This window comes from Pseudomonas sp. SST3 (assembly GCF_003325755.1).
In genome coordinates, this window is record NZ_QORI02000001.1 from 114,222 (window position 1) to 226,860 (window position 112,639).

109 protein-coding genes, 1 tRNA gene and 6 pseudogenes (2 of these 116 only partly in view) are annotated in these 112,639 nt (G+C 61.8%); 79 read left to right on the top strand and 37 right to left on the bottom strand.

Annotated elements, in window-relative coordinates; all coding sequences use genetic code 11:
* On the top strand, window positions 1–1,434 hold the 3' portion of the coding sequence (locus DQ405_RS00560) for a putative bifunctional diguanylate cyclase/phosphodiesterase (RefSeq protein ID WP_168422425.1). The gene continues 936 nt to the left of window position 1, outside the view; only the last 1,434 of its 2,370 coding nucleotides appear in the window; its start codon lies beyond the left edge, outside the window; it ends in the stop codon at window positions 1,432–1,434.
* Between the two features lie 10 nt (window positions 1,435–1,444).
* Here the strand turns inward: DQ405_RS00560 and DQ405_RS00565 are convergent, their stop codons facing one another.
* The 3 genes from DQ405_RS00565 to DQ405_RS00575 all read right to left on the bottom strand — a co-directional run bounded on the left by DQ405_RS00565 (window position 1,445) and on the right by DQ405_RS00575 (window position 5,083).
* Window positions 1,445–2,119 carry a DUF1028 domain-containing protein gene (locus tag DQ405_RS00565; RefSeq protein WP_168422426.1) on the bottom strand — a complete coding sequence of 225 codons (675 nt, stop codon included), beginning with the start codon at window positions 2,117–2,119 and terminating at the stop codon, window positions 1,445–1,447.
* 89 nt (window positions 2,120–2,208) lie between these two features.
* A complete protein-coding gene (locus tag DQ405_RS00570) occupies window positions 2,209–3,603 on the bottom strand; it encodes a sigma-54-dependent transcriptional regulator (protein ID WP_206678893.1) in 1,395 nt (464 codons plus the stop codon).
* Complete coding sequence (locus DQ405_RS00575) at window positions 3,596–5,083, bottom strand: sensor histidine kinase (protein ID WP_168422428.1); 1,488 nt, start codon at window positions 5,081–5,083, stop codon at window positions 3,596–3,598. The genes DQ405_RS00570 and DQ405_RS00575 overlap by 8 nt, the downstream gene beginning before the upstream one ends.
* A gap of 150 nt (window positions 5,084–5,233) precedes the next feature.
* Here DQ405_RS00575 and DQ405_RS00580 point away from each other — a divergent pair, with 150 nt between their 5' ends.
* Window positions 5,234–5,626 carry a DUF4168 domain-containing protein gene (locus DQ405_RS00580; RefSeq protein ID WP_168422429.1) on the top strand — a complete coding sequence of 131 codons (393 nt, stop codon included), beginning with the start codon at window positions 5,234–5,236 and terminating at the stop codon, window positions 5,624–5,626.
* A 291-nt stretch (window positions 5,627–5,917) separates the two neighbouring features.
* Here the strand turns inward: DQ405_RS00580 and DQ405_RS00585 are convergent, their stop codons facing one another.
* The 3 genes from DQ405_RS00585 to DQ405_RS00595 all read right to left on the bottom strand — a co-directional run bounded on the left by DQ405_RS00585 (window position 5,918) and on the right by DQ405_RS00595 (window position 8,161).
* Entirely contained in the window at window positions 5,918–6,376 is a 459-nt protein-coding gene (locus tag DQ405_RS00585) for a DUF1456 family protein (protein ID WP_019341757.1), read from the bottom strand.
* A 102-nt stretch (window positions 6,377–6,478) separates the two neighbouring features.
* Window positions 6,479–6,778, bottom strand: coding sequence for a c-type cytochrome (locus DQ405_RS00590; protein ID WP_446730853.1), 300 nt, complete (start codon window positions 6,776–6,778; stop codon window positions 6,479–6,481).
* A gap of 114 nt (window positions 6,779–6,892) precedes the next feature.
* A complete protein-coding gene (locus DQ405_RS00595; RefSeq protein WP_168422431.1) occupies window positions 6,893–8,161 on the bottom strand; it encodes a PQQ-dependent sugar dehydrogenase in 1,269 nt (422 codons plus the stop codon).
* A gap of 318 nt (window positions 8,162–8,479) precedes the next feature.
* Here DQ405_RS00595 and DQ405_RS00600 point away from each other — a divergent pair, with 318 nt between their 5' ends.
* Together DQ405_RS00600 and DQ405_RS00605 are read left to right on the top strand one after the other, a co-directional pair.
* Window positions 8,480–9,211 (top strand): carbonic anhydrase, encoded by a 732-nt coding sequence (locus DQ405_RS00600; protein ID WP_168422432.1) that lies wholly within the window; start codon window positions 8,480–8,482, stop codon window positions 9,209–9,211.
* Window positions 9,212–9,409: 198 nt separating this feature from the next.
* Window positions 9,410–11,029: an NAD(P)/FAD-dependent oxidoreductase gene (locus tag DQ405_RS00605; RefSeq protein WP_168422433.1), complete on the top strand. Its 1,620-nt coding sequence runs from the start codon at window positions 9,410–9,412 to the stop codon at window positions 11,027–11,029.
* Between the two features lie 7 nt (window positions 11,030–11,036).
* Here the strand turns inward: DQ405_RS00605 and DQ405_RS00610 are convergent, their stop codons facing one another.
* Both DQ405_RS00610 and DQ405_RS00615 read right to left on the bottom strand, forming a co-directional pair.
* Complete coding sequence (locus DQ405_RS00610) at window positions 11,037–11,360, bottom strand: hypothetical protein (protein WP_168422434.1); 324 nt, start codon at window positions 11,358–11,360, stop codon at window positions 11,037–11,039.
* A 92-nt stretch (window positions 11,361–11,452) separates the two neighbouring features.
* Window positions 11,453–11,911, bottom strand: coding sequence for a DUF3859 domain-containing protein (locus DQ405_RS00615; protein WP_168422435.1), 459 nt, complete (start codon window positions 11,909–11,911; stop codon window positions 11,453–11,455).
* Window positions 11,912–12,109: 198 nt separating this feature from the next.
* Here DQ405_RS00615 and DQ405_RS00620 point away from each other — a divergent pair, with 198 nt between their 5' ends.
* Both DQ405_RS00620 and DQ405_RS00625 read left to right on the top strand, forming a co-directional pair.
* On the top strand, window positions 12,110–12,553 hold the full coding sequence (locus DQ405_RS00620) for a DUF2147 domain-containing protein (RefSeq protein ID WP_168422436.1): 444 nt from the start codon (window positions 12,110–12,112) through the stop codon (window positions 12,551–12,553).
* A 98-nt stretch (window positions 12,554–12,651) separates the two neighbouring features.
* Window positions 12,652–13,713, top strand: a complete 1,062-nt coding sequence (locus DQ405_RS00625; protein ID WP_168422437.1) for a serine hydrolase domain-containing protein — start codon at window positions 12,652–12,654, stop codon at window positions 13,711–13,713.
* Between the two features lie 374 nt (window positions 13,714–14,087).
* Here DQ405_RS00625 and DQ405_RS00630 read toward each other — a convergent pair whose 3' ends face one another.
* Window positions 14,088–14,708, bottom strand: a complete 621-nt coding sequence (locus tag DQ405_RS00630) for a glutathione S-transferase family protein (protein WP_168422438.1) — start codon at window positions 14,706–14,708, stop codon at window positions 14,088–14,090.
* 392 nt (window positions 14,709–15,100) lie between these two features.
* Between DQ405_RS00630 and DQ405_RS00635 the strand changes: the two genes are divergently transcribed.
* From DQ405_RS00635 to DQ405_RS00640, 3 genes are read left to right on the top strand one after another with little or no spacing between them, the layout of a single operon-like run.
* Window positions 15,101–15,997, top strand: coding sequence for a DNA/RNA non-specific endonuclease (locus tag DQ405_RS00635; protein WP_168422724.1), 897 nt, complete (start codon window positions 15,101–15,103; stop codon window positions 15,995–15,997).
* Between the two features lie 38 nt (window positions 15,998–16,035).
* Window positions 16,036–16,164 carry a hypothetical protein gene (locus DQ405_RS28055; RefSeq protein ID WP_274597399.1) on the top strand — a complete coding sequence of 43 codons (129 nt, stop codon included), beginning with the start codon at window positions 16,036–16,038 and terminating at the stop codon, window positions 16,162–16,164.
* Complete coding sequence (locus DQ405_RS00640) at window positions 16,164–17,591, top strand: GMC oxidoreductase (RefSeq protein ID WP_168422439.1); 1,428 nt, start codon at window positions 16,164–16,166, stop codon at window positions 17,589–17,591. Before DQ405_RS28055 ends, DQ405_RS00640 begins: the two co-directional genes overlap by 1 nt.
* A 359-nt stretch (window positions 17,592–17,950) precedes the next feature.
* On the opposite strand, the gene typA is transcribed toward DQ405_RS00640, so the two are convergent.
* Both typA and thiI read right to left on the bottom strand, forming a co-directional pair.
* Window positions 17,951–19,771: a translational GTPase TypA gene (gene typA / locus DQ405_RS00645; protein WP_168422440.1), complete on the bottom strand. Its 1,821-nt coding sequence runs from the start codon at window positions 19,769–19,771 to the stop codon at window positions 17,951–17,953.
* 170 nt (window positions 19,772–19,941) lie between these two features.
* Window positions 19,942–21,396, bottom strand: coding sequence for a tRNA uracil 4-sulfurtransferase ThiI (gene thiI / locus DQ405_RS00650; RefSeq protein ID WP_168422441.1), 1,455 nt, complete (start codon window positions 21,394–21,396; stop codon window positions 19,942–19,944).
* Between the two features lie 338 nt (window positions 21,397–21,734).
* Here thiI and glnA point away from each other — a divergent pair, with 338 nt between their 5' ends.
* From glnA to ntrC, 5 genes are all read left to right on the top strand, one after another.
* Window positions 21,735–23,141: a glutamate--ammonia ligase gene (gene glnA / locus DQ405_RS00655; RefSeq protein ID WP_168422442.1), complete on the top strand. Its 1,407-nt coding sequence runs from the start codon at window positions 21,735–21,737 to the stop codon at window positions 23,139–23,141.
* Window positions 23,142–23,376: 235 nt separating this feature from the next.
* Window positions 23,377–23,907, top strand: coding sequence for a DUF4124 domain-containing protein (locus tag DQ405_RS00660; RefSeq protein WP_168422443.1), 531 nt, complete (start codon window positions 23,377–23,379; stop codon window positions 23,905–23,907).
* Window positions 23,904–24,536, top strand: a complete 633-nt coding sequence (locus DQ405_RS00665) for a DUF4124 domain-containing protein (RefSeq protein WP_174824638.1) — start codon at window positions 23,904–23,906, stop codon at window positions 24,534–24,536. The genes DQ405_RS00660 and DQ405_RS00665 overlap by 4 nt, the downstream gene beginning before the upstream one ends.
* A gap of 167 nt (window positions 24,537–24,703) precedes the next feature.
* Complete coding sequence (glnL, locus tag DQ405_RS00670; RefSeq protein ID WP_168422444.1) at window positions 24,704–25,786, top strand: nitrogen regulation protein NR(II); 1,083 nt, start codon at window positions 24,704–24,706, stop codon at window positions 25,784–25,786.
* Window positions 25,783–27,219 carry a nitrogen regulation protein NR(I) gene (gene ntrC / locus DQ405_RS00675; RefSeq protein WP_168422445.1) on the top strand — a complete coding sequence of 479 codons (1,437 nt, stop codon included), beginning with the start codon at window positions 25,783–25,785 and terminating at the stop codon, window positions 27,217–27,219. Before glnL ends, ntrC begins: the two co-directional genes overlap by 4 nt.
* A 22-nt stretch (window positions 27,220–27,241) precedes the next feature.
* Here ntrC and DQ405_RS00680 read toward each other — a convergent pair whose 3' ends face one another.
* Entirely contained in the window at window positions 27,242–27,682 is a 441-nt protein-coding gene (locus DQ405_RS00680) for a hypothetical protein (RefSeq protein ID WP_168422446.1), read from the bottom strand.
* Here DQ405_RS00680 and trmL point away from each other — a divergent pair.
* From trmL to DQ405_RS00700, 4 genes are all read left to right on the top strand, one after another.
* Entirely contained in the window at window positions 27,681–28,142 is a 462-nt protein-coding gene (trmL, locus tag DQ405_RS00685) for a tRNA (uridine(34)/cytosine(34)/5-carboxymethylaminomethyluridine(34)-2'-O)-methyltransferase TrmL (protein WP_168422447.1), read from the top strand. The genes DQ405_RS00680 and trmL overlap by 2 nt on opposite strands.
* Before the next feature lie 258 nt (window positions 28,143–28,400).
* A complete protein-coding gene (hslV, locus tag DQ405_RS00690) occupies window positions 28,401–28,937 on the top strand; it encodes an ATP-dependent protease subunit HslV (RefSeq protein WP_168422726.1) in 537 nt (178 codons plus the stop codon).
* Between the two features lie 175 nt (window positions 28,938–29,112).
* Window positions 29,113–30,456: an ATP-dependent protease ATPase subunit HslU gene (gene hslU / locus DQ405_RS00695; protein ID WP_168422448.1), complete on the top strand. Its 1,344-nt coding sequence runs from the start codon at window positions 29,113–29,115 to the stop codon at window positions 30,454–30,456.
* 100 nt (window positions 30,457–30,556) lie between these two features.
* On the top strand, window positions 30,557–30,931 hold the full coding sequence (locus tag DQ405_RS00700; protein WP_168422449.1) for a gamma-butyrobetaine hydroxylase-like domain-containing protein: 375 nt from the start codon (window positions 30,557–30,559) through the stop codon (window positions 30,929–30,931).
* 129 nt (window positions 30,932–31,060) lie between these two features.
* Here DQ405_RS00700 and DQ405_RS00705 read toward each other — a convergent pair whose 3' ends face one another.
* Window positions 31,061–31,336, bottom strand: a complete 276-nt coding sequence (locus tag DQ405_RS00705; protein WP_168422450.1) for a polyhydroxyalkanoic acid system family protein — start codon at window positions 31,334–31,336, stop codon at window positions 31,061–31,063.
* A gap of 197 nt (window positions 31,337–31,533) precedes the next feature.
* Between DQ405_RS00705 and ubiE the strand changes: the two genes are divergently transcribed.
* From ubiE to DQ405_RS00755, 10 genes are all read left to right on the top strand, one after another.
* Window positions 31,534–32,304, top strand: coding sequence for a bifunctional demethylmenaquinone methyltransferase/2-methoxy-6-polyprenyl-1,4-benzoquinol methylase UbiE (ubiE, locus tag DQ405_RS00710; RefSeq protein ID WP_168422451.1), 771 nt, complete (start codon window positions 31,534–31,536; stop codon window positions 32,302–32,304).
* A complete protein-coding gene (locus tag DQ405_RS00715) occupies window positions 32,304–32,927 on the top strand; it encodes a ubiquinone biosynthesis accessory factor UbiJ (protein WP_168422452.1) in 624 nt (207 codons plus the stop codon). The genes ubiE and DQ405_RS00715 overlap by 1 nt, the downstream gene beginning before the upstream one ends.
* A complete protein-coding gene (gene ubiB / locus DQ405_RS00720) occupies window positions 32,924–34,534 on the top strand; it encodes a ubiquinone biosynthesis regulatory protein kinase UbiB (protein ID WP_168422453.1) in 1,611 nt (536 codons plus the stop codon). The genes DQ405_RS00715 and ubiB overlap by 4 nt, the downstream gene beginning before the upstream one ends.
* A gap of 49 nt (window positions 34,535–34,583) precedes the next feature.
* A complete protein-coding gene (gene hisI / locus DQ405_RS00725; RefSeq protein WP_168422454.1) occupies window positions 34,584–34,979 on the top strand; it encodes a phosphoribosyl-AMP cyclohydrolase in 396 nt (131 codons plus the stop codon).
* Complete coding sequence (locus DQ405_RS00730; RefSeq protein WP_168422455.1) at window positions 34,972–35,304, top strand: phosphoribosyl-ATP diphosphatase; 333 nt, start codon at window positions 34,972–34,974, stop codon at window positions 35,302–35,304. The genes hisI and DQ405_RS00730 overlap by 8 nt, the downstream gene beginning before the upstream one ends.
* Before the next feature lie 24 nt (window positions 35,305–35,328).
* Window positions 35,329–35,559: a twin-arginine translocase TatA/TatE family subunit gene (gene tatA, locus DQ405_RS00735; RefSeq protein WP_168422456.1), complete on the top strand. Its 231-nt coding sequence runs from the start codon at window positions 35,329–35,331 to the stop codon at window positions 35,557–35,559.
* Between the two features lie 6 nt (window positions 35,560–35,565).
* The gene (gene tatB, locus DQ405_RS00740; RefSeq protein WP_168422457.1) at window positions 35,566–35,958 is read left to right on the top strand and encodes a Sec-independent protein translocase protein TatB; all 393 of its coding nucleotides are present in this window, start codon (window positions 35,566–35,568) and stop codon (window positions 35,956–35,958) included.
* Window positions 35,955–36,758, top strand: a complete 804-nt coding sequence (gene tatC, locus DQ405_RS00745; protein ID WP_168422458.1) for a twin-arginine translocase subunit TatC — start codon at window positions 35,955–35,957, stop codon at window positions 36,756–36,758. The genes tatB and tatC overlap by 4 nt, the downstream gene beginning before the upstream one ends.
* Entirely contained in the window at window positions 36,755–37,462 is a 708-nt protein-coding gene (locus DQ405_RS00750; RefSeq protein ID WP_168422459.1) for a 16S rRNA (uracil(1498)-N(3))-methyltransferase, read from the top strand. The genes tatC and DQ405_RS00750 overlap by 4 nt, the downstream gene beginning before the upstream one ends.
* A 106-nt stretch (window positions 37,463–37,568) precedes the next feature.
* Window positions 37,569–37,988: a UPF0158 family protein gene (locus tag DQ405_RS00755; protein ID WP_168422460.1), complete on the top strand. Its 420-nt coding sequence runs from the start codon at window positions 37,569–37,571 to the stop codon at window positions 37,986–37,988.
* Window positions 37,989–38,008: 20 nt separating this feature from the next.
* On the opposite strand, the gene dtd is transcribed toward DQ405_RS00755, so the two are convergent.
* Both dtd and pip read right to left on the bottom strand, forming a co-directional pair.
* Window positions 38,009–38,446 carry a D-aminoacyl-tRNA deacylase gene (gene dtd / locus DQ405_RS00760; protein ID WP_168422461.1) on the bottom strand — a complete coding sequence of 146 codons (438 nt, stop codon included), beginning with the start codon at window positions 38,444–38,446 and terminating at the stop codon, window positions 38,009–38,011.
* Window positions 38,446–39,417 carry a prolyl aminopeptidase gene (pip, locus tag DQ405_RS00765; protein WP_168422462.1) on the bottom strand — a complete coding sequence of 324 codons (972 nt, stop codon included), beginning with the start codon at window positions 39,415–39,417 and terminating at the stop codon, window positions 38,446–38,448. Before pip ends, dtd begins: the two co-directional genes overlap by 1 nt.
* A gap of 75 nt (window positions 39,418–39,492) precedes the next feature.
* On the opposite strand from pip, the gene DQ405_RS00770 reads away from it, so the two are divergent.
* Window positions 39,493–39,927, top strand: coding sequence for a hypothetical protein (locus DQ405_RS00770; protein WP_168422463.1), 435 nt, complete (start codon window positions 39,493–39,495; stop codon window positions 39,925–39,927).
* A gap of 75 nt (window positions 39,928–40,002) precedes the next feature.
* Here DQ405_RS00770 and DQ405_RS00775 read toward each other — a convergent pair whose 3' ends face one another.
* The 5 genes from DQ405_RS00775 to DQ405_RS00795 all read right to left on the bottom strand — a co-directional run bounded on the left by DQ405_RS00775 (window position 40,003) and on the right by DQ405_RS00795 (window position 45,194).
* A complete protein-coding gene (locus tag DQ405_RS00775) occupies window positions 40,003–40,551 on the bottom strand; it encodes a lipocalin family protein (RefSeq protein ID WP_168422464.1) in 549 nt (182 codons plus the stop codon).
* A gap of 12 nt (window positions 40,552–40,563) precedes the next feature.
* The gene (bamE, locus tag DQ405_RS00780; RefSeq protein ID WP_168422465.1) at window positions 40,564–40,818 is read right to left on the bottom strand and encodes an outer membrane protein assembly factor BamE domain-containing protein; all 255 of its coding nucleotides are present in this window, start codon (window positions 40,816–40,818) and stop codon (window positions 40,564–40,566) included.
* A gap of 91 nt (window positions 40,819–40,909) precedes the next feature.
* Complete coding sequence (locus DQ405_RS00785; RefSeq protein WP_168422466.1) at window positions 40,910–41,512, bottom strand: DUF924 family protein; 603 nt, start codon at window positions 41,510–41,512, stop codon at window positions 40,910–40,912.
* 3 nt (window positions 41,513–41,515) lie between these two features.
* Entirely contained in the window at window positions 41,516–42,526 is a 1,011-nt protein-coding gene (locus DQ405_RS00790) for a class 1 fructose-bisphosphatase (RefSeq protein ID WP_168422467.1), read from the bottom strand.
* A gap of 208 nt (window positions 42,527–42,734) precedes the next feature.
* Window positions 42,735–45,194, bottom strand: a complete 2,460-nt coding sequence (locus DQ405_RS00795) for a glycogen/starch/alpha-glucan phosphorylase (protein WP_168422468.1) — start codon at window positions 45,192–45,194, stop codon at window positions 42,735–42,737.
* 198 nt (window positions 45,195–45,392) lie between these two features.
* On the opposite strand from DQ405_RS00795, the pseudogene DQ405_RS00800 reads away from it, so the two are divergent.
* A pseudogene (locus tag DQ405_RS00800) lies at window positions 45,393–45,796 on the top strand (YkgJ family cysteine cluster protein).
* Window positions 45,797–45,928: 132 nt separating this feature from the next.
* Complete coding sequence (locus tag DQ405_RS00805; RefSeq protein ID WP_168422469.1) at window positions 45,929–46,381, top strand: thioesterase domain-containing protein; 453 nt, start codon at window positions 45,929–45,931, stop codon at window positions 46,379–46,381.
* 139 nt (window positions 46,382–46,520) lie between these two features.
* Here DQ405_RS00805 and DQ405_RS00810 read toward each other — a convergent pair.
* From DQ405_RS00810 to DQ405_RS00835, 6 genes and pseudogenes are all read right to left on the bottom strand, one after another.
* A pseudogene (locus tag DQ405_RS00810) lies at window positions 46,521–47,215 on the bottom strand (carbonic anhydrase).
* 127 nt (window positions 47,216–47,342) lie between these two features.
* A complete protein-coding gene (glsB, locus tag DQ405_RS00815; protein ID WP_168422470.1) occupies window positions 47,343–48,251 on the bottom strand; it encodes a glutaminase B in 909 nt (302 codons plus the stop codon).
* Window positions 48,252–48,336: 85 nt separating this feature from the next.
* The gene (locus DQ405_RS00820) at window positions 48,337–48,639 is read right to left on the bottom strand and encodes a P-II family nitrogen regulator (RefSeq protein ID WP_168422471.1); all 303 of its coding nucleotides are present in this window, start codon (window positions 48,637–48,639) and stop codon (window positions 48,337–48,339) included.
* 2 nt (window positions 48,640–48,641) lie between these two features.
* Window positions 48,642–49,583: a sodium-dependent bicarbonate transport family permease gene (locus DQ405_RS00825; RefSeq protein WP_168422472.1), complete on the bottom strand. Its 942-nt coding sequence runs from the start codon at window positions 49,581–49,583 to the stop codon at window positions 48,642–48,644.
* 73 nt (window positions 49,584–49,656) lie between these two features.
* Window positions 49,657–51,474, bottom strand: coding sequence for a sodium-extruding oxaloacetate decarboxylase subunit alpha (gene oadA, locus DQ405_RS00830; protein ID WP_168422473.1), 1,818 nt, complete (start codon window positions 51,472–51,474; stop codon window positions 49,657–49,659).
* 10 nt (window positions 51,475–51,484) lie between these two features.
* Window positions 51,485–52,900: an acetyl-CoA carboxylase biotin carboxylase subunit gene (locus tag DQ405_RS00835; RefSeq protein ID WP_168422474.1), complete on the bottom strand. Its 1,416-nt coding sequence runs from the start codon at window positions 52,898–52,900 to the stop codon at window positions 51,485–51,487.
* A 195-nt stretch (window positions 52,901–53,095) separates the two neighbouring features.
* On the opposite strand from DQ405_RS00835, the gene DQ405_RS00840 reads away from it, so the two are divergent.
* The 18 genes and pseudogenes from DQ405_RS00840 (at window position 53,096) to DQ405_RS00925 (ending at window position 70,494) form a co-directional block, all read left to right on the top strand.
* Window positions 53,096–54,043 (top strand): LysR family transcriptional regulator, encoded by a 948-nt coding sequence (locus DQ405_RS00840; protein WP_168422475.1) that lies wholly within the window; start codon window positions 53,096–53,098, stop codon window positions 54,041–54,043.
* 107 nt (window positions 54,044–54,150) lie between these two features.
* Window positions 54,151–54,813, top strand: a pseudogene (locus DQ405_RS00845) (GntR family transcriptional regulator); the annotation flags it as partial.
* Between the two features lie 135 nt (window positions 54,814–54,948).
* Window positions 54,949–55,950 (top strand): proline racemase family protein, encoded by a 1,002-nt coding sequence (locus tag DQ405_RS00850; RefSeq protein ID WP_168422477.1) that lies wholly within the window; start codon window positions 54,949–54,951, stop codon window positions 55,948–55,950.
* Entirely contained in the window at window positions 55,947–57,095 is a 1,149-nt protein-coding gene (locus DQ405_RS00855; protein WP_168422478.1) for an FAD-dependent oxidoreductase, read from the top strand. Before DQ405_RS00850 ends, DQ405_RS00855 begins: the two co-directional genes overlap by 4 nt.
* Window positions 57,088–57,324: a (2Fe-2S)-binding protein gene (locus DQ405_RS00860; RefSeq protein ID WP_168422479.1), complete on the top strand. Its 237-nt coding sequence runs from the start codon at window positions 57,088–57,090 to the stop codon at window positions 57,322–57,324. The genes DQ405_RS00855 and DQ405_RS00860 overlap by 8 nt, the downstream gene beginning before the upstream one ends.
* Window positions 57,321–58,593, top strand: a pseudogene (locus DQ405_RS00865) (FAD-dependent oxidoreductase). The gene DQ405_RS00860 and the pseudogene DQ405_RS00865 overlap by 4 nt, the downstream one beginning before the upstream one ends.
* Window positions 58,594–58,668: 75 nt before the next feature.
* A complete protein-coding gene (locus DQ405_RS00870) occupies window positions 58,669–59,436 on the top strand; it encodes an AraC family transcriptional regulator (protein WP_168422480.1) in 768 nt (255 codons plus the stop codon).
* 265 nt (window positions 59,437–59,701) lie between these two features.
* Entirely contained in the window at window positions 59,702–60,511 is an 810-nt protein-coding gene (locus DQ405_RS00875; protein ID WP_168422481.1) for an ABC transporter substrate-binding protein, read from the top strand.
* 12 nt (window positions 60,512–60,523) lie between these two features.
* The gene (gene lhpI, locus DQ405_RS00880; protein WP_168422482.1) at window positions 60,524–62,323 is read left to right on the top strand and encodes a cis-3-hydroxy-L-proline dehydratase; all 1,800 of its coding nucleotides are present in this window, start codon (window positions 60,524–60,526) and stop codon (window positions 62,321–62,323) included.
* A 3-nt stretch (window positions 62,324–62,326) separates the two neighbouring features.
* Window positions 62,327–62,992, top strand: a complete 666-nt coding sequence (locus DQ405_RS00885) for an amino acid ABC transporter permease (RefSeq protein WP_168422483.1) — start codon at window positions 62,327–62,329, stop codon at window positions 62,990–62,992.
* A 10-nt stretch (window positions 62,993–63,002) separates the two neighbouring features.
* Window positions 63,003–63,647: an amino acid ABC transporter permease gene (locus DQ405_RS00890; RefSeq protein ID WP_168422484.1), complete on the top strand. Its 645-nt coding sequence runs from the start codon at window positions 63,003–63,005 to the stop codon at window positions 63,645–63,647.
* Window positions 63,644–64,366, top strand: coding sequence for an amino acid ABC transporter ATP-binding protein (locus DQ405_RS00895; protein WP_168422485.1), 723 nt, complete (start codon window positions 63,644–63,646; stop codon window positions 64,364–64,366). The genes DQ405_RS00890 and DQ405_RS00895 overlap by 4 nt, the downstream gene beginning before the upstream one ends.
* Before the next feature lie 9 nt (window positions 64,367–64,375).
* On the top strand, window positions 64,376–65,413 hold the full coding sequence (locus DQ405_RS00900) for a trans-3-hydroxy-L-proline dehydratase (RefSeq protein ID WP_168422486.1): 1,038 nt from the start codon (window positions 64,376–64,378) through the stop codon (window positions 65,411–65,413).
* Between the two features lie 133 nt (window positions 65,414–65,546).
* Window positions 65,547–66,464: a dihydrodipicolinate synthase family protein gene (locus DQ405_RS00905; RefSeq protein ID WP_168422487.1), complete on the top strand. Its 918-nt coding sequence runs from the start codon at window positions 65,547–65,549 to the stop codon at window positions 66,462–66,464.
* Window positions 66,465–66,536: 72 nt separating this feature from the next.
* Window positions 66,537–67,586 (top strand): TRAP transporter substrate-binding protein DctP, encoded by a 1,050-nt coding sequence (gene dctP / locus DQ405_RS00910; protein WP_168422488.1) that lies wholly within the window; start codon window positions 66,537–66,539, stop codon window positions 67,584–67,586.
* A 43-nt stretch (window positions 67,587–67,629) separates the two neighbouring features.
* Complete coding sequence (locus DQ405_RS00915) at window positions 67,630–68,139, top strand: TRAP transporter small permease subunit (RefSeq protein WP_206678891.1); 510 nt, start codon at window positions 67,630–67,632, stop codon at window positions 68,137–68,139.
* The gene (locus tag DQ405_RS00920) at window positions 68,136–69,446 is read left to right on the top strand and encodes a TRAP transporter large permease (RefSeq protein ID WP_168422489.1); all 1,311 of its coding nucleotides are present in this window, start codon (window positions 68,136–68,138) and stop codon (window positions 69,444–69,446) included. The genes DQ405_RS00915 and DQ405_RS00920 overlap by 4 nt, the downstream gene beginning before the upstream one ends.
* A 34-nt stretch (window positions 69,447–69,480) precedes the next feature.
* The gene (locus DQ405_RS00925) at window positions 69,481–70,494 is read left to right on the top strand and encodes an Ldh family oxidoreductase (RefSeq protein WP_168422490.1); all 1,014 of its coding nucleotides are present in this window, start codon (window positions 69,481–69,483) and stop codon (window positions 70,492–70,494) included.
* Window positions 70,495–70,532: 38 nt separating this feature from the next.
* On the opposite strand, the gene DQ405_RS00930 is transcribed toward DQ405_RS00925, so the two are convergent.
* Complete coding sequence (locus DQ405_RS00930; RefSeq protein WP_168422491.1) at window positions 70,533–70,727, bottom strand: PA3496 family putative envelope integrity protein; 195 nt, start codon at window positions 70,725–70,727, stop codon at window positions 70,533–70,535.
* A gap of 114 nt (window positions 70,728–70,841) precedes the next feature.
* The gene (hexR, locus tag DQ405_RS00935) at window positions 70,842–71,708 is read right to left on the bottom strand and encodes a transcriptional regulator HexR (RefSeq protein ID WP_168422492.1); all 867 of its coding nucleotides are present in this window, start codon (window positions 71,706–71,708) and stop codon (window positions 70,842–70,844) included.
* A 179-nt stretch (window positions 71,709–71,887) separates the two neighbouring features.
* Here hexR and zwf point away from each other — a divergent pair, with 179 nt between their 5' ends.
* The 6 genes and pseudogenes from zwf (at window position 71,888) to DQ405_RS00960 (ending at window position 78,857) form a co-directional block, all read left to right on the top strand.
* Entirely contained in the window at window positions 71,888–73,312 is a 1,425-nt protein-coding gene (gene zwf, locus DQ405_RS00940; RefSeq protein WP_241729756.1) for a glucose-6-phosphate dehydrogenase, read from the top strand.
* Window positions 73,313–73,966: 654 nt separating this feature from the next.
* Window positions 73,967–74,398, top strand: a pseudogene (gene ectA, locus DQ405_RS27160) (diaminobutyrate acetyltransferase); the annotation flags it as partial.
* A 99-nt stretch (window positions 74,399–74,497) separates the two neighbouring features.
* Window positions 74,498–75,772, top strand: coding sequence for a diaminobutyrate--2-oxoglutarate transaminase (gene ectB / locus DQ405_RS00945; RefSeq protein WP_206678894.1), 1,275 nt, complete (start codon window positions 74,498–74,500; stop codon window positions 75,770–75,772).
* Window positions 75,773–75,923: 151 nt separating this feature from the next.
* Window positions 75,924–76,322 (top strand): ectoine synthase, encoded by a 399-nt coding sequence (locus DQ405_RS00950; RefSeq protein ID WP_168422495.1) that lies wholly within the window; start codon window positions 75,924–75,926, stop codon window positions 76,320–76,322.
* A gap of 95 nt (window positions 76,323–76,417) precedes the next feature.
* Window positions 76,418–77,326 (top strand): ectoine hydroxylase, encoded by a 909-nt coding sequence (thpD, locus tag DQ405_RS00955; RefSeq protein WP_168422728.1) that lies wholly within the window; start codon window positions 76,418–76,420, stop codon window positions 77,324–77,326.
* A 98-nt stretch (window positions 77,327–77,424) separates the two neighbouring features.
* Window positions 77,425–78,857: pseudogene (locus DQ405_RS00960) on the top strand (aspartate kinase).
* Window positions 78,858–78,930: 73 nt separating this feature from the next.
* Here the strand turns inward: DQ405_RS00960 and DQ405_RS00965 are convergent.
* Both DQ405_RS00965 and DQ405_RS00970 read right to left on the bottom strand, forming a co-directional pair.
* Entirely contained in the window at window positions 78,931–79,722 is a 792-nt protein-coding gene (locus tag DQ405_RS00965) for a cytochrome c oxidase assembly protein (RefSeq protein ID WP_168422496.1), read from the bottom strand.
* A 2-nt stretch (window positions 79,723–79,724) separates the two neighbouring features.
* The gene (locus DQ405_RS00970) at window positions 79,725–80,183 is read right to left on the bottom strand and encodes a DUF2243 domain-containing protein (protein ID WP_342030388.1); all 459 of its coding nucleotides are present in this window, start codon (window positions 80,181–80,183) and stop codon (window positions 79,725–79,727) included.
* A gap of 179 nt (window positions 80,184–80,362) precedes the next feature.
* On the opposite strand from DQ405_RS00970, the gene trhP reads away from it, so the two are divergent.
* Entirely contained in the window at window positions 80,363–81,733 is a 1,371-nt protein-coding gene (gene trhP, locus DQ405_RS00975; RefSeq protein WP_168422498.1) for a prephenate-dependent tRNA uridine(34) hydroxylase TrhP, read from the top strand.
* A 170-nt stretch (window positions 81,734–81,903) separates the two neighbouring features.
* On the opposite strand, the gene DQ405_RS00980 is transcribed toward trhP, so the two are convergent.
* Window positions 81,904–84,702: a putative bifunctional diguanylate cyclase/phosphodiesterase gene (locus DQ405_RS00980; RefSeq protein ID WP_241729760.1), complete on the bottom strand. Its 2,799-nt coding sequence runs from the start codon at window positions 84,700–84,702 to the stop codon at window positions 81,904–81,906.
* 313 nt (window positions 84,703–85,015) lie between these two features.
* Between DQ405_RS00980 and uvrD the strand changes: the two genes are divergently transcribed.
* The 8 genes from uvrD (at window position 85,016) to DQ405_RS01020 (ending at window position 94,373) form a co-directional block, all read left to right on the top strand.
* Window positions 85,016–87,208, top strand: coding sequence for a DNA helicase II (gene uvrD, locus DQ405_RS00985; RefSeq protein ID WP_168422500.1), 2,193 nt, complete (start codon window positions 85,016–85,018; stop codon window positions 87,206–87,208).
* A gap of 57 nt (window positions 87,209–87,265) precedes the next feature.
* Window positions 87,266–88,375: a TRAP transporter substrate-binding protein gene (locus tag DQ405_RS00990; RefSeq protein WP_168422501.1), complete on the top strand. Its 1,110-nt coding sequence runs from the start codon at window positions 87,266–87,268 to the stop codon at window positions 88,373–88,375.
* 135 nt (window positions 88,376–88,510) lie between these two features.
* Complete coding sequence (locus DQ405_RS00995; RefSeq protein WP_168422502.1) at window positions 88,511–89,356, top strand: Tim44 domain-containing protein; 846 nt, start codon at window positions 88,511–88,513, stop codon at window positions 89,354–89,356.
* Between the two features lie 236 nt (window positions 89,357–89,592).
* The gene (gene selA / locus DQ405_RS01000) at window positions 89,593–91,002 is read left to right on the top strand and encodes an L-seryl-tRNA(Sec) selenium transferase (protein WP_168422503.1); all 1,410 of its coding nucleotides are present in this window, start codon (window positions 89,593–89,595) and stop codon (window positions 91,000–91,002) included.
* On the top strand, window positions 90,999–92,915 hold the full coding sequence (gene selB / locus DQ405_RS01005; RefSeq protein ID WP_168422504.1) for a selenocysteine-specific translation elongation factor: 1,917 nt from the start codon (window positions 90,999–91,001) through the stop codon (window positions 92,913–92,915). The genes selA and selB overlap by 4 nt, the downstream gene beginning before the upstream one ends.
* A gap of 313 nt (window positions 92,916–93,228) precedes the next feature.
* Window positions 93,229–93,606, top strand: coding sequence for a hypothetical protein (locus DQ405_RS01010; RefSeq protein WP_168422505.1), 378 nt, complete (start codon window positions 93,229–93,231; stop codon window positions 93,604–93,606).
* A complete protein-coding gene (locus tag DQ405_RS01015; protein WP_168422506.1) occupies window positions 93,603–93,893 on the top strand; it encodes a hypothetical protein in 291 nt (96 codons plus the stop codon). The genes DQ405_RS01010 and DQ405_RS01015 overlap by 4 nt, the downstream gene beginning before the upstream one ends.
* Before the next feature lie 198 nt (window positions 93,894–94,091).
* Window positions 94,092–94,373: a hypothetical protein gene (locus DQ405_RS01020; protein ID WP_168422507.1), complete on the top strand. Its 282-nt coding sequence runs from the start codon at window positions 94,092–94,094 to the stop codon at window positions 94,371–94,373.
* 622 nt (window positions 94,374–94,995) lie between these two features.
* On the opposite strand, the gene DQ405_RS01025 is transcribed toward DQ405_RS01020, so the two are convergent.
* A complete protein-coding gene (locus DQ405_RS01025) occupies window positions 94,996–95,208 on the bottom strand; it encodes a DNA-binding protein (RefSeq protein WP_241729741.1) in 213 nt (70 codons plus the stop codon).
* Window positions 95,209–95,395: 187 nt separating this feature from the next.
* Here DQ405_RS01025 and DQ405_RS01030 point away from each other — a divergent pair, with 187 nt between their 5' ends.
* The 13 genes from DQ405_RS01030 to cfaB all read left to right on the top strand — a co-directional run bounded on the left by DQ405_RS01030 (window position 95,396) and on the right by cfaB (window position 104,431).
* Entirely contained in the window at window positions 95,396–95,614 is a 219-nt protein-coding gene (locus DQ405_RS01030; RefSeq protein ID WP_168422508.1) for a DNA-binding protein, read from the top strand.
* A gap of 39 nt (window positions 95,615–95,653) precedes the next feature.
* On the top strand, window positions 95,654–95,989 hold the full coding sequence (gene pflM / locus DQ405_RS01035; protein WP_168422509.1) for a lysogeny maintenance protein PflM: 336 nt from the start codon (window positions 95,654–95,656) through the stop codon (window positions 95,987–95,989).
* Between the two features lie 451 nt (window positions 95,990–96,440).
* Window positions 96,441–96,803, top strand: a complete 363-nt coding sequence (locus DQ405_RS01045; RefSeq protein WP_174824639.1) for a hypothetical protein — start codon at window positions 96,441–96,443, stop codon at window positions 96,801–96,803.
* Between the two features lie 15 nt (window positions 96,804–96,818).
* Window positions 96,819–96,998 (top strand): hypothetical protein, encoded by a 180-nt coding sequence (locus tag DQ405_RS01050; RefSeq protein WP_046162625.1) that lies wholly within the window; start codon window positions 96,819–96,821, stop codon window positions 96,996–96,998.
* Entirely contained in the window at window positions 96,995–97,210 is a 216-nt protein-coding gene (locus DQ405_RS01055; protein ID WP_046162624.1) for a hypothetical protein, read from the top strand. Before DQ405_RS01050 ends, DQ405_RS01055 begins: the two co-directional genes overlap by 4 nt.
* Before the next feature lie 10 nt (window positions 97,211–97,220).
* Window positions 97,221–97,430, top strand: coding sequence for a major capsid protein (locus DQ405_RS01060; protein WP_046162623.1), 210 nt, complete (start codon window positions 97,221–97,223; stop codon window positions 97,428–97,430).
* Between the two features lie 147 nt (window positions 97,431–97,577).
* On the top strand, window positions 97,578–98,996 hold the full coding sequence (locus DQ405_RS01065) for a virulence factor TspB C-terminal domain-related protein (protein WP_168422346.1): 1,419 nt from the start codon (window positions 97,578–97,580) through the stop codon (window positions 98,994–98,996).
* Entirely contained in the window at window positions 98,996–99,310 is a 315-nt protein-coding gene (locus DQ405_RS01070; protein WP_168422510.1) for a DUF2523 domain-containing protein, read from the top strand. Before DQ405_RS01065 ends, DQ405_RS01070 begins: the two co-directional genes overlap by 1 nt.
* Before the next feature lie 4 nt (window positions 99,311–99,314).
* Window positions 99,315–100,511, top strand: a complete 1,197-nt coding sequence (locus DQ405_RS01075) for a zonular occludens toxin domain-containing protein (RefSeq protein ID WP_168422511.1) — start codon at window positions 99,315–99,317, stop codon at window positions 100,509–100,511.
* 131 nt (window positions 100,512–100,642) lie between these two features.
* Window positions 100,643–101,923, top strand: a complete 1,281-nt coding sequence (locus DQ405_RS01080; protein ID WP_168422512.1) for a hypothetical protein — start codon at window positions 100,643–100,645, stop codon at window positions 101,921–101,923.
* A complete protein-coding gene (locus DQ405_RS01085; protein ID WP_168422513.1) occupies window positions 101,923–102,948 on the top strand; it encodes a phage integrase in 1,026 nt (341 codons plus the stop codon). Before DQ405_RS01080 ends, DQ405_RS01085 begins: the two co-directional genes overlap by 1 nt.
* A 23-nt stretch (window positions 102,949–102,971) precedes the next feature.
* Window positions 102,972–103,067: transfer RNA gene (locus DQ405_RS01090), tRNA-Sec, on the top strand.
* Between the two features lie 182 nt (window positions 103,068–103,249).
* Complete coding sequence (gene cfaB, locus DQ405_RS01095; protein ID WP_168422514.1) at window positions 103,250–104,431, top strand: C17 cyclopropane fatty acid synthase CfaB; 1,182 nt, start codon at window positions 103,250–103,252, stop codon at window positions 104,429–104,431.
* Between the two features lie 51 nt (window positions 104,432–104,482).
* Here cfaB and DQ405_RS01100 read toward each other — a convergent pair whose 3' ends face one another.
* Together DQ405_RS01100 and DQ405_RS01105 are read right to left on the bottom strand one after the other, a co-directional pair.
* Window positions 104,483–105,334, bottom strand: a complete 852-nt coding sequence (locus DQ405_RS01100; RefSeq protein WP_168422515.1) for a universal stress protein — start codon at window positions 105,332–105,334, stop codon at window positions 104,483–104,485.
* Window positions 105,335–105,348: 14 nt separating this feature from the next.
* Window positions 105,349–106,836 (bottom strand): SulP family inorganic anion transporter, encoded by a 1,488-nt coding sequence (locus tag DQ405_RS01105; RefSeq protein WP_168422516.1) that lies wholly within the window; start codon window positions 106,834–106,836, stop codon window positions 105,349–105,351.
* Window positions 106,837–107,196: 360 nt separating this feature from the next.
* Between DQ405_RS01105 and DQ405_RS01110 the strand changes: the two genes are divergently transcribed.
* Together DQ405_RS01110 and DQ405_RS01115 are read left to right on the top strand one after the other, a co-directional pair.
* Window positions 107,197–108,960, top strand: a complete 1,764-nt coding sequence (locus tag DQ405_RS01110) for a sensor histidine kinase (protein WP_168422517.1) — start codon at window positions 107,197–107,199, stop codon at window positions 108,958–108,960.
* Window positions 108,961–108,987: 27 nt separating this feature from the next.
* Window positions 108,988–110,349 (top strand): sigma-54-dependent transcriptional regulator, encoded by a 1,362-nt coding sequence (locus DQ405_RS01115; RefSeq protein WP_168422518.1) that lies wholly within the window; start codon window positions 108,988–108,990, stop codon window positions 110,347–110,349.
* Window positions 110,350–110,641: 292 nt separating this feature from the next.
* Here the strand turns inward: DQ405_RS01115 and DQ405_RS01120 are convergent, their stop codons facing one another.
* The 3 genes from DQ405_RS01120 to DQ405_RS01130 all read right to left on the bottom strand — a co-directional run.
* Window positions 110,642–111,859, bottom strand: a complete 1,218-nt coding sequence (locus DQ405_RS01120) for a sigma-70 family RNA polymerase sigma factor (RefSeq protein ID WP_168422731.1) — start codon at window positions 111,857–111,859, stop codon at window positions 110,642–110,644.
* Window positions 111,860–111,920: 61 nt separating this feature from the next.
* Window positions 111,921–112,277 (bottom strand): YciI family protein, encoded by a 357-nt coding sequence (locus tag DQ405_RS01125; protein ID WP_168422519.1) that lies wholly within the window; start codon window positions 112,275–112,277, stop codon window positions 111,921–111,923.
* Window positions 112,278–112,383: 106 nt separating this feature from the next.
* On the bottom strand, window positions 112,384–112,639 hold the 3' portion of the coding sequence (locus tag DQ405_RS01130) for a YybH family protein (protein ID WP_168422520.1). The gene runs 191 nt beyond the window's last position; only the last 256 of its 447 coding nucleotides appear in the window; the start codon falls outside the window, past its right edge; its stop codon occupies window positions 112,384–112,386.

Sequence of the window (112,639 nt, forward strand, 5' to 3'; positions counted from 1 at the left end):
ATCGGTCGCCTGACCCTGAACATGAAGACGCTGCACGAGCGCAACACCGCCGCGCTGCAACATATTCAGGAGATTTCCTGGACCGACGGCCTGACCCATATCAGTAACCGGTCTCACTTCGGCATGCTGGCCAGCGCGATGTACGAACGGTGCGTGCGGGACGGCCGGCAACTGGCGCTGCTGTTTCTCGATCTGGATAACTTCAAGCAGATCAACGACCAGCATGGTCACGATGCCGGCGATGCGCTGCTGCGGATCTTCGCCAAACGCGTACAAGGCGTGCTGAAGCAGTATCGGCAGGCCCATCCTGATACCGAGACAGCCTTCGCACGGCTATACGGGGACGAATTCGCCATCTTGTTGATGGCTGATGCCGGCACCGACAGCTTGCCGGCGCTCACCGACGCCGTGCTGCATCTATGCCAGGGTGGTTTCCGTGAGGAAGACCGCATGTACCCGGTCAGCGTCAGCATCGGCACCGCCCGCTACCCTGCCGACGCCGAGTCCATCACCCAGTTGCTGACCCGTGCCGATACGGCGATGTATCAGGCCAAGGCCGAAGGCAAGAACGTCGCCGTGGCCTTCTCCGCGGAGCTGGAGCAACGTAACCAGCGCATCCGCCTGGTCGAGGAGCAGTTGCGTCTGCTCGATGGGGACGATCAGTTCCGCCTGGTTTACATGCCGGAGGTGGACCGCGAGGGCCGCGTGGTCAGCTGCGAGGTGCTGCTGCGCTGGCATTCGCCGCTGCTGGGCACGGTATCGCCGGGAGAATTCATTCCCATCGCCGAACGCGCCGGGCTGTTCCCGAAAATCGACAGCTGGGTGATCAACCATGCGTTGGCGAACTACCCCGAGCTGGTCCGGTTGTTCGGCGAGCACGTGATCCTGGCGATCAACGTGTCATCCGCGCAACTGACCGATGATCGTCTCTGCAATTACCTGATCGAGCGTGCTGCGCATCATGGCATCTGCACCAGCCGTATCGAGATCGAACTCACCGAGACCCACGCCGCCGAACTGAACAGCAACACCATGGAGGTTGTTCGCGCGATCCGCATGGCCGGCTTCCGCGTGGCCATCGATGATTTCGGCGTCGGCTATACCTCGATCCAGCAGCTGCTTGAATATCCGGCCGATACCATCAAGCTGGACATGGCCATCATCGAACGCCTGACCCGCGCCGACATGCAGGAAAGCCTGACGGCGATCGTCGCGTTCTGCCAGGCGCAGGGCAAGCGGGTCAGCGCCGAGGGCGTGGATACCCTGGAAAAGCAGGCCGCGCTGTTGCAGGCAGGCTGCGACCTGTTCCAGGGTTATCTGATTTCACCGCCGCGCTCGGCGGCCGCGTTGGCCGAATGGATGGCGATCCGCAATCGCTCGACCGAGCTGCGCCTCGAACCGTTGCATGCACATGCCAGCCCCGCTCAGAGCTGAGCGCAGGCATTCAGATCGGATCTTCGTCGGCGGCACCGGCAGGGTTGGCCCGAGTCGGCATGCGCAGCATCTCGGGTAGCACCTGGCGCTCGAACACCGCGTGTAGCCGGCGCAATTCGGTCAGCGGCTCGGGGTGATGATCAACGCGAATGTCCCACAGCGGGTATTCCTCGCGGTCGACCACATAGATCGTTGCCGACGACTCGCCATGCCGGTCGCCACCGAGGCTATCGCCAGCGGCGAGCGCCTCCATCAGGCGTTCCACCAGCGGCAGGAAGCGCGTGCAGTTGAGCGCATCGACCACCGCTTCGAGCACGTCGCGGCCAGTCAGCCGGTTGCCTTGCACGCAGAAGCCATCACCGCTGATGGAGCCGGACCAAGGCAGGCACTGGTCGCCGGTCCAGCAAGCCACCTGCCCCTGATTGTCGACCACCGCCAGTTGACGTTGCGACATGCAGGGATCGGTCGGCTTGAGGCGCTCGATCACCTCGCGGGCATCGACGCCCTCTCGCAGGAGATCAAGCCCGTCAATGCCGAGATAGGGATTGATACGCGCCTGGGTTGCCAGCGCACCGACACCTGCGGCGGCATGGGTCAGCAGCTTGCCGACGGCGGGCATGGCCGTCGCGGCGGCAACGCCCAGCTGACCGGTTCGCGCGCATCTTGCAACGATCGAGAATGTCATGCCGCACCCCACTCAAGGCCTTTGAACCTTGGGCTATCGCCACACGCAGATCGTTCCGCTTGAGGCCTGCAATTGGAGGCGGCGGGGGCTCAGACATCGTCCTGTTCCCGCTCGCCCAGCCGACGGTACAGCGTGCGTCGGCCGATGCCGAGCAATGCGGCCGCGCGTCGCTTGTTGCCCTCGACCCGCTCCAGCACATGGCGGATATAGCGCATCTCCAGCTCATCGAGGGTCGGCAGCAAGGGGCCATCGATCATCAACCCAAGCAGGTCGTCGGCACGAGCACTGGGTGTGCTCTCCTGATAACTGGTAATGCGCGCCGGCAGATGTTCCAGCTCAATGCTACGGCCATGGCAAAAGGTTACCGCGCGCTCCATGGCGTTCTGCAATTCCCGCACGTTGCCAGGAAACGGATAGCGCCGCAGCTGCTCCAGTGCCGTGCGCGACAGACCGCGAACCGGGCGGCCATCGCGCGCGGCGAAATGCGCGACGAAACCGGCGGCGAGCAGCTCGCGGTCCTCCTCCCGGTCACGCAGGGGCGGCACCTGCAGGATGAAGGTCTCCAGGCGGAAGAACAGGTCCTCGCGAAACGACTCGCGCCCGGCCGCGGTTTCAAGCGGGCGGTTGCTCGCGGCGATGATGCGCACATCGACGTTCAGTTCGCGTTCGCCGCCCACCGGCCGGATGGTGCCTTCCTGCAGCACGCGCAGCAGCTTGGCCTGCAGCGGCAGCGGCATTTCGCCGATCTCGTCGAGAAACAGGGTGCCGCCATCGGCCTGCTGAAACAGGCCCTTATGCGCGCGATTGGCGCCGGTGAAGGCGCCGGCGGCATGGCCGAAGAATTCACTTTCCAGCAGTTCGGCCGGCAGCCCGGCACAGTTGATAGCCAGAAACGGCCGTTGCGCCCGCTCACTCTCGGCGTGTATGGCTCGAGCGACCAGCTCCTTGCCGGTGCCGCTTTCGCCGATCACCAGCACCGGCCCAGCGGCGCGGGCCAGTTGGCGGATCTGGTCGAACAGTTCGCGCATCACTCGACTGCGGCCGAGCATGCCATGGAAGCGGTCATCGCTGAGCAGTTGCTGAAAGCGTCGCACCTCGTCGCGCAGCCGGCGCGTTTCCAACGCGCGCGACACGGCCAGGCCAAGGTGCTCCAGGTCCAGCGGCTTGGTAAGGAACTCGTCGGCACCTTCCTTCAGCGCCGCCACTGCCTGCTGAATGCTGCCGAACGCCGTGATCACCAAAAACGCCGGCGCCGCCTGCATCGCCTTGACCCGCCGCAGCAGCGCCATGCCATCGGCGCCCGGCAGGCGCAGGTCGCTGACCACCAGATCTGGCTCCCAGCTTTCCAGCAGCGGTACGGCGTCCTCCGCGCTCGCCACGGCATGCACCTGCAGCGCACGGTCTTCCAGCTCCTCGACCAGCAGCTGGCGCAGGCTGTCGTCATCTTCGACGATCAATACCCGTTGTGGAGCGGTGTCATCCATCTGCATCTATGTCGTCCTCGTTGGCGAGCGCCAGGGAAATACGAAACGCCGCGCCACCCAGCGAGCTCTCGACCAGCTCGAGACGACCGCCGCACTCGGCCACCACCCCATGTGCCACGGCCAGCCCCAGGCCGCTGCCCTTGCCCACCGGTTTGGTGGTAAAGAACGGTTCGAACAGGGCGGTGCGGTGCTGCTCGGCGACGCCCGGGCCATCGTCTTCAACCTGGAACATCAAGCAGTCGGCCTCCTGCCACCAGCGCAGCGCCACTTGGCCGCCTGGGCTGGCCTGGGCGGCGTTGCGCAGCAGGTTGGTCAAAGCCTGTTCGAAGCGCGGCGGATCCACCTCGCAGTACAGCGCAGTCGGAGGCGCCTCCAGACTGAGCTCCACGTTCAGCGATGCCAGCTCGTCGGCCACGGCTGCGGCCGCCGAGTGCACCAGCACCTCGGCGGGCATGCGCCGCGGCGGTTGACCAGCCGCGCGACCGAAGTCCAGCAATTGGCGAACTATCTCGCTCAGCCGCTGCACCTGGCTACGAATCTGCAGCAACCCCTTGCGCGGGCCGTCTTCCAGCGTCTCGCTGCGTAATACGCGCTGGGCCTTACCGTCGATGACGCTGAGCGGGCTGCCCAGTTCATGTGCCACTCCGGCAGCCAGGCGGCCAACCGCCGCCAGTTGCTGGGTGCGTCGCAAACGGGTCTCGAGTTCTGCCTCGCGCGCCTTTTGTTCGGCCATGCGCTGCTCGGCATCGGCGATGCTGTCGAGCATCTGATTCAGCGCCCGGCCGAGCACAGCGATTTCCTGCGGGCCGCTGCGCGGGGCTCGATGCTTGCGATCGCCGGCGGCGACCCGCGCCATGCTCTGTGTCAGTTCATGCAGGTGGCGGCCGATGGCCGACCAATGCCCGAGCAGCACGATGCAGATCGCAGCCAACGCCAGCACCGCAGCTGAAATGCCGGCAATCACCCGCAGCTGCCGGGTGTCACGTTCGAAATCATTCCAGCGTCGGGTGACCTGCAACAGCCCGTTGATACGCCCGCCGCTTTGCTCCAGCGGCAGGAAATAGGAATAGACCTCGCGCCCGCGGATGCGCTGATAACCGCCGCGACGCTTGCCATCGGCGGTCAGTTGCTGGATCGAGGATTGATCCTGGTCCGGCGCGATGCCTCCGGCGAATGCCACCAGTTCACCTTGATCGTCATAGAGATAAGCACCGTAGACGCGGCCTACGCCGAGCACCGACTCCAGCACCTGTTGCGCAGTGCGGTCGTGCTGCTTTTCCAGGCTGTCGCTGAGCGGCAGCCGAACCGCCCGCGCCACCAGTTCGACTTCTTCTTGCAAGCGCCGCTCGCTGTTGCGCTCGACCGTCCACAACAGCAGATAACTGAAGCCGAGCATGATCGCCACCAGCGGGATCACCACCTTCAACAAAAGCGCGCCGCGCAGGGTCGATGTTCTTTGCCAAACTGCTACATGTGCCATTCTGGCACGATACAGAGCCACCTCTTTAGCGTCGATGCGAACAGGACGGACGGCAAAAAACTCTACAAATCAAACACTTGGAGATACCCGTTCAGGCTGGCATGGCTGATGCAACGCCCCTGGCGTCTTTCAACAGCAGGAATATCGAACATGACCAAGCTAAACGCTCGCCTCGTTTCCGCCAGCCTTACCGCTCTTCTGATGGCCGCTGGCGCCGCCCAGGTATCCGCGCAGCAGGCCAGTCCGGCGCCGGCCACGCAACCGGCACCGGCGATGCAGGCAGCAGACATCAGCGACAAGAAGCTGGAGAAGTTTGCCGACTCGCTGGGCGAGATCATGGAGATTCGCGAGGACTTCACCGCCAAGCTGGAAAAGACCGGTGACCCGGCCGAGGCTCAGCAACTGCAGCAGCAAGCCAACGACAAGATGATGAGCACCGTTGAAGACAACGACCTCAGCATCGAGGAGTACAACGCCATCAACCAGGCCGTACAGAACGATCCGCAGCTGCGCGACAAGGTCATCGCGATGGTGCAGAACTAAGGATTGATCGGTTCATGAGCCCCGCCCCGGCGTAATGTCGGTCACTTAGGGGAGACGCCGCATTCTTATGCAGATTGCGGCGTTTTTCTGCTCTAAGCGAACCCCGCAGCCCCGTAGGAGCGAGCTTGCTCGCTAATCCACGCCACGCAAAAAGCTTCGCGAGCAAGCTCGCTCCTACAGGCCGGGCCATAATGCCGCGGTGCTTTGCTTTGCCTAGACACTTATAAGTGACCCGCCCTGGCGGTTCTTTTGCTAGATCCGCGCAAAAGGCTTCAGCGGCCCGCTACCCGATCATTTCCCGCGCAGCGCCAACCCTTTGAGAAAGTTGCGCAGTAGTTGGTCGCCACAGACACGGTAGTTGCTGTGCCCGACCTTGCGGAACAGCGCGTTGAGTTCCGGCTTGGACACAGGGAAGTCGACCGACTGAAGAATCGCGTGCATGTCGTCCTCCTTCAGTTCGAAGGCCACACGCAGCTTCTTCAGCACCATGTTGTTGGTGACCGGTAGTTCGATCGGCGGTGTCGGCCGGCTCTCGTCCTTGCCGCGCTTGTAGATCACCAGGCCGTCGAGGAAATGCGCCATGATCCGATCGCCACAGGGCTTGAAGCCCTCCTCATCCTCCTTCTTCAGGTAGGCCACCGCCTCGCTGTCGGGAATCTCGCAACCGGTCAGCCGAGTGATTTCGGCGATCTTGGCGTCGTTGACGTTAAGGATGTAGCGCAGGCTGCGCATCACATCGTTATTAAGCATGGACAATCCTTCTGGCAACGGGAGAGCCGGCACACGCCGAGCCTCGATGGCGCGCGAGTATAAGGCGTAAGCGCCGGCAGGTGAAAAACGCGCACCGTCGTGCTACTCCGGCAGTTCAACGCTGACCTTGATCGCGGAATACCAGGCGGCCAAATTGGCAATGTCGTCATCGCTCAGGCCTGCAGCGATCACCGACATCTGTGGGTGCTTGCGTTCGCCGCTGCGGAAGGCTTTGAGCTGGCGGGACAGATAGAGCTCGCCGTTGCCAGCCAGATTCGGCGCATCAGCGACTTTGCTCAACCCATCGAGGCCATGGCAGGCCGCGCACATCTTTGCCTTGGTTTTCCCCGCACCGATATCCGCAGCTCTCACTTCTGTTGCGAACAGCAACGCCAGCAACATTAGCCAGGGTACCAGCAGCCCGCCACGACGATGTCTAGCCATACGAATCACTCCCAGGACTACGCCGCCTGGCTCGAATGAACGAGCCGGGCAGCCTCACAGAAAAAGCTGACGTCAGTTCGAATCGCCGTCATAGGAGATCCGGTAGATCGCCCCGGCAGTGTCGTCACTCACCAGCAGTGAGCCATCTTTCAACTGCGCCACATCGACGATGCGGCCGAAGTACTCGCCGGTGTCCTCGTTCAGCCAGCCTTCGGCGAACGGCACCGTGTCGCCGGATGGTGCCGAGCCGTCTGCCGCGAACGGAGTGAACATCACCCGTGCACCGGCCGGTTCGGTGCGGTTCCAGCTGCCACGCTGCGCGCTGAACAAGCCGCCGCGGTATTCCTCGGGAAACATCTTGCCGGTGTAGAACATCAGGCCCATATCCGCCGCGTGGGCGACCGTCTCTACCACCGGGAAGGTAAGGCCCTCCGGTGGCGTCTCTTCAGCGTATTCGTTGGTACGCACCTGACCGCCGCCATACCAGGGCATGCCGAACTGCATGCCGGCCTTCGGCGCATGGTTGATTTCACCCGGCGGGATGTCGTCGCCCATGCCGTCCACCTGGTTATCGGTAAACCACAGCTCCTTGGTGGTCGGGTTGTAGGTGATCCCCACCGAGTTGCGTACACCAGTGGCATAGACCTCCCGCTTGCTGCCGTCACGTTCCATGCGCACGATGCCGCCGATGCCGTGCTGGTTGTATAGCTCCAGCTTGTCCTTCGGCGGCACGTTGTGCGGCTGCCCCAGGGACACGGTGAGTTTGTTGTCCGGCCCGACAGCGCAGACCCGCGCGCCATGGTTGTAGCTCTCCTCATCGGAGGGGATCAGCTCGCCGGAGGGGACCACGATATCGGCAGCGACATCCGGCCCCTCGTAGAAGAACTCTGCCGCGGGGAAGACCAGCACGCGGTTGTGCTCGGCGACGAAGAGAAAGCCATCCGGACTGAAGCATGGGCCCGGCTGGGTAAAAGAGATGGCCGGGGCGAAACGTTTGACCTCGTCGGCGGTACGGTTCTTGGTGCGATCGGTGACAGTCCACAGATCGGTCTTGCGCGTGCCGACGAACACCACGCCGCTGGACGGCCCCACCGCCATGTGCCGCGCATCGGGCACCACCGCGTAGAGCTCGATCTTGAAGCCATCCGGCAGTTTGATGCGCTCCAGGTTGTTGCGGATCGCATCGGCGATCTCGCCGTCCTGTGGCACGGTTTTCATGTCGAGGGACTGGCCGGTGGTCTTCATCGAGCGCATGCGCTCCAGCGCTTCGTCACTGGTGGGCGCGGCCACCGCCAGTCCGGACATGCAGATCAGCAACGCACTCAAGGGAGCATGTTTCATAGGGCACCAACCTCATCGAGGGTCGTCTCGCTGGACGATCATTATTGTTTTTCTGCTCAGCGCCCCGGACCGCCGCGACCAGCGTGCACCAGGCGTTCAAAAGCGAGCGCTCAGTCACAGCGTAGCGTCAAACGAAACCTTTGCCAGATGACCGAAACCCGCCAACTCATCCCTGCGTCCAACGCGTACCGGCCCTAATGCAGACCGTCGGCCCGAGGCGCAACGGGCGAGCAATCTGCCGGCTTGCCTTGTCAGAAGGCTCGGGCGCGCCGCTGTTCCGGGCCTGCTCTGTCCATAGATGAAGTTGGAGAGGTTTGCATGAAAAGAGCTGCACTTGGTCTTGGCGTTTTGCTCGCCTGCGCGAATGCAACGGCCGTTACGCCAGGTACTCACTGGGGCTATTCCGGAGAAGCGGGGCCGGAGAACTGGGCAAAGCTGACGCCGGAATTCAGCGCCTGCGGTGGCAAGAACCAGGCACCGGTCGACCTCAGCGGTTTCGTCGAGGCCGAACTGGCTCCGCTACAGCTCAGCTACTCGGCGGGCGCAAGCAAGGTCGTCAACCTCGGGCACACAGTGCAGGTGGTCTATGAGCCCGGCAGCCATCTGACGCTCGATGGCAAGGACTACGAGCTGCTGCAGTTCCACTTTCATATGCCCAGCGAGAATCTGATCAAGGGCCAGTCCTATCCGTTGGAAGGGCATCTGGTTCATGCCGACGAGGACGGCAACCTTGCGGTCCTCGCGCTGATGTTCAAGACCGGCGAGCACAACGCCGCGCTGGCTCGTTTGTGGGACAAACCGCCGACAGATGGCCAGACCCAGCAGATCGCGCCCATGGCCAACGCCAGCGAACTGCTGCCCGATAATCTGGACTACTACCGTTTCAGCGGCTCGCTGACCACGCCACCCTGCACCGAAGGCGTGCGCTGGCTGGTGCTGAAGCAGCCGCTGATCGCCTCCGAGAAGCAGATCAACGCACTGACAAAGGCGGTAGGCCACGCCAACAATCGCCCACCGCAGCCACTCAACTCCAGGGTCGTGCTTCAGTAACCAGGGCTGCGCCGTCCAGCGCCATTGAAACGCAACGAGGCGGGAGCCTCCGGCAATGCGCCAGTGCCTGAATGACAGCCTCAACCCGCGCAGCTACACTGCGCGCCTCCCTTCGACCTATCGATTCGCCGACCCTTAGTGGCCGGGGAATCGAACGGCTGTCATCACCTCTGCCGGGGCCACCGGCCAGGACTTGTCATGATCCGCATCACTGAACTGCAACTGCCCCTCGACCACCCCGCCGAGGCGCTGCGCCAGGCGATCGTTGCGCGCCTGAAGATCAGCGACACCGAGCTGCTGGACTTCACGGTTTTCAAGCGCAGCTATGACGCGCGCAAGAAGAACAGCGAGATCACCTTCGTCTACATCATCGACGCCAGCGTGGCGAATGAAGAGCAGGTGCTCGCGCGGCTGGCCGACGACCGCAACATCCGCGTCTCGCCGGACACCGGCTACTACCCGGTCGGCCAGGCCCCCGACGGGCTGAGCGAGCGTCCGCTGGTGATTGGCTTTGGCCCGTGCGGCCTGTTCGCCGCGCTGACCCTGGCGCAGATGGGCTTCCGCCCGATCGTGCTGGAGCGCGGGCGCGACGTGCGCAGCCGTACCAAGGACACCTGGGCGCTGTGGCGCAAGAAGGTGCTGAGTCCGGAATCCAACGTGCAGTTCGGCGAAGGCGGCGCCGGGCTGTTCTCCGACGGCAAACTCTACAGCCAGATCAAGGACCCGAAGTTCTACGGCCGCAAGGTGATGCACGAGTTCGTCCGTGCTGGCGCGCCGGAAGAAATCATGTTCGTCAGCAAGCCGCACATCGGCACCTTTCGCCTGACCGGCGTGGTGTCGACCATGCGCGAAGAGATCAAGGCGCTGGGCGGCGAGGTGCGCTTCGACAGCCGGGTGGTCGACTTCATCATCGAGGACGGCCGTATCCAGGGCGTGCGCATGACCGATGGAGAAGAAATCCGCAGCCGCTACGTCGTGCTCGCCCTCGGTCACAGTTCGCGGGATACGTTCCGCATGCTGCACGAGCGCGGCGTCTATATCGAAGCCAAGCCCTTTGCCGTGGGCTTTCGCATCGAGCACCCGCAATCGCTGGTCGACAACGCACGTCTGGGCAAATACGCGGGGCATCCGGAGCTGGGCGCGGCCGACTACAAGCTGGTCTACCACGCCAAAAACGGTCGGGCGGTCTACAGCTTCTGCATGTGCCCGGGCGGCACCGTGGTGGCAGCCACGTCCGAGCCGAACCGCGTAGTCACCAACGGCATGAGCCAGTACTCGCGCAACGAGCGCAACGCCAACGCGGGCATCGTCGTCGGCATCAACCCGGACGAGGATTTCCCCGGCGGCCCGCTTGCAGGCGTCGAATTGCAGGAAAGACTTGAATCGCGTGCCTTCGAGCTGGGCGGAAATGACTACTGCGCACCGGGGCAATTGGTGGGCGACTTCATCCGCGGCCGGGCTTCCAAAGCCTTCGGCGAGGTCGAGCCGTCCTACAAGCCCGGCGTGCGTCTGGGTGACCTGGCTCCGTCGTTGCCCGACTACGTCATCGAGGCGATCCGCGAAGCGCTGCCGGCCTTCGGCAAGCAGATCCGCGGGTTCGACCGCGCCGACGCAATCCTAACCGGCATCGAGACGCGCACATCTTCACCGGTGCGGATCAAGCGCAATAACGAATCCCTGCAAAGCATCAATACCCGCGGACTGTATCCGGCAGGAGAAGGCGCCGGTTATGCCGGCGGGATTCTTTCGGCAGGCGTCGATGGAATCAAGGTGGCCGAAGCCGTGGCCATCGCCATGCTGGCTGATCTTCAAGGCTGAACCGGTCTCAGGGTCGCTGGCGTTTGTGCTCGAAGGCTTCGACACACGCGGGCAAGTCATAGAAGCGCGGCGTCCCGCCGACCCGATTTCCGTTCTCGCCCGCCGTCTTGCGTTGGCATTCGGCTTCAGACCGGGAACTGCGCTTGGCGTTCATGCAGTCTTGAAAAGCCGCTTCGCGTAACGGCGCCAACTTCTCGGCCCATGCCGCTTCGCATTGCCGATCCAGCTCGCCCTGCCGCCGGGCAAACGCCTCTTCCTCGTTCTTGAACGCCCCCTGCGCCTGGATTGTCAGGACGCACAGCAGCAACGCGGTAAATTTCCCCTGTTTCATTGACGCACTCCTTTGCTGAGCCAGCCGCCAGCATGGCGCAGCGACGAGGACCAAAAAAGCGAGATGGGTGCCTGGTTCTCTTCGCTTACCGCTCAACGCACCTGGAAGCGCTGTTCAGCCAGCTTGCGGTCGCCCTGGAACACCAGGAAGTGCCACTCGCCTGGAACAAGCTCATGCGTTTCGGTGAACTCGAATGCCATGACATCCGTTGGCGCCTCCGGAACCAGCTTCTGCACAACTTCGTAGCGGTCGTGCCGTTGGCCGCTCGGATCGACCACGCCGGGCGTCAGATAGAGCAAGGTAAGCGGCGTATCGTCGGCACGCTTGCCCTCCAACCGGTAGCGCAGGCCGAACTTGGTGCCAATCTTCAACGGCACTTGGTCAACCTCCAGGATGCGCTGATCGCCGCGAGTCAGGACCCGTTCGCCAGGCTGTTGGTCCTGGTAACGGCTTTCGAACACACCGGCCTCCACCGGGCCGGCGACGCGTACATCGGCACAAGCCAAACCGGGCAACAACAACGCAAACAGCAGCGGACGAAGAGTAGGCATAACGGGCTCCCTGGCAGAAAGCAGCGAGCCTATGACATTGGCGTGACAGCCACGTGACAGGGTTCTGCGCCTGGCTGGTGCGTCATTCCGACGTTTGATGGCCTTAGATCAGATGACAACGCTCCAACCGAGCCGAGGCACTACCGCCCATAACCAGTGATAAAGTCACTGGGGTCGACTATTGCTCTCGGAGAATCCATGCACTCACTGCTTACCACCCTGTTGCTGGCATTACCCCTGACCACCTCGCTAGCCTTCGCCGCCGAATCGCCTGCGGGCCGCTGGCAGACCATCGACGATGAGACCGGCAAGCCCAAGTCCATCGTTGAAATCCAACAGGCCGCCGACGGCAGCCTCAGCGGCAAGGTGGCGGAAATTCTACAGTCGGACCACGGCCCCAACCCGGTATGCAGCGAGTGCGACGGCGATCGCAAAAACAAGCCGATCACCGGCATGACAATTCTCTGGGACCTCAAACCCGACGGCCAAAACGTCTGGAGCGGCGGCACCATACTCGACCCCGCCAAGGGCAAGACCTACCGATCCAAGGCGACGCTGCTCAAAGGCGGCGACAAGCTGGAAGTGCGCGGCTACATCGGCATCGAAGCGTTGGGACGCAGCCAGACCTGGATTCGTCAGTAACCGTAGGCAGGTCCGGCAGCCCGCCGGGCACGAAGGGGTCGCACCAGCAAACCGCCACGCAAACCAGCACGCCGAGATGATTCGCGGGTCATACCCAAATGCGATCTCTCTCCTCCGGCGCCAACGCACAAGCACCCCACGGGTATCGCCACACACTCGGCGTGGCGTTCCTGCTCGTCATAAGCCTGCAGAGCTCCGCTGAAACCGCTGTCAGATTCGATGGCGTGCTCAAGCAGGCCGAACAGCTCGAACAGCTGGAAACCCTGATCATTGCCCAGCATGGCGAGATCATCGTCGAGCGAGGCTTTCGCGGCCATCGCACGACCTCACCGGCCAATATCAAATCCGCGTCCAAGTCAGTGATTTCCGCGCTGGTCGGCATCGCCATCGACAAAGGCATTCTTGAAGGAACGGATCAACCCGTCGCCGAGCTTCTGAAGGCGGACTTGCCGGCAAAGGCTGATCCACGATTGCAGCAGGTGACGGTAGGCAACCTGCTCTCAATGCAGGCAGGCCTCGGATCGACTTCTGGACGCCACTACGGCGCCTGGGTAGCGAGCCGCAACTGGGTAAGGGCCGCACTGGCACGGCCCTTCGAGGCGGAACCGGGCGGCGCGATGATCTATTCCACCGGATCGAGCCATCTGCTTTCGGCCATTCTCACCCGGCGCACCGGCAAATCCACCCTACAACTGGCACGACAATGGCTGGCGCCGCTCGACGGCTTCGCCATCAGCGCCTGGACCCGTGATCCGCAAGGCATCTACCTGGGCGGCAACGAAATGGCGATGACGCCGCGCTCGCTGCTCGCGTTCGGCGAGCTCTATCGCCGCGAAGGTGTCACGGCCTCCGGGGGACGGCTGCTATCCAAGGAATGGATCGAGGCCTCCTGGACGCCACGCACACGCTCGCGCTACACCGGTCACGGTTATGGATACGGCTGGTTCATCAGTCAGTTTGACGACATGGCCGTGCGCTACGGCTGGGGCTACGGTGGGCAGATGGTGTACGTGGTGCCCGAGCTCGCCATGACTGCGGTGATGACCTCAAATACGCAACAACCCTCCGGTGGCGCCATGGGTCATCGTGATGCGCTGCATCGATTGCTCGGTCAAATTATCGAGGCGATGCGCGAGACAGCGCTGCCGCCAGCTGGGTGACGAATCAGACCTCGGCACTCGTGAAGCGCTGCAGGAGGACAGCGAACAGATTCACCTTCCCGAACCGAAGGTCCATATAACGACCCGGTCCGTGTGGCCGCAGCAAGGGCAGTTAGCATGGCGGTCATATTTGACGCACGGCAACCTTACAGTCGGCGCTCTAGCGAGCCGAACCTCGTGACGATGCGGGACACTCCCGCCGAAGACTGAACACCGCCCGGACTCCTGCTGCAACCAGCCAGCCGGCCCCATCCGCGTCGGCAGTGCCCGTGAACGAGTCGCGGCGCTGCCAGGTGGTTGGATGCCGTTTTCAGCGGGCCTGAACAACACAGCCAGCACCAGGCACTCGCCCATAACCGTATCGCCGAAGACGCCTAGCTTGCAGCAAGTGCCTCGGCAATTGTTGGAGGTGCGGCAGCGCGGGCGTACATCGACTTCAGGTACTCTCTCAATCTCGGTGCTCCGTCGAGCATGTTTTCTTCGTTCGCCCAGTCCAGCGTATATGCCGCCGTGAAATCAGCCACGCTGAGCCGGTCGGCCACCATGAACTCGCGCTCCTTCATGTGTCGTTCGAGCACCGCCACCATCTCCACGCATTCCTGCCTCGCCAGGTCGATGTCTTGCGGTAATCGCTTATGTTCCGGATAAAGAAACGTGTGCCGCGTGATGCGCCAGAGCGGCTGTTCTATTTCGGTCACAAGGAAGAATATCCAACGGTACATCTGCGCCCTGTCTTCCACCGTCGCCGGGATGTATCCCGCCTGAGGATTCTTGTCCGCCAGATAGAGCTGAATCGCGACCGACTCGGTCACGACCAAGCTCCCGTCGACCAACACAGGGACCTTGGCAGCGGGGTTGAGAGCCAGAAAGTCCGGTCGCGTATTTTCGCCTAGCAGGATATGCACCGGGAGCATCTCGTACTCCAGGCCTAGTTCATTGAGTAACCACATAACGCGCAGGGCGCGGGTTGGGGGCGTTCCGTATAGTTTCAACATTTTCGGCTCCATTGATTTTTGGATACCACAAGTTGTCTTGACGCCTGATCTAATCGAGTGGAGGCGTACGGAATCGACACGTCATCAAAAATTCGCCAATGAGCGATGCCGAAGAGCCGCTGAGGCCGTGTCTACGTCCGAACAGATGACGCCGATGGACAGACCAGCTTTCGTGCCAGTGCACGCCCCGCTACACCCCGGCTTGCTGACGCCACCAGTCCGGATGACTGACGCGGGTCGACCACCGTGACCGCGTAGGCTAAACCTTCACAGATCATCGCTACGTTGAGTTCAACGTCCATGCAAGCCAGCCTTGGCAGGCTTTGCCCACAACCGGAGGTTCTGTGCCCGAACCAGCCGCTCAATTGCCCTACCGCCCACGCCTGGCCGACATGCGTCCGCTTGGCCAGCCGACTGCGTGGGTGAATCCTGCCTTTGCACTGGCTTCGTCCCGAACCACATCGGCCGACAGGCTGATGGATCGGGAGGGCTATCGGTCCGAGTTCCTCGCAGATTTCAACGTCCCGTGGCCACAGCTGGCCGAACCCTACCGAGATGATCTTCTGCCGATCCCGAACAGCACCGGAGATCGGCTCGACTACACCCATTTTTCCATCGCCATGTCCAGAAGCCGGCGCCTGGCCTTGTTCGTCGGCGTAAACATTGAGGGAGGTTCGCTGGTCGAGGTGATACGCGGCAGGGATCGCTGGACGTATGACGGGCGCATTCCGGCCGAGGCGCAGGTCGGCGAGTCTCTCTACGCAGACAACCTGCTCGACCGCGGCCACCTCGTGCGCCGCCAGGACCCAAACTGGGGGCCCCTGGCCGAGCAAGCCAACACCGACACCTTTCATTTCACCAATTGCTCACCGCAAATGGCCGGCTTCAACCAAAAGAACTGGCTGGACCTGGAAAATTACCTGCTCGACAACACCCGCCGCTGGCAAGCCCGCGCCACGGTGTTCAGCGGTCCGGTATTCAGCGATGCCGATCGGCTCTACCGTGGCGTCGCGATACCTAACGCATTCTGGAAAGTCGTCGCCTTTATGGGCGGCGACGGAAAGCCCTCCGCAACCGCCTACATGATCGACCAGTCCGGCGAACTCGGCCGCCTCAACCTTCTATTCGGACGTTTCAGGACTTACCAACGTAGCGTGCTGCAGATCGAGCGTCTCACCGGAATCGATTTTGGCGCCCTCTCTGACTACGACGGATTTTCGAACGAAGAGCGCGCCACGGGCACACGGATCGAGGCTGAAATAAGGCAGCTGGGCGATATTCGGATCTGAGGTTGAAGATGACGCTGTAACGGGGGCGATGAAACGGAATGAACAGACGCCGCGTGCTCAAGATCGGCTTGTTGAATCTACTGCTCGCCTGGCTTCCCGTGACGCGTGCGCGCCTCGCCCGCTACGTCGAGCGGGACGGCTGGATTCTGCGCGCAGAAGATCGCTGATGAAGGTCAGCGCCGAGCAGCTCGCAGAGGCACTACCGTTCGATTACTGCATTGTCGGCAGCGGGCCGGCCGGCATCACCCTGGCACTGGCGCTGGAGGCGACCGGCAAGCGCATCCTGTTGATCGAAGGCGGTGGCGAGTCGCCCTCTGATGCATCGCAGGAACTCTACCGGGGCGAGGTAGTGGGCCATGCTTATCGCCCACTGGACACGTGCCGAATACGCGCCTTCGGTGGCTCCTCGAATGGTTGGGGCGGTTGGTGTCGCCCGCTGGATGCTGTCGACTTCACGGAAAAGCCGGGCCTCGCCGACGGCGGCTGGCCGATCGGGCACAGCGACCTCGCACCCTATGCCGCACGCGCGGATGAGCTGTTCAAATTAGGCCCTGCTGAAGACGAGCCTGCGCTGGCCGGAGCGCTGCTCAAACAGAGCAGCTTCCGCTATTCCACGGTGAACTTCGGCCAGAAATACAAGGAACGTCTGTTCGCCTCGGCGAACGTGGCGGTAGCGCTGAATACCAGCCTCGTGGCGATCTTGACCGACGGCACGGCGGTTACCGGTCTGCGGGTGGACGTCGGCGGGATGCGCAGGACGCTCACGGCGCGTTGCTACATTCTGGCCACCGGCGGCATCGAGAACAGCCGCCTCCTGCTATGGAGCAACCAGCTAGCGCACGGAGCGTTGATCAAGCAGCCGGCGACGCTGGGTCGCTACTGGATGGAGCACCCGCACTTCACCCTCGGCGAGATCCTGCTCAAACGCCGGGCTGGGCTGAATTTCGATGAAAAGAGCGTCGGCTTCGTATCACCGACGCCGGAGCTGATGGCACGTAAGCAGTTGCTCAATTGCGGCCTGCGGATCATCCGCAGCGACGACGCCGAGACCCTCGCCAGCATTCGCCGGCTAGCCCGGGTAGCGCCACACCTCGCCAGCACAATCTTGCGAGACTATCGCCAGGGAAGAAGTTATGGAGCGGTGCTGCGCGCTAGCTGGGAGCAATATCCGCGCGCGCAAAGCCGCGTTGCGCTGGCGCGAGAAAAGGACCGTCTCGGCATTCCGCGGGTGATCCTCTACTGGACGCTGGACAACGGGGACAAGCGAACCGCCCTGGAAAGCGCCCGACACCTCGGCCGCTACATCGCCGACCTCGATCTTGGGCGCCTGCGCCTGGACCGCTGGCTATCCAACACCGATCCCTTCCCCACCAACGATGAGGTCGGCGGTTGCCATCACATGGGCGGCACGCGCATGGCCCGCACGCCAGAACAGGGGATCGTCGACCGCGACTGCAAGGTGTTCGGCCAACGGAATCTTTATATCGCCGGCTCTTCGGTATTTCCCAGCAGCGGCTTCGCCAATCCGACCTACACCATCGTGCAGCTGGCACTACGCCTGGCGGAGCACCTGGCGCGGCTGAGCGGCGGCTGAGCACGCCGCCTTTGCTGAGCCGGCCCAGCCGGAGGTAGAAACCGCCGGCAAATATGGCGATAGATTTGTGTGGGCGGGAAATAGGGGAAAAGGGGGAAAGGGCGCTCGCATTCCATCAAGAAAGTGGCGGCCTGAAGGTCGTGAGCAGCCAGCAGCTTAGCCCCGAGGCAGGCGTTCAACCGGGGGCGTTGCGTACCTCCCGCGAAAGAGCTGCAACCTGACTGAGCGCCGGAATACACCACAGCTCTCGCACGAACGGGCACAAAAGACCTGCTCCTAAAAAACAAAACCCCGCATCGCGGGGTTTTGTTATCAGACGAGGCGCCTAACGGCGCCATTCCGATGCAGCTAAGCGGGAATCAAGCCTTGGCTTTCTTCGCAGCGCGGTTGCGCTCGCCTTCGTCGAGGATCTTCTTGCGAAGACGGATCGACTTCGGGGTCACTTCGCAGAGCTCGTCGTCCTGGATGAACTCCAGTGCCTGCTCCAGTGTGAAGCGGACCGGCGGGACCAGGGCGATGGTTTCGTCCTTGCCCGAAGCGCGCATGTTGTCGAGCTTCTTGCCTTTGGTTGGGTTCACGCCCATGTCGTTGTCACGGCTGTTCAGGCCAACGATCTGACCGTTGTAGATTTCCTGGCCGTGCTCGACGAACAGCTTGCCGCGTGCCTGCAAGGTTTCCAGGGAGTAGGTCAATGCCTTGCCGGTCTCGACCGATACCAGCACGCCGTTCTGACGCCCGGACATGTGTCCGGACTTCATCACATCGTAGCGATCAAAGATGGAGGTCAGAATGCCTGCACCGTTGGTGATGGTCAGGAAGTGGTTACGGAAACCGATCAGGCCACGGGCCGGGATGTTGTATTCAAGGCGCACACGGCCCTTGCCATCCGGAACCATGTTGCTCAAATCACCCTTACGCAGGCCCATTTCTTCCATGACCTTGCCCTGGGATTCTTCCGGGATGTCGATGGTGACGTTTTCGTAAGGCTCGTGCTTAGCGCCGTCCACTTCGCGAATGATCACTTCCGGACGACCTACGGCCATCTCGAAACCTTCGCGACGCATGGTTTCGATCAGGACCGACAGGTGCAGTTCACCACGTCCAGAGACCTTGAACTTGTCGGCAGAATCGCCTTCCTCGACACGCAGGGCTACGTTGTACAGCAGCTCCTTGTCGAGACGGTCCTTGATGTTACGGCTGGTGACGAACTTGCCTTCCTTGCCGCAGAACGGCGAATCGTTGACTTGGAAGGTCATGGAAACGGTCGGCTCGTCAACGGTCAGCGGCTTCATCGCTTCGACGTTGTTTTGATCGCACAGAGTGTCGGAGATGAACAGTTCATCCATACCGCTGATGCAAACGATGTCGCCCGCAGTGGCTTCGTCAACGTCGACACGGTGCAGACCGTGGTGACCCATCAACTTGAGGATACGGCCGTTACGCTTCTTGCCATGCATGTCGATGGCGGTGACCGGGGTGTTCGGCTTGACGCGACCACGGGCGATACGGCCTACACCGATGATGCCGAGGAAGCTGTTGTAGTCCAGAGCGGAGATCTGCATCTGGAACGGGCCGTCGATATCAACATTCGGGGCCGGTACGTGGTCGACGATAGCCTGATACAGCGGAGTCATGTCTTCGGCCATGTCGGTGTGATCCAGACCGGCGATGCCGTTCAGGGCCGAGGCGTAGACGACCTGGAAATCCAGCTGTTCTTCGGTGGCGCCGAGGTTGTCGAACAGATCGAAAATCTGATCCAGCACCCAATCAGGACGCGCGCCTGGGCGGTCGACCTTGTTGATCACGACGATCGGACGCAAGCCGGCTTCGAAGGCTTTCTTGGTCACGAAGCGGGTTTGCGGCATCGGGCCGTCTTGGGCGTCGACCAGCAGCAGCACGGAGTCGACCATCGACATCACGCGCTCCACTTCACCACCAAAGTCGGCGTGGCCGGGGGTGTCGACGATGTTGATGCGGTAATCGTTCCAGCGAATGGCGGTGTTCTTGGCCAGGATGGTGATGCCGCGTTCCTTTTCCTGGTCGTTGGAGTCCATCACGCGCTCGTCGTTGAGCTCGCCGCGCTCCAGGGTGCCGGACTGACGCAGAAGCTTGTCGACCAGGGTGGTTTTGCCATGGTCAACGTGAGCGATGATGGCGATGTTACGTAGATTCTCGATCACAGTAGTGGTCTCGTAGTTGGGTCGGGCGACGGAGCGGATGCGTTCAGCGCCCTACGCGAAAAATCGGATTTGATAAAAGCTGGTAATTGATGAGGCGTCGCGGCGTTTACAGGCCGCGGTGAGGGTCGGGAGGGCGATGGCGGATACTGCCGCCATTCAGCCCAGGCGTCTTATGCCGGACGATAAACGCGCACATTGACATGCCCCTCACTCAACAAATGATGAGCATGCAGGCGGCTCATGACACCTTTATCGCAATACAGCAGGTACTGGCGATTCACGTCCAGCTCCTTGAAGCGGTTGTTGATTGCGTAAAACGGCAACGTTTGCACTTCGATGCCATCCATCTGCAGGGGTTCGTCCTCGGCTGCATCCGGGTGACGGATGTCCAATATCACCTGGCCTGCAGACGCCTCGGCGACTTCTTCGACTTGCAGGTCCTGATCCAGCTCGTCGATCACCCGGTCGATGGCGACTTGACGGGCGTTCGCCATGGCACGCTCGAGCACTGCCATGTCGAACTGCTTCTCTTCGTGCTCGATGCGGTAGCGCTTGGCCTTGGTGGTCGGGTTCTTCGAGATCACGCCGCAGTATTCGGGCATGTTCTTGGCGAACTCGGCGGTGCCGATTTCGAAGGCGGTATCGATAATGTCCTGCTTGTGGCTGGCGATCAGCGGGCGCAGCACCAGCATATCGGTGGCCGAGTCGATCACCGACAAATTCGGCAGCGTCTGGCTCGACACCTGAGAAATCGCTTCGCCGGTCACCAGCGCATCGATATGCAGCCGCTCGGCAATCTCGGTGGAGGCGCGCAGCATCATGCGCTTGAGGACCACGCCCATCTGACTGTTGTCGACTTTCTCGAGAATCTCGCCGACCACTTCTTCGAAGGGCACGCTGATGAACAGCACGCGATGTGAGCTGCCGTACTTCTTCCATAGATAGTGGGCGACTTCCATCACGCCCAGCTCATGAGCGCGGCCGCCGAGATTGAAGAAGCAGAAGTGGGTCATCAGCCCGCGCCGCATCATCTGGTAGGCGGCCACGGTGGAGTCAAAACCACCCGACATCAGCACCAGCGTCTGCTCCAGCGCACCCAGCGGATAACCGCCGATGCCGTCATGCTGGGCATGTACGACAAACAGGCGCTGGTCGCGGATTTCCATCCGCACCTCGATTTCCGGTGTTTTTAAGGAGATACCCGCGGCACCGCATTCCTCACGCAACCGGCTGCCGACGAGTCGCTCCACGTCCATCGAACTGAACGGATGCTTGCCGGCACGTTTGCAGCGCACGGCGAAGATCTTGCCGGGGAGGCGGTCGGCAAAGTGCGATTTGCACTTTTCTACGATGTCATCCAGATCGCCCAGCGGATACTCATGAACTTCCAGGCAATGCGCGATGCCCGGCGTGCAGCGCAGGCGCTCGATCATCAGCTGGAGCGACTTCGAGTCGCTGAGCGCCGTTTCCACCTCAACGTTGTCCCACACGCCTTCCACCCGCAAGTCGGGATCGAGGTCGCGCAGCACGGTGCGGATATTCTTCGCCAGCTGGCGAATGAAGCCCTTGCGCACCGGTGGGCTCTTGATGGTGATTTCTGGGAATACTTTGACGATCAGCTTCATGGAAACAGCGCGCGCGCTGGCAAGGCGTAAAAAGAGGGGGGCGGAGTATATCGGAAATTGGTCAAGCTTTAGGCAGTTTTATCAAACGCGCCTAGACTGCACCCAAATTGAACAAACCCGAACAGTGTTGCACCAATAAGGTGCAGAAAAACACTGACATGTGCGGCTGGCCATTGCCCCTGACTCGCGAGGCCCAGCTTGCACGCTTCCGGCGCCCAATACGGAGCGCTGGCATGCAATTTGCTCTCTTGTGAGGCAGATCGCCTTGGCGGAACATCGCCGCCCGGCTTCACCCTGATTCGGAAGCGCCAGTCAGCTTCCACCACTTGGAGAACACCATGTCGAAGTCGCTTCAACTGATCAAAGATTACGATGTGAAGTGGATTGATCTGCGCTTCACTGACACCAAAGGCAAGCAGCACCACGTCACTATTCCAGCTCGTGACGCTCACGACGAAGATTTCTTTGAGCACGGCAAGATGTTCGACGGCTCCTCCATCCATGGATGGAAGGGCATCGAAGCCTCCGACATGATCCTTATGCCGGTCGACGAGACCGCCGTGCTGGACCCGTTCACCGAAGAGCCGACCCTGATCCTGGTCTGCGATATCGTCGAGCCGAGCACCATGCAGGGCTACGACCGTGACCCACGCTCGATTGCCAAGCGCGCCGAGGAGTTCCTCAAGTCCACCGGCATCGGTGACACCGTATTCGTCGGTCCCGAGCCCGAGTTTTTCATCTTCGACGAGGTGAAGTTCAAGTCCGACATTTCCGGCTCGATGTTCAAGATCTACTCCGAGCAGGGCTCCTGGATGACCGATCAGGACGTCGAAGGCGGCAACAAGGGCCATCGCCCAGCCGTCAAGGGCGGCTACTTCCCGGTTCCGCCGTGCGACCACGACCATGAAATCCGTACGGCCATGTGCAACGCCATGGAAGAGATGGGCCTGGTTGTTGAAGTGCACCACCACGAAGTGGCGACTGCCGGTCAGAACGAAATCGGCGTCAAGTTCAACACCCTGGTTGCCAAGGCTGACGAGGTTCAGACCCTCAAATACTGCGTGCACAACGTGGCCGATGCCTATGGCAAGACTGCGACCTTTATGCCGAAGCCGCTATACGGCGACAACGGCTCGGGCATGCACGTGCACATGTCCATCTCCAAAGATGGCAAGAACACCTTCTCCGGCGAAGGCTATGCCGGTCTGTCCGATACCGCGCTGTACTTCATCGGCGGCATCATCAAGCACGGCAAGGCGCTGAACGGCTTCACCAACCCGTCGACTAACTCCTACAAGCGTCTGGTCCCGGGCTTCGAAGCCCCGGTGATGCTGGCCTACTCGGCCCGCAACCGCTCCGCCTCGATCCGTATTCCGTACGTATCCAGCCCGAAAGCCCGCCGTATCGAAGCGCGCTTCCCGGACCCGGCCGCCAACCCCTACCTGTGCTTCGCCGCACTGCTGATGGCTGGCCTGGACGGCATCCAGAACAAGATTCACCCTGGCGATGCAGCTGACAAGAACCTGTACGATCTGCCGCCGGAAGAAGGCAAGCTGATCCCGCAGGTGTGCGGCAGCCTGAAGGAAGCCCTGGAAGAGCTGGGCAAGGGCCGTGCGTTCCTGACCAAGGGCGGCGTGTTCTCCGACGACTTCATTGACGCCTACCTCGAGCTCAAGAGCGAGGAAGAAATCAAGGTCCGTACCTTCGTGCATCCGCTGGAATACGACCTGTACTACAGCGTCTAAGCCGGTCCGCGCGACCCGAGGCCTCCTTCAGAAGGCCTCGTTTGCGAACAAACCCCGCCTTTCGGCGGGGTTTGTTTTTTCGGGCCGTAAATTCAGCGGATGCGACAGCCACCACCGATCGCGCTCGTCCAAACGATTGAGCCCAGGTTGCTGCCGCTCCCAAATCACGCGGATCGAGCTTGCTTGCACGCCCAGGCGGTGCAAGGCTTGCAATACCCATCCGCGGAGCTTCCCCATGCGCATCGCATTGTTCAGCCTGCTTTTGCTCGCTACGGCTCCGGCCCTGGCGCAGATCTACAAGTACACCGACGACAAGGGCAACACGGTGTTCACCAATCAGCCGCCAGAAGGCGTCGCCGCCGACACGGTCGACTTGCCGCCGGCCAATACGGTCAACATCCGCACACCCGAACCCCCGCCGCCGCTGGCGCAGGAAAATGGCGAGGAAGGCGGACAGCCACAGCCCTACCGGAGCCTGGCCATCGGCGGCATTCCCGATGAGCAGGCGCTGCGCGCCAACAATGGCACCTTTGTCGTCAACGCCCAGCTCGACCCGCCGTTGAAGCAGGGCCACCAGATCCGCTTTCTGCTCGATGGTATTCCGCAAGCGGCACCGAGCAGCGACACCTCACTGCAACTGAATAACGTTGATCGAGGCAGCCACTTGCTGGAAGTCCAGGTGCTCAGCGGTGACCGGGTGCTGCAGCGCAGCACAGAAGCATTCACTGTGCAGCGGGTGCATACCTCCAGCCCCGCACGCAGATGAAAGCGATCCTCAGGCTCGGCCTGCTCGCCCTGTTTTCGCTGCTCGCGCTACCCGCCAGCGCCGGCATCTACAGCTACATCGACGCACAGGGCAATCGCGTATTTACCGACCGCCCGGGTGGCCGGCCAGTCGAATCGGTCGATGCCAAACCAGTCAACAGCATGCCCGCTCAGCCTGTGGCGCTGCCTGCCGTAAAACACGAAGCGAAGCGCGAGCCTCGCGTCGCTTATCGGCTGCTGGATATCGTCCAGCCCGAACCCGACGCCACGATCCGCAACAACGCTGGCGAACTGTCTGTCAGCGTAACCAGTGACCCAATGCTACAGCCCGACCATCTGTATCGTCTGTTGCTCGATGGCAGCCCGATTGCACCCGATAGTAGCCAACCCACCGTAGCACTTCATAACCTCGACCGTGGTACCCACCATCTGATCGTAGAAGTTGTCGACGACCAGGGACTGGTATTGCAGAGCAGCCCGCCGCGCACCTTCCACCTGCTGCGCACCTCCCTCGCTCAAAGACGCATGGTCAACCCATGCAAGAAGGACGAATACGGCGTTCGCCCTGAATGTCCGCTGAAGGACAAGCCCAAGGAAAAGAAAGATATTCCCTTCGTGCCCTTTCTGTGACCATTCTATGCACCTGAATGGTGCGCAAGCCGGACCGGTCTGATCCGCTTTACTCGTTTTCGGCGACGCCCTGCCCTGGAGCGCTAGAGAGAACGGCGCTGCGCCGAAAAAGAGCGTCTTGGTTTGCTTCTTGCATTTCCTGTCTTACCTATCGGATGCAGACAGCCATGATCAACGAAGCCCTACAGCGCCTGCTGATCGAGAACCTGACCACCGCTACCCTACTGCTCGATTCGCGCTTGCGCCTGGAATACATGAATCCGGCGGCGGAAATGCTGCTCGCTGTGAGCGGCCAGCGCAGCCACGGCCAGTTCATCAGCGAACTATTCACTGAATCGCCCGAAGCGTTGGCAGCTCTACGCCAGGCCGTCGAACAGGCACATCCCTTTACCAAGCGTGAAGCGACACTGACCTCCACCAACGGCCAGGCGTTGACTGTCGACTACGCCGTCACGCCAATACTGTCCCGGCAGGAAACCATGCTGCTGCTGGAAGTACTGCCCCGCGACCGGCTGCTGCGCATCACTAAGGAAGAGGCGCAGCTGTCTGCGCACGAGACCACCAAACTGCTGGTGCGCGGCCTCGCTCATGAGATCAAGAACCCGCTCGGCGGCATCCGCGGTGCGGCGCAACTGCTGGCGCGGGAGCTGCCCGATGAGGATCTCAAGGACTACACGGAGGTGATCATCGAAGAGGCCGACCGGCTACGAAATCTGGTCGACCGGATGCTCGGCTCGAACAAGCTGCCGTCGCTGTCGATGATCAACGTTCATGAAGTGCTCGAACATGTGGCCAGCCTGATCGAGGCTGAAAGCCAGGGCAGCCTCATTTTGGTGCGTGACTACGACCCGAGCATCCCAGAAGTGCTGCTCGACCGGGAGCAGATGATCCAGGCGGTGCTCAACATCATGCGCAACGCCATGCAGGCCTTGGCCGGGCAGAGCGAACTGGGGCTCGCGCGGCTGACCCTGCGCACGCGCACCCTGCGTCAGTTCACCATCGGCCATGTTCGGCATCGCCTGGTCGCACGTGTCGAGATCATCGACAACGGGCCGGGCATCCCGGCCGACCTGCAGAACACGCTCTTTTATCCGATGGTCAGCGGTCGCCCGGACGGCACCGGACTGGGTCTGGCCATCACTCAGAACATCATTAGCCAGCACCAGGGCCTGATCGAATGCGAGAGCCATCCCGGCCATACCGCGTTCTCGATCTTCCTGCCGTTGGAACAAGGAGCTCCTTGCGCATGAGTCGAAGCGAAAACGTCTGGATCGTCGATGACGACCGCTCCATCCGCTGGGTACTGGAAAAGGCTCTGCAACAGGAAGGCATGGCCACGCAGAGCTTCGACAGTGCCGACAGCGTGCTCTCCCGCCTGGCGCGGCAACAACCGGATGTGATCATCTCCGACATTCGCATGCCCGGCATCAGCGGCCTGGACCTGCTGGCGCAGATCCGCGAGCTGTACCCGCGCCTGCCGGTGATCATCATGACCGCACATTCGGACCTCGACAGCGCGGTGGCATCCTACCAGGGCGGCGCCTTCGAATACCTGCCCAAGCCATTCGACGTCGACGACGCCGTGTCATTGGTCAAGCGCGCCAACCAGCATGCGCAGGAACAGCAGAACCTGCAGGAACCCACCAACCAGCACCACACGCCGGAAATAATCGGCGAGGCGCCGGCGATGCAGGAAGTCTTTCGCGCCATCGGCCGGCTTTCGCATTCCAATATCACCGTGCTGATCAATGGTGAGTCCGGCACCGGCAAGGAACTGGTCGCACACGCGCTGCATCGTCACAGCCCGCGCGCGGCATCGCCGTTCATCGCATTGAACATGGCGGCCATCCCGAAAGACCTGATGGAATCGGAGCTGTTCGGCCACGAGAAAGGTGCCTTCACCGGTGCGGCCAACCAACGCCGCGGGCGTTTCGAGCAAGCCGACGGCGGCACCCTATTTCTCGACGAGATCGGCGATATGCCGGCCGATACCCAAACCCGCCTGCTGCGCGTCTTGGCCGACGGCGAGTTCTACCGCGTCGGCGGCCACACGCCGGTAAAAGTCGACGTGCGCATCATCGCCGCCACCCATCAGGATCTGGAAACCCTGGTGCAGGCGGGCAAATTCCGAGAAGACCTGTTCCATCGCCTGAACGTCATTCGCATCCACATTCCGCGGTTGGCCGATCGGCGCGAAGACATCCCCGCATTGGTCCGGCATTTTCTCGTCAGTGCCGCGCAGGAGCTGGCCGTCGAGACCAAACTGCTCAAATCCGAAACCGAAGAATATATGCAGAACCTGCCCTGGCCGGGCAACGTACGCCAGCTGGAAAACACCTGCCGCTGGATCACGGTGATGGCCTCAGGGCGCGAAGTCCACGTCAGCGACCTCCCCCCGGAGTTGCTCAATCAGCACGCCGACGCCCTGCCGTCGAACAACTGGGAGCAGGCGCTGCATCAATGGGCCGACCTGGCGCTGGCTCGCGGTCAGTCCAGCCTGCTCGACGAAGCGGTGCCGGCATTCGAGCGGATCATGATCGAGACAGCCCTCAAGCACACCGCCGGCCGACGTCGCGATGCGGCCCTGCTGCTCGGCTGGGGACGCAACACCCTGACGCGAAAGATCAAGGAACTGGGCATGGGTGGCGACGCCGGTGATGACGACGAGGGCGAGGACAACTGACCGAACGGTGTGAGGGTCGCGGTCAGCGTGGCGCGACCCTCACCCGCAATACCCAATCGCCGTCCCGCTCCTCGCCCTCCCATTCAGCAACCAGCGGTCGAGTCGACACGAAGTGCAACAGCAGGCCCCTCTCCGTAAGTTGCAGGCGCCAGCCGACGCTCGTACCATCGAGCTCAAGCCGTCCATTGCCAGCGCTGCCCTGCGCTTGGAACAGCATGCCAACCGCGCCGTCGATATCCTGGCTGTACAGCTGCGGCTCGCGATCGAACCACAGTTGCAGGCCGTCGGCGATCGGCTCAACCCGTAGCAATTGCACGGGGCCCGGCGCCGTGACGCGGCCGATCAAGGCACCCACCAGCAATCCGATCAGCACCAGCGAGCCGAAAAAGCGCCGACGATGACGGCGTAACGGATCGCTTGGCACAGTAGAATGCCGGTCGTTTTCTGAGTCGGTGACGCGCATGTTCCATGTGATCCTTTTCCAGCCGGAGATTCCGCCGAATACCGGCAACATTATCAGGCTCTGCGCCAATGCCGGCTGCAGCCTGCATCTGATCGAACCGCTGGGCTTCGAGCTGGATGACAAGCGCCTGCGCCGGGCCGGCCTGGATTACCACGAGTATGCGCCGCTCCAGCGTCATGCAGATCTCGACAGCTGCCTGGCGAGCATTGGCCAGACGCGATTGTTCGCTTTTACCACCAAGGGTTCACAGCCCTTTCATCAGGTGCAGTTCCAGCGCGGCGATGCCTTTCTGTTCGGCCCCGAGAGCCGCGGCCTGCCGCCGGAGATCCGCGATGCACTGCCGAACGAGCAACGCCTGCGTCTGCCGATGCGCCCGGACAGTCGCAGCCTGAATCTCTCCAATACCGTTGCCGTCGCCGTTTACGAGGCCTGGCGGCAGCTGGATTTCGCCCTGCAATAACCGGATCCATGCGCCCCTGGCGTGAGCATGCTTCCGTGCCGACAGGTCATCGCCCTCCGCGATGATCCCGCCGCGCCATCGAGCCGCCCAGCGGCTGGTGCGGCGCTGCCTGACAATCTCAGCCCATTGGTCCGCGCCGATAAGGCAGGACGCGGCGGCCGGGGCCCCGAATCCCGAACGTCGGTTGAAATGCGTGGCAGCGTCCCCCATATCAACCGCATTCGGGCATTCATCGCCCCGCTGCGTGGAGATTTTCCTTTGACCACCATCGTTTCAGTGCGCCGCAACGGCAAAGTCGTCATGGGCGGCGACGGCCAGGTTTCCTTAGGCAATACCGTCATGAAAGGCAACGCCAAGAAGGTTCGCCGCCTCTATCACGGCCAGGTGCTGGCCGGCTTCGCTGGCGCCACCGCTGATGCCTTCACCCTGTTCGAGCGTTTCGAGGGTCAGCTGGAAAAACACCAGGGCCACCTCGTGCGCGCTGCCGTGGAACTGGCCAAGGACTGGCGGACCGACCGTTCGTTGAGCCGCCTGGAAGCCATGCTCGCGGTTGCCAACAAGGACGCTTCGCTGATCATCACGGGCAACGGAGACGTGGTGCAGCCGGAAAACGATCTGATCGCCATGGGCTCCGGCGGCGGTTTCGCCCAGGCAGCCGCCATGGCGCTGATGCAGAAGGGAGACGACAGCATGTCCGCCCAGGACATCACCGAAACCGCGCTGAATATCGCCGGCACCATCTGCGTCTTCACCAACCAGAATCTGACCATCGAGGAACTGGACAGCGCGATCTGACAGGTCGATGAAAAACTACCTGCGTTGGCAATCCTTCGTTAAAAACAGGCTCGGAATGCTCATTTAGACCACTAAACTCCGCTTCCTCGCCTGTTTTTGCCTCGACTTGCCGGCCTCGCCTACGTTTTTCAAACGGCCTGTTTGTATCCTGCCCAGCTTCGGGAGTAACGAAAAAATGTCCATGACGCCCCGCGAGATCGTCCACGAACTCAACCGCCATATCATCGGCCAGGACGACGCCAAGCGCGCAGTCGCCATTGCCTTGCGCAACCGCTGGAGGCGCATGCAGCTATCCGCTGAGCTGCGCCCGGAAGTCACCCCGAAAAACATCCTCATGATCGGCCCCACCGGCGTCGGCAAGACCGAGATCGCCCGTCGCCTGGCCAAGCTGGCCAATGCGCCATTCATAAAGGTGGAAGCGACCAAGTTCACCGAAGTCGGCTATGTCGGCCGCGATGTCGAGTCGATCATCCGTGACCTGGCCGATGCTGCGCTGAAAATGATGCGCGAGCAGGAAGTCGGCAAGATGCGTCACCGCGCCGAAGATGCGGCCGAGGAGCGCATTCTCGATGCGCTGCTGCCGCAGGCGCGCCCGGCCGGCTTCAGCGAGGAGCCGGTACAGAGCACCGATTCCAACACCCGCCAGCTATTCCGCAAGCGCCTGCGCGAAGGCCAGCTGGACGACAAGGAAATCGATATCGAAGTGGCGGAAAACCCAGGCGGCGTGGAGATCATGGCCCCGCCAGGCATGGAGGAGATGACCAACCAGCTGCAGAATCTCTTCTCCAACATGGGCAAAGGCAAGAAAAAGACCCGCAAGCTGAAGATCAAGGACGCCCTCAAGCTGGTCCGCGACGAGGAAGCCGCGCGCCTGGTCAACGAGGAAGAACTCAAGGCCCGCGCGCTGGAAGCGGTGGAGCAGAACGGCATCGTCTTCATCGACGAGATCGATAAGGTCGCCAAGCGCGGCAACACCGGTGGCGCCGATGTGTCCCGCGAGGGCGTTCAGCGCGACCTCCTTCCGCTCATTGAAGGCAGCACGGTCAACACCAAGCTGGGCATGGTCAAGACCGACCACATCCTGTTCATCGCCAGCGGCGCCTTCCATCTGTCCAAGCCCAGCGATCTGGTGCCTGAGCTGCAAGGTCGTCTGCCAATCCGCGTCGAGCTCAAAGCGCTGTCGCCGGAAGACTTCGAACGCATCCTCACCGAACCGCATGCCTCGCTCACCGAGCAGTACCGCGAGTTGCTGAAGACCGAAGGACTGGCAATCGAATTCACCGCCGACGGCATCAAACGCCTCGCTCAGATCGCCTGGCAGGTCAACGAGAAGACCGAGAACATCGGCGCGCGCCGCTTGCATACGCTGCTTGAGCGGTTGCTTGAGGAAGTCTCGTTCAGCGCCGGCGACCTGGCGGGTAAGCAGAACGGCGACCCCATCCGCATCGACACCGATTACGTCAACAGCCACCTCGGCGAGCTGGCCGAAGACGAAGATCTGTCGCGGTATATCCTTTAACGCAGCTGGAAGCCGGAAGCTACAAGAGCGGAGCCGGTACCTCGACTCCGCGCCAGCTCTGGCTATCGTTTCAAGCTTCAAGTCCATATGGAGTGTGCCGATGCGCATCCCCACCGCGATCAAGCTGCACAAGAAATCAAAAACGCTGGAGCTCGAATACGGCGGCAATCAGCGTTACGTCCTGCCAGCCGAACTTCTAAGGGTGCACTCGCCGTCGGCTGAGGTGCAGGGGCACGGCAACCCGATCTTGCAGACCGGCAAGGTCAATGTTGCGCTGGAAGGTATCGAGCCGGCCGGTCAATACGCGCTGAAGCTGACCTTCAGCGATGGCCATGACAGCGGCCTGTATACCTGGGATTACCTTTATCACTTGGCGAGCCATCAGCAACAGCTCTGGGATGAATACTTGGACGCACTGGCGAAAGCAGGAAAGTCCCGTGATCCGGATATCTCGCCGGTGAAGATGATGCTCTGAAACCAGGCTTCCGTAGGGTCGATCACGATTCATCGAGCAGCGCCATGGTGGATGTAACACGGTGGATGTAAAAAGCGACATCCACCCTACATCTGCATCTCTCGTCGGTGCGGCTCAACGACAGTCGGCTCAGGCCAGCGCCTTGTCCAGCGCGCGCTCGATCTGCGCTTGGACGCTGCCGCCCATGGCCGAGAACAGCAGTCCAAGGTTCAGCAAGACTTTGACGCGGCTCTCTTCCACCTCGATGCGCCCCTCAGCCCCGCTACGCCGCACAGCCAACACATCGCCGTGCCATTCACAGCTCACGCCGTACTCGTGCGCCAGCTTCGCAGCCAGTTGTTCGGCTTTTTCGCGTGCCACCTCGCGGCCAAGGGTGTGGGTGCGTTCAACAATGATGCGGGCCATGGCGACTCCTGACTGCGGGCCGGAACAAAGGCGCGCACTATAGCAAGCGGCGCATCTGGTTGCCGGCCGCCCGTGCATCGGCGAGCCATCGATACCAGAACTGTCGGCACTCTCTGCGCTGACTTGACGCTTGTGGCTTCGCGCTCGACGGCGTTTTTAGGTTTAGAATGCGGGCACATTCTTCCGGTGACAGTGACATGACCGATCCCCGCAAAGAGCGTGACGCAGAGCCCACCACCCACTTCGGCTACAAGAACGTGCCGGAGAGCGAAAAAGCGCACAAGGTGGCCGAGGTTTTTCACTCTGTAGCCGCCAAATACGACCTGATGAACGACCTGATGTCCGGCGGCGTACATCGCCTCTGGAAGCGCTTTACCATCGAACTGTCTGGCGTGCGCCACGGCAACCGTGTGCTGGATATCGCTGGCGGCACCGGCGATCTGGCGCGCCAGTTCTCGCGCATCGTCGGCCCGACCGGCGAAGTGGTGCTGGCTGATATCAACGCGTCCATGCTTAAGGTCGGCCGTGATCGCCTGCTCGACAAGGGCGTGGCCGGCAACGTGAAGTTCGTTCAGGCCGACGCCGAGAAACTGCCTTTTCCCGACAACCACTTCGACGTGGTCACCATCGCGTTCGGCCTGCGCAACGTGACGCACAAGGAAGACGCCATCGCTTCCATGCTGCGGGTACTCAAGCCCGGCGGCCGGCTGCTGGTGCTCGAGTTTTCCAAGCCAACCAACTCATTGCTCTCCAAGGCGTACGATGCTTACTCGTTCAGCCTGTTGCCGATGATGGGCAAGCTGATCACCAATGATTCGGAGAGCTATCGCTACCTGGCCGAATCGATCCGCATGCATCCGGATCAGGACACGCTCAAGGGCATGATGGCGGACGCCGGCTTCGAGCGCGTCACTTACCACAACATGACCGGCGGCATCGTCGCCCTGCATCGCGGCATCAAGCCCTGATGCTGCGCGCCGCTCTGCTGGCCGGTGCCGAGCGCGGGATCAACCGCGTACTGCGCCTGGACCCGACGGCGCTGCCACGGCTGGCCAGGCTCAGCGGCCGGATCATCGAAGTCGACGGCACTGCACCCGCATGGCGGCTGTTCATTCTCGCCGATGAGCAAGGCCTGCGGCTGGCCGAGCATTGGGGTAGCGAGCCGGACTGCCGCCTGCGCGCCTCCGCTGCGAGCCTGCTGCGATTGGCGACCAGCCGCAACAAGACCGCCATCCTCCACGGCCCGGGCGTCGAGATCGAGGGTGACAGCGCACTGCTGATGGGTCTCGCCGAGGTGCTGCAGGACCTCGATCTGGATTGGGAATATGAAGTCTCGCGCTGGCTCGGTCCCGTCGGCACGCATCTGCTCGGCTCCGGTGTTCGAAATCAGGCCGCCTGGGCTCGGCAGAGTGCCGAAAGCCTACGCCAGGATCTGGCGGACTACCTCAGTGAAGAATCCCGAGCTCTGGTCGGTCTGGCTGAGGCGGAAACGCGCTTCGCTGAACTCGACCGCCTTAAACTCGATCTCGACCGACTCGAAGCCCGAGTCGAGCGGCTTATCCAATCTTTGAAACCAGACCGACCCGAATGAAGCTGTTCGCCGCGGCCCGCCGCCTGTTCCGCATCCTGCTGGTGGTGATCCGCTACCGGCTCGACGACATCATCCTCGATCTGCCAATGCCCTGGTGGCTGCGTGCAACCAGCTACCTGCTGCCCTGGCGCTGGCTGCCCCGCCGGCGTACCGAGCTGTCCCGGGGCGCGCGCCTGCGCCTGGCTCTAGAAGGTCTCGGGCCGATCTTCATCAAGTTCGGCCAGATTCTCTCTACCCGTCGCGACCTGCTGCCGCTGGATATCGCCGAAGAGCTGGCGATGCTGCAGGACCGCGTGCCGCCCTTCGATTCCGCCGTGGCCACCGCGCTGATCGAGCGTCAGCTGGGCGCACCGGTGGGTGAAATCTTCGCCCGGTTCGACAATAAACCGCTGGCCTCCGCCTCGGTCGCCCAGGTCCATGCCGCCAAGCTGCGCAGTGGCGAAGAGGTCGTCGTCAAGGTAGTGCGACCCAACCTCAAGCCGATCATCAGCCAGGATCTGGCCTGGTTGTTCCTGCTCGCCAAGACTGCCGAGCGGGCCTCCACCGAAGCCCGTCGACTGCACCTGATCGAGGTGGTCGATGATTACGCCAAGACCATCTACGACGAGCTCGACCTGCTGCGCGAGGCCGCCAACGCCAGCCAGCTCAAACGCAACTTCCAGGATTCACCGCTGCTCTACGTTCCCCAGATCCATTGGGACTACTGCCGCCCTCAGGTCCTGGTAATGGAACGCATCTACGGCGTGCCGGTGACGGACATGGCCCGCCTCGCCGAGCAGCGCACGGACATGAAGCAGCTGGCCGAGCGCGGTGTGGAGATATTCTTCACCCAGGTTTTCCGCGACAGCTTCTTCCATGCCGACATGCACCCCGGCAACATCTTCGTCAGCACCCACCAACCCTGGAACCCGCAGTACATCGCGGTGGACTTCGGCATTGTCGGCAGCCTGACGCCCGAAGATCAGGACTACCTGGCGCGCAACCTGATGGCCTTCTTCAAACGTGACTACCGCAAGGTCGCGCAATTGCACATCGACTCGGGCTGGGTGCCGGCAGAAACCAAGGTGAACGAGTTCGAAGCGGCGATCCGTACCGTTTGCGAGCCGATCTTCGAGAAGCCGCTGAAGGACATCTCCTTCGGCCAGTTGCTGGTGCGCCTGTTCCAGGTCGCCCGGCGCTTCAATATGGAGGTCCAGCCGCAGCTGGTGCTGCTGCAAAAAACCCTACTCAATATCGAAGGGCTGGGCCGCGAGCTCTACCCCGATCTGGACCTCTGGACCACCGGCCAACCGTACCTTGAACGCTGGATGCGCGAGCGCATGAGCCCTAAGCAGCTGCTGAAGAACGCGCAGGCGCAGATCGAGCAGCTGCCGCACCTGGCCGGCATGACCCGCGAACTGCTCGAGCGCATGTCCAACCCCCACGCAGACAATCCGCCGCCGCCTTGGAGAGAACATCACCGGCATTGGCCGTTGCGCCTTGTCGGTGCCGTACTGCTGGGCGGAGGCGCAACTCTGGCCGCCGCGGCAGACAGCTTTACTGCGGTGACCACCTGGCCGGCCTGGGTGATGCTCAGCGCGGGAATCTACATCGTGGTGCGCCGATAGCCAGCGGTCGGCGAGGCTGGCACACTGCGCGCATTGAGCGGAGAATTCGATGAACTGGCTGGACCAAATCAACTGGAACGAAGACGGCTTGGTGCCGGCCATCGCCCAGGATCACCAGACCGGGCGCATCCTGATGATGGCCTGGATGAATCGCGAGGCGCTGACGCTGACCGCAGCGGAAAATCGCGCCATCTACTGGTCACGTTCACGTGGCAAGCTGTGGCGCAAGGGCGAAGAATCCGGTCATGTTCAGAAGCTGCACGAACTGCGCCTGGACTGTGATGCCGACGTGATCGTACTGATGGTCGAGCAAATCGGCGGTATTGCCTGCCATACCGGACGCGAAAGCTGCTTCTATCGGGTCTTCGAGAACAGTAGCTGGAAAACTGTCGAGCCGGTCCTCAAGGACCCACACGCGATTTATGCGGAGCACAAACATGAGTGACACCTTCGCCCGTCTGGCCGAGGTGCTGGAAGCCCGCAAGGGCGCCGCTGCGGATAGTTCCTACGTGGCCAGCCTGTATCACAAGGGCCTGAACAAGATTCTCGAGAAGGTCGGTGAAGAGTCGGTGGAAACCATCCTGGCCGCCAAGGATGCCGCTGTCAGCGGTGATTTCAGCGACCTGATCTACGAAACTGCCGACCTGTGGTTTCACAGCCTGGTGATGCTGGCCGCTCTGGATCAACACCCCCAGGCGGTATTGGACGAACTGGACCGGCGTTTCGGTCTCTCCGGGCATGCGGAAAAAGCCGCGCGCTCACAATCCTGACAATCAACTTCGGAGTACTGCAGCATGGGTTTTGGTGGAATCAGCATCTGGCAGCTCCTGATCGTTCTGCTCATCGTGGTCATGCTCTTCGGCACCAAGCGTTTGAAGGGCCTGGGCTCGGATCTGGGCGACGCGATCAAGGGCTTCCGCAAGTCCATGGGCACCGATGAAGAAAAGCCCAGCGTCGAAGAGAAGCAGAGCCATACACTCGATGCCGAGGCCCGCAAGGTCGAAGACCCGACGAAGAAGAACTGAGGCGCCATGTTCGATATCGGCTTCACCGAACTGCTGTTGATCGGCCTGGTTGCACTGTTCGTCCTCGGCCCGGAGCGCCTGCCCGGTGCAGTGCGCACCGCCGGCCTATGGATCGGCCGCGCCAAGCGCAGCTTTGCCAACATCAAGTCCGAGGTCGAGCGCGAGATCGGCGCCGATGAGATCCGCCGTCAGCTGCACAACGAGCGCATCCTCGATCTGGAGCGGGAGATGAAGCAGAGCATCATGCCGAGCTCACCGAGCACCAGTAGCACCCCGTCCCCGCAATCGGCCACGCCGCCGCCGGACGCCAGCTCATTCGAAGCAGCACCCACCATCGAAGACGCCAAACCCGCCGAAACGGCCCCCGTACCCCGCCCGGAAAGACCCGCTGAGCCATGAGCAATACCTCCACCGATGATCAGGAAATGCCGCTGGTTGCCCACCTGACGGAGCTGCGCAAGCGCCTGCTGCGTTGCGTGGTGGCGATCCTGTTGCTGTTTGGCGCGTTGTTCTACTTTTCCCAGCAGATATACGCGCTGGTGGCCGCACCGTTGCGCGCCTATCTGCCGGAAGGTGCGACGATGATCGCCACCGGGGTGGCTTCGCCGTTCCTGACGCCGTTCAAGCTGACCATGATGGTCGCGCTGTTTCTCTCGATGCCGGTCATTTTGCATCAGATCTGGAGCTTCATCGCCCCGGGCCTGTACAAGCATGAGAAGCGGGTCGCCGTGCCGCTGCTGATTTCCAGCATTTTCCTGTTCTACGGCGGCATGGCCTTTGCCTACTTCGTCGTGTTTCCGATCATGTTCGGCTTCTTTGCCAGCGTGACGCCGGAAGGCGTGGCGATGATGACCGACATCGGTCAGTACCTGGATTTCGTTCTGACGCTGTTCTTTGCGTTCGGTGTGGCCTTCGAAATCCCCGTGGCGACCTTTCTGCTGATCTGGGTAGGGATCGTCGATGTCGCCACCCTGCGCAAGAGCCGCCCCTATGTCGTCGTCGGCTGCTTCGTGGTCGGCATGGTCCTTACGCCACCGGACGTATTCTCCCAGGCATTGCTCGCCATTCCGATGTGGCTGCTGTTCGAGGCCGGGCTGATCTGCGGCAGCATGGTGAAGAAACGCGAGGAAGAATTCCGCGGCGACGCCGAGGACGACCCAGCGCACCACAGCGACCAGTCGCCCACACCCCGCCCGTGAATCTATTGCTGCTGGAGGCGGCCGACTTCGTTGCCGCCGATCGTGTGATCCTGCGTGATCGGCGCTTCAAGCATATCCAGGACGTACACCGCGCAGAAGCAGGCGAACAGCTGCGAGTCGGCCTGCTTGGCGGTGAGATGGGTCAAGGCCGGCTGCTGCGTCTGGAGGCCGGCGAGGCGGAACTGGAAATCACGCTGAACCACCCGCCGCCCGCCAAGCTGCCAATAACCCTGCTGCTGGCACTGCCAAGGCCGAAGATGCTCCGTCGCGTGCTGCAGACCGTTGCCTGCATGGGCGTGCCGCGGCTGGTGCTGCTCAATAGCTACCGGGTGGAAAAGAGTTTCTGGCAGACCCCTTTCCTCGAAACGGCTGCGATACGTGAACAATTGCTGCTCGGCCTGGAGCAGGCACGCGACACCGTGCTGCCAGAGGTAAGCATCGAAAAGCGCTTCAAACCCTTCGTCGAGGATCGCCTGCCACAACTGGCTGCCGGCACCCGCGGGCTGGTCGGGCACCCGGGTAACTACCCGGCCTGTCCACGCGAGGTCAGCGACTCGGTGACGCTGGCGATCGGCCCGGAAGGCGGCTGGATACCCTACGAAGTCGACAAACTCTCCGAGGCAGGTCTGCAGCCCGTGCAATTGGGTGAACGCATCCTGCGCGTGGAAACTGCCGTCAGCGCGCTGCTTGCGCGCCTATTCTGACCAAGATCTTTGCATACGCCGAACGGCGCACAGTACCGATGAACGTAATGCACGCATCCGGTGCAAGCGGGTCAGAGCTACTGAACCCCAAACAGCAGTATCTGCCATGCGACCTTTGACCATTGATCTTCACCGTCTGGAGTATGCACTGGACAACCGCGACGCCAGCGAGCATTACCTCGATCTGGAGTCAGGTGAAATCCGTGCAGTGTTCCCGGGCGAAACCGCGCCAGGCGTGGACGAAAAGTACGACGTACAGGACGATCGCTTTCTGCACATCGAGCCGCTCGGGCTCGCGCAATCGATCGCCATGCGCGAGGCGTTTCTGTTCACTCAGCACGACCCCAACGCTCATGCGGTATTGAGCGACGCCCTGCAGGGCCGCAAGCCGCTGCGAACCTTCGACTTCAAGCTGGAGGACTTTCCGGAGGTTCGTCAGGCCTGGCTGGATTACCAGGCCGTGCAATTGCGTGAGTACGCCATTAGCTGGCTGCATGAGAACGATCTGGAACCCTCGAAGCGCTGACCGCACCGCAGCGGGCCGTTTCAGCTTTCCAGAAGAAAGGTCACAGGCCCATCGTTCTGCAGATGCACCTGCATCTCGGCACCGAAGCGACCGCAGGCAACCTGCGAATGCTGTCGGCGCGCCTGGGCGAGCAGGTAGTCATAGAGTTCTTCGCCGAGCTGCGGCGGCGCCGCGCTGGAAAAGCTGGGCCGAAGACCGCTGCCCGTATCGGCCGCCAGGGTGAACTGCGAGACCAGCAGCAGGCCGCCGCCGATATCGGTCACAGAGCGATTCATCTTGCCATGCTCGTCACTGAATACCCGGTAGCGCAGCAGCTTGTGCAACAGCTTGTCGGTCCGGGTGCGGTCGTCGTCACGCTCGACGCCGACCAGCACCAGCAGGCCCTGGTCGATGCTACCGACCACCTCGCCGGCCACCTCGACGCGCGCGTGCCGCACGCGCTGGATCAACGCTTTCATCAGGCTTCTTCGGGCGGCAGATCGAGCAGGCGCTTGGCCACGTCCGCGGCGGCGCGCACCAGAGCGTCGCATATGCCGGGTTCCGAGGCAGAATGGCCGGCCTCGCGGATGATCTGTAGTTCGCTGTTGGACCACGCCTCGTGCAGCTCCCATGCGTTGTCCAGCGGGCAGATCACGTCATAGCGCCCATGCACGATGATGCCCGGCAGATGAGCGATCTTGTGCATATTGCGCAGCAACTGGTCGGGCTCGAGAAACGCCCCATTGACGAAGTAATGGCACTCGATACGCGCCATCGCCAGCGCCCTATGGGTATCGGAGAAGCGATCGACCACCTGGGTATTGGGCCGCAACGTGGCGGTGCGACCTTCCCAACAGGACCAGGCCTTGGCGGCATGCATCTGAGCGATCTGATCGGTACCGGTCAGGCGCTTGTAATAGGCCTGCATGAGATCACCCCGTTCTTCTGGCGGGATCGGCGAGAGAAAGTCCTGCCAGTAGTCGGGGAAAAGCCGGCTGGCGCCTTCCTGGTAAAACCAGGAGAACTCCTGCGGCCGGCAGAGAAAGATGCCGCGCAGAATCAGCGCATGAACATGTTCGGGAAATGCCTGAGCATAGGCCAGTGACAGCGTTGAGCCCCAGGAACCACCGAACAACACCCATTTATCGACGCTGAGATGCTGACGAATGTGCTCCATATCGGCGATAAGGTGCGCGGTGGTGTTATTTTCCAGGCTCGCGTGTGGGGTGGAGCGGCCACAGCCCCGCTGATCGAAGGTGATGATGCGGTACAGGTTGGGATCGAAGAAGCGCCGGCTCAGCGCATCACAGCCACCACCCGGCCCGCCATGCACAAACACCACAGGCAGGCCCTCCGGCGACCCACTCTCGTCGACATAAAGCACATGCGGCGCTTCGACCGCCAGCTCATGCCGGGCGTAGGGTTTGATCTCCGGATACAAGGTCTGCATGGCACACTCCATGGTCGGTAGGTCGGGGACTTGCCTGACGTTTCCGGCATCATAACGAGGTTCGAGAGGTTCGGCATGCCCCTATGGAAATTAGCCGCAGCTGCAGCGGCGGCGGTCACGCTGCTGCTGGTCGGTTGTGGCCGGGAGGATTCCCAGACGGCGTTGGAATCTGCAGCGCAATCGCTGCAGGACAGCATCGAGAACAAGGACAACGAGGAGCTGATGGCCATAATTCACCCCGAATTCAGCGCTAACCAGCGACTCGATCGCGACTGGGTACAGCGCACAGCCGCGATGATGTTCCTGCGTCACGGCAATGTGGGCGTGATCGCCCTGAACCGCCAGAGCTGGATTGACCCAACCTACCCCGACAAAGGCTACAGCGAGGCTCAGCTAGCCCTGACCGGCGCCGAGCGCTGGCTACCCCAACGCGTCGGCCATTATCACGTCAGGCTCGAGTGGTGGCGGGAGGACGGCGAATGGCTGTTGGCGCGATTGAATTGGGAGTAGCCGCAGCGCCACCGATCCGGGGAGAGAAGTGTGTCCAGTACGCCAGTCAGCAGGCGTAGCTCAGCCGGATAACGTTCAAGCCGACTCCGGTTTACCGCGCCAGATCAGCTCACTGACGTCATAGCCACGCTGACGCGCCTCGTCGAGCAATTTTTCGCGCGTCGCGGGGGCGACTTCGACTTCTCGCGACAGCAACCAGAGGTATTCGCGGTCCGGGCTTCCCACCAGCGCCACGCTGTAATCGTCGTCGAGGTAGAGAATCCAGTAGTGACCCTTGGTTAGCCCCGGAAAGAGATTGCTGAACCAGTTATCAAAACGAACCCAGAGCTTGTCGGTCTGCCCCGCCTGCTGGGGAAACGCTTCGCCCTGGACCTGTATCCATTCGCCGTCTTTGGTTTCGCAGCGATTGGTCACCGCCACTCGGCCATCGTCCTGCAACTGGTAGTTGGCCTGCGAACGCACGCAGTCGCGCTGGAAAAACATTGGCAGACGCGCCAGTTCATACCAGGTCCCCTGGTAGCGTTGCAGGTCGACCTGCCCGACCGTCTCGGGCGCTTGGCGGTCACCCGAGCGTGCACATCCGGCAATCAACAGTACGCAGCACAGCGTTGTGATCAAACGCATCTGGAGCCCTCCTCATTTCAGACCTTGGCCAGAGAACATCATAACTTTGTCGCCGGCAAACTGAATGCTGATGAAACGGTTTTTCTGCCCCCAGGTGCAGCTGGACATGCCCAGCGCGCCGGCGCATTCGCCCGGCTTGCCGAGCAGTTTTTCGACCTCCGCGCGCGACATGCCGGCCTGCAACTTTGCGAAATTCTCCTGAGTGACCGGGCTGCAGGCAGCGAGCAGAACGACGACGATGACCAACGATAGATGACGCAGCGACATGACAGGTTCCTTGGGTTGGTCGGTGCTGGCCCTGCTTGGCCGCGCCTCAAAAAGGTCTGGAGCAACGAGCCGTGAGCGTACCCGCCGCCGACTAGAAGCGCGAGCCGGGCGTGGCCAGAAATGCCTGCTCGGCCTCAGTGGCTTCCCGACCGAGTACTTCGTTGCGATGGGGAAAACGACCGAACCTGGCAATCACGTCACGATGGCGCTCTGCAAAGTCGAGGAAGCCGTCAAATAGCGGCTGTTCCTCGGGCGCGACAAGTCCGTGGAGCAGCTGGAACTGCGCAACGGCCTGTTCCTGTACTTGCAGGTTTTCCGCATGTTCGAGCACCAGATAGATGAACACACGCTGAATCGGGGCGAGCAACACATCCCCGCCGTGCGCCATGCCATCGCGAACCAGCTGCAGAGCGCGCTGGTCACCCGCGAAGGCCTGCGGGGTCCCGCGATAGATCATGCGCGGCAGCTGATCGAGCAACAGTACCAGCGCCAGCCAGCCATGGGGCGACTCAGTCCAGTCGCTCAGCCCGCCCTCCAAGGCCTGGCCGGTCAGATCGCCGAAGCGGGCACGGGCTTCGGCGTCCTGTTCAGGCTTGTAGCCGAACCATAGCCCTTGCTTGTCCTTGGCGATCTCATTGGCGGTGGCGCCCTCGCCAAACCACCATGTCAGCAACTCCAGCCAGGGCCCCTGCATCGGTCAGCCCTGGTGGTAGCCGGTGACGCGCTCGACTTCTTCCTTAGAGCCGAGGAAGACCGGTACGCGCTGGTGCAGCGATTCGGGTTGTACGTCGAGAATACGCTGAGTCCCGGTGGTTGCCGCTCCGCCGGCCTGCTCGATGATGAATGACATCGGGTTGGCTTCGTACATCAAGCGCAGCTTGCCGGCCTTGCCCGGCTCGCGGGCATCGCGTGGGTACATGAACATGCCGCCGCGGGTGAGGATGCGGTGTACGTCGGCCACCATCGAGGCGATCCAGCGCATGTTGTAATTCTTGTTAAGCGGGCCTTCGGTGCCGGCCAGCAGCTCGCTGACGTAACGCTGCACCGGTGCTTCCCAGTGGCGCTGGTTGGACATGTTGATAGCGAACTCAGCGGTACTTTCCGGTACTCGGATGTTTTCATGGGTCAGCACGAAGCTGCCCAGTTCCCGATCCAGCGTGAAGCCCATGACGCCATTGCCCAGCGTCAGCATCAACATGGTCTGCGGTCCGTAGATCGCATAACCGGCGGCTACCTGCTTGGTGCCGGGCTGAAGGAAGGCCTCCTCGCCGAGCGCATCATTCTGACTGAAGCATTCGCCTGGGCAACGCAGCACGGAGAAGATAGTGCCAACCGAGACGTTGACATCGATGTTGCTGGAGCCGTCCAGCGGATCGAAGACCAGCAGGTAGGCGCCTTTCGGGTACTTGCCCGGAATCTGATAGGCGTTATCCATTTCTTCCGACGCCATGCCGGCCAGATGGCCGCCCCATTCGTTGGCTTCGAGCAGGATTTCGTTGGAAAGAACGTCGAGCTTCTTCTGCACTTCGCCCTGGATGTTCTCGCTATCGGCGCTGCCGAGCACACCGCCCAGCGCGCCCTTGGAGACGGCGTGGCTGATCTCCTTGCACGCTCGAGCCACTACCTCGATAAGGAACCGCAGATCTGCAGGGGTGTTGTTGCTGCGGGTCTGCTCGATCAGGTAGCGACTCAGGGTTACGCGTGACATGAAATGACTCCGGAGGATGGATAAACCCGCGCAGTTTAGCAGGCCATGGGGAAACTAACCCTCCCTCAGACCCGTCCAGGGGCCGCAGAGTTCAGCGCAACGGCAAAGTGCCGGTAGCGTATTTCACTACCGGCTCTGGATGGGCCTTGCAGGTCGAGTCGATCGCCCTGCAGCCTGTCGCAGGTTACAGAGCGACTTGATCGATGCATCAGAGCACCTTCCAGATCTCCTCGGCGTATTCACGGATAGTCCGGTCCGAGGAGAACCAGCCGGTGCGGGCGGTGTTCAACACGGCGGAACGCCACCAGCTGTCGGCGTCACGCCAGCGTGCCTCGACCTCCAGCTGCGCTTGCCAATACGCCTCGAAGTCGGCGCAGACCATGAAGGTGTCGTGCCACTTGAGACCATCGATCAAGGCCGTGTAGCGCGATGGATCATCCGCCGAGAAAGCGCCATTGCGAATCGCCATCAGCACTTCATTAAGCCGTGGTGAATCGATGATGGTGGCCTCGGCGTTATATTCATTGGCCTGCTTGCGCGCCTCGACCTCCTGGGCGGTCATGCCAAATATGAACATGTGCTCGGCACCGATCTGGTCGCACATTTCGACGTTGGCGCCGTCGAGCGTGCCGATCGTAAGCGCACCATTGAGGGCGAACTTCATGTTGCTGGTGCCCGAGGCCTCGAGCCCTGCGGTAGATATCTGCTCGGACAAATCAGCGGCCGGGATAATGCGTTCGGCCAGGCTGACGTTGTAGTTAGGCAGAAACACAACTTTGAGCAGGCCGCGCACCGTCGGGTCATCATTGATGGTGCGCGCGATGTCGTTGGTCAGTTTGATGATCAGTTTGGCCGTGTGGTAGCTGGCCGCCGCCTTACCCGCAAATATCTTCACCCGCGGCACCCAATGGCAGCCCGGATCGGAGCGAATCGCCTGATACAGCGCCACGGTGTGCAGCAGATTGAGCAGCTGCCGCTTGTATTCATGAATGCGTTTGACGTGCACGTCGAACAGCGCGTTCGGATCGAGGCTGATGCCCAGTCGCTCCTGGATCATGCGAGCCAGAAGCTGCTTATTGTCCAATCGCTGAGCGGCGAATCGGGCGCGGAAATCCGGCTGATCGGCGAAAGGCTCCAGCTGGCGCAGCATGGTTTCCGGCGCGTCGAGCAGCTCGTCACCAACGTGTTCAACCAGCAATCGGGTCAGCTGGGGATTGGACTGGTACAGCCAGCGGCGGAAGGTGATGCCGTTGGTCTTGTTGCTGATGCGTTTGGGATACAGCGCATGCAGGTCGGTGAAGACTGTTTCGCGCATCAGCCCGGTATGCAGCGCCGACACGCCGTTGATGCAGTGCGAACCGAGGAACGCCAGATTGCCCATGCGCACCCGACGGCCATGACCTTCCTCGATCAGCGATACCGAGCGCAGCAGATCGACGTCATGCACGCCGCGTTCGCGCAGCGCATCGAGATGCTGCGCATTGATCAGGTAGATGATCTGCATGTGGCGCGGCAACAACCGCTCCATCAACCCCACGGGCCAGGTCTCCAAGGCCTCCGGCAGCAATGTGTGGTTGGTATAAGACAGGGTGCCGACGGTGAGCTCCCAGGCCTTTCGCCAGGGAATGTCGTGTACGTCAACCAACAGTCGCATCAGCTCCGCTACGGCGATCGCCGGGTGGGTGTCGTTGAGCTGGATGGCGGCGAACTCCGGCAGGTTCAGTAGCGTGCCACGCTGATCCAGGTGCCGCCGTATCAGGTCCTGCAGCGAGGCGGCGACGAAAAAGTATTCCTGACGCAGCCGGAGCTCCTGACCGGCTTCGGTGCTGTCGGCCGGATACAGCACCCGCGAGATGCTTTCGGCGCGGGCTTCCTCCGCGACCGCACCGATATGGTCGCCAGCGTTGAAGCGTTCCAGATGGAAATCCGCCTCGGCGCGGGCACGCCACAGCCGCAGCGTATTCACACTCGCTCCGCGCCAGCCGACCACCGGTGTGTCGTAAGCAATGGCGCGCACGCCTTCGGCCCAATGCCAGAAGTGCTTGGGCTGCTCTTGCCCGGCGGCGTCGTGCGGCATGGCCGTGACGCTACCTCCGAAACCGATCAGATAGCTGACCTCGGGGCGTTCAAATTCCCAGGGGTTGCCGAAATTCAGCCAGGTTTCGGTCTGTTCATGTTGCCAGCCGTCGACGATGGCCTGGCGAAAAAGCCCGTGATCGTAGCGAATCCCGTAGCCATGGGCGGCGATACCCAACGTCGCCATGCTTTCCATGAAGCAGGCCGCCAGGCGACCCAGGCCGCCATTGCCCAGCGCCGCGTCCGGTTCGGTCAGGCGAATGCGCTCGAAGTCCACATCGACCTCAGCCAGCGCCTGGCGGGCAGTGTCCAGCAGCCCCAGGTTACTCAAACTATCGGTGAGCAGCCGACCGATGAGAAATTCCAGCGAGAGGTAATACACGCGCTTCTTACCCTCGCGGTAACCCTCACGCGTGCGGTCCATCCACTGGTCGATCATACGGTCGCGAGTGGCCAGCGCCACCGCCTCGAACCAGTCATGGTCGGAAGCATGTTCCGGGTCCTTGCCGATCGAGTAGGTCAGTTTGCTGATGATCGCGTTGCGGAAGGCCGTGACTTCATCGGCATTGGGGACAGTCGACTCTTGCGTCATGGGCAGACCTCATGGAGCTAGGGAGTGAGAATGCGTTCATGGCAGCACCCGGCTGCCTCGCAAAGGGCAATGCAGACAGGCTTGCAGGTTTCGGCCGAGTCTGCGCGACCGCCTGTCCGTGGTTCGACTCGTCGGATTCGCTGGAAATTCCACCCGCGGTCGTTATGATCGCGCGCCGCCATTACCGAAACCGCCGCCATGAAGACCCGCTTTATTGCTCTGCCGACCCCGACCACCTGGAAACCTGGGCGCGCTACGGCAATGGCCTGTGCGGCGATTGCCAAGCGACCTGCTGCACTTTGCCGGTCGAGGTACGCATCGATGACCTGATCCGCCTGGAGGTGGTCGATGCTTCGAGCGCGATGAGCCCGCGAAGCAGGTCGCAAAGCGCCTGAGCAAAGCCGGCATCATTGGGCACTTCAATCAGAAGCCCGGGATCTTCACCCTGGCCCGCATGGCCGATGGCGACTGCCTCTACCTTAGATCGCCAGACCCGCTTGTGCACGGTGTACGCCAAACGACCCGACACCTGCCGCAATCATCCGAGGATCGGCCCACGCCCCGGTTACTGCGCCTACCAGCAGAAAACTGTCGTTCGCTAAAGCGCTGGATCGAACCGCCGAACGGCGTCCGGGAAGCCGCAAAAAAGCGCGCGTGGAAACTGGCAATCTCGTGACTCAGCAGTCATGCTTGACGTCTGCCTGTATCTGCAAACGTTTAGGAATCCGCCCGGCATGAGCCGCGATAGCCGCTATCTGGAAGCCATCCTGCATCACGACATCCCACTGACCCGGGCGATGGGCCTGCGTGTCGAGCAGTGGGAAAACCACGAGCTGCGCTTGAAAGTGCCGCTGCAAGCGAACATCAACCACAAGAGCAGCATGTTTGGCGGCAGCCTGTATTGCGCGTCGGTACTGGCTGGTTGGGGTTGGTTGCACCTGCGCCTGCGCGAGGCCGGGATCGACGACGGTCACATCGTCATTCACGAGGGGCAGATCGACTATCCGCTACCCGTCGTGGACGATGCCACCGCCATCTGTTCCGCGCCGAGCGACGAGGCCTGGAATCGCTTCGAGACCATCTATCGCCGTCGTGGCCGTTCACGCCTCACGCTGAACAGTCGGATCCTCGCCGCCGACGGCCGCGATGCCGTGCGTTTCACCGGTCAGTTCGTGCTGCATAAGTAGCGCCAGACGAGATCCGTTCCACACCGTCGACCGTCCGGCCGACAACCTGCTTTGGCGTTCGCGCGGCGATGCCGCCTATGGCCAGTGGGTCGATCGCCGGACCGCAAGGCGCCCTAACGGCACCTTGCTTGAACACCTCTCAAACGTAGCGCGACTTGGGCGTGGCCATCGGCAACGGACCGTCGCCGATCAGACGGAACTCACCGCGTGCTGCATCGTACGCCCGGATCTCGCTGGTGCCGATGTTGTACACCCAGCCATGAATGAACAGCTGACCGCTGGCGAGCCGCGCCGCCACAGACGGATGGGTGCGCAGGTGATCGAGTTGAGCCAGCACGTTTTCCTCGGTGAGAATGCCCAGGGTGTTGTGGTCGGCGCAGCCGCAATTTTCTTCCACCACCGTACGAGCCACCTCGCATGCCGCAGCCAGGTCTTGACGGTCGGCATGCCATCCAGGCTGGCCGGGTTCAACACCGCCTTCATCGCCCCGCAATCGGAATGGCCGCACACGATGATGTGGTGAACGCCAAGCGCCATCACGGCGAACTCGATGGCAGTCGACACGCCGCCGTTCATGATTCCGTAGGGCGGCACGATGTTGCCGACGTTACGCGTGACGAACAAATCACCTGGCGAACTCTGAGTGATCAGCTCCGGCAGGATGCGTGAATCTGCGCAGGTGATGAACATGGCACGCGGCGTCTGCTCGTGGGCCAGCTTACTGAACAACTCGCGCTGCTCAGGGTAGACCTCTTCACGGAACTGCATGACCCCCGCGATGAGATTGTCGAGCGCCTCCTGCGCTGTTTCGGTCGTTTTGTCTTCGAGACTCATAACGCGATCTCTCTAGTGGTTGGATAGGTTCGACGGTGCACGCCGAGCGCTCGGCACCGCGAAGATGTGACAGGCGGTAACGAAAGGGGCTGCGCCCCGTGTGGCAGCCGGGCCTCCCGAGTCATCCTCAGAAGATAGACCAGCCGATGCGTTGCGATAGCTTCTCCAGTGCAGCCATGCCGATCAGCGAATTGCCGGCTTGGTTCAGTTCCGGCGACCAGACGCAGACCGTGAAGCGCCCCGGTACCACCGCCACGATCCCGCCGCCGACCCCGCTCTTGCCGGGCAGACCGACACGGTAGGCGAAGTTGCCGGCCTCGTCGTAGAGGCCGCTGGTGGCCATGATGGCGTTGACCTGTTTGGCCTGACGCGGGCTCAGCACAGGATCGCCACCCTCCAGACAGGCCCCGTCGCGGGCCAGGAAGCCGAACGCACGGGCCAGATCGATGCAGCTCATGCGTAGCGCGCAATGATGAAAATAGCTGCGCAGCACCGCCTCGACATCGTTATGAAAGTTGCCAAAGGCTTGCATCAGATACGCCATCGCAGCATTACGCGCACGATGCTGGTATTCCGACTCCGCAACCCGCGAGTCGGATGCGATCAGCGGGTTGCCCGACAGGTGCCGTACGAAGTCGCGCATGGACAGCGCCGGCACGGCAAAGCGCGACTGGTTGATGTCGCAGATCACCAGCGCACCCGCATTGATGAAGGGATTGCGCGGCCGGCCGCGCTCGAACTCCAGCTGCACCAGCGAGTTGAACGGCTGCCCGGACGGTTCATGGCCCAGCCGCTCCCACAGCGTTTCACCGCCATGCTGAATCGCCTGGACCAGGCTGAAGACCTTGGAAATACTCTGGATCGAAAACGGCGTCTTGGCATCCCCGGCGTAGTAGAGCTCGCCCGAGGCACTGTAAACGGCGATACCCAGCTGATCAGCCGGCACGTCTGCAAGCGCAGGAATGTAATCGGCCACCTTGCCCTGCCCCAACAGCGGGCGGACTTCATCGAGGATCTCTTCAAGCAGCGCTTGCATATCGTGCGGCTCCAACCAGGTCTGTTGGATGGACGCCTCATCCGGATGCCGCATCACAGCCGGCCACGATTCTTCGACATGCCCATCAGAACTTGCCTGGCCTCAGCACCTGCACGTCCGCCAAGTAACAGACCATGGCGAAGTTATCGTAGTAGCTGACCTGCAAGTGCTCGGCGATGCGCTCGGCCAGCTCGCGGTTGCAGATGATTTCCAAGCGAATGTTGCCATCGGTATCCCAGCCAGCGCTGCGTACGCCGCGGCTGCCTCGTCCGCGCGCTTCGGACAGGGTCCAGCCAGGCGCACCCAGGTGATCGAGGTCGGCCACCAGTTTCTTTTCCAGCGCCGCTTCGCAGATAACGGTGAGCAGCGTTCGAGTCGCGGTCGTCATGTTCACAACCCCCAGGCAATCAGAGTTTCGGCCAGCGCCAGGTACAGCGGTATGCCGACCAGGATGTTGAATGGAAAAGTGATCCCCAGCGACGCGGTCAACGAGAGCGAGGGGTTGGCTTCCGGCAATGCCAGGCGCATGGCCGCCGGCACAGCAATATAGGACGCACTGGCTGACAGCGTGGCGAGCATCGCCGTACCGCCAAGCGAAAGCCCCATCAGCCGCGCCAGCAACGCCCCGACCAGCGCACCCAGCAAGGGCATGCCCAGACCGAACACTGCCAGGCGCAGGCCATAGCGGCGCAGCGAGCCGAGCTGGCCAGACGCGATCAGCCCCATCTCCAGCAGGAACAGCGCCAGCACCGGTTTGAACATGCTGGTATAGAACGGCTCGAGCGGTTTGATGCTCTCCTTGCCGGCGATGGCACCAATGATCAGCCCGCCCAGCAGCAGCATGATGCTTTTGCCGAGAAATATCTCGCGGCCCAGCTCACGCCAATTGGTGTCACGGGTGATGTCTTTGGCCAGAACGATGCCGACAAGAATCGCCGGTATTTCCAGGATCGCCACGAATAGCGGCATGTAGCTTTCGAACGCGATCTTGTTGGCCAGCATGAAGGCCACAACCACAGCGAAGGTGCCAGCGCTCACCGAACCGTAATGCGCCGCAACGCTGGCCGAGTCGATTCGTGAAAAGCCCAGCAGGCGCAGCATCGGAAAAGCCAGCAGCGGCAGCGCGCAGCCCAGCAGCAGTACCAGGGCGGATTGACCCAGCAGCGCCGCGCTGGCCTGTTCGGCAAGCTCGACGCCCCCGTGCAAACCGATAGCCAGCAACAGCAGTATGGACAGCGTTTCGTACAGTGCCGGCGGCAGTTTCAGTTCGCTCTTCACCAACCCGGCAAACAGGCCGAACAGGAAGAACAGCACTACTGGGTCGAGCCCCATCGATACCTCCGGATCCGTCATCACAGGTTAAACAGACAAAAAAGGGAGCCTTTCGGCTCCCAGGGGACAGCTGTCAGGCTTCAATCTCTATCAGAAGATCACCAGGGGTCACCCGGTCACCTTTAGCCACGTGCACCGCTTTCACCGTTCCGGCGATGGGCGCCTGGATTTCGGTTTCCATCTTCATCGCTTCACTGATCAGCACCGGCTGTCCGGCTCTGACCGTATCGCCTTCCTTGACCAGCACATCGACCACGTTGCCCGGCATGCTGGTGCTGACATCGCCTGGGCCGCTGGCCTGCTTGCGCTTGCCACTGCCGCCGCCACCGACGAAGTTGTTCAGCGGTTCGAACACCACCTCCTCCGGCATGCCATCAATGGACAGGAAGAAGTGCCGCTTACCTTCGCCCTTGACGCCCACACCGGTGATATCGACGCGGTAGGTTTCGCCGTGCACATCGATAACAAATTCGGTGGGCACACCCTCGTCGCCCGCGGCGGTCGTAGCAGTTCCATCCGGGATTGCCAGCAGCACTTCGGGCTGCAGCGTGCCGGCCTCGCGCTCTTCGAGGAATTTTCGACCGATATCCGGGAACATGGCGTAGGTCAGCACGTCTTCTTCATTGCGGGCCAGCGCGCCGATCTCCTGGCGCAGCTTGTCCAGCTCCGGCTTGATCAGGTCGGCGGGACGCACCTCGACGATCTCCTCGCCGCCGATAGCCTGGCGCTGAAGCTTGGCGTCGATAGTGCCTGGCGCCTTGCCGTAGCGACCCTGCAGGTAGAGCTTCACTTCGTTGGTGATGGTCTTGTAACGCTCGCCGGCCAGCACGTTGAAGAACGCCTGGGTGCCGACAATCTGCGAGGTCGGCGTGACCAGCGGCGGGTAGCCCAGGTCTTTGCGAACGCGCGGAATCTCGGCCAGCACCTCATCCATGCGGTTAAGCGCACCCTGTTCCTTGAGCTGGTTGGCCAGGTTGGAAATCATCCCGCCGGGCACCTGGTTGACCTGAACGCGGGTGTCGACGCCGGTGAATTCGCTTTCGAACTGGTGGTACTTCTTGCGCACCGCGTAGAAGTACAGGCCGATTTCCTGGATAAGCTCCAGATCGAGGCCTGTGTCATACGGCGTGCCGCGCAGTGCGGCGACCATCGACTCGGTGCCTGGGTGGCTGGTGCCCCAAGCCATGGACGAGATTGCCGTGTCGATGTGGTCGGCGCCGTTTTCGATGGCCTTGAGCTGGCACATGCTGGCGACGCCGGCGGTGTCGTGAGAATGGATGAACACCGGCAGATCGATCTCGGCCTTCAACGCACGCACCAGATCGCCGGTGGCGAATGGGGTCAGCAGACCGGCCATGTCCTTGATGGCAATGGAGTCGACGCCCATGTCGCGCATCGCCCGGCCCTGCTCGACGAACAACTCAACGGTATGCACCGGGCTGGTGGTGTAGGCGATGGTGCCCTGCGCGTGCTTACCGGTTTTCTTCACTGCGCGGATGGCTGTTTCCAGGTTCCGCACGTCATTCATCGCATCGAATATGCGGAACACATCAATGCCATTGTCGGCCGCCTTTGCACAGAACGCCTCGACCACGTCGTCGGCGTAGTGGCGGTAACCCAGCAGGTTCTGCCCGCGCAGTAGCATCTGCAGGCGGGTGTTGGGCAACGCGGCCTTGAGCTGGCGCAGGCGTTCCCAGGGATCTTCCTTGAGAAAGCGTACGCAGGCGTCGAACGTAGCACCTCCCCAGACTTCGAGCGACCAGTAGCCGACCCGGTCGAGCTTGTCACAGATTGGCAGCATGTCCTCGGTGCGCATGCGGGTGGCCAGCAGCGACTGGTGAGCGTCACGCAGGATGGTGTCGGTAACGGTGATTTTCTTCTGAGCAGTCATGGTTCGTTCCTCACAGGCCTGCGTGGGCGGCGATGGCGGCGGCGATGGCCAGGGCCAGTTCGCCCGGCTTGCGTTTGATCGAGTAGTTCAGCAGCTCCGGATGGTTGTCGACGAAGCTGGTATTGAACTGTCCGCTGCGGAAATCCGGATTTTCGAGAATCTTCTGGTAGTAGCTGGCAGTGGTCTTCACGCCCTGCACACGCATGTCATCCAGCGCGCGCGAGCCTCGGGCCAACGCCTCTTCCCAGGTCAGCGCCCAGACGATCAGCTTCAGGCACATCGAATCGTAGTAAGGCGGAATGGTGTAGCCGGTGTAGATCGCCGTGTCGGTGCGTACGCCCGGCCCACCAGGGGCGTAGTAACGGGTGATCTTGCCGAAGCAGGGCAGGAAGTTGTTGCGCGGCTCCTCGGCGTTGATGCGGAACTGCAGGGCGAAGCCGCGATACTGGATGTCTTCCTGCTTGACCGAAAGCGGTAGGCCGGAGGCAATGCGGATCTGTTCGCGAACGATGTCGATGCCGGTGATTTCCTCGGTGATGGTGTGCTCCACCTGCACCCGGGTGTTCATTTCCATGAAGTACACCTCGCCATCGGCGAGCAGGAACTCCACGGTGCCGGCGTTCTCGTAACCCACCGCCTTGGCCGCGCGCACCGCCAGGTCGCCGATATAGGCGCGCTGCTCCGGGGTGAGCTGTGGGCTTGGCGCGATCTCGATGAGCTTCTGGTTGCGCCGCTGAATCGAGCAGTCACGCTCGAACAGGTGCACGGTATTGCCGAAGGAGTCGGCAAGGATCTGCGCCTCGATGTGCTTGGGCTCGACGATGCATTTTTCGAGGAATACATCAGCCGAACCGAAGGCCTTGGTCGCCTCGGAAATCACCCGGGGATAGGCCTGTTCCAGTTCTTCTCGTGAGTTGCAGCGGCGGATGCCACGACCTCCACCACCGGATGTCGCCTTGAGCATCACCGGATAGCCGATGCGCTCGGCCTCGCTCAGCGCCTCGCTCACATCCACCACATTGCCTTCGGTGCCCGGCGTGACCGGCACACCGGCCTTGATCATGCTGCGCCGCGCTTCGGTCTTGTCGCCCATGCGGCGTATCACTTCGGCGCTGGGGCCGACGAAGCGGATGCCGCGCTCGGCGCAAATCTCGGCCAGCTCGGCATTTTCGGACAGAAAGCCATAACCGGGATGCAGCGCATCACAGCCAGTTTCCACAGCCAGGTTCACCAGCTTGCGGGGGTTCAGGTAGCCGGCCAGCGGGTCTTCGCCGATGAAATGTGCCTCGTCGGCACGCTTGACGTGCAGCGCGTGACGATCAGGCTCGGCGAACACCGCCACCGAGCGAACGCCCATTTCGGCGCAAGCCCGCACGATGCGGACGGCAATTTCACCGCGGTTGGCGATCAGCAGCTTCTTGATCACGCTTCGTCCCTCGGATCAGTGAGCAGGCAGTCCAGTTCGGACCGGTGGATTCGCCGCTTGGCGATGCGTTTTACCCTACGCCCTAGGCAGTAATTACCGAAAATGAATAATTGTTTGGTTACGCATAAGCAATGGCTTATAGATAACGCCTGACCACGCCAGATTCAACGGCTAATCCTTCCGACTGGAGTACTTATGAGAAAGTCCTTGATGCGCATGACGCTGCGCCAGCTCCGCGTATTTCGGGCGGTCTGCGATAACCATTCCTACAGCCGGGCCGCAGAGGAGATGGCGCTGACGCAGCCCGCAGTGAGCCTGCAGATCCGGCAGCTGGAAGAGCTGCTCGGGCAGCCATTGTTCGAGTACACAGGCAAGAAGCTCTACCTCACCGAAGCGGCTGAAGCACTCAAACGCACCAGCGAGGATATCTTCGGCAGGCTGGAAAGCCTCGACATGCAGCTGTCCACTTTGCAGGGCTCGCTGCAGGGTCAACTGAAGCTGGCCGTCGAATCGAGTGCCAAATATTTCGTGCCGCACCTGTTCGCATCGTTTCGCGAACTTCACCCGGAAGTCAGTCTTCAGCTGGTGGTGGTCAATCATGCCCAGGCGATCCATCGTCTAAGTGCCAACCGCGACGACCTGCTACTGATCTCTCAGGTGCCGGCGGATATGGATCTGGAATTTCTGCCCTTCCTCGACAACGCCATCATCGCCGTCGCACCGCCGGGTCATCCGCTCTGCCAGAGGCCGCACCTCAACCTGCAGGACCTGACCGCATGGCCGCTGCTGATCCGCGAGCAGGGCTCCGGCACCCGGCGCGCCGCCGAGCAATATTGCGATCAGAAGCGCGCGCATTTTCCGCAGATCATGGAGCTGGGTTCGCTGGAAGCCCAACGTGAAGGCGTACTGGCCGGCCTGGGGCTGGCGCTGCTGCCTCGGCACGCCGTGCTCCGTGAGCTGGAAAGCGGTGCATTATGCGAGCTCCCGGTCGAGGAATTACCGCTGATGCGCAGCTGGTGCCTGGTGCATCCACGCGGCAAATACCTCTCGCCGGTGGCACAAACCTTCTTCGCCTTCGCCCGTACCGAACGGCAACGCATCAACGCTCTGGCGCGGCGCTTCAGCGGAGCCGAGAAAGGCTGACGGCGCGCTGCACTCGCACGAGGCGGCATCTGCTTCGTCGGAAAAAATGAAGCGAGCCGGCGTATACGATATCCTCAAACGCATTCACTTCCGTCGAGCTTGCGACTGTGCCCCTCAAATCCTTCAACGCCCCGAACCTGGGCATCGTTCCCTCGGCTTCCGAGGTCATCGCCAAGCACCTGCGCGAGGCGATCATCAGCGGCCAGTTCGCCGAGGGCGAACCGGTGCGCCAGGATGACGTGGCGCGGCTGTTCAACGTCAGCAAGATTCCGGTACGCGAAGCGCTGAAGCGCCTGGAAGCCGAAGGACTGGTGTCATTCCAGCGCAACAAAGGCGCTGTGGTAACGGTGCTGACCGAGCCGGAACTGGCGCAGATATTCGAAGTGCGGGTGCTGCTGGAAACCCAGATCATCCGCCTCGCCGTGCCCAACATGACCGAGGACACCTTTGCCCACGCCGAATCCATTTGTGCCGAATTCGTCCATGAGGACAATGCGGCACGTTGGGCCGAGCTGAATTGGGCGTTCCATGCCTGCCTCTACGGACCGGCGGAGCGGCCGTTCATGATGCAAATGATTCGCTCGATTCACGACAAGGTCGAGCGCTACCTGCGAGTCCAGATGAGCATTCACGAGGGCAAGCACGGCGCCGATCTGGAGCACCGTGAAATCCTGCGGGCCTGTCGCAACGGCGATGTGGACCTGTGTGCCGAACTGATCGAACGCCACATCATCGGCGTCTGCCGGGCGCTGTTCGAACACCTGCCCCATGGCCACCGCTGGACAGGCATCGAGCCATCCGCCTGGACTATGCCGATTTCGTCATCTACACCGACCAAAACACTCAAGCCGTAAGCAAGCAGCTGTTGGATGCTTGCTGCACATTCCCCTACAGGCAGGGCGGCCATGAAGCGCATCCAAGTTCTCGACAGCCACACCGGTGGCGAACCGACCCGGTTGGTCATCGCTGGATTCCCGCAACTCGGAACCGGCAGCATGGCCGAACGCCGCCGATTGCTTGCCGAGCGTTTCGATGACTGGCGCGCCGCAACCATGCTGGAACCGCGCGGCAATGACGTGCTGGTTGGCGCGCTGCTCTGCGAGCCGGTAGACCCAACAGCCTGTGCCGGCGTGATCTTCTTCAATAACAGCGGCTATCTCGGCATGTGCGGCCACGGCACCATCGGGCTGGTGGTTTCGCTGGCGCATCTGGGACGCATCCAGCCGGGGGTTCACCGCATCGAAACGCCGGTCGGCACCGTGCAGGCAACTCTGCACGAAGACCGTTCGGTCAGCGTGCGCAACGTGCCCGCCTATCGCTACCGCAAGGATGTGAGCGTCGAAGTGCCAGGCCACGGCACCGTGACCGGTGACATCGCCTGGGGCGGCAACTGGTTCTTCCTCGTGGCCGAGCATGGGCAGCACATCGCAGGCGATAACCTCGAAGCGCTCACGGCCTATACCTGGGCGGTGCGCCAGGCGCTAGAAGCCCAGGGCATACGCGGCGAAGACGGCGGCGAAGTCGACCATATCGAGCTGTTTGCCGAGCCTGAACAGCCGCAAAGCGCTGCGAGCGAAGCCGGAGCTGGAAACGGCGCTTCATCAAACGCAGCAGCTTCGCTGCAAGCCGACAGCCGCAACTTCGTCCTCTGTCCCGGCAAGGCCTATGACCGTTCGCCCTGCGGCACCGGCACCAGCGCCAAACTCGCCTGCCTGGCGGCGGACGGCAAGTTGCAACCCGGCGAGACGTGGCGTCAGGCCAGCGTAATCGGTAGCGAATTTACCGCCAGCTACGAGCTGGACGGCGACCGCATCGTGCCCACCATCCGCGGTCGCGCGCACCTGAGTGCCGAAGCCACCTTGCTGATCGAGGAGGACGATCCCTTCGCCTGGGGCATTCGGTCGTGAATGCGGACGTCATCATCGTTGGTGCCGGCATCATCGGCGCGGCTTGTGCCCATCAATTGGCGGTCAACGGCGTCGACGTGCTGCTCCTCGACGCCCAGCGCGGTGGCGCCACGGCTGCCGGCATGGGCCATCTGGTCGCGCTGGACGACAACCCGGCCGAGCTGGCACTGAGCGACTATTCGATCCGGCGCTGGCGGGAACTGGGCCGGCTGATGGACGAAAGCTGCGGCTATCGCAACAACGGCACGCTCTGGCTCGCCGCCAGCGACGACGAGATGGCCGTGGCGGAACACAAGCTGAACACCTTGTCCGAACAGGGCATGCATTGCGAATTGCTCGGCAGCGCCGCGCTGAAAGCAGCAGAGCCGGAACTGCGCAGCGGCCTGCATGGAGCCCTGAAAGTCAGTGGTGATGGCATCCTCTATGCGCCCAATGCGGCGCGCTGGCTAATCACCCAGGGTGACAAGCGCATCGTCCAGCGGGAGGAATGCGTGCGGCGCGTGCAGAGCCAACAGGTCGAGCTGAGCGACGGCAGCATCCTGCGCGCGCAGGCAGTGGTACTGGCCAACGGAATCCACGCAACCGAACTCTGCCCGGAGCTGCCGATTCGCCCAAAGAAAGGCCATCTGGTCATTACCGACCGTTACCCCGGCAAGGTCAGCCATACGCTGGTGGAACTGGGCTATGTCACCAGCGCCCACAACAGCGTGGGGCCTTCGGTGGCCTGCAACATCCAGCCGCGGCCGACCGGGCAGCTGTTCATCGGTTCCTCGCGCCAGTTCAACACCAGCGATCCAGCGATCGACAGCTGGATGCTGGCGCGGATGCTCAAGCGCGCCGTCGACTACATGCCGGGGCTGGCTCGATTGAACGCCATTCGCAGCTGGACCGGTTTTCGCGCGGCGAGTCCGGATGGCCTGCCGCTGGTGGGCGAGCATCCGCAGCAGCCAGGCCTGTGGTTGGCGGTCGGCCACGAGGGATTGGGCGTAACGACCGCGACCGGTACGGCGGAACTGCTGGTCGCTCAGCTGCTGGGACGACAGTCGGCGCTGGCTATCGAACCCTACAGCCCAGCGCGCTTCCTCGCCTCACCAAGCGGGTCGTCCACGGCCGCCTATGCCATGGGAAACCTCGGTCATGATTGAGATCACGCTCGACGGGCATTCGCTGGAGGTCGCGCCCGGCACGACGGTAGCCGCTGCCCTCTATCTCGGTGGCGATGGCAGCAGCCGCACCTCGGTATCCGGCGAGCGGCGCGCGCCGCTGTGCGGCATGGGCATCTGCCAGGAGTGCCGGGTCACCATCGACGGTCAGCGGCGACTGGCCTGCCAGACAATCTGCATCACTGGCATGTCGGTGGAAACACGTCCATGAAATCGCATTACGATATTCTGATCGTCGGCGCGGACCTGCCGGAATGGCTGCCGCGCTCGCCGCCGCACCCAGCGGCGCAAGCATCGCCATCCTCGACGACAACCCGGCGGCCGGTGGGCAGATCTGGCGTGACGGCCCTCAGGTCGAACTACCGGCCATCGCCGGCCAGCAGCGGCAAGCGCTGGCGGAAACGACGAATATCGAAGTGCATAGCGGCGTGCGGGTGATCGCCGCACCCGGCGGCAAGACACTGCTGCTGGAGGACGCCGCGCAGGGGCATCTGGTCGGTTACGACAAGCTGGTTCTGTGCACCGGTGCGCGCGAGCTGCTGCTGCCGTTTCCCGGCTGGACGCTACCCGGTGTGACCGGCGCTGGCGGGCTGCAGGCGCTGATCAAGGGCGGCATGCCTGTGGTCGACCAACGCCTGGTGATTGCCGGTAGCGGCCCGCTGCTGCTGGCGTGTGCGGCTACGGCCAAGGCGCCGGCGCCCACCTGCTGCGCATTGCCGAACAGGCTCAGCTTGCTGCCCTCGCTGGTTTTGCCGCTCGCCTGTCACGCTGGCCAGGCAAAGCGTTGCAGGCCGTACAACTGAGCGATCGCTGTTATCGCAGCGGCACTCATGTACTGGCGGCGCTGGGCACCGATCGCCTGGAAGCCGTGCGCTTGTTTCACAACGACAAGGTTTCGGAAATCGCTTGCGATCGCCTGGCCTGCGGTTTCGGCTTGATTCCCAACACTGAACTCGGGCAAGTATTGGGCTGTGCACTACACGGGCGAGCCATCCAAATCGATGCCTACCAGACGACAAGCCTGCCGGATCACTTTGCAGCGGGCGAATGCACCGGTTTCGGCGGCAGCGAACTGGCAAGGGTCGAAGGCAGCATCGCCGGTCATGCCGTCATCGGTGATCTCGAGCGGGCCAAAGCGAGATTCGCCGAGCGCCAGCGCTGGCAGGGGTTCGCCGATCTGCTGGCGGGAACCTTCCGCCTGAACGAGCAATTGAAAGCCCTGGCGGACCCCGAAACCCTGGTATGCCGCTGCGAAGACGTGCCCTACTCAGCCATGGCCAGTCACAGCAGCTGGGTCGAGGCCAAGCTTGAGAGCCGTTGCGGCATGGGCGCCTGTCAGGGCCGAATTTGCGGCGCGGCGAGCGACGTCCTGTTCGGCTGGCAACCACCCAAACCGCGCCAGCCGATCAGCCCGGCACGCATCGGCACGTTGATTGCCTTGCCTGATGACGAGCCTAGACCGAGCGACACGAAACCCTGACCTCACCCTAGACACTGCCTACCATTCGCTGAGCGTCGGCCGTATCCTCGGGCTTTCCCGTTCGTAGCGCCCCCGATGCTCTCCCTGCTGCCGACCGATCCGCCCAAGGATCTACCTACGCTGCTCGCCAGCCTGAAACTGATCGCGCCGTTGCTCGATGCGCTGCCGGAGGTGGTGCTCTTCATCAAGGACACGAACGCCCGTTACAATCTGGCCAACCGCACACTGGCCGAGCGTTGCGGCCATAACCATCCCGATGCGCTGATTGGCCTGACGGCCGAGCAGGTGTTTCCAACCGGCTTCGGCGCGCAGTACACCGACCAGGACCATCGTGTCCTCAGCCAGGGGTTGCTCCTGCAGGACCAGCTTGAATTGCACCTGTATCCAGGCCGCCAGCCTGGCTGGTGCATGACGCACAAATTGGCCCTGCGCGATCCGGAGAACAGGATCATTGGCATGGCTGGGGTTTCCATCGACTTGCGGGCACCGGAGGCCAACAATCCGGCTTACCTCAAGCTCGCCGCAGTGGACGCCTATATCCGCGCGAATCATTCCCGCTCCATCAGGCTATCGGAGCTCACTGCGATAGCGGGCCTGTCAGCCGCTCAGCTGGAGCGGCTATGCAAGCGCGTCTTCCGTCTTACCCCTCGGCAGATGATTCACAAAGCCCGACTGGACACCGCAACCCAGCTGCTCGACGGGGCGCTGCCCATCACCGAGATCGCGTTGCGCTGCGGCTATGCCGATCACAGCGCCTTCAGCCGGCAATTCCGTGCGCTGACCGGGCTGTCACCCCGCGCCTATCGGAACGCGCTGCCACCCCATCATCGGGCAACCTGGTAACGCGCTGCTCCCATTTGTAGCAACCGTGGTCCGGAGGCACCCGCCCCGACGCAATCCGACGAACGGTCATTACGGCACCATTTGCCGACCCCTCTCACAGCGCCTGCTCTAGCCCGCGTCCTGCGGCGATTTGACTCACCATCAAGCATTTCACTCGTCTCGCTTTAGCCGACCGGCACGGCTATTGCTGTACGGATAACGTATACGAAATCTCGAAACAGCTGCTTGAATCAACTGGACGATCAACCGCATCGACGAGGAATGTATGAAGAAATCCATAGCTGTGGCCGTTAGCGCTCTACTTGCTGCCTCCATGACTTCCATTGCACAGGCCGACAAGCTCGACGACATCATTGGCTCGGGCAAGCTGCGCTGTGCCGTTACCCTCGACTTCCCGCCCATGGGCTTTCGCGATGAAGGCAACAAGCCGGCAGGCTTCGATGTCGACTATTGCAGCGACCTGGCCAAGGTGCTCGGCGTCGAACCAGAAGTGGTCGAAACGCCTTTCCCGGACCGAATTCCCGCACTCGTCTCCGGCCGTGCGGACGTGATCGTCGCCTCCACCTCCGACACCCTCGAGCGCGCCAAGACGGTGGGCATGAGCATCCCCTACTTCGCCTTCAACATGGTGGTACTGACGCGAGAAGACACCGGCATCGACAAGTACGACGATCTCAAGGGTCGCCCAGTCGGTAACACCAGCGGCACCTTCGAAGCCATCGCGCTGGAAAAGGACGTAAAGGGTTGGGGTGAAGGCAGCTTCCGCGCCTACCAGTCGCAGAACGACACCATCCTCGCGGTCGCCCAGGGCCATGTGGACGCCACGGTTGTCACCAATACGGTCGCCGCCTCCACCATCAAATCAGGCAAGTACAAGGGCTTGAAGATCGCCGGCGATGCCCCCTATGTCATCGACTACGTGTCCCTGGCCGCCAAGCGCAGCGAGTACGGCCTGATGAATTATCTCAACCTCTTCGTCAACCAGCAGGTGCGCTCCGGTCGCTACGCCGAGCTGTACGAGAAGTGGGTCGGCGGCAAGCCGGTCGATCTGACCGTTCCTGGCGTCTACTACTGATCGGCGGTAACGATGCCTCGTAGCGACCACGTGTTTACTTCGCAGCAGGCTGCGCTCGGCTTCACGGGGCGCAGCCTGGTTCCGGGCAGCGCTCAGGCAGCCTGTCTGCATGCGGACACAGGCCTGAGCTTCTGGGGCGGGGTCGACCCGTTCAGTGGGGAAGTGATCGACCGTCACCACCCGCTCAGCGGCCAAGTCATCGCCGGCAAGGTATTGGCAATCCCCAGCGGACGCGGCTCCTGCACGGGCAGCAGCGTCCTGCTGGAGCTGATCCTCAACGGTCACGCACCCGCCGCGCTGGTCTTTGCCGAAACCGAGGAGATTCTTACCCTCGGCGTGCTGGTGGCGCAGTTGTTGTTTGGCCACTCGCTGCCGGTCATCAGTCTCGATCAGCAAGCCTTCGCGGCGCTGCGCGACGCCCGCTTTATACGAATTGAAAACGGCGTGGTGCAAGGCTTCGCCGAGCTGCCAGATGATGGTTGGCTGGCCGCGGCCGGCGCCAGCGCAAACGGCTATCTCCCTACACAAATAGACCTGAATCAACAGGACCAGGCCATGCTCGCCGGCGAACAGGGCAAGGCCACCCAGGCGGCCATGCGGATCCTGTTGCGCATGGCTGAACTCCAGGGCGCACGGGAACTGCTGGACATCACCCAGGCGCATATCGACGGCTGCATCTACACCGGGCCGGCCAGCCTCAGGTTCGCTCGCCAGCTGGCCGACTGGGGTGGGCGGGTAAAGGTGCCGACCACGCTCAACTCGATCTCGGTAGACCAGCGCCGCTGGCGGCAGATGGGCATCTCCGCCGCGTTCGGTGAGCCGGCCAGCCAATTGGCCGACGCCTATGTCGAGATGGGCGCCAGCGCCAGTTTCACCTGCGCGCCCTATCTGCTCGACAGCGCGCCGAGAGCCGGCGAGCAGATCGTCTGGGCGGAATCCAATGCCGTGGTGTATGCCAATAGCGTGCTGGGTGCAAGAACGTTGAAATATCCCGACTTCTTGGATATCTGCATCGCCCTGACTGGCCGCGCGCCACTGACGGGCTGCCACTTGGCCAAGCAGCGCCACGCCACGTTGCGTATCGACCTGTCGCCGCTACAAAACCTGGATGACGCCTTCTACCCGCTGCTCGGCTACCACGTCGGTCTGCTCTGCGGCAGCGAGATTCCGGTGATCTGCGGGCTCGAACAGAGCGATCCGACGCTCGACGACCTAAAAGCCTTCGGCGCCGCCTTCGCCACCACCTCCGCAGCACCGATGTTTCATATCGTTGGCGTTACACCGGAAGCGCCTTCGGTTGAGGCCGCTCTGGGTGATCAGAGGCCGGGGCGCATCCTGCAGGTAGAACGCGGCGATCTGCTCAACAGTTGGCGCGAGCTGGATAGCGGTGAATCCGCAGACGTCGAGCTGATCAGCCTGGGTAACCCGCATTTCTCGCTGAGCGAATTCGCCCGCCTCGCGCAGCTCTGCGAAGGCAAGGTGAAGCACGCCGATGTTTCCATACTGCTTACCTGCGGCCGCGAGATCCAGCGGCAGGCCAGCGAAGCCGGTCATTTACAGGCACTCGAGCACTTCGGCGTGCAGATCGTCACCGACACCTGCTGGTGCATGATCGAGGATCCGGTCGTACCCCTGACCGCACGCACCCTGATGACCAACTCCGGTAAATACGCCCATTACGCGCCCGGCCTGGTTGGCCGACAGGTGCGCTTCGGCAGCCTTGCAGAATGCGTCGAAACCGCCTGCAGCGGTCACGCCAGTGGCCACCTACCGCGCTGGCTGGCGGCTGCCGACACCGAAGGAGCGCATTGAGCGATGTTCGATTACACCTTCCATTGGCGTCCCGCCTTCCGTGCGCTGCCGGATATGCTCGCCGGCGCGGTGGTGACCTTCGAGACCGCCGCCCTATCGATGATTTTCGGCGTGCTCATCGCGCTGGTGCTGACCGCCATGCGCGAGACCCGCAATCCGCTGCTCAACGGCGTTGGCAGCGCCTGGGTGTCGGTGGCGCGCAACACACCTTCGCTGTTCCAGATCTATGCCCTGTATTTCGGCCTCGGTGCCTTCGGCTGGCATATCAGCTCGTGGGCGGCGCTACTAGCGGGCATCACGTTCAACAATGCCGGCTACCTGGCGGAAAACTTCCGCGGGGGTTTAAAGGCTGTGCCGGATACGCAGATGCGCGCCGCACGCTCGCTGGGCATGAGCGCCTTCCAGGCCTACCGGCTGATCGTGATCCCGCAACTGCTGCGCATCGTCTTCCACCCGCTCTCCAACCAGATGGTCTGGGCGGTATTGATGACGTCTTTGGGCGTGATCGTCGGCCTGAACAACGACCTCACCGGCGTGACCCAGGACTACAACGTCAAGACCTTCCGCACCTTCGAATACTTCGCCCTGGCGGCAGCGATCTATTACCTGATCGCCAAGCTGATCGTAGCGGTAGCCCGGCTGATGGCCTGGCGACTGTTCCGCTACTGAGGACCCGAGCATGTTTTCCACTAGCCTGACCTCGACCGATCTGCTGTTCATGCTCAAGGGCGCTGGCGTCACGCTGATGCTGACCTTTTGGGCCATGCTGCTGGGCACTTTCGCCGGCATCGTCTTCGGCGTGATTCGCGCCCTGTTTCCCCGGGCGAGTCTGCCGCTGGCCTGGTTCCTGGATATCTTTCGCAGCGTGCCGCTGCTGATCCAATTCGTCCTGTTCAACGCCCTGAAAAGCATCGTCGGGCTGGACTGGAGCGCCTTCACCGTCGGCTGCGTGGTGCTGGGCGTCTACGCCGCGGCCTTCTTCACCGAGGTGGTGCGCGGTGGCGTTCTGGCGGTACCGGGCAGCTTGCGTCTGGCCAGCCGCTCGCTGGGCCTGAGCTACTGGCAGGACCTGCGCTACATCGTCTTGCCGGTCGCGACGCGGGTGGCCTTTCCCGGCTGGGTCAATCTGGTGCTGTCGGTGATGAAGGACACCGCGCTGGTGATGTGGATCGGCATCATCGAGCTGCTGCGCGCCTCGCAGACCATCGTCACTCGTATTCAGGAGCCACTGCTGGTGCTGTGCATCGCAGGGCTCATCTACTACGTCATGAGCCTGGTGGTGGCCCGCCTGGGCGCCCGGCTGGAAAAAAGGTGGCAGCAATGATCGAGATCGACAAGGTGCACAAATCCTTTGGTGAGCTGGAAGTGATCAAGGGTGTCGACCTGACCGTCAACAAGGGCGAGGTGGTGTCGATCATTGGTGGCTCGGGTTCCGGCAAGTCGACGCTGCTGATGTGCATCAACGGGCTGGAACACATCCAGAGCGGCTCGATTCGTGTCGATGGCACCGAAGTCCACGCCAAGGGCACCGACATCAACAAGTTGCGGCAGAAGATCGGCATCGTCTTTCAGCAATGGAATGCCTTCCCGCACCTGACGGTGCTGGAAAACGTAATGCTGGCGCCTAGAAAGGTGCTTGGAAAAAGCCGCGCCGAAGCCGAAGAACTGGCGGTCAAGCAGCTGACCCATGTCGGCCTGGCGGACAAGCTGAAGGTATTCCCCAGCAAGCTGTCCGGCGGCCAACAGCAACGCATGGCCATCGCCCGCGCACTGGCCATGTCGCCGGACTATATGCTGTTCGACGAGGCCACTTCGGCGCTCGACCCACAGCTGGTCGGCGAGGTGCTCGACACCATGCGGCTGCTCGCCGAAGACGGCATGACCATGGTGCTGGTGACCCATGAAATGGGCTTTGCCCGCGAGGTATCCGATCGGGTCGCATTCTTCCGCGACGGCCTGGTGCACGAGATCGGCCCGCCCGATCAGGTCATCAGCAACCCGCAGAAGCCGGAAACCGCGGCTTTCCTGAAATCCGTGATCTAGAGGCGAGCCATGCGATCGAGCAAAGTCATTCATGTCGTCAGCTGCCACGCCGAGGGCGAGGTCGGCGATGTCATTGTCGGTGGGGTTGCGCCTCCACCGGGTGACACATTGTGGGAGCAATCGCGCTGGATCGCCCGCGACGAGACCCTACGCAACTTCGTGCTGAACGAGCCGCGCGGCGGCGTGTTTCGTCACGTCAATCTGCTGGTGCCCGCCAAGGACCCACGCGCGCAGATGGGCTGGATCATCATGGAGCCGGCCGACACGCCGCCCATGTCGGGTTCCAATTCGCTGTGCGTGGCCACCGTGCTGCTGGACAGCGGCATCCTGCCGATGACCGAGCCGGAAACACGGCTCACACTCGAGGCGCCAGGGGGGCTGATCGAGGTGATCGCACAGTGCCGCAACGGCAAAGCCGAGCGGGTCGAGGTGAAGAACGTACCGTCCTTCGCCGCCAAGCTCGATGCCTGGATCGAGGTGGAAGGGCTGGGCTCGCTGCAGGTCGACACGGCCTATGGCGGCGACAGCTTCGTCATCGTTGATGCTAAGCGTCTGGGCTTTTCCTTGAGCGCCGATGAGGCCGCGGACCTGGTTGCGGCAGGTTTAAAGATCACCCAGGCGGCCAATCAGCAACTGGGGTTTGCCCACCCGACCAATCCAGACTGGGCACATATCTCCTTCTGCCAAATTGCCGCACCGCTCGAGCGCATCGAGGGCGTGCTCACTGCGGCCAACGCAGTGGTGATCCGCCCCGGCAAGATCGACCGTTCCCCCTGCGGCACCGGTTGCTCGGCACGCATGGCGGTGCTGCATGCCAAGGGTCAATTGGGGGTGGGCGAGCGCTTCATCGGCCGATCGATCATTGGCTCTGAATTCCACTGCCGCATCGACAGCTTGACCGACCTCGCCGGGCGTCCCGCCATCGTGCCGTGCCTGTCCGGCCGAGCCTGGATCACCGGCACCCATCAGCACCTGCTGGACCCCAGCGACCCTTGGCCGGAAGGCTATCGCCTGTCGGATACCTGGCCCGTGGAACTAGAGATCTGATTCAACCGCCGCCAGCCACAAGCCGGCGGTAACTCGCAACACGGCCAAGCCACGGCCGGACTGAACTTAGTACCAAACCGGGCGAGGACAGCCCAAACATAACGTATACGAAATACTCTAGCGGAGGCATCTCATGAACAAACGAGTCAACTGGAGCGGCGTGTTTCCTGCCGTTACTACCCAATTCAATAACGATTTTTCCATCAACCTGGAAGAAACCCACAAGGTCATTTCCAATGTGATTCGCGACGGCGTGTCGGGGCTGGTCGTATGCGGCTCGGTCGGGGAGAACACCTCGCTGACTACCGAAGAGAAAATCGCGGTCACCGAGGTCGCGGTGGACGCCTCCAAGGGCCGTGTGCCGGTGATCTGCGGCGTAGCCGAGTTCACCAGTGTGCAGGCGGCGAAGGTAGCGAACGCAGTTAAAAAGGTCGGCGTCGACGGCGTGATGCTGATGCCGGCCCTGGTCTACGGCTCCAAGCCATTCGAGACCGCCGAGCACTATCGCTACGTGGCGAAGAATGCCGACGTGCCGCTGATGGTCTACAACAACCCGCCGATCTACAAAAACGACGTCACCCCCGACATCCTCATCTCGCTGTCCGATTGCGACAACGTGGTCTGCTTCAAGGATTCCTCCGGCGACACCCGCCGCTTCATCGACGTGCGCAACGAAGTGGGCGACCGCTTCGTGCTCTTCGCCGGCCTCGACGACGTGGTGCTGGAAAGCATCGCGGTGGGGGCCGAGGGCTGGGTGTCGGGCATGTCCAACGTGTTCCCCAAGGAAGGCGAAACCATCTTCCGCCTGGCCAAGGCCGGTCGCTTCGCCGAAGCCATGCCGATATACGAGTGGCTGATGCCGATCCTCCACCTGGACGCCCGCGCCGACCTGGTGCAGTGCATCAAACTGTGTGAAGCCATCGCCGGTCGCGGCAGCGCCCTGACCCGCCCGCCACGCCTGGCCCTGCCGGACGCTGATCGCCAATACGTAGAGAAGATCATGGCCAAGGCCATGGCCAACCGCCCGACACTGCCCGACGTGGGCCTGTGACCTTTCTCGCAACTGCCGCAACCTGCCTGCGCCGCCTCTGCGGCGGGGCCGTCTGACTCGAGAGGTTTCGCCATGCAACTGAAAAAAGCCCACCTGATCGCCGCGCTCGGCCTGACGCTCGCCTGCACCGGCACACACGCCGCCGAGACCTACACGGTGCCGACCTCGGTTCCTGAAGGCAGCTTCTTCTTCGAGAACTTCCTGGTCCGCTTCGCCAAGAACGCCGATCTGCTCACCGACGGTGAAGTGAAGATTCGTCCCGTCGGCGCAGGCGTAATCGTTCCGGCGCTTCAGGTGTTCGAATCGGTGCAGAACGGGGTGCTCAAAGCCGGGCATTCCACCTCCACCTATCTGGTCAATCAGGACCCGCTCAACAATGTCTTCGCCAGTTATCCCGGCGGCATGTCTGGCGAGGAAACACTGTCCTGGCTTTACGAGGGCAACGGCCTGAAATACCTGCAGGAATTTCGCGAGAAGGAGATGGGCCTGCACTCGATGGTGGTAGGGGTCGGCAGCACCGAGATCCTGGCTCATGCGAACAAGAAGATCGAGAAGCTGGAGGACTTCAAGGGCGTCAAATACCGCACGGCGGGCGCCTGGGCGGAGGTGGTCAAGCAGGTCGGCGCATCGCCGACGGTGGTGCCGCCGGGCGAGATCTACACCTTGCTCCAGCGCAAGGGAGTGGATGCTGTGGAATGGGCAACACCCGGCGCCAACCTCACCGAGGGCTTCCATGAAGTCGCGCCTTACATCCTCACGCCCGGCGTGCACCAGCCATCGTTCGTCTGGGAATTTTTCATGACCAACGAGAGCTGGGAAGCGCTGGACAAGGACGTCCAGGACAAGCTCGAAGCGGCGGCCAAACTGACGACCATGCAGAGCTACTTCCATTTCCTCGATGCCGATATGAAAGCCATGCAGACCTACAAGGACGCAGGTATTGAAATCCTCCGGCTCGACCCGGCGGCCATCGAGGAGCTGGCCAAGCGCGGCAATCAACTGGTCAGCTCGCAGATCGAAGCACGCAAGTCAGGCGAAACCGACGCGAAGGCGATCCTCAAGGATTACCAGGACTACATGCAGCGCTGGTCCAATAACTCGTCCTACCTGTACCGCCACTGAGTAACGCCTCCGGCCGCCTCAGTGCGGCCGGCCTGGAGGTTCGATGAAGCGCAACTATTTCGACTGGCCAGCCAACGCCCTGCTCTGGGTGGCGGCGGCGATGGCCGTCTTGCTGGTCCTGGCGATGATGCTGGAAGTGTTTTCGCGTTACGTGCTGAACGCACCGACGCTTTGGGCCTTCGACATCTCTTACATGCTCAATGGCGCGATGTTCATCCTCGGCTGCGCCTATGCCTTGAAGATCGACGCTCACGTGCGCATCGATTTTCTCGCCTCTCGACTCAAACCGGCCATTCAACGCTGGATCAACGGCGGCTTCTACCTGTTCTTGTTCGCACCGATTCTTGGCGCGCTGACCTGGACCGCCGGCAAGCGTACCTGGCACGCCTTCGTCACCGCCGAAGTGGAGCACGTTAGTCCCTGGGCGCCGCTGATCTGGCCGTTCTACAGCGCCCTGGCCATCGGCCTGGCGGCGCTGACCCTGCAAGTCGTGATCGAGGCGTACCGCTACCTCACCGACCAGAAGCAGCCCAGCGGGGGATTGCCGGAATGATGGATTACATACCGCTGCTGATGTTCGCGCTGCTGTTCGTCTTCATCTTTCTCGGCATTCCGGTTTCCTTTTCGCTGATCACGGTTTCGGCGCTGTTCGGCCTGCTGCTGTTCGGCGAGAACATCTTCCAGCAAATGTTCGGTTCGCTGCTGCAGGCCTCGACCAACTTTTCGCTCTCCGCGATCCCGCTGTTCGTGCTGATGGGCGCAATCCTCGAGCGCAGCGGCCTGGCCCGGCGGTTGTACGAAGCACTGCAGCTGTGGCTTGGAGGCTTTTCCGGTGGCTTGGCGATGTCGACCATGCTCATGTGCGGCATTTTCGCCGCCAGCTCGGGCATCGTCGGCGCGGTGGAAATCGTCGTCGGCATGATGGCCATTCCGGCGATGAGCAAATACCGCTACGACCGCTCGCTGATCGCCGGCACCATCTGCGCAGGCGGCTCGCTCGGCACCATCATTCCGCCGTCGGTGATCGTCGTGGTGTACGCCTCGATGGCGCAGCTATCCATCGGGCAACTGTTCGCCGCGACGTTGATTCCCGGCGTGCTGATGATGCTGTTGTTCCTTCTCTATATAGGCGTGCGCTGCTGGATCACCCCGGCGTTGGCACCCGCCGTGCCGGCGATGCAGGCCACGCCGCTGATGGAAAAACTGACGATCACGCTCAAGGCGCTGATTCCGCCGTTCCTGCTGATCTTCGCCGTGCTCGGCTCGATGCTCGCCGGGATCGCCTCACCCACCGAATCCGCGGCGGTCGGTGCTTTCGGTGCGGCCTTGCTGGCGCTGTGCTTTCGCGAACTGACCGTACGGCGGCTGATCGAGGCGCTGGTCTCGACCATCACCATCACTGCCATGATCATGCTGATCGTTACCGGCGGCACCATGTTCACCGCGATCTTCGCCGCCAGCGGCGGTGGCTGGATGCTCGCCGACTTCATGGGCGAAATGGACCTGAGCCCGTATTGGCTGATCCTGGCGCTAATGTTCATCGTGCTGATCGCCGGCATGGTGCTGGACTGGATCTCTATCGTGCTGATCTTCGTACCGATCTTCATGCCGTTGGTGAAGCTGGCAGGGATCGATCCGATCTGGTTCGCGGTGATGTTCATGGTAGTGGTACAGACGGCTTACCTGACGCCGCCGCTGGCGCCGTCGATCTTTTACCTGCGTTCGATCGCGCCGCCGGACATGAGCTACGGTCACATGTACAAGGGCGTGCTGCCGTTCATCGCCATCCAGCTGCTGCTGTTCCTGATCATTCTTGCCGTGCCGAGCATCGCCACCTGGCTGCCGCGGCAACTGTTCTGAACCTGCCATCCCCGATTCGTTAGAGGAGAAACGCATGGCCCACTTAACACTGGACGAAGTACGCGATCTCGCGCAGCGCATCCTGCGCCAGCACGGATTCGCCGAACCTTATGCCGTAGCGATCGCCGACAGCATGGTCGCGGCGGAGCGTGACGAGTGTAAATCCCACGGCATCTACCGCCTGCTGGGCTGCATCGGCACTCTGAAGGCCGGCAAGGTCGATCCCGATGCGGTGCCCGAGGTCGTCGACCACGCCCCATCCATCGTGCGGGTCGATGCAAAGGGCGGCTTTGCTCAGGTGCCGTTCCAGGCCGGGTTACCGGTGCTGGTGGATAAGGCGAGGCAGCAAGGCATCGCACTCATGGCAATCAACAACTGCGTGCACTTCTCAGCGCTCTGGGCGGAAATGGAGTTGCTGACCGCCGCCGGCCTGGTTGCGCTGGCCTGCACGCCAAGCCATGCCTGGGTCGCACCCGCTGGCGGCCGCAAGCCGGTGTTTGGCACCAACCCGATCGCCTTCGGTTGGCCGCGTGCCGGAAAGCTGCCGTTCATCTTCGACTTCGCCACCAGCGCCGTCGCGCGCGGCGAAATCGAACTGCATCGCCGAGCAGGCAAGCCAATTCCAGAGGGCTGGGGAATCGACGCGGACGGTCAGGCAACCACCGATGCCGCCGAGGCGCTCAATGGCGCCATGCTGACGTTCGGCGGCCACAAGGGCTCAGCCCTGGCGGCCATGGTCGAACTGCTGGCCGGCCCGCTGATTGGCGACATGACCAGTCAGGAGTCACTGAGCTTCGATGCGGGCACCAAATCGGCGCCCTTTGGCGGGGAGCTGATCATCGTCATCGATCCGAAACGAATGCTGGGCGACGCCGCCGACGAGCATCTGGCGCGTGCCGAGACGATGTTCGAGTCCATTCAGGGGCAAGGCGCTCGGTTGCCCTCACAACGGCGCTACGAGGCCCGCGAGCGGACCCTGCGCGACGGTGTGGACATACCCGACGCGCTGCACGCCGATCTCATGGCATTGCTGGAGCAACCCGCATGAGCCGGCGCGGCCCGTGTCGACGGCCGGTGTGACGCTCGTTAGCGACACTCTGCCGAGGGCGGTAACAGCGGACTGGCAATCATCAGATCGGGAAACTCCACCAATTGCGCATGCAGCTGGCGCTGCTCGTCATAACTTTCGATGGCGCGGCGAAAGTACATGCGACGCTCATCCTGCTGCTTGCGGCGGGCACGGGCATCGAGGTTGACATAGGTTTCGCGGTGCTGGGCCATGCTGAACTCCCGAGAAGGGTACTGGGAGGCTCAGCATCGAAGCTATGGGTGACGCTATGAGGACAGGCTGATGACGGTGCGATGACGCTCGACACGGCGCCATTTCGACCGGGCTCAGTCTTCGTGCGGCTTCACCGACTTGGGCGACAGGCGCAGGCTGCGCAGACTGCGCTTGACGCTCTTGAGGTGGTTCACCAAGCTCGGCCCGCGCGCCATGGCGACGCCCATCGCCAGTACATCGATGACCACCAGATGGGCGATGCGCGAGGTCAGCGGCGTGTAGATTTCAGTGTCTTCCTGGACGTCGATGGCCAGGTTGATGGTTGCGAGCTCCGCCAGTGGCGTCTGACTCGGGCAGAGCGTGATCAGCGTGGCGCCGGTTTCGCGCACGACGTTGGCTGTGATCAGCAAGTCCTTTGAACGTCCCGACTGGGAGATGCAGATCGCCACGTCGGTGGGCTTCAGCGTGACCGCCGACATCGCCTGCATATGCGGATCGGAATACGCCGCCGCACTGAGCAGCAGGCGGAAGAATTTGTGCTGAGCGTCGGTGGCCACTGCGCCGGACGCGCCGAAGCCGTAGAACTCCACCCGCTCCGCCTTGGCCATGGCCGCGACCGCACGCTCCAGCGCGTCAGAGTCCAGTTTCTCGCGCACTTCCATCAGGGTATGCAGGGTGGTGTCGAAGATCTTCAGCGCGAAGTCAGTGATCGAATCGTTCTCGCTGATGGCGAACTGGCCGAAGCTGGCCCCGGCGGCGAGGCTCTGCGCCAGCTTCAATTTCAGGTCCTGGAATCCCAGGCAGCCAATGGCCCGGCAGAAGCGCACGATCGTCGGCTCGCTGACACCCACCACGTGGGCCAGGTCGGCCATGGAACTGTGCATCACGGCGGCTGGATCGAGGAGCACATGGTCGGCCACCTTCAGCTCCGACTTACGTAGCGAACTTCTCGATTGAGCGATGTGTTGCAGCAGATTCACGTTCCGGACTCGCTATGATCAATACCTGGCAAGAGCGGTCGAACGCAGCGGGTGCGCTCGCATTCGTCCTTGCCGGCTGGGTGTAGTGGGCTTGTAGTTATACTACAAGGCTTGCAGCATCGCCCACCTTTGAGTCTGTTCACCTTCTGAGGAGTGACGCTGTGTCCATTTCCTGCGACATGCTGGTATTTGGCGGTACCGGCGACCTGGCGCTACATAAACTCATCCCTGCGCTCTACCACTTGCACCGTGAAAAGCGACTGCACGACGACGTGCGCATACTCGCGATTTCCCGTCAGGATATCGATCGCAACGCCTATCTGAGCCTGGCCGAGCGCCATTGCCGCGCGGAAATCGCGCGCACCGACTTCGAGGCTGACATCTGGAAAGCGTTCAGTCAGCGTCTCGACTACTTCGCCATGGATGCCACCCAGCGGGGCGAGTTCGTCGGCCTCGCGCATCATCTCGGTCAAGCCGAGGGGCGCGTGCGGGTGCACTACCTGGCAACCGCGCCGAGCCTGTTCGAGCCCATTGCGTCCAACCTGGAAAGCGCAGGCCTTGCCGGGGAAGACGCCCGCATCGTGCTGGAAAAGCCCATCGGTCATTCGCTGGATTCGGCGCTGGAAATCAACGAAGCGATCGGCGCGGTGTTCCCCGAGTCGCGGATCTACCGAATCGATCATTACCTGGGCAAGGAAACCGTGCAGAACCTCATGGCGCTGCGCTTCGCCAACGCGCTGTTCGAGCCGATCTGGCGCAGCGGTCATATCGACCATGTGCAGATCACCGTCGCCGAAACCCTCGGCGTCGAGAACCGCGGCAGCTACTACGACCACGCCGGCGCCATGCGCGATATGCTGCAGAATCATCTGCTGCAGCTGCTCTGCCTGGTGGCAATGGAGGCGCCGGTGCGTTTCGATGCCAAATCGATACGCGGCGAGAAGGTGAAGATCCTCGAAGCGCTCAAACCGATCACCGGCAACGACGTGCAGGACAAGACGGTGCGCGGCCAGTACGGGGCGGGTCGTATCGGCGGACAGGACGTGCAGGCCTATTACTTCGAAAACGATGTCGATAACGACAGTGATACCGAAACCTTCGTCGCGGTGAAGGCCGAGATCGACAACTGGCGCTGGGCTGGCGTGCCCTTCTACTTGCGCACCGGCAAGCGCATGGCTCGCAAGCGCTCGGAGATCATCATCACCTTCAAGCAAGTGCCGCACATGCTTTTCACCAAGGGTGAGGTCAACCGGCTGGTGATCAGCCTGCAGCCGGAAGAGAGCATCAGCCTGCAACTGATGGCCAAGGCACCGGGCAAGGGCATGCAACTGGAGCCCGTCGAGCTGGACCTGAACCTGGCCAAGGCGTTCAGCAGCACGCGCCGTTGGGAGGCCTACGAGCGCTTGCTGCTGGACGTGATCGAAGGCGACTCGACCCTCTTCATGCGCCGCGACGAAGTGGAAGCCGCCTGGAACTGGGTCGACCCGATTTTGCGGGGCTGGCAGAGCCATTACCGCAAACCGAGACCCTATCCGGCCGGAACCGATGGTCCGGATCAGGCGCATCAGCTTATCGAGCATCAGGGCCGCCGCTGGTGGCGCTGAGGCCCTGACCGACCGTCAGAACACCGGCCGGATCCGTTCTAGCATGCGGGACAGAGCGGCTTGCTGCATCTTGAAATAACTAATGCCGCAGCCGCCCACAACTATCCAGGGCAACTTGCCGGTATGGCGCCGAATCAACTCGCCATAAAAATTTCACTGAGTGCGACGAAGTCGCCAATATCCGGAAACATGGGCCCGATATCAGCCGCCAATATCTTCGACAGATCACGGTAGTTCAGCAGAGGAATTTTGGCGCATTCAGCGGCCCAACTTCCGTTACTTCATCAACAACCTGCTTCGGCCCCAACCGGGGGATCCGACAGCCGCGCAAATACCCGCCGCAGCCCTCTATTCTCCTGGCCTTCGGCCGGATTGCCCACACACATGAGCGGCACCATGAAAGCATGCAAACCGCGGCGCAAATACCCGCCGATTCGTCAGCTGAACTCACGAAACAGATTCGCCTCAATAAGCAGCTGAATCCGGCACTTATCTCGCAACTGAAACGAAAAGTTCAACTTGCTCGATAAGCGGCAAACTTCCGCGATATCAGCAGCGAATTCCGGGCGATGACCGCCGCTTCGGGTTGAGATTAAATTTTTGATGTGTTTATTCTAATAAAGGATTTCAATCAACAACCCCAAAGGATTTGTTTTGAGTGTTCCTACCGTAACGCTCCGTCGCCCAACCGACGGCGACGGTTCTGCCCTCCACGACCTGGTAGCGCGCTGCCAGCCTCTGGATACCAATTCGGTCTACTGCAACCTTCTGCAGTGTTCCGACTTCGCTGATACCTCCATCGCGGCCGAAGATGCAAATGGCCAGTTGGTAGGTTTCATTTCCGGTTACCTCCCACCTGCCCGTCCGGACACGCTGTTCGTCTGGCAGGTCGCGGTAGACGCTTCGATGCGCGGCCAGGGCCTGGCTCTGCGCATGCTGATGGCCCTGGTCACTCGGGTCGCCAGAGAACAGGGCGTCCGTCACCTGGAGACGACCATCTCGCCTGACAACGGCGCCTCGCAGGCGTTGTTCAAGAAGGCTTTCGCTCAACTGGAGACCGACTACAGCACTCGCACGCTGTTCTCTCGGGCCAAGCACTTCGCCGGGCAACACGAAGACGAAGAGCTTTATCGGGCGGGTCCGTTCGACGCCACCGACTCCAGACAACGAATCAGAGGAAACCCCATGCAAACGTTTGAACTGCACGAATCCGGTGTTCGCAGCTATTGCCGCTCCTTTCCAGTGGTCTTCAAGCAAGCTCGCGGCGCCGAGCTGATCACCCGCGAAGGCAAGCACTACATCGACTTCCTCGCCGGGGCCGGCACGCTCAACTATGGCCATAACCATCCAGTGCTGAAGCAGGCGCTGCTCGACTACATCGGCGCCGACGGCATCACCCATGGCCTGGACATGTATTCCGACGCGAAGGAAACCTTCCTGTCGACGTTCGACCGGCTGATTCTCAAGCCGCGCAACATGGATTACGTCATGCAGTTCACCGGCCCGACCGGTACCAACGCGGTCGAGGCCGCGCTGAAGCTAGCGCGCAAGGTGACTGGCCGCAACAACGTCATCAGCTTCACCAATGGCTTTCACGGCTGCAGCATCGGCGCTCTGGCGGCGACCGGTAACAAGCATCACCGTGGCGCCGCTGGCGTCCCGCTGACCGACGTCAGCCGCATGCCGTATGCCAACTACTTCGGAGACAAGGTCAACACCATCGGCATGATGGACAAGCTGCTGACCGACCCGTCCAGCGGCATCGACAAGCCCGCCGCGGTCATCGTCGAGGTGGTCCAGGGCGAAGGCGGCCTGAACGCCGCGTCCGCCGACTGGATCCGCAAGCTGGAAAAACTCTGCCGCAAGCACGAGATGCTGCTGATCATCGATGACATCCAGGCTGGTTGCGGCCGGACCGGCAGCTTCTTCAGCTTCGAGGAAATGGGCATCAAGCCGGACATGATCACCCTTTCCAAGTCCCTTTCAGGCTTCGGTCTGCCGTTCGCCATGGTGCTGCTGCGCAAGGAGCTGGACCAGTGGAAGCCGGGCGAGCACAACGGCACCTTCCGCGGTAACAACCACGCTTTCGTTACTGCCGCCGCAGCCATCGAGCACTTCTGGAGCGATGACGAGTTCGCCAAAAGCGTTCAAGCCAAGGGCAAACGCATCGCCGATGGCATGCACAAGATCGTGCGCCGTTATGGTCCCGATTCACTGTTCGTCAAAGGCCGCGGCATGATGATCGGCATCAGCTGCCCGGATGGCGACACCGCCGCCGCCGTCTGCCGCCATGCTTTCGAAAATGGCCTGGTCATCGAAACCAGCGGCGCTCACAGCGAAGTGGTCAAGTGTCTCTGCCCGCTGATCATCAGCGAAGAGCAGATCGACAAGGCTATGAGCATTCTGGACAAAGCCTTTGCCGCCGTGATGTCCGAGCAGGCCAAGGATCAGGCGGTGTGAAAACGTAGCGAGCGAAGGGTAAGCAAGGCAAAAGCAGGCGAGGAAGCGGAGTTTACGTGCTGTAAATGAGCATTCCGAGCCTGTTTTTAACGCCGCTTAACCGAGCGAAGTAGTTTTCACATCGTCTGACAAGCTTCTTGAGGATTAGAAAATGATCGTACGTACCCTGGCTGACTGCGAGCAGTCCAACCGCAAAATCACCACCGAGACCTGGGACAGCACCCGCATGCTGCTCAAGGATGACAACATGGGCTTCTCGTTCCATGTCACCACTATCTATGCCGGCACCGAGACGCACATCCACTACCAGAATCATCTGGAGTCGGTGTACTGCATGAGCGGCAACGGTGAAATCGAGACCATTGCCGACGGCAAGATCTACAAGATCGAGGCCGGCACCCTCTACATCCTCGACAAGCACGACGAGCACCTGCTGCGCGGCGGCACCGAGGACATGAAGATGGCCTGCGTCTTCAATCCGCCGCTCAACGGCAAGGAAGTACATGACGAAAGCGGTGTTTATCCGCTGGAGGCCGAAACCGTCGCCTGAGGCGACCGCGAGGCGGGTTCGCCCGTCCCGCGCCCCGTAGGGCGATTCGCAACCGCCCTACGACAATGATTCAAGGAGAACCTAACGTGAACCCCGTGCAAGCCGACCTATACCCTTCGCGCCAGCACGACGAACCCAGCTGGCAGGAGCGTTTGGATCCGGTTGTCTACCGCAGCGATCTGGCTAACGCGCCGATTGCACCGGACCTGATAGAACGCTTCGAGCGTGATGGTTATCTGGTCATCCCCAATCTGTTCAGCGCCGAGGAAGTCGCGGTATTCCGCGAAGAACTCGACCGTATGCGCCAGGACCCTGCCGTGGCCGGCTCCGGCAAGACGATCCAGGAACCCGACAGCGGAGCGATTCGCTCGGTATTCGATATTCACAGCGACAACGCGCTGTTCGCCCGCGTCGCCAGTGACGAGCGCACCGCCGCCATCGCCAGCTTCATTCTCGGTGGCGATATCTATGTCCACCAGTCACGGATGAACTTCAAGCCCGGCTTTACCGGCAAGGAGTTCTACTGGCATTCGGATTTCGAGACCTGGCACGTCGAAGATGGTCTGCCACGCATGCGAACGCTGAGTTGCTCGATCCTGCTCACCGACAACGAGCCGCATAACGGCCCGCTGATGCTGGTGCCCGGATCGCACAAGCACTACATCCGCTGCGTTGGCGCCACGCCAGAAAACCACTACGAAAAATCTCTGCGCAAGCAGGAATTCGGTGTGCCGGACCACGACAGCCTGACCCGCCTCGCGGAGCGTTATGGCATCGACACCGCTACCGGGCCGGCGGGAAGCGTAGTGTTCTTCGACTGCAACACCATGCATGGCTCCAACAGCAACATCACGCCCAGTGCGCGCAGCAATCTGTTCTATGTCTACAACCACGTAGATAATGCCGCGCAGGCCCCGTTCTGTGGGCTTTCGCCCCGTCCGGAGTTTGTCGCCGAACGCGAGCGTTTCGAGCCGCTGCACATCCAGAAACAGAAGTATCTCTGACGTACCCGATCAGGCCCGACTACCGGGCCTGATCTTTGTTGGCGGCCAGATGGCGGCCCAGGGATGAAAATTCACCCCCAAGACGGGAAGTTGAATCGATGCATACCGTAGAAAAAATCGGCGGCACATCCATGAGCCGCTTCGACGAACTGCTGAACAATATCTTCATCGGCGGGCGCGAAGGCGATGCGCTCTATCAGCGCGTCTTCGTCGTCTCGGCCTACAGCGGCATGACCAATCTGCTGCTGGAACACAAGAAAACCGGCGAGCCGGGTGTCTACCAACGCTTCGCCGATGCCCGCAGCGAAGGGGCCTGGCTCGACGCGCTGGAAACCATCCGCGAGCGCATGGTTGGCAAGAATGCCGAACTGTTCACCAGCGAATTCGAGCTGCGTGCCGCCAACCAGTTCATCAACTCGCGCATCGACGATGCCCGCGAATGCATGAGCAGCCTGCAGCGCCTGTGCGCCTATGGCCATTTCCAGCTCGACGAGCACCTGATGAAGGTCCGCGAGATGCTCGCCTCCCTCGGCGAAGCGCACTCAGCCTTCAACTCGGTACTGGCGCTCAAGCACCGCGGCGTCAACGCCAAGATGGTCGATCTGACCGGCTGGCATCGTGATGCACCGCTGCCGTTCGAAGAGATGGTGCGCCACAGCTTCGAAGAGGTCGACCTCTCTCGCGAGCTGGTGGTCGCCACCGGCTACACGCACTGCAGCGAAGGCCTGATGAACACCTTCGATCGCGGCTACAGCGAGATAACCTTCGCCCAGATCGCGGCCGCCACCGGTGCGCGCGAGGCGATCATCCACAAGGAATTCCATCTTTCCAGTGCCGACCCGAACCTGGTGGGCGCCGACAAGGTGGTGACCATCGGCCGTACCAACTACGACGTCGCCGACCAGCTGTCCAATCTGGGCATGGAAGCAATTCATCCGCGTGCAGCCAAGACCCTGCGCCGTGCCGGTATCGAGCTGCGCATCAAGAATGCCTTCGAGCCCGAGCACTCCGGCACCCTCATCAGCCAGGACTACAAGAGCGAGAAGCCCTGCGTCGAGATCATCGCGGGCCGCAAGGACGTCTTCGGCATCGAGGTGTTCGATCAGGACATGCTCGGCGACGTCGCCTACGACATCGAGATCAGCAAGTTGCTCAAGCAGCTGCGCCTGTATGTCGTGAACAAGGACTCCGATGCCAACAGCATCACCTATTACGCGGCTTCGGGCTCGCGCAAGCTGATCAACCGCGCCGCCCGGCTGATCGAAGAGAAGTACCCGGCCGCCGAGGTTACGGTGCACAACGTCTCCATCGTCTCGGCGATCGGCTCGGACCTCAAGGTCAAGGGCATCCTCGCCAAGACAGTGGCCGCGCTGGCCGCGCCGGCATCAGCATCCAGGCGGTGCATCAGTCGATCCGCCAGGTGGAAATGCAGTGCGTGGTCAACGAAGAAGACTACGACTCGGCGGTGGCGGCCTTGCATCGCGCGCTGATCGAGCCGGAAAACCATGGCGATGTGATCGCCGCGGCGTAAGCCATCGCGACATCAACGCCATATGTCAAACCGTCGGGCCCGGCTAACGCCTCGTCCGGCGGTTTGTCGTCTGCTAGCTGGATATTGCGCCGAGCGGCTTGGATCGCTGACTGCGGTAGCAGATAGCGAAGAAGACGATCGCCAGGAGCAACTCAGCCAAATCGCCGCCGTAGTACATCAGCTGCGCGGCGGCCTCGATCTCGGCCAGGCTATGACCGGCCTCACGCGGAAAACCATGGGCATACATCAGCTTGCCCAGGATGGAGTGAGCTGCGATAGCCATGAACAGCACGATCAAACGGATGCGCAGGCCAGGGCGATGCGGCGCTGGATCCGGGCCGGCGACCGACCAACTGAACAGGTAACCGGCCAGCACGAAATGCAGGTGCAGCAGCACGTGAAACTGCGGCTCGCTGAAACTGAGCGAATACAGCGGCGTCAGGTAAAGCAGATAGAGCGCGCCGATATCCAGAAACAATGCGGTGACCGGATGGTTCAGGAAACGCACCGGCGGCGTCCCGGCGAACGCGATGATACGGCGAGCGCTGGCCACCGGCACGCTGCGCAGCAACAGCGTGCCAGGCGCGCCCAGCATCAACGCGATCGGCGCGAACATTCCCAGTAACAGGTGCTGCACCATGTGCCCGCGCAGGTCGGCATGCCCCCATTCGATCATCTCCGGCGACAGTGCCAGCACAACAAGACCGCATCCCAGCGTGAAGCTGACCAGCCGCCACCAGCGCCAACCCGAGCGGTAGCGGCGCTGCCTGCGAACCCCGAGCAGATAGCCGAACCAGAGTCCCAGGGTCAGCAACACCAACAGGAACATACCGGCCAGCGTTAGCAGATGTGCCTCGTGGGTCATTCTTATCCACCCTGTTGCGTGTCGGCCTGAGCACGCCGCCACAACAGCACGCCTGCTGCTATTACCACCGCGCCAACGCCATTCCAGGCCAGGTCATACAGCCACAGGTCTTCGACGTAACGCACTTGGTGCAGGCGCAGCAGCTTGTGGTTGACGATGCCGTCGAACAGCTGGAAGCCACCCGCTCCTATCAGCAAACCCGCCCAGGCGTGCCGTCGTGACACAGCTCGACCACGGCTGAGCCGGACGAACAGGTAGAAGCCGGCCGCCAGCGTCAGCAGCTCTGCCGCGTGCAACAGCCCATCGGACAGCAGCGCAACGGCCAGGGTCGATCGATCGAAGAAATGGTGCCAGGCGAGGATCTGGTGAAAGACGATCTCATCCACCGCGGCCATCAGGCCGATCCCGAGCAAGAGCGTCGCAATCAGGCTGCCTCTGGCATCAACGGGGTTAACGCTCACGATGGTCTCCGGGTGACGGTTGGCTTGCATCGGCATTCAGCGTGTTCGAAGCAAGGACTCTAGGAGATGACTTGAGGCCAACGCTGGAGTTCGCCATGACTTGATCTGACGCGGCGAAAAACGCCGGGGCCGCCTGTAGAATCCTCACATTTCCTGTTGATATACCGAGCCACCGCACCATGACCGTCCTGCGCCCCGAACTGCTTTCACCCGCCGGCACCCTGAAATCCATGCGCTACGCCTTCGCTTATGGCGCCGATGCCGTCTATGCCGGCCAGCCGCGCTACAGCTTGCGGGTGCGCAACAACGAGTTCGACCACGCCAACCTCAAGCTCGGCATCGATGAAGCACATGCCCAGGGCAAGCAGTTTTACGTGGTGGTCAATATCGCCCCGCACAACGCCAAGCTGCGCACCTTCATCAAGGATCTGGAGCCGGTGGTGGCGATGGGACCGGACGCGCTGATCATGTCCGATCCAGGTCTGATCATGCTGGTTCGTCAGCACTTTCCCGCGATGACAATCCACCTCTCGGTGCAGGCCAACGCAGTGAACTGGGCCAGCGTCGAGTTCTGGCGGCAGCAGGGTCTGACTCGCGCCATTCTGTCCCGCGAGCTGTCGCTGGAAGAGATCGGCGAGATCCGCGAAAAAGTGCCGGGCATGGAGCTGGAGGTCTTCGTCCACGGCGCGCTGTGCATGGCCTACTCCGGCCGCTGCCTACTCTCCGGCTACATCAACAAGCGCGACCCCAACCAAGGCTCCTGCACCAACGCCTGCCGCTGGGGGTACAAGGCCCACGAGGGCAAGGAAGACGAGCTGGGCAACATCGTCCAGCAATACCAACCGATTCCGGTGCAGCAGGTCGGGCCTGATCGGGTAGAACCGACGCTGGGCGCCGGCGCGCCAACCGATCAGGTCTTTCTGCTCGAAGAGAGCAACCGCCCCGGCGAACTGATGGAGGCGTTCGAGGACGAGCACGGTACCTACATCATGAACTCCAAGGATCTTCGCGCCGTGCAGCATGTCGAGCGGCTGGTGCAGATGGGCGTGCATTCACTGAAGATCGAGGGGCGCACCAAATCCCACTATTACGTGGCGCGCACCGCTCAGGTCTACCGCAAGGCCATCGACGATGCGGTGGCCGGCCGGCCTTTCGACATGACGCTGATGGACACGCTGGAATCTCTGGCCCACCGCGGCTACACCGAAGGCTTCCTGCGTCGCCATGTGCATGATGAATATCAGAACTACGAGCGCGGCTTTTCGCTGTCGGATCGCCAGCAGTTCGTAGGCGAAACGACCGGCGAGCGGCGCAACGGACTTGCCGAGGTGATCGTCAAGAACCGCTTCGCCATCGGCGACCGTCTGGAGCTGATGACGCCCCAGGGCAACCTGAATTTCCGTCTGGACACGCTGGAAAACAAGCGTGGCTCACGCACCGAGGTGGCACCTGGCGACGGCCATGTGCTTTATCTACCAGTGCCGGAAACGGTCGACCTGCGCTATGCGCTGCTGATGCGCGAGCTGGAAGGCAGCACCACACGCGGCTGACAAGGCAAGCGCAGCGAGGCTGATAACGCGTTCGATTGCCGATGTAGGGTGGGCTTCAGCCCACCATTTGCTGCTGCACGCCCCATCGACTTTCTCTGCACAACCAATCGTTGGTGGGCTGAAGCCTACCCTACACGAATACCCGGCGCGGCGGCATCCGCCTGCCATCGTCAGCCCAAAAACTTCGCAAACTCGTCAGCCGGCACCGGTCGGCTGATCAGGTAACCCTGTATCTCATCGCAGCCATGCGCCTTGAGGTAATCCATCTGCGCCTGGGTTTCCACACCCTCGGCCACGACCTTCCGCTCCAAGCTGTGGACCATGGCGATGATCGCCCGAACGATGGCGGCGTCTTCGCCGAATTGTTCCAGTTCCGAGATGAACGAGCGGTCGATCTTGACGAAATCCACCGGAAAGCGCTTCAGATAGCTGAGCGACGAATAACCGGTACCGAAATCATCAATCGCCAGTTTCACGCCCAGCGCGCGCAGCTGATGGCTGATACTGACAGCGTTGTCGATGTCATCGAGCAGCTGGCTCTCGGTCAGCTCCAGTTCGAGCATGTCTGCCGACAAGCCGCTCTCTTCCAACACCTGACGCACCAGGCTGATGAAATTGCCCTGACGCAGCTGTTTCACCGAAAGATTCACCGAGACCCGGACCGGCGCCAGCCCATCCAACTGCCACTGACGGGCCTGCCGGCAGGCCTCGCGGAGGACGAACTCACCCAACGGAATGATCAGTCCGGTCTCTTCGGCCAGCGGAATGAAGTCGCCGGGCGAGATCAGACCCTGCTGCGGATGCCGCCAGCGCACCAGCGCCTCAGCCGCATCCAGATGATCGTCGACCACGTTCAGCCGCGGCTGGTAGAAGACCTCCAGCTGCCCTTCGTCAATGGCCCTGCGCAGCTGGTTTTCGAGTTTCAGGTTTTCCAGGCTGGAGGCCTGCAAGCGTTCAGTGAAGAACTGCAGGGTATTTCCACCCAGGTGTTTGGCGTGCTGCATCGCCATGTTCGCCTGCAGCAGCAGCGCAGTGGCTTCGCGCGCGTTGTCGGGCAACAGGCTGACACCGATGGATGCGCTGACGACCAGCTCCTGGCCGTCAACCAGCACAGGCTTGCTGATGCGCGACAGCAGGCGGCTGCCGGTATGCGCCAGGGCCGACAGGCCGCCGTAGCCTTCAAGCACCACCACGAACTCGTCGCCTGATAGCCGCGCAATGGTGTCGGCATCGGAGAACGTCTGCGACAGGCGACGGGCCACTTCGCGCAGGAGCTGGTCTGCCGCTTCATGACCGAGACTCTGGTTGAGCACCTTGAAACGATCCAGGTCGATGTACAGGACCGCCAAGCCGCGCGGGCTGTTGCGGGTACGCTCGCAGGCGCTATGGAGACGAGCCTTGAGCAGGCTGCGATTAGCCAGGCCGGTGAGCTCATCGAAGTGCGTGAGGTAGCGCAAGCGCTCTTCGACCTGCCGGCGCACGCTGAGGTCGGACATGAACGCCACGACATTGCTGACGTTGCCCTGGCTGTCGCGAACCGCGTGTAACTGAGCCCACTGCGGGTAAACCTCACCATTCCTGCGGGTTTCGATGAGCTCGCCCTGCCAGCGCCCGTCCCGCGCCAGGCAGTCGCGAATCGACGCGTATTGCTGACGGCTGTCCTCGGAGCTCGCCAAGCGCGCGACGCTGCGCCCGATAAGCTCCTCGCGCTGATAACCCGACAGCGTACAGCAGGCATCGTTGACCGCCAGCAAGCGGAATTCGGCGTCCATGATTGCCATGCCTTCACCGGCCGCCTCGAATACCGTCGCAGCCAGGCGCTGCTGCTCAGCCTGCCGATGAGCTTCGGTGATATCCCGACGGGTGCCGATCATCCGCAACGCACGGCCAGTATCGCTCCGCTCGATGACTCGGCCGCGGTCTTCCATCCACCGGCAGCCGCCGTCTGCCTGCAGTGCGCGATAGCGGACCGAGTAGAGATCGGTTTCACCCTTGAGATGCGCGATGACTGCCTCGCGCACCTGCAGGCTATCGTCCGGGTGGACTTTTGGCCGCTGCGGGTCCGCCAGTCGCCGCCGGGCGCCGCGACCGATGCCGAACACCACTTCCATGCGTGAATGGTGGACTTCATCATGCTCTAGGTCCCAGTCCCAGAGCCCCAGCTCGCTGGCTTCGAGCGCCAAGTTCAACCGGGCTTCGCTTTCGCGCAGCTCCGCCGTACGTTCGGCCACGCGCTGTTCGAGCCCCCCGAACGCTTCTCGCAGCCGTGCTTCGGCGTGCCGCCGCTGATCGACCTCGCGCGCCAGCTCGCCGTTCAACTCCGACGCCTCGCCGCGCATGTGCTGCAGGCGCGCAATCAACCGCTGGTTGTAGCAGCGCTGCTCCAGGCCCGCAATCAGCAGACGATGGGTCTGCCAGGCGACCATGCTGAGCGTCAGCAGCAAGATGACCGTTAATACGCCCCAACCCTGCTGTTGCGCCTGCCCGCTGCTCAACAGAACGACGGCGGCCGGCAGCAGGCTGGGTGCGGCGAAGCAGAAAAAGGCGCGAAGGGAAACGCCATTGGTTACGCTACCAGCAACGATGACCGAGCCCGTGGCTCCGTAAAGAAGGGTCTGTTGGATGAAGTCATCGCCAGGCACCAGCGCCACGATCGCGTAGCAGAGCGTGACTGCGGTGACGACGCTACCGGCAAGAAATGCTCGGTACCAGTAGGGACGCAGCCTATCGTCCGCATCTGCCCTGTCGAATGCGCTTGCCTGTTGCAACCGCAGCAGCGCCAACAATAGCGCCCAGCCCGACCACAGCATCAAGTTCGGCGACGGTGCCTTGTTCCAGAGCAGTCCGAGGAATATCAGACTGGCAAGAACCATCAGAACCAGCGAGACGCGCGAGCCCTGGTAAAGCAGCCGCGTGCGCTCGCTCCGCTGATCGAGGTCCGCGAGATCGAGAAGGGCCTGATCCTCCATGATCAGTGGCGCCGATTGGGTTGTCTGAGCAGAATCGATCATTGGCCTTTCTTGTTGTCGGTGTCTGAGAGGGCGTTAAGGCACTGCAGCCACTAACCGATGATGGCACGCTGATAGCCACCCGTAACAGTCCATTCCGACAAACGAACGAGAACCGCCGCGCAACCTTGCAACCTCAGTCGCACGTGAGCCGGGCATCACCGCTCCGGACCCGGATCGTAAGCCATGATGCGTTCCGGCCGGGAACGCTCGGATCTCCGCGCCCGTCCGTTGCACGAGCGAGCCGGGTCGGTTTACGGCTAGAATGCCGCCCATGCATGACGATCTCTCCCTCCTCCTGAATTCCCTCAACGATGCCCAGCGTCAGGCCGTGGCCGCGCCGCTTGGACGTCAACTGGTTCTCGCTGGTGCCGGCTCGGGCAAGACCCGCGTGCTGGTGCACCGCATCGCCTGGCTGCATCAGGTCGAACACGCCTCGCTGCATTCGATTCTGTCGGTGACCTTTACCAACAAGGCCGCCGCCGAGATGCGCCAGCGCATCGAGCAGCTGATGAAGGTCAACCCGCAAGGCATGTGGGTCGGCACTTTCCACGGCCTGGCGCACCGCCTGCTGCGAGCCCACTGGCAGGAAGCGAAGCTGGCGCAGAATTTCCAGATTCTCGATTCCGACGACCAGCAGCGCCTGGTCAAGCGGGTGATCCGCGAGCTCGGCCTCGACGAGCAGCGCTGGCCCGCGCGCCAGGCGCAGTGGTGGATCAACGGGCAGAAGGATGAAGGCCTGCGGCCCCGGCATATCCAGCCCAGCGGCGACCTCTTCCTGGCGACCATGCTGAGCATTTATCAGGCCTACGAAGAGGCGTGCGCACGTGCTGGCGTGATCGACTTCTCCGAGTTGCTGCTGCGCGCGCTGGACCTGTGGCGTGACAACCCCGGCCTGCTCGATCACTATCAGCGCCGCTTTCGCCACATTCTGGTGGATGAGTTCCAGGACACCAACGCCGTCCAGTACGCCTGGCTGCGCCTGTTGGCCAAAGGCGGCGAAAGCCTGATGGTGGTAGGGGACGACGACCAATCAATCTACGGCTGGCGCGGCGCGCGAGTGGAAAACCTGCACCAGTTCAGCGAAGACTTCCGCGACGCCGAAACCATCCGCCTGGAACAGAATTACCGCTCGACCGCCTGCATCCTCAAGGCCGCCAACGCACTGATCGCCAACAACCAGGGGCGCTTGGGCAAAGAGTTGTGGACCGAGGGCTGTGAGGGTGAACCGATCAGCCTTTATGCTGCCTTCAACGAACACGACGAAGCGCGCTACGTAGTCGAAAGCATCGAGAGCGCCATCAAGAAAGAAGGCCTCGCGCGCAGCGAAATCGCCATCCTCTACCGCTCCAACGCCCAGTCACGAGTGCTGGAAGAAGCGCTGCTGCGCGAGCGAATTCCCTACCGGATCTACGGCGGCCAACGCTTCTTCGAACGCGCCGAGATCAAGAACGCCATGGCCTATTTGCGCCTGATCCAGGCGCGTGACAACGACGCGGCACTGGAGCGGGTGATCAACGTGCCAGCCCGCGGGATCGGTGAGAAGACCGTCGAATGCCTGCGTCAGCTGGCCCGCCAGGAAAGCACATCGATGTGGGCGGCGCTGCACCAGGCGGTCGGCACTAAGGTGGTCTCGGGCCGTGCGGCCAGTGCGCTGAACGGCTTTGTCGAGCTGATCGACACCCTTGCCCTGAAGGTGGAGGGTATGCAGCTGCACAACATGGCGCAGCTGGTCATCGAACAGTCCGGTCTGCTCGCCTACCATCGCGACGAAAAGGGCGAGAAGGCCCAGGCGCGAGTGGAAAACCTCGAGGAACTGGTTTCCGCGGCACGCGCCTTCGACCATTACAGCGAGGAGGAGGAAGACGAGCAGACGCCGTTGGCTGCCTTCCTTGACCACGCCTCGCTGGAGGCCGGCGAACAGCAGGCCGGCGACCATGAGGACAGCGTGCAGCTGATGACACTGCACAGCGCCAAAGGGTTGGAGTTCCCCCTGGTATTCTTGGTTGGCATGGAGGAAGGGCTGTTTCCGCACAAGATGAGCCTGGAAGAGCCTGGCCGTCTTGAGGAAGAGCGTCGCCTGGCCTACGTCGGCATCACGCGCGCGATGCAGCAGTTGATCATCACCTACGCCGAAACTCGCCGCTTGTACGGCAGCGAGACCTATAACAAGATCTCGCGTTTCGTTCGCGAGCTGCCGCCGGCACTGGTCAGCGAAGTGCGCCTGAGCAACACCGTCAGCCGCAGCTTCAACACCCGCGGCATGGGTGGCGGCTCTCTGTTCGATGGTGCCAACGTACCGGACACCCCGTTCAACCTCGGTCAGCGCGTCCGCCACTCCCTGTTCGGCGAGGGCACCATCCTGAATTTCGAAGGCTCCGGCGCTCAAGCGCGGGTGCAAGTGAATTTCGAAGATGAAGGAAGCAAGTGGTTGATGCTCAGTTATGCCAAACTCGAGGCGCTATGACGTGCACGTCAACCTGTACCCAATACTAATAAGGTCCGTCAAAGGAAGATCCTACTCATGAAACGCCGTCACTTGTTTGGTGCCGCCGCTGCCCTGCTTGCAACCCTCGGCCTCGCAGGCTGCAACGATGAGAAGAAAGTCGAATCCACCGCTGAGCCGCAACCGGCCACCAGCGAAGCGCCCAAGACTTACAACTGGAAGATGGTCACCGCCTGGCCAAAGAACTATCCAGGCTTGGGCACTGCCGCCCAGCGTCTGGCCGACCAGGTCAGCACCATGAGCGATGGCCGGTTGACCATCAAGGTCTACGCCGCCGGTGAGCTGGTCCCTGCCCTCGAAGTGTTCGACGCCGTCTCGCGCGGTACCGCCGAACTCGGCCACGGCGCGGCTTACTACTGGAAGGGCAAGGTCCCCACCGCACAGTTCTTCACCTCGGTTCCGTTCGGTCTCTCGACCAGCGAAATGAATGCCTGGCTAACGCGCGGCGGCGGTCAGGAATTCTGGGACGAGGCTTACGCACCCTATGGCGTCAAACCCATGGTGGTCGGTAACACCGGCATGCAGATGGGCGGCTGGTTCAACAAGGAAATCAACTCGCTGAACGACCTGCAGGGCCTGAAGATCCGTACCCCAGGCCTGGGCGGCGAAGTGCTGAGCCGACTCGGTGCGACCACCGTAAACATGCCAGGTGGCGAAGTCTTCACCGCGCTGCAGACTGGCGCGATCGACGCCACCGATTGGGTCAGCCCGTATAACGACCTCGCCTTCGGCCTGCACAAGGCGGCGAAGTACTACTACTACCCGGGCTGGCAGGAGCCACAGGCTGTGCTGGAGTTGCTGGTCAACCAAAAGGCTCTGGACAGCTTGCCCGATGATCTGCGCGCCATCCTCACCGAAGCTGCCCGCGCCGCCAGCCGCGACATGATCGACGACTACGTCTACAACAACGCGATGGCCCTCGACCAGCTCACGCAGCAAGGCGCGGAATTGAAGCGCTTCCCTGATGAGGTACTGGCCGCGATGCGCGAGCAGTCCGATATCGTGCTCGGCGAACTGGCCGCGCAAAGCGAGCTGAACGGCCGCATCTGGGCCTCGATGAAAGCCTTCCAGGCGCAGGTCAAGCCGATGCAGGAAATTTCCGAGAAAGAACTGTACAACTGGCGCTGAGCCAGATGACGTTGCGCTTGACGGTGATGCCGGCAAGCGCAACGAAGCAAAAGCCCGAAACACTCTGCAACTGGCGCGCCCGGACCGGGCCGTGCACCATCAGCTTCGTATCTTCACCCAACCCAGGAATACTAAATGCAACGTGTGCTCAGCATTTTCATGGCGCTGTGTATCGGCCTGACCCTCAGTCTCGACGTCCACGCCAAGCGTTTCGGTGGTGGCAAGAGCTTCGGCTCGGCACCGAGCCATCAGACCCGTCAGGCGCCTAAGCAAACCCAGGCTGCTCCGACCCAGGCAGGCAAGACCCCCGCCGCTGCCAGCGGTGCGTCGCGCTGGCTCGGCCCGCTGGCCGGCCTCGCCGCCGGTGGTCTGCTGGCATCCATGTTCATGGGTGACGGCTTCGAAGGCATCCAGTTCATGGACATCCTGATCTTCGGCGCCATCGCCTTCCTGCTGTTCCGCTTCCTCGCCGCCCGCCGCCGCCAGCAGCAACCGGCCATGGCCGGACACGGACATGGAAGCGCACCCATGCAGCGCGAGATGCCAGCACAACCGTCGATCTTCGGCGGCAGCGCCACATCCGTAGCGGCTGCACCGGTGATCAACGCCCCCGCCTGGTTCAACGAGCAGAATTTCGTTGCCGCGGCGCGCGAGCACTTCCTGTCGCTGCAGCAGCACTGGGACGCCAACGAGATGGACAAGATCGCCGAGTTCGTCACGCCGCAGCTGCATGAGTTCCTCAAGCGCGAGCGGGCCGAGATCGGTGACGCCTACCAGTCCACCTACGTCGACGATCTGCAGATCCAGCTCGATGGCGTGGACGATCAGGCCGACAAGACCATCGCCACCCTCACCTTCATAGGCGTATCGAAGAATTCGCGCTTCGACCAGGGCGAGCCCTTCAGCGAAAGCTGGCGCATGGAGCGTGCACAAGGCGAAAACCAGCCGTGGCTGGTTGCGGGAATCCGTCAGAACGCTTGACACGCGTAGACAAAATGAAGAACCCGGGCTTGCCCGGGTTTTTTCATTTCAGTGCAGGCAGAACACGAGAGCCGACTGAACCCTGTGCCGATTTAAACGTCTATGCTGCTCGCGAAATACTAAAAAGAATGGGAGTCCTGCGTGTCAGGCAGCCTCGCAACAGGGTCCAGCGCGGTCGGCACGATTTGCGCCAAACCCGCCCTCTCCGTATCGCATCATCATCCGGCGCGTCAGCCATGAGCAGCGTTCGCCTGCCCTCCGTCGACCGTCTGCTGCGCGCGCCTGCCTGCGAACCACTTCAGCGGCGCTATGGCCGAGAAGCGTTACTCGGCACCCTGCGCGATCTGCTCGACGAGCTGCGCGAGCCGGTCCGTCAGGGTCAGCTCGCCGCGCTGGAGCTATCCGAAGCCGTGCTCGCCGGACGCGCCGGTGAGCGCCTAGCCAACCAGCATCGCAGCCGCATGCGGCGCGTATTCAACCTCACCGGCACGGTCCTGCATACCAACCTCGGCCGCGCCCTGCTACCAGATGAAGCCATCGAGGCGATGACCCTGGCGGCTCGTTATCCACTGAATCTGGAGTTCGATCTGGCCACCGGCAAGCGCGGCGACCGTGATGACCTGATCGAAGAGCTGATCCGCGAGCTGACCGGCGCCGAAGCCGTCACCGTGGTCAACAACAACGCGGCCGCGGTGCTGCTGGCTTTGAACAGCCTCGGCGCACGCAAAGAAGGCATCATTTCCCGTGGCGAGCTGATCGAAATCGGCGGTGCCTTTCGCATCCCCGACATCATGGCCCGCGCGGGCGTGAAGCTGCACGAGGTGGGCACGACCAATCGCACCCACGCGCGCGATTACGAAAACGCCATCGGCCCGCGCAGTGGCTTGCTGATGCGCGTGCATACCAGCAACTACAGCGTGCAAGGCTTCACGACCAGCGTCGCCACGGCTGAGCTCGGTGCCATCGCCCGGGCTCATGACCTGCCCTTGTTGGAAGACCTGGGCAGCGGCAGTCTCGTCGACCTGTCGCGCTGGGGTCTGCCGAAGGAGCCCACCGTGCAGGAGGCCCTGCGTGACGGCGCCGACATCGTCACCTTCAGCGGCGACAAGTTGCTAGGCGGACCGCAAGCAGGACTGATCGTCGGCCGCCGGGAGCTGATCCAGAAGATCAAGAAGAACCCACTCAAGCGCGCGCTGCGTGTCGACAAGCTGACCCTGGCGGCGCTGGAAGCCGTACTCAACCTCTATCGTGATCCTGATCGCCTTGGCGAGCGGTTGACCAGCCTGCGCCTGCTGAGCCGCCCGCAGCCGGACATACGGGCCCAGGCCGAGCGCCTGGTGCCGACGTTGGCCAAGGCACTCGGCGATTCCTGGCAGGTCGCGGTTGAAGACGCCCTCGGCATGATCGGCAGTGGCGCGCAGCCAGTGGCACGCCTGCCCAGCGCCGCCCTCTGTATCCGTCCCCTGCAATCCAGGCGCCTGCGTGGTCGCAGCTTGCGCCAGCTGGAAGAAGCGCTGCGCAGCCTACCGATCCCGATCCTTGGCCGGATCGCTGACGACACCCTCTGGCTCGACCTGCGACAACTGGATGATGAGCCAGCACTGCTCGAGCAGTTGCCGCACCTGCAACGGGAGCTGACACCATGATCATCGGTACCGCCGGCCACATCGACCATGGCAAGACTGCGCTGCTCAAGGCACTGACCGGACAAGAAGGCGACCGCCGCCGCGACGAGCGCTTGCGGGGGATCACCATTGATCTCGGTTACCTGTACACCTCGCTCGGCGAATCCGACCTCACCGGGTTCATCGATGTACCCGGCCACGAGCGCTTCGTACACAACATGCTGGCCGGGGCCTGTGGCATTGACTGCGTGCTGCTGGTGATCGCCGCCGACGACGGCGTGATGCCGCAGACCCGCGAGCACCTGGCCATCGTCGAGTTGCTGGGCATTCGCCGCGCGCTCGTGGCGCTAACCAAAATCGATCGGGTCGAAGCGCCGCGTATTGCCGAGGTGCGCCAGCAGATCGAATCGCTGCTGCAGACCGGCCCACTGACCGGCACGCCGATCTTTCCGGTATCCAGCATCACCGGCGAGGGCATCGACGCGCTTCGTTCGGCGTTAATCGAGCAGGCCGCAGGGGTGCGCACACGCAGCGAAGACGGTTATTTCCGGCTGGCCATCGACCGCGCATTCAGCGTCACCGGAGCCGGCGTCGTCGTGACCGGAACGGCGTTCGCCGGCCGGGTTCGAGTCGGCGACGAGCTGACCCTGAGCCCAGCCGGGCGCAGCGTTCGAGTGCGCGGGCTGCATGCCCAGAACCGGGTCTCCGAGCAGGCCCAGGCCGGGCAACGGGTCGCCCTGAACCTCGCTGGCGATCGCCTCGCGGTGGAACAGATCAGCCGCGGCGACTGGCTGCTCAAGCCCGAGCTGCAGGCCGCTACCCGGCGCATCGACATCGAATTCACGCTGCTGCCCAGCGAAGCCCGCGAGCTGCGCCACTGGACCCCGGTGCACATTCATCTCGGCGCGCAAGACGTAACGGGCCGGATCGCGCTGCTGGAAGGTGAATACCTGGCGCCCGGCGGTCACGTACACGCACAGCTGCTGCTGAACGCGCCGGCCCACGCCGTGCACGGCGATCGTGTAGTACTGCGGGACCAATCCGCACAGCGCACACTGGGCGGCGGCCGAGTACTCGATCCCTTCGCCCCACCGCGCAACCGTCATCGCCAGGCGCGCCTGGCAGTGCTGCGCGCCTTGGGCGGCGAAACACTGGAAGAGATCCTGCCGGCGCTGTTACCAAGCGCCATGAATGGCCTGGAACCGGCCTTGCTGGAGCGGCAGTTCAACCGGCCGAGACAGACCTGGCGCCTGCCTGACGAGGCGCTGGAAATCCCCACCAGAGAGGGTCCACGGCTGTTCGACCGCGGCACCTGGGACTATCTCGAGCAGAGCCTGGTGGCCGCGCTGCAGCGCTTCCATGAAACACAACCGGATGAACTCGGACCGGATCGTGACCGTTTGCGCCGCTACGCGCTGCCCCAGCTGGAACGGCCGATTTACCTCGCGCTGCTGGAACGAACCCTGGCGGCCGGAACGATCGAAGCCAACGGCCCCTGGCTGCATCTTCCCGGGCACCGCGTTCAGCTGAGCGAAGAAGAAGAGTCGCTGAAAGCCCGCCTCTGGCCGCTGCTGGAGTCAGCCCGGTTCAACCCACCGTGGGTGCGCGATCTGGCCGGCGAGCTGGAAATCGAAGAGGATCGTGTGCGTCATCTGTTGCGCAAACTGTCTCGCATCGGCGAGCTCCAGCAGGTCGTAAAGGACCTCTTCTATCCCGACTCGACCATCCGCCAGCTGGCTAATCAGGTATTGGACATGGAGCGTCAGTCCGGCGTGATCCGCGCCGCCGCCTTCCGCGACCAGATCCAGCTCGGCCGCAAGCGCAGCATTCAGCTGCTCGAACACTTCGACCGTATCGGCCTCACCCGACGCTTCGGCAACGAGCGCAAGGTCCGCCCCGACAGCGCCTTGGCCTCGGAGGTCGAGCTCAGGTAGGCTGCTTATCAGTTTCCAGTCCAGGCCTCGTTCGAGACCTCCCTGGAAGGCAATCGCACCCGGTGGTGCGGCCGGGCTTCAAATCCTGTATTTTTGCTTGTTTACAGTTGCTTACGTTGGTTAGTACTGGCTATCGACTCGTCAGTCCGCCTCGACTATGGCTATTTTTGGATAATGATAGGCTATGGTTTCGACACTTTTTCGACACTCTCGATTTGCTAGGTTGGTGGACGGTAATCGATTATTAGCATAACCGCTGGGTTAGATTTTCGTACGTTTGCGGCTTGGCTAGCATGGAGCTACCGTTAATACAATGAGAGAGCAAATCTTTAGCCGGGCTGTCGAGTCTGGTGGGCGCTTAATGGTTAAAAGCGCTCTTAATCCCATACTGTGGCTTTGCGGAATTATTACAATCCCTACAATGATAGCTGGCGGATTAAACCCGGCATTGCCTAGCTGGGTTATATTCATAGGTTGCTCACCTGTCGTTGTTGCTTTGTTTGGGTTTTTATTTTTATTGTTTTTTGATCGAGACAAGTTGCAATCCGAAGATTACCAGATACAAAAGAGGACCATCGAGTTGGCGCAACAAAAAGGTGACCCTCAGCCACTGGAAGTTAATCAAGAATTAATAACCAGCAACCCCGATCTAAATTGCATTACTAGCCAATCTGACGAGGTCCTCCAATGAGGAAGGCCTACATATTCATTTACGATGACGTGGTCGGCGATCGCGAGAAGTTGAAAAATCTGTTCAATCGAATGAGCACGGTGAAGACATGGCGGTTCGATATGCCTCACTGCTTTTATGTTATTTCAGAAAACAGTGCCGCAGAGCTGTATGAAGAATTTGTTTCTTTGAATGGGAGAATGGGTAAATTTCTATTCATTGAAGCAAGCGAAAACCGTCAGGGGCAGATGATTAGGGATACTTGGCACCTTCTTAGAAATAAGGTTCTAAAATCAAAACAAACATGATGTACTTTACGCACCCAGCTGAATCCCCGATATGCATAATCGTTGTTGTGAAGCCTTGCTGGAATAAAACAAGATCCGCTGTTATTTTCGCTGTTGATTCAGGTCAAGCTTGAACACTAATTTCGACACGCGGCTTTGCAGCGCTAAGAGCGCTATGCTTATATAGCAGCTACTTTTTTCAATCAAGGAAGACACTCTATGGCGAATAACCTGTTCATCTCCTACGACCTAAACGCCGCCGGCAAGGATTATTCGAAAGTCATTAGCGCAATCGAAGCGCTTGGGAACTGTGTGAAGGTTCAAAAGTCTTTTTGGTACGTGAACTCATCACTTAGTTGCGAACAGGCCGCTAATCGTATTTGGGCCGCCATGGATGCCAATGACTCTTTGGTCGTCATCGACGCAACTAATAACGACGCCTACTGGTATAACATCTCTGCTGTTTCTTCTAAGCACATTCAAGATCATTGGAGGAGATGAATGCTTGGCGCTAATTTCTTGTAGAAAGATTAACCTTCGCCTTGCAATTTCTTCGTTCAAGGCTTCCTTCCCGGTGTGGGCAAAAGTCACTCAGCCGTGATTCTTTGCCTACAACCACAATTTCTTTTTTGCGGGATGGAATTGTTACGGTCGGCTCCGGCACAACCCGTGTGGCTGGGACGATATTAGTGGCGCCCTGTGGAACGTAGTTGTTGTCGTTGAATACGGTTTGCTTGGGCGTCGGCTCTGCCGTAACGGCTTGAGGCTGGGCTGATTGCGGCTGAGGCGTTGCACCCCTCGCGGCTACTTCCTCTACTACCCTGTCCCAATCCTTGGTCACCGTGGGCTCTACTCGCGTAATCTCAGCGACGGGGGCTGGCTTGGGTTGGATGCGCCTATCGGCAATGCGCTGTGCGGTTCCCTGCAGGAACGCTGAGCCTGCCATCTGGAGAACCGCTAGCGTAAGAACGGTGCCTATCAGACCAGGGATCAGCTTCGCTAGCCTGCGGCTTTTGCGTGGATGCCTTGTGATGTATTCCGGGGCGTCGTTCCAATCAGCCTTCATATCGTCCTCTCCCTGTCGTTCGGGCGTACCAGCGCCTAGTCACTTCCGTTGTGATCGCTATCCCGCGCTCTGACTGGGCAAGTTTCGGTTGGCCTCGTCGAACTCCGGGCTTCGGTGACCATGCTCTGGCTCGATCCGGCCGCTAACGAGCCAAAGGGCATATTCCGGAAACGAGTCTGCGAGGATGCCGATCTCCTCCGTCCCGATGCGGATTTTCTCACTGCTGATGTTGCGCCAGCGGTCGTAATTCTTGCCGCCCTTCTCGCTCAACCGCTTCGGACCGATAGCCCGTATCAATCGAAGCGCTCTATCTCGGACTGAATCCATATAGGAACAATTCATGATGCGTAACATTTACGCAGGATCGGATAAGGTGTAACTTTTACGCAAGAGTAAATGTTACGCAGATATTAGCTGCGCTAATAAAGACCAACATAGTGCAACAAAGGCCAAGGACATGGAAGGAATCAACCTCTCGCTTAAAGACCTGCTAAGCCCGCCCCCGGTGATGCCTTGGCGTGAGTTCGCGGATTGGATTCGCATGGGCAACGAGCACGACGTGGTGTGGGGCTGGATTCGCAACGGCTATATCCCGTCGCACAAGGTCGGCAAGTACGTGATGGTCAACGTGGCGCTACTGACACAGCAGCTCATGGAAAAGGAATGGTCGGCATGATCCGCGCCGCCTACGGAAAGCCAGCCGAGGGGATGACGTATGAGCCTGTCGACCTATATGCGCCTACCGCACCCCGAGAGCTGCGACTGCTCTGTCTGCTGGTCCCGACGCGAAGTGGCGAAACCCGCTCGCTCCCGGTCCACACCCTGCGCCCAATGCCGCCCCGCATCTGTGCAGCCGATTCGCACAACCCGCATGGGCATGATCGCTGGTGTCTGGACAGTCCTCGCCTCGGAATGGGCGGTGATACCGGCCTATACCTGCGAGAAACACACGCCACCCGACCGTCCGCCGAAGTATTGGAGCGTTGTGCTCGATACGGGCAAGCCCACGCCCTACGTGCCGATTCACGAGCCGTTCCAGCTGGAGGCCTGAGCCAATGAACGCCATCGCCTCGCTGCTCGTGCTCAGCCAGTTACTAATAGTCATAGCCATCGGTGCGCTTCTGACCGGCATGCCCCTACTCGGACTCGATCAGGTCCAGGGCCGCGCTCCCGGCTTGTCCGAACACGCCTCACCGTTCGGACAAACGGAAGCACGGGCGGAGCGCACCCTTGACCCGGCACGAACCGAAACAGCCTCCGCTCGTGAGTGTGGGGCAGCTTCACCGCCCCGCGCTCCCGAGCCCTCGGCGGCAAGAGTGGGATGACAAGGGCAAAGCCCTTGGTGTTAACCAACTAACAGGCAACCGCAACGCGAAGTTTTAACCAGTAGGCCCAGTAACAAACCAGCAGTGGCGAATTTTAGAAGTTCGTCTGCTCGGGATCGCTCGGCCTGCGAAAAGCGAAGACGCGCAATCAAGCGCAACTAGAAAGAGGAAACACAGATGGCACGTTCGACTATGGAAGTTGCATTTCTCGGCACTCAACGCTTCGACGGTGAAGCTGGCCAGAAGTACATCAAGGTCTTCTACGGCGACGAACCAGACGGCAAGACCGAACACGGCCTTTCCATCATCGGCATGGCAGCAGCGGACGAAGTAGCCGATGAGATCTTCGCAGCCGGTGCCCAGTTCGAGCCGCTGCAACTGGTGCGCATCCACTTCGAGATCGCCCGTGGTGGCCAGAACAAGGGCAAGAACCTAGCCCTGCAACTGGAAGCCGTGAAGCCCCGCAACACCACCGAACCGACCCGCTCAGCTGCTCAGCCGAACCCGGCCAAGCCAGCCGACCCAGCCAAAGCCAACTAAGGGGAGGGGCGGACCATGCTGATGGGTGACCGCGTTATCTGCGACTGCTGCGGCAACGACATGGGCAAGCTCATGAGCCTTCCCGCACCGCAAAGCGATCTGCTGCCCGATCTGCGGTTGCCGCCCCATTTCGCCGTCTGCCCCGACTGCGAACCCCTCGAACAAGCCGCCGACCTCCTTGAGGCCGGTGCATGAATTTCCTCGCCTGTGACGGTGACTGGCTCCAAGGCGCTGACGGTACGCCCGTCTGCTCCGGGTCGCTGGTTGCCCTCACGGTCGAGGAAATGCAGAGCCTCTACGGCGCTGCACTGTCCTGGGAACAGGTCTCCGAACTCCAGGCAGAGGCCATCGTGCTCTTTGCCACCGTGTTCGGTTTTCTGGTCCTCAAAAAAGTCCTGAAACAGTGAGGTATCACCCATGCAACTGAACAAGCATTTCATCAAGAAAATCGGCGTTGGCGCTGCTGCCGCGCTCTCCACCCTGGCTGGCACCGTGTACGCAGCCGTTCCCCCGGAAGCGACCGGCGCACTGGATGAGGCGGGCACCGATGTTGGCACCATCGGCTGGGCCGTCTTCGCCGTGATCATCGCCGCCATGGCGTTCAAGTACATGCGCCGCGCCCTGTAAGCCTGGGTTGCGCACCGCAAGTGCCGAAGCAAACAAACCCCGCTCCGGCGGGGTTTTCACTTCCGAGGGAACGCCAATGAGTTACCAACTGTACGTCCTGATCCTGACCACCCTGGCGTTCTATCTCGTGTTTTTTGGGCGGGTTTGATGATGGAATATCTACGCTTTCATTCCTTTGTTCAGAAAACTTGGCGTTCTTTGCTGCTCTTGGTGCCATGTTTATTTTTTTGTCAGGTCGTTAGTGCCGAGAACTATTATTGGCGCGTATCTAACACTCCTGCGGCCGGTACATTCCCTAGTTTTGCTGCTGCCATTGCCGGTTATATTGAGTACAGGGAGACGGACACTCTTTACTGGACTGAAACCTCACGCTCGATGACTAGTGCTACTGAGGGCATAGCTTCGTTTGATGCTATTACTAAGTCGACTGGCAAGGTATGGGGTAGTCAATCGAATGTTCTATTTCAGCGTTTAGGGGATACTTGTCCAACCGGTACTGAATACGACTCTACAATTGGCGAGTGTGTTTCGCCTCCGAATACTTGCGAATCAACCAACGGCCAAACCATCCTCCACCAGCACCTGATCAAGGCTGCTGTCGGTCAGCCCTCGACCGAACCCCCTGCCAGCGTTTGCGCCAATAGTTGCCAGTACACCTGGGGCTTCACCGCGCCGACCAACGTGTACGCCTATACCAGCGGCAATCCTCCTGGTGTGTTCGGCTCCTATGAGTACAAGAGCGCCGGCCTGGAATGCTCAGGCGGGGAACCTATTCGCACCGCACCTGCGGGCACAAGCGACACCACCAACCCCGACGACACGCCAACGCCAGATCCCGATAACGCCTGCCCTGCCGGCTACGTCTGGAACGGTACGTTTTGCAGCAAGGAACCGCCAAAACCCTGTGATCCAGACGTTGAGGTAGGGGGCTGCGATGACACTGAGAATCCCGACCCGGAAGCCCCGACCGATCCCGAAGATCCAGGTGACGGCGACGGGGATGGTGACGGCTCTGGCGATGGCGATGGAAGCGGTGACGGTGATGGCTCAGGGGACGGCGAGGGCGATGGTTCAGGGGATGGTGACGGCAGCGGTGATGGGACGGGCGAGGGAGAAGGTGACGGCCAATGCGACCCGACCACCGATCCAGACAAGTGCATCAAGCCTGGGGTAACCGGCGAAGCCTGCGATGCCGAAATTAGCTGCAAGGGCGATGCGGTCCAGTGCGCGATCCTGAAGCAGCAGAAACAGATGCGCTGCAACGCCGAAGAACAGGCCAACTTCGAGAACAAAAAGACCGACATCCAAGGGCTCTTCCAGGGCGAAGAGTTCGAGCTGAAAGAGGCTGAGGTTCAAGCGCCGAGCTTCATCGACAGCGCTGGCCGCTTCCTCCCGTCCGGTTGCCCGTCACCCGAGAGCATGAACCTGCGCTCCAGCGGTGGCCGCACCCTGCAAATCAAATACGAGCCTCTGTGCGAAGCAGCTACGGATATGTCCTGGCTGATCGTGGCGTTCACCGCAATGTTCTGCGCCGTCTACGTGGGCCGCGCCTTTGGAGGTGCCTGATGCATTTTTACTACCTCGCCATGCTCGCCGTGATGATCGTAAAACCGCTGGTGATGATGGTCTTGCGGGTGCTCGGTATCGGTATGGTTAGTTACCTCGGAATCAACTTCGTGATCGGTGAAGCGAAGGACTACATGCTCGCCAACATGGGCAACGTCGCCCAGTCGATTCAGCTGATCCTGGGGCTGGCGAAGATTGATGTCGCGTTCAATATGTACTTCGCCGCCATCACCACGCGCCTGGTGCTGTCAGGTATCGACAAGCTAGCCGACCGCCGCACCAAGCTCGGCAACGTCACCACCTTCACGGCCTGATCCCATGCTCATCATCCGCACGGGCAAGCCGGGGCACGGCAAGACCCTCAACACCATTCGGGAAGTCGACCAGAGCGCCCACGCCCAAGGGCGCGTTGTCTATTACCACAACATCAACGGCCTCAAACCCGAACAGCTCAAGGCGAGCTGGTTCGTGTTTGAAGATCCGGAGAAGTGGTTCGAGCTGCCGGCCGACGCGATCATTGTGGTCGATGAGGCCCAAGGCTGGTTTGGCTCTCGCGATCCTCGGGCGCGGCCACCCGAGCACATCACCCGCTTCGAGACCATGCGTCACCAGGGCCATGAAGTGCATCTGGTCACACAGGACCCGCGCTACCTCGATGTTCACCTTCGCCGGTTGTGCAACTCGCACATTCACTACTGGCGGGTATTCAAGTCCTCCCAACTGCTGCGCTTCGAGTCGGAAGTGGTGGTGGAAAAGGTCGAGGTGAAATCCAGTTTCAAGGACGCCGACAAGAAGTCGCTGCGGCTGGATAAGAAGTACTTCGGCGCCTACACCAGCACCAACGCCAAGCACCATTTTCAGGCCAAGGTGCCGACCAAGTTCCTCCTGGCCGCGGCGGTAATCATCGGGGCCGGCTTCCTCGTGTATCGCGCTTATGCGCGCTATGAGGAGGAAAAGACCGCGCCGGAAGCGGCAGACCAGATCGGCGCGCCGATTGAATCTGAAAGCATGGTTGATCAGGCAAAAAGCGTCGTCGGCTCCTTCATCAACCCCATCGGTGGGCAGGGCCAGGAACAGCCGCAAACCCTTGAGCAATATCTCGGGTCGCGTGTGCCTCGGATTCGCGATGTGCCCGGCTCAGCGCCGATCTATGACCAGCTGAACACCCCGCAATCCTTTCCCAAGCCCGTCTGCATCGCCACTAACGACCGAGCGCTCATCAGCCGTAACCGACGGCGTATGAGCATTGGCGATACCGATGACGGGCTGACCGGGTGCCGCTGCAACACCCAGCAAGGCACGTTGCTACAGGTGTCGTTCGAGTTCTGCATGACGGTTGTGCAGAACGGCTACTTCGACCCGACGAAGCCCGACCGAGGCTCGATGCAAGACCAGAATCGGAACAACCAGCTACCGGCACCGCAGCTGGCAGCACAGCCGCGCCAGGAACAAAGCGAACCCCAGGGCACGCGTTTTACGCATGTTCCGTATGTGAAGGGTGAGTTCCTGTGGTGAAGACCGTCAGCGTGCCCCTGGCACGCACGGCGAGGCACGAGCCGGCGTGCTGCGCGCGCTGACGTCCCTGTAGCACGTCAGATAAAACCAGTTGAAACCGTCCGTTAGTGGACATTGTTGGGGATTCAAGAATGAGCGTTAAAGACCAAGCGAGACTGGACCATATAACGGGCAACCCGACCAAACGCGGACGGTTGTTCGTTGATCCTGGTACTGCTGCGATCACCGATCTGTCGAAAATCCGGTTGCTGCGTTGCGGCGTCGATACAGTCCGCCAGCTCTACCGTGGACTGATCCGCCCCGAGGTCATGGCGCTGTTTGAGAAACCGGGCGCGATGGTCGAGTTCGCTGGCGAGATCTGGCATTCGGGACGTGTTGGTCGAGACTCGGGCTACCAGTACAAGCTCCAGAACGCTGACCTTGGGTTCATCCTGCTGATCAAGAATTTCAACGCGAAGCTGGAGCAGATCGGCCCGCACCTGAAAATCGAGGTGTCACCGCATGCGATCGACGCGCTGTCGCCTGAGCGTTTGCAAGAGCGTATGGACTACTACGCAGCCGCCGTGATGACGCACCGGGAGCGCAACCAGTGTGCCGTCCACCTCGCCCTGGATCTGCAAGGTTGGACGCCTCCCGCCGACCTGACGGCCCGCATGCACTGCCGCGCACGCGCCAACCGCGATATCTCGGGCATCAAGGAAATCCAATGGACCATGGAAGCGGCGACCTACGGCAAAGGCCAGTCCTTTCTGTTTGGCTCTGCGGGTGGCGTACAGCTCGGCATCTACAACAAGACCCTTCAAGCCCGTGCTCATGACAAGCTCGACTACTGGGAAAGCGTCTGGCGTCGCCGGGACTCGTTCGATGCCAAAGACCCGGCCAACTACGACCCGACCCAGGATGTATGGCGCGTCGAGCTGCGTTATCACCATTCGGTCATCCAGCAATTCGCCAGCGGCTCGGTGGACGTGAAGACTGGCCAATCCATAGACACGGACTCCTTCGACACCTTCTCGGCCCATCTGGAAGGCCTATGGCGCTATGGCCTGAGCCAATTCAAGTTGCTTGCCCGCCCTGGTTATTTCGAGCCGATCTGGACGCTACTGCGAGAAGATGCCCGCGTCGATCTCCCAGTGGACTCCCTGGTCGATGAGACGGAATACAAGCGCTACTACAAAACCTCTCGAGGCTTTTCCGGCAAGAACGTGGAGCTATTTCTGGGAAACTTCGTAAGCCTGCTGGCAAGGGAGCGGGTGGGCGCAAAAAAGGCGTTTGAGCGGCTGCGCGAGTGGGAATGTTGGCCAGTTATTCGCGATCACTATGCGTCCAAAGACATGACGGAACGGGATCTGTACATCCACATCAAGAACCTATTGCAGGAACGCCACGTGCGATGGGGGCGTGCTGTCTGATGGCAATCCTCGCACTGCCTGATGGCCGCTGGCGGGTCGATGTTGAGCCGATCAAGGGCAAGCGGTTCCGCAAAACGTTCAAGACCAAGGGCGAAGCCCAGCGGTTCGAAGCGACGTGTCGATCAAAGCTAATCGACAGTCCGACATGGTCACCGAAACCGACGGATCGTCGTCGCCTGTCTGAACTGGTGGATTGTTGGGGTCGCCTGCACGGAGGGTCGCTCTCAGATTATGCGGGACGCCGCGTCATCATGGATCGGATGGTGGAACGCCTAAAGAACCCTATAGCCATCACGCTAACTGCTACCGATTTCGCTGAATATCGGGCCAGACGTATTGCATCAGGAATCAGCCCGAAAACTCTGAACAACGAATTGTCTTATCTGCGGGCTATGTTCAATGAGCTGCGCCGTCTCGGTGAGATCGACTACCAGAACCCGCTTGCCCTACTCCGTGCGATTCGAGTGCAAGAGCGTGAATTGTCCTACCTCGACACCCGTCAGATCGATCAGCTTTTCGGTGTGATGCGGAACATGAGGCATCCACACGTCGAGCTGATCGCGATGATCTGCCTTGTTACAGGTTGTCGATGGGGTGAGGCTCAGGGGCTCACGTTGAGTCGGGTTGCCGATGGATCGCTCCAGTTCGTGAACACCAAGTCGAAGCGGCGACGTATCGTGCCCATCGATCCGAAGTTGGCAGACCGCATTCGTGCTCATCTTCGAGAACATGGCGCGTTTAGCAATTGCCGTGATCGATTTGACGAGGCCGTTGCTCGTGCTGGCCTCAATCTGCCAGCAGGCCAGAAGTCGCATGTTCTACGGCACACCTTCGCGTCACACTTCATCGCGAACGGCGGGAACATACTTACCTTGCAGAAGATCCTGGGGCATTCGTCATTGGCCATGACTATGCGGTACGCTCACCTCGCCCCTGATCACCTACAAGACGTACTGGCATTCGGCCCCGCTCGGGAATTTCGACACTTCTTCGACACTCCCTTGTCCGAGCATCAGCTAAGCTAGAAAAAAGCGTTATAGATCAAAGAGGAAGGCAATCGCACCCGGTGGTGCGGCCGGGCTTCAAACCCGGTTGGGGGCGGCAGCCGTTCCCGGGTGGGTTCGACTCCCACTGCCTTCCGCCATTTCCTGACCGCCCGGCTTTCCGGGCGATCACCTCGCATGAACTCATGCCTGACTGCTTCACAACCAAAACGCTTACCTGAGCGTGTCCATCTGACCGATAGACAAAAACTATCTTTCAACTAGCCTCAACAGCCGATTCTTGGTCTAGCCTTTCCAGCACGCTTGACAGAGGAGAATGAGCATGTTGGCAACATTGCTTCCGGCCCTTCGAGAGTTGGAATTACCGTTGCGCCTGCGGCTATGGGACGGCAACCAGATCGACATTGGCCCTGCGCCCAGCGTGACGCTGGAGATCAAGGACCCTAACCTGATTCCGCAGCTGGCCCACCCCAGCCTTGCGCTGCTGGGCGGCGCCTATGTCGAAGGGCGGATCGATCTGCATGGCCCGCTTGAAGAAGTCATCCGTATTGGCGACGAAATCACCCGTGCGTTGGGCGAGGCGCATGCATCATTGCCGGTTCGCCAGGCACACGACAAGGCCACCGATGCCGAGGCCATTTCCTACCACTACGATCTGTCCAACGAGTTCTATCAGCTCTGGCTCGACCGGGACATGGTCTATTCCTGCGGTTACTTCGAAACCGGTACGGAAGATCTCGATCAGGCCCAACAAGCCAAGCTGCGCCACCTGTGTCGCAAACTACGGCTGAAACCTGGCGATCGCCTGCTCGACGTTGGCTGCGGCTGGGGCGGCCTGGCACGCTTTGCTGCGCGCGAATATGGCGCGCAGGTGTTCGGCATCACCCTCAGCACGGAGCAGCTGAAACTCGGCCGCGAGCGCGTCGCCGCCGAAGGGCTCGAAGGTCAGGTTAAGCTGGAGCTCATGGATTACCGTGATCTGCCCAAGGACGGTCAGTTCGACAAGGTGGTCAGTGTCGGCATGTTCGAGCACGTCGGGCACGCCAACATGCCGCTGTACTGCCAGCAACTGTCGGATGTGCTGAGGCCGGGCGGCCTGGCGCTCAACCATGGCATCACCTCGCGGTATATCGATGGTCGGCCGGTGGCTCACGGCGCGGGCGAGTTCATCGATCGCTACGTCTTCCCGCACGGTGAATTGCCGCATCTGGTGAAGATCGGCGCGTGCATCAGCGAATCGGGGCTTGAAATCGTCGACGTGGAGAGCCTGCGCCTGCATTACGCGCGCACGCTGCAGTTCTGGAGCGAACGACTGGAATCGAACCTGGCCGAGGCCCAGCAGCTGGTGCCAGAGCGCGCGTTGCGCATCTGGCGGGTCTATCTGGCCGGCTGCGCCTATGGCTTCCGCCGCAACTGGATCAACCTGCACCAGATTCTGGCGAGCAAGCCCTTGCCGGACGGCTCCCATGAGCTGCCCTGGTCACGGGCAGATATCTACCGCTGACCCAACGGGGCAACCGGCGCGCTTGCCTGGGCGCGCCCTGAGCGTGGTAAATCAGCGCAACAACAGCAACGGCGTAGTGGTCGTGCGGATCATATTGGTGGTGGTGCTGCCGACCAGGAACTGACGAATCCGCGAATGGCCGTAGGCGCCCATCACCAGCAGGTCGATACCGTGCTCAGCCTGGTAGGCATGTAGCGTCGGTTCGACCTCACCGGCACGGATCGCGATATGCACCTCGAAGCCGCCAGCAGCCAATGCATCACGCGCAGACTCCAGCGGCACGCGACTGTCGCTGGAGTCTGCACCCACCATCACCAGGTGAATCGGTATGCCTTTGACCAGCGGACTGGAGGCCAGCATCTCGACGCCCTTGCGCGTAGTCTCGCTGCCATCGAAGGCCAGCATGACGCTGGTCGGCACGCTGAAGTTGGCCGGGATGACCAGGATCGGCCGGTGCATGGTGCGAATTACGCTCTCCAGCTGGCTGCCGATGAGCTGAAAGTCATTGCCGCTGTCCTCGCCCTGCTTGCCGATCACCAGTAGGCGGGTGTCCGGTTCGAGGTCGTGCAACGTTTCGACCAGATCGCCGTGGCGCTGGCGCACCTCCGGTTGCTCCACGCCCGCGGTAATCACACGCTGCCGGGCAGCGTCGAGCATCATTCGTCCTTCTTCGAGCGCCAGCTTGCTGCGCTTTTCGTCCAGAGCGGCCAGTTCCTCGAGCAGGTATTCACGGCTGCCGAGGCCGATTATGCCGCTGAGGTTGCCGGTCGCCGGGTACTGCTGCTGGTCGAGCACATGCAACAGGGTCAGTGGCGCATCCAACTGCCGGCTGGCCCAGGCCGCGCAATCGCAAACGGCCGAAGCCTGCGGGGAGCCGTCGATGCAAGCCAATACTTGGTTCATTGTCGTTCTCCTGATCAGTGGCTCATGAGCTTGCCGATGTCATCGGGTTTGTCGTGCACACCGAAGCGGTCGACGATGGTCGCGCTGGCTTCATTCAGACCCAACACTTCGACCTCGGTGCCCTCTCGACGGAGCTTGACGACCACCTTGTCCAGTGCCGCAACTGCGGTGATGTCCCAGAAATGCGCCTGGTTGAGGTCGATGATGACCTTTGCGATGGCTTCCTTGAAGTCGAAGGCGGCGGTGAACTTGTCCGATGAGCTGAAGAATACCTGCCCGACCACGCGGTAGGTGCGCTGATTGCCTTCGTCATCCAGCTCCGAGCCGATATGCAGGTAGTGCCCGACCTTATTGGCGAAGAACATCGCAGCCAGCAACACGCCGGCCAAAACGCCGTACGCCAGGTTATGGGTAAAGACGACCACCACCACGGTCACCACCATGACGATATTGGTGGAGAGCGGGTAGTGCCTGAGATTGCGCAGCGAATCCCAGCTGAACGTACCGATGGATACCATGATCATGACGGCCACCAGCGCAGCCATCGGAATCTGCCCGACCCAGTCACTGAGAAACACCACCATCAACAGCAATACGACACCGGCGATCAGCGTCGACAGCCGCGTGCGGCCGCCGGATTTCACGTTGATCACAGACTGGCCGATCATCGCGCAGCCGGCCATGCCGCCGAACAGGCCGGAGACGATATTGGCGATGCCCTGGCCCTTGCACTCGCGGTTCTTGTCGCTGCTGGTGTCGGTCAAGTCGTCGACAATGGTGGCGGTCATCAGCGATTCCAGCAGGCCCACCACAGCTAGCGCAGCGGAGTACGGGAAGATGATCGCCAGGGTTTCGAAGGTCAGCGGCACTTCGGGCCAGAGGAAGACTGGAAGCGTGTCGGGCAGGTCGCCCATGTCAGCAACGGTGCGGATATCCAGGCCGAGGTAGATGGCCACAGCCGTCAGCGTCAGGATGCAGACCAACGGCGACGGAATGATGCGGCCGAGCGTCGGCACATAGGGAAACAGGTAGATGATGCCCAGGCCGACAGCGGTCATGGCATAGACGTGCCAGGTGACATTCGTCAGCTCCGGCAGCTGCGCCATGAAGATCAGGATCGCCAGCGCGTTGACGAAGCCGGTGACCACCGAGCGCGAGACGAAGCGCATCAGCAAACCAAGGCGCAGGTAGCCGGCGCCGATTTGCAGCAGGCCGCAGAGTAGGGTCGCGGCCAACAGGTATTGCAGGCCGTGCTCGCGCACCAGCGTCACCATCAGCAGCGCCATGGCACCGGTAGCGGCGGAAATCATGCCCGGACGGCCACCGACGAAGGCGATCACTACCGCGATGCAGAAGGAGGCGTAGAGGCCGACCCGCGGATCGACCCCGGCGATGATCGAGAAGGCGATCGCCTCCGGAATCAGCGCCAGGGCAACGACGAGTCCGGCGAGCACGTCGCCACGGATGTTGCAAAACCAGTTTTGTTTGATCGTATGGAGCATCAGCGTATCCAGAGCAAAAGCACAACCTGCGGGCCGAAACGGTACGCGGCTGGTACGAGGCTAGTTTCAAATTCGAGTATGGGGGCATCCACGCGCATAAGGCGCGGCGCACGACCGCACCCATGACAGGCGGTCGCAATCATATGTAGAGGGATGTTGCGCTATGGCGGACTAGGCAGCCAGGTCATGGATTTCGTCTCTCATGGAGGCCTCGGCGGTCGGGCGCGCCGAAAGGGCCGGCAAGGATACCGAAACCGACCGGCTTCCGCGACCCGCACCCGCCCGGCCGCCGATTACGACACGAAAGCCATCATGTGGGCACTTTGGCTTACCATGCGAAATCCTCATAGCGAGCCCGCCATGCCTGCCCTTTCCAGCCGCCTCCGTGTCGTTCTCATCGTCCTGCTGATCATCGTTGGGCTGGTGCTGAGCATGTACGGGGCCGGACGCATCGCCGAGCAGCGTGCCTGGGTCGAGCGCAGCCAGGAAGCACGTGGGCAGCTCGAACTGTATGCCCAGGCAATTCATACCCAGGTCGAACGCTTTCGCTCGGTGCCGGCGTTGCTGGCGCTCGATAGCGACATTCAGGAGCTGCTGAGCAATCCGGACGATCAGACCCTGCGCGAACAGCTGAACCAGCGTCTGGAGCAGCAGAATCAGGCGGCGGGCTCTTCGGTGCTCTATCTGCTGAACCGCAACGGCGAAACCCTTGCGGCGAGCAACTGGCGCGACTGGACCAGTTTCGTCGGTAACAACTACGCCTTCCGTCCGTATTTCCTCGATGCGCTGGCGAACGACTCCGGGCGCTACTTCGCTGTCGGCGTGACCACCGGCATCCCCGGCTACTTCCTTTCCAGTTCGGTGAAAAACAGCGCCGGCGAGGTGATCGGTGTGCTGGTGGTCAAGCTTGAACTCGAAGACATGCAGCGCGAGTGGGTCGGACAATCGGGCATCCTGCTGATTACCGATTCGCTGGATATCGTCATCCTCACCAACCGCCCCGCCTGGCGCTTCCGCTATCTGCGTCCGCTCAGCGACGAGGTACGCGATCGTCTGATCGCCGCCCGACGCTACGCCGAGCAGAATCTCCAACCCTTGCCGAATCACACCCTGCAGCACATCGCCGAAGACAGCGAGCGGCGTCAGGTGGACGGCCCGGATGGCCACCGCAACTACCTCTGGCAGCGGTTGCAGCTGCCGGAAGAGAACTGGACGCTGCATCTGCTACAGGAACCGCAGCTGATCGCTGCCAATGTGCGCAGCTATCGCCTGGCGGCTGCTGGCGTATGGATGACGCTGGCGTTTCTGCTGCTTTACCTGGCCCAGCGGCGCAAGACACGCCGTGCCGAGCAGCGCAATCGCAGCGAACTGGAGCGTCTGGTGGAAGCGCGCACTCGTGAACTGCATACCGCCCAGGACGAGCTGGTGCACGCCGCGCGCATGGCAGCGCTGGGGCAGATGTCCGCCGCACTGGCCCACGAGATCAACCAGCCACTGACCGCCCTCCGCATGCAGTTGGCCAGCCAGCGGCTGCTGCTCGACAACGGCCGCACCGAGGCTGTGCGTGAAGGCCTCGGCCAGGTCGAAGGTTTGCTCGAACGGATGGCGGCGCTGACCAGTCACCTGAAAACCTTTGCTCGCAAGAGCCCTGCGGGGCTGCGCCAGCGCTTGAACCTGGCCGATGTTCTGGAGCAGGCATTACAGCTGCTCGGCCCACGGATCCGCAGCGACGGCGTCGAGGTGTTGCGTCAGATGCCGGCCGATGCCTGGGTCAGCGGCGACGCCATCCGACTGGAACAGGTACTGATCAACCTGCTGACCAACGCGCTCGACGCCATGCAGGGCTGTCAGATCCGTCAACTGCGCGTCGACTGCCATCGCGACCGCCAGAGCTGGACGCTGAGCGTCGCCGACAGCGGCGGCGGCATCGCCAGCGAGCATCTGGACCAAGTTTTCGAGCCCTTCTTCACTACCAAACCGGTCGGCCAGGGCCTCGGCTTGGGATTGGCGGTTTCCTACGGCATCGTGCGCGACCTTGGCGGCGATCTGGAGGTGTACAACGATGCCCTTGGGGCGGTGTTCGTACTGCATCTGCCGGCAGCCGAACAGCATGTTGACGAGTAGACTGACAGCAGGCAGAAGGAGTGAGACATGAGCGGTCAGGTCATCTTCATCGACGACGAAGCAGCGATACGCCAGGCAGTTCAGCAGTGGCTGGAGCTCTCCGGCTTCAGTGTGCGCACCTGTGCCAGCGCTCAACAGGCACTGGCGCTGATTGACCGGGACTTCGCCGGCGTGCTGATCAGCGATGTGCGCATGCCTGATCTGGACGGCCTCGGCTTGCTGGAGCGGCTCGTGGCATTGGATCCAGAGCTGCCGGTGATCATGGTCACCGGCCATGGCGACGTGCCGATGGCGGTGCAGGCGCTGCATCAGGGCGCCTACGACTTCATCGAGAAACCCTTCACCCCGGAGCGCCTACTCGACAGCGTGCGCCGCGCCCAGGAAAAGCGTCGGCTGGTCTGCGAAAACCGCCAGCTGCGCGAGCAATTCACTCGCAAGGGGCGCATCGAGTCGATGCTGCTGGGCGTCTCGCGGGCCATGGAACACCTCCGGCGTCAGGTGCTGGAGCTGGCCGGCACCGATGTCAATGTACTGATCCGCGGCGACACTGGCAGTGGCAAGGAACAGGTTGCGCGCTGCCTGCATGACTTCAGCCCGCGTGCCCGCAACCCCTTTGTCGCGCTGAACTGCGCCGCCATCCCCGAAACCATCTTTGAGAGCGAACTGTTCGGCCACGAGAGCGGCGCCTTCACCGGCGCGCAGGGCAAACGCATCGGCCGAATCGAGCATGCCCATGGCGGCACGCTGTTCCTCGATGAGATCGAGAGCATGCCACTGGCGCAGCAGGTCAAGCTGCTGCGCGTGCTGCAGGAAAGAACCCTGGAACGCCTAGGCTCGAACCGCAGCATCGAGGTCGATCTACGGGTGATCAGCGCGGCCAAGCCGGACCTGCTCGAAGAGGTGCGTGGCGGGCGTTTCCGCGAAGACCTGCTGTATCGCCTGAACGTCGCCGAGCTGCATATTCCGCCGCTGCGTGATCGTCGCGAGGACATTCCGCTGCTGTTCGATCACTTCGTCAACCAGGCAGCGCAGCGCCACGGCCGCGACCCCATACCTGCCAGCCCCACCGAGCTGGCGCAGCTGCTCAGCCATGACTGGCCGGGCAACGTCCGCGAGCTGATCAACGCCGCCGAACGTCACGCACTGAGCCTGACGCCCCCTCCATCCACGAGTGTGAGCGCCACAGCCAGCCCTGCCGCCGCCGCTTCGCTGGCCGAACAGATGGAAGCTTTCGAGGCGCAGTGCCTGCACAACACGTTGCAACAGCACAAAGGCAACATCACCGAAGTGATGAACCAGCTACAGCTGCCGCGCCGCACCCTGAACGAAAAGATGCAGCGCCACGGATTAAGTCGCAGCGACTACCTGCCGGCGGGTGGCGACACCTGATCACGGCGTGGCGCGCACCGCTTCACGGTCAGCCCACCGGAGTTTGGCGACGCGCACGGACGAAACGCCAATGAGGATGGGGCAGAGCAATTGGTGGGCTGAAGCCCACCCTACGGAATCGACTATCGATAACTCGCCCACGGAGGATGGGAGTTGTCGGCATTGTAGGAGCGAGCTTGCTCGCGAACGCTTCCCCGCCCCGCCCCGCATCAGGCAACGGCACGGTGGGCTGAAGCCACCCTACAGGGATTGTTGATCGTTTCCACCCTGCGTATGAACGTCGTTCGACTCCTCAATCCGCTCCATTCAACTCATCCAGCCGTTGCTGCAGAAAACGCCGCTCCGGCTCTAGCTGCGCCAGCTGCAGTGCCCTCCGATAGGCGGCTCGTGCCTCGTCCAGGCGGCCAAGGCGGCGGCAGAAATCGGCGCGAGCCGAATGCAGAAGGTGATAATCGTGCAGCAGCCCGCGGGCCAATAAATCATCGATCAGCGCCAGGCCCGCTTCCGGCCCCTCGTGCATGGCGATCGCCACCGCGCGGTTCAGCTCGATGACCGACGAAGGGCTGACCCGCAACAGGACGTCGTAGAGCCCGACAATCTGCGCCCAGTCGGTCTGCGCCGCGCTGGGCGCCTCGGCATGCACGGCGACGATCGCGGCCTGCAACGTATAGGGACCAAAACGCCGCGAGCCCAGGGCACGCTGCACCAGCGCCGAGCCTTCTTCGATCTGCGCTCGGTTCCAGAGGCTGCGATCCTGCTCGTCAAGGCGCACCAACTCGCCGGAGCCATCGGTGCGCGCGGCGCGGCGGGCATCGTGCAACAGCATTAGCGCCAGCAACCCCATCAGCTCGGGATCAGGCAACAGCTCCAGCAGCAGCCGAGCCAAGCGGATCGCCTCGGCGCTCAGATCCGCCCGGGTCAGCTCGGCGCCGCTGGAGGCCGAGTAGCCCTCGTTGAATACCAGGTAGATCACTCGAAGCACGTTATCCAGGCGCGACGGCAACTCATCACGGGACGGCACGCGATAAGGGATCGCCGCATCACGGATCTTCTGCTTGGCGCGCACGATGCGCTGGGCAATGGTGCTGGGCGACACGAGAAAGGCGCGGGCGATCTCCTCAGTCTTCAGGTCGCAGACTTCGCGCAGGGTCAGCGCCACCTGCGCATCGGCCGGCAAAGCCGGGTGGCAGCAGGTAAATACCAGCCGTAGGCGATCGTCTTCAAGGTCGTCGCGGTCCCAGTCCGGTTCCTCGGCGGTGTCCAACTGATCGGCCAGCAGGCTCAGCGAGGCATTGAAACGTGCCCTTCGACGCAGGCCGTCGATGGCCTTGAAGCGTCCCGCCGATACCAGCCAGGCGCGCGGACTGGCCGGTATCCCATCGCGTGGCCATTGCCGTACGGCGGCGTAAAAGGCGTCGTGCAACGCCTCTTCGGCCAGATCGAAGTCGCCGAGCAGGCGAATCAGGGTTGCCAGCACGCGCCGCGACTCCTTGCGGTAGATGGCCTCGATAGCCCGCTGGCCCGCGGCGTCTCCGCCTGAAGTGGCCGTCACGCAAGCGCGTCTCGACGGATCAACGATCAGGCAGCTGGCGCAGCGGGCGAACCTCGATACTGCCGAGGGCGGCCGGCGGGATCTTCGCCGCCAGCTGCACCGCCTCGTCGAAATCGGCCGCCTCCAGTAGATAGAAACCCGCCAGTTGCTCCCGGGTTTCGGCGAAGGGGCCATCGACCACCGACACCGCGCCCTCACGCACCCTCACGGTCTTGGCGGTGCGCACCGACTGCAGCGGCTCTCCGGCGATGAAATGCCCGCTTTCACGCAGGCGCTCACCGTTGGCGATGCACTGATCGACGAGCGCGACCCACTGCTCATCGGTCATGGCATCTACGCGTTGTTCGTCGTAATAGACGAGGCAAAGGTATTTCATACAGTTCTCCATCACGTCCATGGCGACAGACAACCTTAGCAGCTGGCGGCGAAAGCACGAGGGCCTTGCGACGTGCCAGCTATCGGGCTGTGGGTGGCGTTCAGTCTCAGGGCTCGAGGCCGAAACAAGCCTGGCCGCTTTCCATATCGAAAGGCATCGAGAAGTGCTCGTGTACGACCTTCCAGTCGCCACCCTGCAGACGCCAGCAACGGGTACCGCGCATCCAGGCTGTCTGCATCTCGCCCTTGTCGTTGGTCCCTCCGCAATGGCTCAGCGAATGACTGAACGCGAGGTCGCCGCTGGCGGTGATGCTGACGTCCTGGGTCTCGAAGAAACCCTCACCCTGGCAGAAGTCGAAGCAG

Bases quoted from the DNA above. Each gene is read 5' to 3' on its own strand.
- DQ405_RS00565 (WP_168422426.1), bottom strand. From the start codon at position 2,119: ATGACATTCTCGATCGTTGCAAGATGCGCGCGAACCGGTCAGCTGGGC.
- DQ405_RS00570 (WP_206678893.1), bottom strand. From the start codon at position 3,603: ATGGATGACACCGCTCCACAACGGGTATTGATCGTCGAAGATGACGAC.
- DQ405_RS00575 (WP_168422428.1), bottom strand. From the start codon at position 5,083: ATGGCACATGTAGCAGTTTGGCAAAGAACATCGACCCTGCGCGGCGCG.
- DQ405_RS00580 (WP_168422429.1), top strand. From the start codon at position 5,234: ATGACCAAGCTAAACGCTCGCCTCGTTTCCGCCAGCCTTACCGCTCTT.
- DQ405_RS00585 (WP_019341757.1), bottom strand. From the start codon at position 6,376: ATGCTTAATAACGATGTGATGCGCAGCCTGCGCTACATCCTTAACGTC.
- DQ405_RS00590 (WP_446730853.1), bottom strand. From the start codon at position 6,778: ATGTTGCTGGCGTTGCTGTTCGCAACAGAAGTGAGAGCTGCGGATATC.
- DQ405_RS00595 (WP_168422431.1), bottom strand. From the start codon at position 8,161: ATGAAACATGCTCCCTTGAGTGCGTTGCTGATCTGCATGTCCGGACTG.
- DQ405_RS00600 (WP_168422432.1), top strand. From the start codon at position 8,480: ATGAAAAGAGCTGCACTTGGTCTTGGCGTTTTGCTCGCCTGCGCGAAT.
- DQ405_RS00605 (WP_168422433.1), top strand. From the start codon at position 9,410: ATGATCCGCATCACTGAACTGCAACTGCCCCTCGACCACCCCGCCGAG.
- DQ405_RS00610 (WP_168422434.1), bottom strand. From the start codon at position 11,360: ATGAAACAGGGGAAATTTACCGCGTTGCTGCTGTGCGTCCTGACAATC.
- DQ405_RS00615 (WP_168422435.1), bottom strand. From the start codon at position 11,911: ATGCCTACTCTTCGTCCGCTGCTGTTTGCGTTGTTGTTGCCCGGTTTG.
- DQ405_RS00620 (WP_168422436.1), top strand. From the start codon at position 12,110: ATGCACTCACTGCTTACCACCCTGTTGCTGGCATTACCCCTGACCACC.
- DQ405_RS00625 (WP_168422437.1), top strand. From the start codon at position 12,652: ATGCGATCTCTCTCCTCCGGCGCCAACGCACAAGCACCCCACGGGTAT.
- DQ405_RS00630 (WP_168422438.1), bottom strand. From the start codon at position 14,708: ATGTTGAAACTATACGGAACGCCCCCAACCCGCGCCCTGCGCGTTATG.
- DQ405_RS00635 (WP_168422724.1), top strand. From the start codon at position 15,101: ATGCGTCCGCTTGGCCAGCCGACTGCGTGGGTGAATCCTGCCTTTGCA.
- DQ405_RS28055 (WP_274597399.1), top strand. From the start codon at position 16,036: ATGAACAGACGCCGCGTGCTCAAGATCGGCTTGTTGAATCTACTGCTC.
- DQ405_RS00640 (WP_168422439.1), top strand. From the start codon at position 16,164: ATGAAGGTCAGCGCCGAGCAGCTCGCAGAGGCACTACCGTTCGATTAC.
- thiI (WP_168422441.1), bottom strand. From the start codon at position 21,396: ATGAAGCTGATCGTCAAAGTATTCCCAGAAATCACCATCAAGAGCCCA.
- glnA (WP_168422442.1), top strand. From the start codon at position 21,735: ATGTCGAAGTCGCTTCAACTGATCAAAGATTACGATGTGAAGTGGATT.
- DQ405_RS00660 (WP_168422443.1), top strand. From the start codon at position 23,377: ATGCGCATCGCATTGTTCAGCCTGCTTTTGCTCGCTACGGCTCCGGCC.
- DQ405_RS00665 (WP_174824638.1), top strand. From the start codon at position 23,904: ATGAAAGCGATCCTCAGGCTCGGCCTGCTCGCCCTGTTTTCGCTGCTC.
- glnL (WP_168422444.1), top strand. From the start codon at position 24,704: ATGATCAACGAAGCCCTACAGCGCCTGCTGATCGAGAACCTGACCACC.
- ntrC (WP_168422445.1), top strand. From the start codon at position 25,783: ATGAGTCGAAGCGAAAACGTCTGGATCGTCGATGACGACCGCTCCATC.
- trmL (WP_168422447.1), top strand. From the start codon at position 27,681: ATGTTCCATGTGATCCTTTTCCAGCCGGAGATTCCGCCGAATACCGGC.
- DQ405_RS00680 (WP_168422446.1), bottom strand. From the start codon at position 27,682: ATGCGCGTCACCGACTCAGAAAACGACCGGCATTCTACTGTGCCAAGC.
- hslU (WP_168422448.1), top strand. From the start codon at position 29,113: ATGTCCATGACGCCCCGCGAGATCGTCCACGAACTCAACCGCCATATC.
- DQ405_RS00700 (WP_168422449.1), top strand. From the start codon at position 30,557: ATGCGCATCCCCACCGCGATCAAGCTGCACAAGAAATCAAAAACGCTG.
- DQ405_RS00705 (WP_168422450.1), bottom strand. From the start codon at position 31,336: ATGGCCCGCATCATTGTTGAACGCACCCACACCCTTGGCCGCGAGGTG.
- ubiE (WP_168422451.1), top strand. From the start codon at position 31,534: ATGACCGATCCCCGCAAAGAGCGTGACGCAGAGCCCACCACCCACTTC.
- DQ405_RS00715 (WP_168422452.1), top strand. From the start codon at position 32,304: ATGCTGCGCGCCGCTCTGCTGGCCGGTGCCGAGCGCGGGATCAACCGC.
- ubiB (WP_168422453.1), top strand. From the start codon at position 32,924: ATGAAGCTGTTCGCCGCGGCCCGCCGCCTGTTCCGCATCCTGCTGGTG.
- hisI (WP_168422454.1), top strand. From the start codon at position 34,584: ATGAACTGGCTGGACCAAATCAACTGGAACGAAGACGGCTTGGTGCCG.
- DQ405_RS00730 (WP_168422455.1), top strand. From the start codon at position 34,972: ATGAGTGACACCTTCGCCCGTCTGGCCGAGGTGCTGGAAGCCCGCAAG.
- tatA (WP_168422456.1), top strand. From the start codon at position 35,329: ATGGGTTTTGGTGGAATCAGCATCTGGCAGCTCCTGATCGTTCTGCTC.
- tatB (WP_168422457.1), top strand. From the start codon at position 35,566: ATGTTCGATATCGGCTTCACCGAACTGCTGTTGATCGGCCTGGTTGCA.
- tatC (WP_168422458.1), top strand. From the start codon at position 35,955: ATGAGCAATACCTCCACCGATGATCAGGAAATGCCGCTGGTTGCCCAC.
- DQ405_RS00755 (WP_168422460.1), top strand. From the start codon at position 37,569: ATGCGACCTTTGACCATTGATCTTCACCGTCTGGAGTATGCACTGGAC.
- dtd (WP_168422461.1), bottom strand. From the start codon at position 38,446: ATGAAAGCGTTGATCCAGCGCGTGCGGCACGCGCGCGTCGAGGTGGCC.
- pip (WP_168422462.1), bottom strand. From the start codon at position 39,417: ATGCAGACCTTGTATCCGGAGATCAAACCCTACGCCCGGCATGAGCTG.
- DQ405_RS00770 (WP_168422463.1), top strand. From the start codon at position 39,493: ATGCCCCTATGGAAATTAGCCGCAGCTGCAGCGGCGGCGGTCACGCTG.
- DQ405_RS00775 (WP_168422464.1), bottom strand. From the start codon at position 40,551: ATGCGTTTGATCACAACGCTGTGCTGCGTACTGTTGATTGCCGGATGT.
- bamE (WP_168422465.1), bottom strand. From the start codon at position 40,818: ATGTCGCTGCGTCATCTATCGTTGGTCATCGTCGTCGTTCTGCTCGCT.
- DQ405_RS00785 (WP_168422466.1), bottom strand. From the start codon at position 41,512: ATGCAGGGGCCCTGGCTGGAGTTGCTGACATGGTGGTTTGGCGAGGGC.
- DQ405_RS00790 (WP_168422467.1), bottom strand. From the start codon at position 42,526: ATGTCACGCGTAACCCTGAGTCGCTACCTGATCGAGCAGACCCGCAGC.
- DQ405_RS00795 (WP_168422468.1), bottom strand. From the start codon at position 45,194: ATGACGCAAGAGTCGACTGTCCCCAATGCCGATGAAGTCACGGCCTTC.
- DQ405_RS00805 (WP_168422469.1), top strand. From the start codon at position 45,929: ATGAGCCGCGATAGCCGCTATCTGGAAGCCATCCTGCATCACGACATC.
- glsB (WP_168422470.1), bottom strand. From the start codon at position 48,251: ATGCAAGCGCTGCTTGAAGAGATCCTCGATGAAGTCCGCCCGCTGTTG.
- DQ405_RS00820 (WP_168422471.1), bottom strand. From the start codon at position 48,639: ATGACGACCGCGACTCGAACGCTGCTCACCGTTATCTGCGAAGCGGCG.
- DQ405_RS00825 (WP_168422472.1), bottom strand. From the start codon at position 49,583: ATGGGGCTCGACCCAGTAGTGCTGTTCTTCCTGTTCGGCCTGTTTGCC.
- oadA (WP_168422473.1), bottom strand. From the start codon at position 51,474: ATGACTGCTCAGAAGAAAATCACCGTTACCGACACCATCCTGCGTGAC.
- DQ405_RS00840 (WP_168422475.1), top strand. From the start codon at position 53,096: ATGAGAAAGTCCTTGATGCGCATGACGCTGCGCCAGCTCCGCGTATTT.
- DQ405_RS00850 (WP_168422477.1), top strand. From the start codon at position 54,949: ATGAAGCGCATCCAAGTTCTCGACAGCCACACCGGTGGCGAACCGACC.
- DQ405_RS00860 (WP_168422479.1), top strand. From the start codon at position 57,088: ATGATTGAGATCACGCTCGACGGGCATTCGCTGGAGGTCGCGCCCGGC.
- DQ405_RS00870 (WP_168422480.1), top strand. From the start codon at position 58,669: ATGCTCTCCCTGCTGCCGACCGATCCGCCCAAGGATCTACCTACGCTG.
- DQ405_RS00875 (WP_168422481.1), top strand. From the start codon at position 59,702: ATGAAGAAATCCATAGCTGTGGCCGTTAGCGCTCTACTTGCTGCCTCC.
- lhpI (WP_168422482.1), top strand. From the start codon at position 60,524: ATGCCTCGTAGCGACCACGTGTTTACTTCGCAGCAGGCTGCGCTCGGC.
- DQ405_RS00885 (WP_168422483.1), top strand. From the start codon at position 62,327: ATGTTCGATTACACCTTCCATTGGCGTCCCGCCTTCCGTGCGCTGCCG.
- DQ405_RS00890 (WP_168422484.1), top strand. From the start codon at position 63,003: ATGTTTTCCACTAGCCTGACCTCGACCGATCTGCTGTTCATGCTCAAG.
- DQ405_RS00895 (WP_168422485.1), top strand. From the start codon at position 63,644: ATGATCGAGATCGACAAGGTGCACAAATCCTTTGGTGAGCTGGAAGTG.
- DQ405_RS00900 (WP_168422486.1), top strand. From the start codon at position 64,376: ATGCGATCGAGCAAAGTCATTCATGTCGTCAGCTGCCACGCCGAGGGC.
- DQ405_RS00905 (WP_168422487.1), top strand. From the start codon at position 65,547: ATGAACAAACGAGTCAACTGGAGCGGCGTGTTTCCTGCCGTTACTACC.
- dctP (WP_168422488.1), top strand. From the start codon at position 66,537: ATGCAACTGAAAAAAGCCCACCTGATCGCCGCGCTCGGCCTGACGCTC.
- DQ405_RS00915 (WP_206678891.1), top strand. From the start codon at position 67,630: ATGAAGCGCAACTATTTCGACTGGCCAGCCAACGCCCTGCTCTGGGTG.
- DQ405_RS00920 (WP_168422489.1), top strand. From the start codon at position 68,136: ATGATGGATTACATACCGCTGCTGATGTTCGCGCTGCTGTTCGTCTTC.
- DQ405_RS00925 (WP_168422490.1), top strand. From the start codon at position 69,481: ATGGCCCACTTAACACTGGACGAAGTACGCGATCTCGCGCAGCGCATC.
- DQ405_RS00930 (WP_168422491.1), bottom strand. From the start codon at position 70,727: ATGGCCCAGCACCGCGAAACCTATGTCAACCTCGATGCCCGTGCCCGC.
- zwf (WP_241729756.1), top strand. From the start codon at position 71,888: ATGCTGGTATTTGGCGGTACCGGCGACCTGGCGCTACATAAACTCATC.
- ectB (WP_206678894.1), top strand. From the start codon at position 74,498: ATGCAAACGTTTGAACTGCACGAATCCGGTGTTCGCAGCTATTGCCGC.
- DQ405_RS00950 (WP_168422495.1), top strand. From the start codon at position 75,924: ATGATCGTACGTACCCTGGCTGACTGCGAGCAGTCCAACCGCAAAATC.
- DQ405_RS00965 (WP_168422496.1), bottom strand. From the start codon at position 79,722: ATGACCCACGAGGCACATCTGCTAACGCTGGCCGGTATGTTCCTGTTG.
- trhP (WP_168422498.1), top strand. From the start codon at position 80,363: ATGACCGTCCTGCGCCCCGAACTGCTTTCACCCGCCGGCACCCTGAAA.
- DQ405_RS00980 (WP_241729760.1), bottom strand. From the start codon at position 84,702: ATGGAGGATCAGGCCCTTCTCGATCTCGCGGACCTCGATCAGCGGAGC.
- uvrD (WP_168422500.1), top strand. From the start codon at position 85,016: ATGCATGACGATCTCTCCCTCCTCCTGAATTCCCTCAACGATGCCCAG.
- DQ405_RS00990 (WP_168422501.1), top strand. From the start codon at position 87,266: ATGAAACGCCGTCACTTGTTTGGTGCCGCCGCTGCCCTGCTTGCAACC.
- DQ405_RS00995 (WP_168422502.1), top strand. From the start codon at position 88,511: ATGCAACGTGTGCTCAGCATTTTCATGGCGCTGTGTATCGGCCTGACC.
- selA (WP_168422503.1), top strand. From the start codon at position 89,593: ATGAGCAGCGTTCGCCTGCCCTCCGTCGACCGTCTGCTGCGCGCGCCT.
- selB (WP_168422504.1), top strand. From the start codon at position 90,999: ATGATCATCGGTACCGCCGGCCACATCGACCATGGCAAGACTGCGCTG.
- DQ405_RS01010 (WP_168422505.1), top strand. From the start codon at position 93,229: ATGAGAGAGCAAATCTTTAGCCGGGCTGTCGAGTCTGGTGGGCGCTTA.
- DQ405_RS01015 (WP_168422506.1), top strand. From the start codon at position 93,603: ATGAGGAAGGCCTACATATTCATTTACGATGACGTGGTCGGCGATCGC.
- DQ405_RS01020 (WP_168422507.1), top strand. From the start codon at position 94,092: ATGGCGAATAACCTGTTCATCTCCTACGACCTAAACGCCGCCGGCAAG.
- DQ405_RS01030 (WP_168422508.1), top strand. From the start codon at position 95,396: ATGGAAGGAATCAACCTCTCGCTTAAAGACCTGCTAAGCCCGCCCCCG.
- pflM (WP_168422509.1), top strand. From the start codon at position 95,654: ATGAGCCTGTCGACCTATATGCGCCTACCGCACCCCGAGAGCTGCGAC.
- DQ405_RS01045 (WP_174824639.1), top strand. From the start codon at position 96,441: ATGGCACGTTCGACTATGGAAGTTGCATTTCTCGGCACTCAACGCTTC.
- DQ405_RS01050 (WP_046162625.1), top strand. From the start codon at position 96,819: ATGCTGATGGGTGACCGCGTTATCTGCGACTGCTGCGGCAACGACATG.
- DQ405_RS01055 (WP_046162624.1), top strand. From the start codon at position 96,995: ATGAATTTCCTCGCCTGTGACGGTGACTGGCTCCAAGGCGCTGACGGT.
- DQ405_RS01060 (WP_046162623.1), top strand. From the start codon at position 97,221: ATGCAACTGAACAAGCATTTCATCAAGAAAATCGGCGTTGGCGCTGCT.
- DQ405_RS01065 (WP_168422346.1), top strand. From the start codon at position 97,578: ATGATGGAATATCTACGCTTTCATTCCTTTGTTCAGAAAACTTGGCGT.
- DQ405_RS01070 (WP_168422510.1), top strand. From the start codon at position 98,996: ATGCATTTTTACTACCTCGCCATGCTCGCCGTGATGATCGTAAAACCG.
- DQ405_RS01075 (WP_168422511.1), top strand. From the start codon at position 99,315: ATGCTCATCATCCGCACGGGCAAGCCGGGGCACGGCAAGACCCTCAAC.
- DQ405_RS01080 (WP_168422512.1), top strand. From the start codon at position 100,643: ATGAGCGTTAAAGACCAAGCGAGACTGGACCATATAACGGGCAACCCG.
- DQ405_RS01085 (WP_168422513.1), top strand. From the start codon at position 101,923: ATGGCAATCCTCGCACTGCCTGATGGCCGCTGGCGGGTCGATGTTGAG.
- cfaB (WP_168422514.1), top strand. From the start codon at position 103,250: ATGTTGGCAACATTGCTTCCGGCCCTTCGAGAGTTGGAATTACCGTTG.
- DQ405_RS01100 (WP_168422515.1), bottom strand. From the start codon at position 105,334: ATGAACCAAGTATTGGCTTGCATCGACGGCTCCCCGCAGGCTTCGGCC.
- DQ405_RS01105 (WP_168422516.1), bottom strand. From the start codon at position 106,836: ATGCTCCATACGATCAAACAAAACTGGTTTTGCAACATCCGTGGCGAC.
- DQ405_RS01110 (WP_168422517.1), top strand. From the start codon at position 107,197: ATGCCTGCCCTTTCCAGCCGCCTCCGTGTCGTTCTCATCGTCCTGCTG.
- DQ405_RS01115 (WP_168422518.1), top strand. From the start codon at position 108,988: ATGAGCGGTCAGGTCATCTTCATCGACGACGAAGCAGCGATACGCCAG.
- DQ405_RS01125 (WP_168422519.1), bottom strand. From the start codon at position 112,277: ATGAAATACCTTTGCCTCGTCTATTACGACGAACAACGCGTAGATGCC.